Here is a 115,343-nt window from a genome sequence, read left to right as displayed (position 1 = left end):
AAGGGAATGATTCGCTTTATGAAGCAGTCACTGGGTCTTATTCAACGGCAGAATTAGGCTACGGCGTCCTTTCTCTTTCTGACAAGGAAATCAACTATGAAGCTCGCCAGATTGATCTCGATGCTTGGGCGGCTGAAACGAAGCAAACTAATGAACAGTTGCTGAACTATCAAAACTACCAGAAAAGTATTTTTGAAAAAGACACCGACCAACTGGTCCGTGACCAATTGTCCGCCGTGTCTGAACTGTCAGATGCCCAGATGACAAAACTTTGCACGTTTGTCACGAGGCTGAACACTGCCCTTTTTACTGGCAATGATACTTACTCAGCCGAAGAAAAAGCTGCTATCAAAGACTCCGAGGAGTATCAGTGGTTAGCGACCTATTCTTACTTTTTGAAGCAATATGTCGATTCAATGCTGGACGATCAAACCGATGATCGCAAGCTGACGATCCCCCTCACAGCAGAATAAAGCTAAAAAGTGTCTTCTTCCTTTCTTTTAGGAAAAAGACACTTTTTTCTTTTCTAATGAACGATAGCCCTCTCGTTTGGGTAAACGAGAAGGCTATCTGACGAGTCAATATTTATTCTTTGAAAGTGCAGCATACTATTACTACTATTATTTATTTCTCATTTAAACGATACAATCCCTAACCTCTATTGTATCCTTGTAACTCTGAAGTTACGCCAGGTTTGAATAAATTTCTTCAAAACAAGTAACGTGTGGTACAAAAATATTTGTCGCTTATCAATAACTATACCACGCAACAAGGCGCCGACGGAAGTAAACTAGCTTATTCTTAATCATTACTTAATCAAAAGGTATTGTTTTCAAACAGTGTTGCTCCTTTAAGAATTCTACGTGAAGCGATCAACCTTCCTGTCATGCATATCTGCTAACCATTCCTATAAGGGAATTCCTTTTATTCAATAGGCAAGTCGTGCTGTTTTAAGAAAGATAATTTATCCCAGTAGCCTCTTTGAAATAAAATTTTATCATTTACTATTTGAAAAAAACCGCAGCCTCTCAAACCTAATGGGTCACGCCACTCTAAAATTGCCCATTGTCCATCTTCGAAAATGTTCTCAACGATACAAACCATGTTTGCGTTAGAAAAATCTTGCTCAAACATCTGCTTGATCGCTTCTTTCCCAACAACTGTCTCATTGGCAACCTGATGGTTTATTGCATTCTCATCATATAATTCTGAAATAATTTCAACATCTGCCTGATTAAACGCATCAACCCATTGGCAAAGTATTTCTTTTGGCTTCATATGAATCCCCCTCGAAATGTAATCATCTTTGTTCCAATCGCAATAAAAAAAGTAGCTAATTTGTATTAATATATTCTACTTTTACAATTCATTCAAGACAATATCGATGAAACGAATAAGAAATATCGATCTTTCACATCGATTACTCTTGTTTAAGTACGGGGTACCTGAATCGTGGCATGTTCCGCTTTACCTGTTTCTTTATTCCATCCACATGAGTCATGCCATTTGAATCACTAGTAATCATTGCTTTTAATGGTAGCAACGCCACTAAACCTATTCAACCACTTTATTAATTTATTGAATACGGTATACAGCCCCTCTTTCTTTTTATACGCTTATCATCGAATGAGAAATCATGGATAAGTAAAACGCAACGCTTAGGGTTAGTTGACTATCGAAAGCAAAGATGTACTATTTACCATGTCAGGCCCTCAAAGCCTGCAACTATTCTCTTGTAACAGATCCTGGAAACCTTATCAATTTCAATATTTACATAAAATAAAACAAAAAAAAGCGAGAACCCAATGGATTCTCGCTTGTTAACGTCAATTAACCTTTAACGATGTTTGTTGCTTGTAAGCCACGTTGGCCTTCTTCAACGTCGAAAGTCACTGCTTGACCTTCTTCTAAAGTTTTGAAGCCGTCGCCTTGGATAGCTGAGAAGTGAGCAAATACATCATTGCCGTCTTCACCTGTAATAAATCCAAAACCTTTATCTGCATTAAACCATTTTACTGTACCGTTATTCATAAACGTATACCTCCATATTACACATCGACTGTGTTTATTTGTTTGTAATAGAAAATGATGTGTAATTGAAGTGTGTATCAATAGAAAAGATAAACAAGTATTAACATATCAGAACTTTACCTATTCATCATAGCACGGTTAAAATAAAATAGCAAATAAATTTGGGCTTTTTTCTTGATAAAAAGCTAAATTGTTATGAAACCTTATGATTAAGCCTAGGAATTGCTTTATCTGGAAGAATCAAAAATCAAAGAGTTGCGCCGTTTGAAGCAATTACTTTTTTGTACCAATCAAAAGATGCTTTCTTGATGCGTTTCTTTGTGCCATTGCCTTCATCGTCTTGGTCGACGTAGATAAAACCATAGCGTTTCGACATTTGTGAGGTCGAAGCACTGATGATATCGATGCAGCCCCATGCCGTATAGCCAAAGACCTCGACGCCATCATGTAAGGCTTCATTGATTTGTTCAATATGCTGACGCAGATAGTCGATTCGATAAAAATCATCGATCGTGCCATCTTCGTTTACGACATCCTCTGCTCCCAAACCGTTTTCGGCAATAAACAAAGGTTTTTGGTAGCGGTCATAGAGTTGATTCAATGCTGTTCGCAACCCTTTGGGATCGATCTGCCAGCCCCATTTACTGCTTGGCAAATAGGGGTTTTTGATCCCACCAGTAATCAAATTCCCGACAGCACTTTCCAATCGTTCTGGATGCGCGCTGACTGCACTGGACATATAGTAACTAAAGGAAACAAAATCCACAGGGTTTTCCCGGATGACTTCTAAATCTCCTGGTTCGATCACCAATTCCACTCCTTTTTCTTCAAACATGCGGTTGGCATATGCTGGATAATAGCCTCTTGCCTGCACATCACTGAAAAAGAGTGAGGTTCGTTGACTTTCGACTGTTTTTTGGACATCGTCCGGATCACAGCTGTACGGCGTTAATAATTGATAGCTGATCATGCAGCCAACCTTAGCATCGGGAATCAATCGATGGCAATAGTCAGTCACGATTGCGCTGGCGACAAATTGATGGTGCGCCCCTTGGTACTTTTCTTGTTCAATATTAGGATGGCCTTCTTCAATGATCCCAACACTAACATATGGATGGTGTTTGACACAGTTGATTTCATTAAAAGTCACCCAGTATTTGACTTTCTTTTGGTATCGCTCAATCACCGTCTTGGCAAAACGGACATAAAAGTCGATCACTTGCCGATTCGGCCATCCTCCATACTCAGTCACTAAATACAATGGCATTTCATAATGGGATAGTGATACTACTGGTTCGATCCCATACTTCAAACACTCATCAAAGACTGCGTCGTAAAATGCCAATCCAGCTTCGTTTGGTTCTACCTCATCCCCCTTTGGAAAGATCCGTGTCCAGGCAATTGACATCCGATAGGCTTTGAAGCCCATCTCACCAAATAAGCGAATATCTTCTTTAAAGTGATGATAAAAATCGATGCCCTGTCTTTTCGGATAGTATTTCGTGCTGTTAGGATCCTGTGCTTCTGCAACTTGCTGATGAGTCATCATATGCCATTGGTCAGTCCAACGTTCTTTCGGCATTGAGGAATCGAACAGATAGACATCAGAAACCGACAAGCCTTTTCCATCGGTCCCAGAGCCTCCTTCAACTTGGTTGGCAGCTGTTGCTCCCCCCCAGAGGAAATCTTTTGGAAAATAACTTTTCATTTTACTTGCCTCCTTTCAAAAATGATTCGTACGCCAACGCTTCCCCATTCGTGGCGATCACTTGCTGATAATACGCAAAACTAGCTTTTTTCTTGCGGGAAAGATCTCCGCTACCATCATTTTGCTTATCGACATAGATAAAGCCGTATCGTTTTTCCATCTCTCCTGTCCCCGCAGAAACGATATCGATCGGTCCCCACCATGTATAGCCTAGAATCGTTGCGCCATCTTTGATCGATTCCGCCATTGCCTTTACATGGTCTTTCAAATAAGCCATCCGTTCTTCATCGACGATCGATCCACCTTCATTGACAACATCCTTTAAACCAATTCCGTTTTCAACGATAAATAATGGTTTTTGATAGCGATCAGTCAATTCGCTGCAAACATAGCGTAATGCCAACGGATCGATCGGCCATCCCCAAGCAGTTTCTTTTAGGTAAGGATTCTTTTTCCCCAATAATCCGCCAGTATTGCCTAAAATTTTCATGCCCGCTTCATGCAATGAGCTGCGGTAAAAACTAAAGCCTAAATAATCGCAGGTCCCCGCTTTAATGATCGCTAGATCTTCTTCTGTAATGTCCAGCAACAGATGATTATCCTTCACGATGCGGTCGAAGTATTCAGGATACGCTCCTCGCAATTGCACATCACTATAAAACAAAGAACGACGGCGCAGTTGATACGATTCAAAAACATCTTGCGGGTTGCACGTTGCAGGATAAATCGGACTCAGTGACAGCATACAGCCCATCTGATTGTTTTCATCTACTGCCTTCCCATTCAGAACTGCTTTGGCACTTGCAACAAACATATTATGACTCGCTTGATAAAGTGCCTGTAATTTTTCTTCTTCAGTCTCGAAAGAAAACACATCGATACCTGCTGCGAGTAAAGGGATCGTATGGGTATGGTTGATTTCATTAAAAGTCATCCAATATTTCACTTTCCCTTTATAGCGTGCAAAAACCACTTTTGTATACCGATCAAAAAAATCGATCAGTGCACGATTTTGCCAACCACCATATTTCGTTACCAAATGCAGTGGTGTCTCAAAGTGAGCTAACGTAACAACTGGTTGGATCCCTTTTTCATTCAAGGCATCAAATAAATCATCATAAAATTGTAAACCTGCTTCATTCGGTTCCGTCTCATCCCCATTCGGAAAAATGCGACTCCAAGCAATTGAGGTACGCAAACACTTCAAGCCCATTTCCGCAAACAGTTCAATGTCTTCTGGGTACCGATGATAAAAGTCGATGGCTTCATGGCTCGGATAAAAGTTTTCCTCTTCAAGCTGCAGTGAAACTTGCTCAATACGTTTTTCACCAACTGGTAAAATATCTGCTACGCTTAATCCTTTTCCTCCTTCCAAATAAGCTCCTTCGGCTTGATTTGCGGCGATTGCGCCGCCCCATAGGAAATTTTTTGGAAATACACTCATGAAATCGCTCCTTTTAATAAATCATTTGCTACCAATGCGGTAACGTCTTTTTTCGCTTGATCCACAACTGTCAATGCATCTTCTTTGATCACACTGGTAAAGACCAACATGGTTGTCGGATCATATCCTTTTTCAATAATTTTTGCTAAGTCAAAGGTGCCAATTTTTTGCCCCTTCACGACTTGATCCCCTTGTCTCACCGAAATCTCAAACACGCCTTTTGCTAAATCAACCGTGTCTAAGCCGATATGAACCAACACTTCCGTCCCAGCAGCTGATTGGATCCCAAAAGCATGTCCAGTTGGAAACACTGTCACAACCGTACCAGTAAGTGGCGCATAAATATCGCCGGCTGATGGATAAACGGCTAATCCATCTCCCATTGCTCGAGAAGAAAATACTTCATCTTTGACATCATCAAGCGTGATCGCTTCACCAGCAACTGGTGTCATCACTTGCAGCCCTGCACCATCTTCTAAAACAGGTTCTAGCGTTTCTTCAAATCCTAATACATAGGTCAAAATAGCAGTACCGAAGAACGCAAAGGCAATGCCGATCAAATAGTACACAAAGGTGTCCCCAAAGAAAGCTGGCAATGTCGTCAATGCTGGAAAAACATAGACGATGGCCTTGGTTTGCATCATGCCCATAAACGCACCAGCAATGGCACCAACGATGGTTTGAGCAATCAACGGCTTTTTAAATTTTACCGAAAGTCCATAGACGATGGGCTCTGTAATTCCTCCAAGCAATGCTGGAAGCAAGGAAGATAGCGCCAGGCCTTTGGTTTCTTTTCTGCGAGAGCGTAAAAATACACCTAAAGCAACCCCAGCACTCGCAAATGTTGCTGCTGCGATCATCGGGCGCAGCGTATCATAGCCATATACCGCTAGGTTATTGACCATGATCGGTACAACTCCCCAATGGATCCCGATCATTACTAAGAATGTCCAACCGCCACCGATCAACAAGCCAGCCAACAGCCCACTCTTATCGCTGATAAAGTTCATGGCATTGCCTAAACCGTCCCCAAGCATTACACCGACCGGTCCAATGATCAAAACGGTCAGAGGCACCATGATCAAAAGAGCCACTAGCGATAGAGCAAAAATCTCGATACTCTTAGGAATGATCCGTTTGAGTAGGCGTTCCAAGTGCGAGTAGATATAGATCGAAACGATCGCTGGAATCACGGTACCCGAATACCCCATCAGCACAGCTGGGATGCCAAAGAAATCAACCGTCACACCGTTTTCCGTCACCATTGCTGTAAAATTCGGCTCCAGCAACGCCCCAACGATTGCTAAAGCAATAAACATATTGACTTTGAAAATCCGCGCTGCACTGATCGCTAAAAATAAAGGCAAGAAATAAAAGACACTATTGCCAGCAGCAGCTAATATTTTATAGGTGCTTCCTTCTGCGTCCATCAAATGATAGGTCGTAAAAACAACTAGTAAAGCTTTCAACATCCCTGCCCCTGCAAGCGCAACAATGATTGGATTAAAGATCGCAGACAATACATTGAAGAATCGGATAAATACATTGCCTTGTTTTTCTGTTGATTCTTCGGCATCTCCATCACTTTCCAAAGCGTTTTGGATCGAATACTTGCTCATGATCGTTTGAAAAACATCTGCCACATGATTCCCGATCACGACTTGAAACTGGCCATTTCCTTCAATGACTGACAATACCCCATCAAGCTGCTGGATTTTGTTCTTATTTTTTCGTGCCAACTCGACATCTTTCAACTTAAAACGCAATCTAGTGATGCAATGATACAGGCTAACGATATTTTGTTCCCCACCGACCTGTGCTATAATTTCACTAGCAAGTTTTGAATAATCTTTTGCCAAATGACTCACTCCCGTGTTTGATTTATAAAGCGCTTTATGGCGTTACTATAGCAGATTTTTTTCTCTCACCTGCGAAAGTTCGCAATTTGGAAACTGCTTACAAGAAAGGAAAGAAAATGGGCCTCTTAATCATTCGTTTATTGAATCTTTTAAATAATGCACCCACTGATTCCACCAACTACTATATCGGTTTGACCATGATCAACTATTACGATCAGATCCAAACTCTAAGTATTGGTGAATTCGCCGCTCTTTGCCATGTGTCAAAGTCAACCGTTTCAAAATTCGCCCGTACCTTAGGCTTTGATGACTATGGTGATTTAAAAGACAACGCAGCTTTCATCGAGAACCGCTTCAACAATCCGCTAAATTATCGCTCGAATATTTTGTCTGCTTTGGAGCAAGAAGGCGTAGACTCCTATTTTGACGCAGTGATACAAGACATCGATTATCTGCGGCATCATCTTGATCTGCCAGCCATCGAACGGGTCGCACAAGCAATTGTTTCGCATAAAAATGTCTTTGCTTTTGGAATATTATTCTCAGAATCGGCTGCTATTGATTTCCAGATCAAACTAGCTTACAACGGCAAGTTCATTCGGACCTTCCAAGACGATCTCGTACAAGAAGAAATCATCAAATCTGCCGATGAAGAATCGCTTTTTATTATTTTTACCAATTCCGGTGACTACCTGACCAAGCAACAAATTCGAAATGGAACGCCTCGAAAAGATTTCTTTGATCGAACCAAAGCCAAAGTCATTGTGATCACCGCCAACCCACAGATCTCGGAACTTCCCTTTGTCCAAGAAGCCATCATCTTCCCTCATCAAACCCATTTCCAAACCCATGCCTTTATGTATCAGTTCATCATGGATTTGATCGTATCGAAGTTCAAGCAGTTGACTGATCGAAAGCGAATGTAGTAATGACCCTCCATTATAGAAGAAGTGCATTTCCTCCATAATGGAGGGTTCTTTGTGAATGAGATGTCTCATTCATTCGTAAGCGTCACGCATTTATTCCTAGTTTCTTTGAAATTTTTTTAATCCTAGGCTGATATTTATTAAATTTCTCCTCATTTATGTTTTTTGTTTCACAAACTTCACTTCGGTATGGTATAATCATTTTGTTTTTAAGAAAACTATGGGAATACAAAGGAGAAGGAAACATGAAAAAAACTAAAATCACTTTAATCGCTGCATCATTGCTTATGGGAGGCACTCTTTTAGCTGCATGTAGTTCAGATAACGACACAGCTGCAAGCTCATCATCAACAGCAGCTTCAACTGCTGCATCAACTGAATCATCAGATGATGTTGTTTCAACTGCTTCTATCAGTGACCAAACTTCAGTCATTGAAAAAGCATTGGGTGCAGATGGTAACTGGATCGTTGCTGTAACTGCTGACATGACATTTGATAACGATGTAACCGTTGATGGCGAATTCCATGATAAAGGCGATGACTCAGCTGATATCTACCGTAAATTTGCATTGTACTCACAAGATGAAGACCGCAACGTAACAGCTGAGTACACAGTAACTGTTCCTAAATTGATCGTTAACTCAGAAAACTTCAACATCGTTCACGGTGTAATCAAAGGTGACGTTGAAGTGAATGCAAACGGCTTTGTATTGAACGGTGCAAAAGTTGAAGGTAACGTAACATTCACTTCAAAAGAATTCCAAGATTCAGCAACACTTGACGAAGATGGCGCTTCTGTAACAGGCGACGTAACAGTTAGCGAATAATCTTTCACTGGATTTCTGTGAAATAGATGAAGAAAAAACGAGGTTGACAAGTTGATCATTGATCCTTGTCAACTTTTTTTTGTTTTTTTATAAACAATTGCATCCGCTCTCATTACTAACATTGTGTAAGTAAGAACAAAGCACAAGAAAAAAACTGGCTTGCTTACGCAAAACCAGCTTCTTCTTTAGGCGCTTATTCTTCAATAACTGCCCACTTGTAATCGTATTGCGCACCGGCACCGTGAGAAACGACCCCTTTTACTTTTGGTGCACGTAAATGAGCTTCAACGTTTTGGTACACAGGGATAACCCCTTGTTGATCCATGATGATTTTCTCTGCATCCAACAAATCTTGCCAGCGGGCATCTGGATTGCCAGCATTTGTCGTGGCAGATGATTTCACTGCTGCATCGTACTCATCGCTTGTCCAACGACCTCGGTTGTATGAATTATCGGTTACAAATAGATCTGTAAAACTGCTGGCATCCGCATAGTCAGCACCCCAGCCACCCATAACGACATCAAAATCACCTGAGTTTGAACGATCAAGGCGAACGGAGAAAGGTACTGGACTTAGGCTAACTTTCACCCCATCAAGCGTATCTTGAATCGCACTTTGAATATATTCAATGGCTTTTTTGGTTGAGTCTGTGTCAGAGGCCAAAATTTCAAAACTTAAAGAATCGATTCCCAAAGCCTCTTTGGCTTTTTCCCAATGTTCTTTGGCTTTTTCTTGATCGTATTCAATGACACTTTCCGCTTCATCGACAAAATCAGTATTATCAGTTGGGTTAAAGGTCATTCCTTTTGGTATCAATCCTGTGGAAGCCAATGAACCATCACCTAAAATCGATGTCACTAATGCATCACGATCGATGGCATAAGAGATTGCTTTACGCAGATCCTCATTGCGAAATGGCGAATCTTCTTCTCGCTGATTCAACTCGATATAGGAAGTACGGGCTAATGGTTCTGACACAAACGCTTCATCATTGGCCATTTGCTGCGCCAATTCTCCTGTTAAGATGACGTCGTCCGCTTGCCCATCCTGGAATAGATTCAAAGAGGTCGATGATTCTTTTACGACACTGACATTGATCGTATCAAGTTTCACCGTATCTTTATCCCAATATTGGTCGTTCTTTTCATATGACCATTCTGTATCGGTTCCTGAACCATCAAAGCCAGCTAACACAAACGGTCCATTGTAAACGGCATTGTCGCTTGTTGAAGCATATTGATCGCCGTTGTCTTCTACGACTGCTTGGCTTTGTGGGAAGAAGGATGGAAATGCCAATAAGTATTGGAAGTATGGCGTAGGTGTCGTCAGCGTGATTTCTAATTCATAGTCGCTGACTGCTTTGATCCCCAATTCTGAGGCATCTTTTTCACCTGCTGTTATCGCTTCGGCATTGGTTACGGGCGCAAATAAGTACGCATATTCAGAACCTGTTTCCGCACTTACGGTGCGTTGCCAGCCAAAGACATAATCCGCTGCTGTTACTGGTTCTCCATTTGACCATTTGGCATCTTCACGTAATTTCAATTTATAGGTCAGACCATCTTCACTGACTTCCGCTAATTCGGCGGCACCTGCTGGTTCGGGCTTACTATCAGCATCTAAGCGGTACAACCCTTCATACACATTATTTAAAGCACTGAAACTGATCGTATCGGTGGCTAAGGATAGATCAGCACTAGGCATTTCTTGTTGAACCACAACATTAAAAATTTGTTCGGCAGCTGCTGTCCCACTACCACTTGAACTTTCACCTGTACTTGATGTCCCTCCTGTTGAGCAACCTGCTAATACGATTCCACAAACAGCGATGACACCATATCCCCATTTTTTCTTCATCTTACCTACCCCTTATGAAAATCCAAAATTTTCAGAATTATTACAAAACTCTGAATGTAAATAAGATTTTAATAAATATTAATTATAAAAGCAAGCTATTTTTCTCATTTTATTATTATTTATTTTTTATGTTAACACTGCATGTTATTATTTATGACACAAAAACAAAAAACACAAAGCGAAAGAGATCGCGCTTTGCGTTTTTTTATCTTTGGATAGAAAAGTGGATTACTCCATTTTATAGCTTTGACGCGTCACTTTCCCCTCTCGTACCGCAGCGATAATAGTTGGAATAGCCCCAATCGCCGTAAAGAGATAGACCAGACCTAAGTTCCCGTAATATTGACTCGCTTCCAAATACCCTTCACGAATCAAATCAGGTAAAATACGGAAAGCGTAGAAGACATCAACGTCTGTGTAATAATTCGCTACACTGATCGACCAGTCGATACGATTCCCGACATAGACCATAATGATCATGACGATGATACTACTAATAATACCTTTTGTACTGAGTTTTCCACCTAATAATTCATACCCTTTGATGGCACAGATCGCCATTGCGATTCCAGACAATGCAGCTACATATCCCAGTTGTCCTAATAAAATAATTGCGCCGGCACCAATCAGTGAACCAAGAAACGCGCCCACTGTTCCAGCTAGCCAATTTTCTTTTTTCTGCCCTTTTTCCCGTTCTTGTGCAAGGACCGCTTCTTGTTGTTTCTTAAAGCAAGCTTCACACGCAATGACGGGAGTGCCGCTAATAGCATACAGCGAAACCGGCTCAGTGATCGTTCCGCAGAAGGTACAAGCATTTTGGTAAGCTTTCGTCTTCAAGAAATTCGTCAATTGGTCCAACGCAGTACGGATCTTGTCCACAGTTTTCCCTGCAGTCATCGCTCCGCGTAATGTATAGGCAACTTGATATCCTTGGATCACACAGTCGGTGATCTCTTTTGACTCACTTAAAACTTCTTTGACTTCTTCTTGGTTCGGAAGTTCCCCCTCTTTGCTAAGGGAAAAATGAGCCACAAGAGAATAACTATTGTTATTCTCTTGAACTAAAAAAAGTTTATAACTATGATACGTTCCATAAATCACCCCGGTGGAAGTATCAACTGAGAGCCCCAACGGCTCGGCAAATTTGGTCAATGTCTTCTCGATCTTCTTATTCATTTTTCTCCTTCTTTCCAACAAACACTTACCTTTTTAGGTATAGCTAAAAGTTTAAGGAGAGTAGAAATGAAAGTCAATCAATTTGTTCAAAAAACCTAGTTTTTTTATTTATTCTGTGACAAATCGCCGCAATGCATCAGCAACCCCATGGTCTGTATTGCTAGCCGTCACAAAATCAGCTTTTGCTTTGACCAAATCGGGCGCATTCTCCATCGCAACACCGATACCGGCTGAAGCAATCATTGGCAGGTCATTAAAATTATCGCCAATCGCTAAGGTTTGCGCCAGCGGCACTTGGAAATAGGCCGCTAATTCATTTAGCGCCTTATCTTTTCCCACAGCTTGATGAGTGACTTCCAAATAATTCTCTTTGGATAAATAAAAGGCGCTTTCTAAAAAGTCAGCGTTCTGGCAGGCAGCATGAAGCGCTTGGATTTCTGCCGTTGTGCCGATCAAAAGAAACTTATGTACCTCAAAAGCTTCTTGTGCCAACAGTTGTTCCAATGAAGTTTCCAAAGGGGTCTCTTTGGTAATCGCCGCTTCTGCCTGTGCCCACTGATCCACTCTTTCGCAATACCACTGATCACCAGAGTAGACATTGATGGAAACGGCAGGAAAATCAGCTTTGATGCGAGCAACCAAAGTCTTTGCTTCTGCTTTTTTGACCTCATGACTAAATATTGGTACAAGCGTACCCGTATGATCGTACCGTCCAATCAGGGCACCGTTGTAGCAAGCCAAGGGCCAGTCTTCTATCTCTAATTCTTCAGCTATCGGTAGCATTCCTTTCGGGGAGCGAGCGGAAGCCAAAACAAAAGGAATCGCTTGCTGCTTCAACCGTTTGATTTCTTCAATCAAAACCGGATCGATTTGATGTTTATGATCCAAGATCGTCCCATCGATATCACTTAAAATAAACCCAATCTGCTTTTTTTCCAAATAAACCATCCTTTCCCATTCCCATCCTTTTTACGAAAGCGAATTGATCCATCGCTTTCGACCAAAACAAGCGCCGTTTCCATAAAACGAAAACAGCTTTCTTGTCCTTCTTTGCTTCCAGTTTACCATACTAGCCAATGAAAAAAAGAGTGCATCGCTGCACTCTTAGGAAGTATAGATATAAAACTCGATTTCCTTCTTGATCGGCTTTTTGATCCAGCGTTTCACAGCAGCTGCCCGCTTCAAGCCCATATGCTCATAAAAACCGTAATTACAAGTGGTATCGGTATAAAGGAAAAACGGAGCTGTTTTATCATGCTGGACCATCGCTAAGAAGGAAGTAAAGAGTTGCTTGCCTACACCCAATCCTTGTGTTTTGGGACTAACGGCAAACAAACCAACTTCGGTCTGAAAAGGAATTTGTAAGTCTTTCAACATCGCTTGATTTAACTCAGCCACCTCTTTGGCATAATGCAGCAGCGTGTTTCTCCCTTGATTAGAAAGCACTAAGCAGCCAGCATGCCACATCGTTTTCCCCCAATAGCGCATTGGATGAAGCTTCTTCCCTCTTTTACTGTCTGCTAATAAGATACCGACAGCTTCACCATTTAAAAGAGCCACACGTGAATAGGTAGCACGGGCAAGTTCATAACACAAAAAGACATGAGCAAAGTGTTTGGCGGTCTTCTGGTCAAATTGCTTGTCGTAGTTCCAGCTATCAATAATTACTTGCACAAGCGCAGGCAGATCTTCTCGTTTAAATGGTCGATATGTTACTTGTTTATTCATTCTATCTTCCTCCCAGTAGTTGACTATCTTTAGTATAAAGTTTACAGTAACTGTAAAGTCAAGGAGGAGCGCCATGAAAACCAAATTAAAAGTATCGGAAATGGCACGCTTAGCGCGAATCAATCCTCGGACACTCCACTATTATGACGAGATTGGGCTATTTCAACCAAACAGCAAAGACGAGAACGGGTACCGGTATTATTCCCTTGATCAACTTTTGGATCTCGGATTGATCCTGTCATTGAAAGAATTATCGATGCCCTTAAAAGAGATTCAAACAGCGTTGCAGGGGGATGCCGAGACCATGAGAAACTTATTGGAAGCCAAGCGGCAAACCATCGATGAAAAAATTCAGCAGTTGTCCAACATCCAAAAAATCATCGAACGAAAAGCAGCGGACTTGCGTCTGGCTGCAGAAAAAACTTCCCCCTTCACCTTGAAGGAACAGCCAGAGGAGTATTTCTCCCTTAGTCCTAGATTAAACGGCAGCAGCATCCCAGAGATGATCACCCAAGCCTACGACCTTTTGATGGCACAGCCTTATCTTTTCTCGAATAACGAATACGGTTTTATGATTCGGACGAACAAAGACAATACGCAGGACATCGACTACGTTTATGTGCGGCAAGAAGAACCACAACGAGCTTCCTTCGTGAAACCAGCAGGTTGCTATTTAACCACCATTTATCAGGGGGATGACGAAGGATTGAAGCAGTTCTATCAAAAACTCAAGCAGCTGATTGCAGCGCACCAATGGCAAATCGATGACTACTTCTATGAACGATCGATCCATGAAACGACCCTTAGCAACGAGCAAGCTTATTTGACAGAGATCCAAGTACGGATTTTATCTGAGGAATAAGGATTCGTCTAAACAACACTAAAAAGTAAATGAAAAAACGCAACGACCACGAGCAGTTTCTTTCGCCTCGCCGTCGTTGTGTTTTAATTAAATCAAATGGTTTTCTTTCAACAGATCGCCAATGTAGGTATGTTCGGTTTTCTTAACGAATCCTTCCAATAGTTTCCGTTCGATAAATGGTAGCTCCATTTCCGTGATTTTTTTCTTATCGGTCAGATAATAGACAGCTTTGGCCAAGGTACGCAGATCATAAGCGGAAGCAAACACTTCTGGTACCCCGCGTTCCACATCTAATAGCTGATAAACAGCCTCCATTGCAGTCCGAACGGAATACTCTGTTGTAAAAACAGTGTCTCTTTCAGTCTCTGCGAAATTACCGATAAAAGCTAAGTTTTTGGAGCCATTTGGAATAACCAATGGCCGATCCCCTGGCTCACGCAGCATGAAGTAGGAAGTGATAAACGGCATGTAAACCGGAACTGCCACACTTGATTCTTTTGAAATGCGTTGGATTTCTGCTTCCGGCACGCCTAAATGGTAAAGCAGTTCTTGCACGATTTCTTGTCCCGAACATTGTTCAATTGGTTTTTTGATGTAGTTTCCTGGCGTATTTGACAACAATCCATACACCCATGTGATCGTTTGTTGGTCTTTTTGTTCTTTAAAGTGCGGTTGGCGATGGGTCGCAAAGCTCATCATCCAATTGGAATCTTTGATGGTGATGATCCCGCCAGTGACGATTCTGCCTGTTCGCAACTTGCGATGGGTCAATTTTTCTAAATAAGGTTCCACATCAAAATTTTGCCAAGTGACAGTTGCCGAAACAAACCAGCTTTCTTCAGGTAAGTTTTCATAAAAGACTTCTGGATGACCAAACTCAGGCGATTGCGCCGCCAAGTTTTTCCATAAACGCCAGCTACCACCAGGTGCTTTTGAGATAGGCGCTGGAGTATAATGGTCCCCTTGCGTGGAACTTTCAGTGATCGATCCGTTGGTAACAAAGACCAAGTCATCTTCTGACAAAGGAATTTCTTCGATTGCCCCCGCTTTTTCTAGCACAAGTTTTTGAGCAACTTTTTCCTCGCCCACGATCCGAACATCGATATTGCTGACTGTGCATTCATATTGGAAGTCGACTCCTTGTTCTTCCAAATAAGCAAGTAGTGGTTTGACCAATGACTCATATTGGTTGTAACGGGTAAATTTTAACGCGGTAAAATCAGGCAAGCCATCGATATGATGCACAAAACGCAACACATAGCGACGCATTTCAATCGCCGAATGCCATTTTTCAAAGGCGAACATCGTACACCAGTATAGCCAAAAATTGGATTCAAAGAATTCTTCGCCAAAAACATCTTCGATTTTTTTCCCGATCAATTGATCTTCTGAAGTCATAAATAATTGAGTCAATTCTTTTTGTGCTGTAGCAGACAAGGTAAATTCTCCATCATCTGCTGCTCGTTGGCCGCGATTGTGGATGATCCGACAGTTAGACGAATTTGGATCATCGTGATCCAACCAGTAAAACTCATCTAACACTGAAGCATCTTCCACCTCCAAAGACGGAATCGAGCGAAATAGATCCCACAGACACTCAAAATGATTTTCCATTTCTCGACCGCCGCGGGTCACAAATCCATCATGGGGAATGAATTTTCCGTCTAATGAACCGCCTGATAAAGAAAGTTCTTCAAGGACGTGGATTTTCTCACCAGCCATATGGCCGTCACGGATCAAGAAGACTGCCGCAGCAAGTCCTGCTAATCCCCCACCAACAATATAGGCTTCTTTCTTTTCGACATCTTTCGGTTTTCTGCTTCTTGCAAAAGCTTCGTAATTTCCGTTCGTATATCTCATGTAGATCCCTCCTAATATTGGTACGTTTTTATGGTATCAGTAACTATTTTTTTTGACAAAAATTTGTACTAGTAAAAACAAGTGATTTTGACAAATCGGCCTTTTTGTCAAAAAAACAGGGCAAAGCCCCACCTTTTAAAAAGATCTGCGCCCAACCCCAAAAGCGCCCCTAAGAAAACTGATGGCAGCTTTCTTAGGGGCGTTTCTAACAAAGGACAAACCCTTTGCCTATTCAATGAAACATTTATTTCACTCGTAGAGCGAAGCTAGCAGTCGAAAAGCCTGATTGTGCTTCGGTGACTGTATAACCCGTGCTTGGCGCATGGATATAGCTTGTATTACTGGTAGCGATCGCTACGTGGTAGGTATTCCCTTTTTGACCCCAGAACAGCAAGTCGCCAGCTTGTGCTTGCGAGACAGGAATGATCGTCCCTGCGCTTTCTTGTGGGACTGTCCAATCACCGATGTTTTTGCCCGTCACTTTTAAGAAGACATAACGTGTAAACCCAGAACAGTCGAAGACATCTGGTCCTTTGCCTCCCCATTGATAAGGAGTGCCAATATGTTTTCTAGCTTCTGCAACGATCGCTGCTCCGTTCACGCTCATCGGAACATTGGAATTGCCTGCGTTGTTATTGTTGCCAGGAGTCGTTGCACTGACTTCCTTCACATACGCTGCAGATACCCAGCCACCCGTTGATAACTTATACCAAGTGGCGTTGCCATTGACTGACGTACCTTGTTTTTGAGCGACTGCTTTGAAGGTAGCATTGCTGCCCAAACTGCTGACTACACTTGCAGAAGTCGATGCATTTGAGCGGACATTCATACCAGTGGTTGTTTGGAACGTTTTATTGATGGCTTGCTCACTCGCATTGTTTGAGCCGTTTGATGAACCAGTGTTGCTTGAACCTGTGTTTGAATTATTGTTATTACTTGTATTTCCAGAACTAGACGTGACGTCACGCACATATGCCGCTGTGATCCAGCCACCAGTCGATACTTTGTACCAAACATTGGTGCCGCCAACGGATGTGCCATTTTTCTGGGCAACGACCTTCACCGTCGTGCTGTTGCTTAGGCTGCCAACGACACTCCCGCTTGTTGAGGCACTCGAACGGACATTCAATGCCGCTGTTGTTTTCACGTTCTTGTTGATAGCCGTTTCTGCAGAAACACTTGTGTTGCCGCCAGAAGAACTATTGCCTGTCGAGCTGCTGGAAACATCTTTGACATAGGCCGCCGTGATCCAACCGCCTGTGGACAATTTGTACCAAGTGGTCGTGCCATTCACCGACGTTCCACTCTTTTGTGCAACGACTTTCACCGTCGCATTGCTGCCTAGTCCACGTACGACACTAGAACTAGTCGTTGCATTTGAACGGACGTTCAATGCAGTAGTCGTTTTCACTGATTTCGAAATTGCTTTTTCCGATGAAGACGACGAATTGGACGAGCCAGTATTGGCAGAAGAAGAGCCTGAGGTGCTTTTCACATAAGCACCTGAGATCCAGCCGCCTGTTGATAGCTTATACCATGTTGTATTGCCATTCACTGAGGTACCGTTCTTTTGAGCCACCGCAGTGATTGTTGTATTTGCTCCTACGCCACTTACGATAGAGGCACTTGTTGAAGCATTTGAACGAACATTCAGTGAAGCTGTTGTTTTAAATTGTCGATTGATCGCCGTTTCAGCTGACGATCTGGCAAGAGTAGCAGTTGTGTTGGTTGATGACGAAGCGTTTGTCGTTTCGGTCGCATGAGCAAGAGACGTAAAGACACCTGAAGTCGATGCTAACGCTGCTGTGATACCCAATCCTTTTTGTACGAAAAGGGACCGTTTTTGTTTCACTAAACGCTTACGTTTGATTTTCCGAGATTCCAATAAAACACCCCCTGTACCCCATTTTAACAAAAATTAATATTTTTTGATATTGTTTTCGTTTTGTATTTTTTTAATTTACGTTTAATAAAACGTGTCATTTATTTTCCTGCGTTATTATTTTTGATCACTTTCTCTTTGGTGTTGCTCAATGGCACTCTATTTACAAAGATTTCTATAAACTACAGAAAAACGCTATTTCATTCAACGTTATTTTAATTCGCGAATAAAAACAGGATTTTTTTTGCAAACAAACCCACTTTTTGAAAAACAAGACTGTTATTTGAATAACATTTCTTTCCAGATCCCCTTTTTCAAAAATCGATACTAAAATCACCCATTTATCATTCCTTTTTTACACGAGGGATTCTGTGAAAAAGTTGCTTCAAAAGGAACGCCGCTTCCAGCTGTGTGATCGACGCTAAGATGAGATCCTGTTACATCGACTCCAACCGGATGCGAATTTCTTGATAGAGAAGTCCCTCATCTCTGCCAAAAGAAATATTTTCACAATGTATATTACGAGAAAGATTATAACACCAAGGAGAAAACCAAGGATTTGCATAAGTTTGTGAAATCATGCTATACTTAAAAAAAAGGAAGAGGTGACCGAGTATGAAAACAAAGACGAAAGAAAAAGTTTATGCTGAACGACAACATAACTATAAAACGAAAAAAGAAGAGATTTTCAAAAAAGCCCTAGATTCCGTACCGACCACAGACAAGAAAAAAGAAGAACAGAAAAAGAAAGCGTAGACTCCTGCGTTTTCTTTTTCTGTTGATTTATAAAAAAGACGAGACTTCACCGATTTTGGCGAATCTCGTCTTTTTCACAATTTTTTTTGTAAACACATGATGCTCCCTATGACTGCCATAAATCCTAGTATCTCCACCACTGTGAAGTGATCATGAAAAACAATGATCGATAAGAAAGCAGCCAGCAATGGCTCAACTGCCGTTAAAACTGTTGCAAGTGTTGAGGATAAATAGCGTAAACTTGTTAAAAAAATCAAATACGCTAGTGCTGTTCCAAATAAAATGACCACCAGCAAATAAAGAATCACTTGAACGTTCAGTTGACTATCAATCTGCCACATTGGATGAACCACATTCGCCAAGCCTCCACCAATCAACATCCCCCAGCCGACAATTGGTAAACTCCCATATTTTTGCAAGAGTTTACGCGGCTGTATAGAATAAAAAGCTAGTGATATCGCTGATGCTAACCCCCAGCCTAGCGCAGATTGGGAAGTCGCTAATTGCTCAATCTGTCCTTTTGATGCCACAGCCGTCACACCAAGTAAGGTTACCAGTAACCAGAAACATGTCTTTAAAGAGGGGAGCTGCCTTTTGGCTATCGCAGCATAGAGTAAAACAAAGAAAGGTCCTGTATATTGAATAATCGTTGCAAAAGAAGCATTGCTTTGCTCAATCGTTTTAAAGTAGGTAAATTGAACGAGAAACATGCCTAAGAAAGAAAACAAGAGCAGCTGAATGAAGTCCTTTTTCTCACGAAATGGGGAAATCAAACGGGCGCGATCCTTTAACCCAATACTCAGCAACAAACACCCTGAAAGAACCAATCGTGTTGAAACGAGCCAATTTGCTGTAATACTATATTTCGTAAATAAAATTTGTCCAGCGATGCCAGAAACTGCCCACAAAGCTGCTGCTGAACAAGCATAAACAATCCCAACTGTTTTTTTCATAAAAACACCTTTTGTCTTTCACTTTACTTTGTTAGTATTATACCGAATCAGATAGTGAACTTTTGTCAATATCCTGATTGTTTTTAACACTATTCTGTAAAAAGGTGGTGCGGTATGTACTTTGAACGCACAGAAGAAAACGAAGAAACGACCAAACATACAACTACAAATCGCTCCTTCGCAATTTATCAACGTTGCTTGCAACAAAGGCGTGGCGACCAATTGCCTCTGCATTGGCACGACGAGCTGCAAATTGTATGGGTCGAAGAAGGTAGCTTCGTGTATACGATAGACGACGAGCAAATTTTGCTAAGCAAGAATGAGGCGATCATTATTAATAGCCGTGTACTCCATGGTGCTGTTTTAGCTTCACAAAACGTCCGATATTGCTGCTTTGATTTTTCTTCAGGCTTTATTGCTGACCCTGTTTTTAAAGAAGCGATCGAACAATTAGTCCACGATCGCACCCGCAGCTATCGGCGCTTAACCTTAACCGCCCAACACCAAGCATTTGTTCAAACCGTGCGTCTGCCTCTGCTTATTGAACAACGATTTACTCTCTATGAATTGTTTTTAGCTGCCCTTTCACAGCTAATGGCTGCAAGACCTGCTTCACCAAAGAAAGAAACTATCTACTTAATGCTGGCATTTGTCCATGAGCATTATCAAGAACCATTAACGGTTCCTGCGATCGCTAAAGCTGCTGCCATCAATACACGTACTTGTACCGCCCTTTTTCGGCAATACACGACATTGACCCCAATCAACTATCTGATTGATTATCGATTGTCTCAAGCCAAAAACCTATTGATCGAAACGGATGAGCCGATCTCAACCATCTGCTACCACGTTGGCTTCAATCACTTGAGCTACTTTAGCAAAAGATTTCAGCGTAAATTTGGTTTAACGCCGCTACAGTATCGTAAAACCTATCGCGAAGATGATAGAAATTAGCTGATCGGTACCAACAGAGCCTCTCATCTAGATAAATTTTGCTATATTCTATAAGCGTTTCAGTACTTTTTTCACTTTTACGCTCATTGGTCCATAAGAATCTCTTTGAAATCCTTTTCTAAAAACCACACACCCAATATTTAGTAGGCGAAAACATGTTCCTACAACATATTGTGGATAAACCTGTTGAAACTGTGCATAACTAAAAAGCCTGCGATTTTTTCGCAGACTTTTTTATTTATTGACATGCTTGGATTAATCTAGAGATAAATAATAGCTTACATTATCTGGTAGCGGTTTAAAGCCATTCTTTTTGTAAAAATCTGCTGCTGGCATACTTTCTTCGGTATCTAACAGGATCGTTGGGATCTCTTTCTTGAGCAGATCCTCTTTGATCCTTTCTAAAAAAGTGGAACCCAGGCCTTTTCCTTGGTGCGTGCCAGTAATTAAAAAGGTATCGATCACATACTCTTTTCCTTGATACCAGGGCTTGATAAAGCCTAATGAAAGACCAATCAATTCATTCGATGCTCGGTCTGTTAGTCGATAACCAATAAAAGTATTCATTGCCATCATTGATGATACATAGTCGGTGATTTGCGGCACTGTCAATTGGTCATTCCATGGTTCTGCTGAAAATACGGCAATATAGTGGTCCACGACTTCTGCTAAATCCGCCGTGGTTAATTCACGCATGCTTACATTCTTTTCCATCCTATCTCCTGCTTCCATCTCTATTTCGGTAAGGGCCTATACTCGAGGAATCCACTAGTTTTTGTGCGTGTATCAATTATCGATTCGTTTGGCATAGCCATTGCCATAACTCGTATAACGACGCTTTGGGTTGACGGCCATTTTTTTATGAATCTCTGCTTCAAGATCGATGGAAAGGATTTCCGCTAACCCAAGAAGATAAATCGCCACATCCGCCAATTCTTCTCCTACCTCTTGTTGCTTCCGATACGCGTCAAAGGCTTCCCCTACTTCACCATATAAAGCCAAAAACTCTTTTTCAATATTTGTGACATTGAATTGGTGATCGATTTTGTTTTGATAAATCGCTTTTTGCATTTCTGAAAGTTTCATAGTCGCTCCTTTTGGGATAGTATACCATTTAATTAAAATTCAAAATAGAAACTTAGTAAAAAAATCACCTCAAAAAATAGTGACCCCCAAAACGTTAGAATGTTGTTCTAACTTTTGTAGGTCACTCTAGTATAGGATTCATCCTGTTTTGTTTATTCTGCCCGCTCCAATTCAGCAGATTTGATTTCAACCCGTTGAGCGATTTTTAAAAATGGAAAATAGATTGCTACACAAACGACGATGATGATCACTTGAACCAAAACAACTTTAAAATCCCCTTTTGATGCCAACAATGCACTAAGAATTGGTGGTGTCGTCCAAGGAACCATCACAGAAAGCGGCTCAATGAATCCTACTGCGGTAGCAAAGTAGCCAATCAACGTCGCAACAATTGGACTTGCAACGAAGGGAATGATCATGGGTAAATTGAAGACGATCGGTAAACCAAAGATGATTGGCTCGTTGATATTAAAAATACCCGGAGCTAGGGATAGATTGACGACATCCCGAAAAGGTTGGTAATTGCGGACGAATAAGAGTACTGCAATGATCAAGCTGATCGTAAATCCAGTCCCGCCTAGTTGTGCGAAAACCGTCACGAATGCTGAATTTAAGATATTGGGTGGCGTAGCGCCTTCTTGCACGGCTTGCATGTTTTCATTCATATTGACTAACAGCAATGGATCTAACAAGGTGCCATTGATGACGGTTTGGTGAATGCCTAAAGTAAACAGAAAATTGCCCGTTGAATAGATGATCAAGAACCCAAAAATCGATGTGTTCAACAAACGCAGTGGTTCTTGGATCACTGTTGAAATGATTTGAATCAGGTCGGTATCAAAGGCTGCTAGCACGGTCGCAACTACGGCAAAGAAGGAAATCACCAAAATAGCAGGGATCAACGTGCTGAAGGATTTGCTGACGGCAGGAGGAACTTGATCCCCTAAATTGATTTTTAGGTGCTTGTTTTCTGACAGTCGAATAAATAATTCCGTGGCAACTAACCCACAAATGATTCCAGAAAACATCCCCTTGGTCCCGACATCGTCAAATAGCATCACACCACTGATGGTCACTTCTGCTTGAGCGCCTTCTGGCATCACGGCATGAGCCATCGCCAACATGACCACTAAGCAAGTCGTTGCCACAAAGGTTGCATTGATGGCGCTCGGATTGTTTTTGTTGCGGCAAAGAAAATAAGCGATCATCGGGGCGATCAGCAGACCGGCGATATTCAATGTTCCATTGGTGATGGAATTGCCAAACACTTGCATTCGCGCCAAGGCAGCCCCTTCTAAAAACCATGGAAAGAAGACATTATTAAACAACACAGCGATCCCTGCGATAATAAAGGCAGGCATTAAGGTCGCAAACGCATCACGAAGACTTTTGAGATGAACCTGATTGCCGAGACGGACCGAAAACTCTGTAAATTTATCTAAAAACGTGCGCTTTTCTGCTGCCATTTTTGTTCCTCCTATTCTGTATATGGGTTTGTATAGATCGTACCACCATTCGTTTTGATCACTTCTTTGAACCATTCATACGATTTTTTCGGTACACGTTTCATATCTCTCAACTCATGGTTGCCGCGATTGACATACACGAGTCCGTATCGTTTCTCCATATCACCTTGCGAGCTCAAAATGTCGATCAGCCCCCAACCAAGATAACCAAGACAGACCACTCCATCTTCCACCATCGCTTCAAACATCGCTCGAATATGCTCTTGATGATAGGCAATACGGTAATCATCTTGAATCGGTTCTTTGCCATTCCAATGCTCTCTGACACCAATCCCGTTTTCAATCGGAAACACTGGCAACCGGTACCGCTGATAGACTTTATTTAAGACATCACGGAAGCCGAGCGGATCAATTTGCCAATTCCATTCCGTCGTTTCAATATAAGGATTGTCTTGTTTTCCAAAAGTCATGTACCGATTCGGCGGCGTTCCTTCAGGAATTTTTTCAGCATTCAAGGTAGAAGAAGCATAATAGCTAAAGGCAATGTAATCATTTTTCTGCGCTGCGATCGCTTCTAATTCCCCAGGTAAAATATTCATATTGAGTTGATGATTTTTCACGTATCGGTCTTGTGCTGTCGAATACTTGCCGTGCACATAGCAATCTAATAAAGTAAAATTCGCAAATTCATCAAACTCTCTTGCTGCTTTGATGTCTTGTGGACGACAAGTCGCTGGATACGCCTCAGAATACGCCAGCATGCCGCCGATCTTCGCATTTGTTGTTTCATGAAGATAATTACAGAGTTCTGCATGGCAAACCATGACATTGTGGAAAATCTGATACAATTCTTCTGTCGTTTCTTCCCCTTCTAAATAGCCGCTGATCTTAAAACCATGGTCTTGGTGGAAAAGATTTTGTTCGTTAAAGGTTAACCAATAATGGACTTTATCCGCAAAACGATCCACCATTTCTTTTCCGAAACGAATGAATGCGTCCTTCACTTCTTTGCTGATGAACCCGTTATAGGTTTTCGCCAGATGCAGAGGCATATCAAAATGGTACAAACAAATCATAGGCTCGATCCCTCGAGCTAACAGATCATCAATAAAACGATCGTAATAGGCGATCCCTTCTTCATTAAAGGCACCATCTCCATCGTGAACGACCCTTGACCAAGAAATTTGGAAACGATACATGTTCATCCCCAAATCTTGCATATAATCAAAATCTTCTGTATACGCATGATAGTTATCATTTGCTACATGCCAATCGCTAGCCTGTTCCGAAGCTTCCCGTATATCATAAACGGATAAGCTTTTACCGCCTTCATTCCAACCACCTTCTGTCTGCATACTGCTGACACTGTTTCCCCAGTAAAATTTTTTCATATTGATTCCTCCATCATTTGTATTCGCTTACAAAACCTATTATAATTAGGTGAAATAGGCATGTAAATTTTTCAAAAACTCATGTAAAGCTTTTTCTATACATGTGAATTTCAGCGGATTCTTTAGTGATAGACCTTGTTTTTATCCCCTTCAAACAAAACTCAAGTCCATGAATTTCTTTACATAAGGAGTGATGACTATGACAAAATACAAAGAGATCGTTGATCAGTTGCGGACGAATATTTATGAAGGTGTTTTTCCAGCTTTATCAAAACTACCGGAACAAACGGCGTTAGCCAAACGATTTCAAACCTCGCGAATGACGATCCAAAAAGCGCTAAATCAACTGAAGCAAGAAGGCCTGATTTCCACCAAAAGAGGTCATGGCACCTATGTCAATTCAGCGACCTACCAAGGACAGATCAATGAGTATATCGGTTTAGTCAACCGATATGGCGGACGGCATAAAGTGCAAAGTAAAATCATTAGTTTCAATGTACGTTTTCCAGAAGCCAACGAAATGGATTACTTGTCTTTGCGAGAAAACGAACCTGTTTATGATATCGTACGACTGCGCTATGTTGATAACGAACCCTTTGAATTGGAGTACACGATCATGCCCATCAAAACCATTCCCGATATTGATATGGCGATCCTTGAACACTCGATCTATCGATATATCACTGATTCCTTACATCTCAAAATAGGTCCCGCCATACGTAAAATCCGTGCCGACAAAGCAGATTCCTATGATATCAAATATTTAGAAGTCGATCCCAATGATCCGATCTTAGAATTAGAACAAGTTGCTCGTCTCTCCGACGGACGGCCCTTCGAATTTTCGCAAACTCGTTATCCATACCAAAATCGTGAGATTTACTATCTTTCTGAACCTTAATGGCAAAAAAACAAGTCTGAAGAAAACTCAGACTTGTTTTTATTGTCCAGGGAAGGTGAATTCGTTAAGATTCTTCGGTTTTTTTCGCCGTTCGCTCAGGGCTGACCCAAACGCCGCTGCCGTAGCCAAGGATGGTCTTGACGGCTGGAATAAAGGTTGTGACGATCGTTATGGCATTGATCATCCAGTAAAACAGCATGTAAAAAGGGGCAAAACGGAAATACTTCAGCTTGCTGCGGTTATCATCCGCCAAGAGGCTGGTAAATAGCTGCATGACCCCCGCAATCATCTCGAAACAAACGAAGAGAAAGGCCATCGTAAACATATGATAGATCCGTTCGTAATTCCCAGTTGCACCATAATAGATCAGATAGAAGACAAACAAGGCAGATGAAAGCCAGAAAAAGAATGACCAAATGATACTTAATGTTTGATCGACAAACATAGCGGTTCGACCAATGTTTTCAAAAGGATGCAAAAAGACCTTTTTAAAGTTGGTCAGCCATACTTCTGTACCGCCCTTCGCCCAGCGTTTCCGTTGTCGGTAGAGCATCTTGAGTGTTTCTGGCACCTCCATGAAAAACATCACTCGTGAAGCAAATAAAGACAGCCAACCTCGGAATTGGTGGTCCCAGGCAATACTGATATCTTCTGTTGCTCGATTTTGTCGAAACAGACCCACGTCCATCAATGCCGCGCGTCGATACATCGTATTGGCACCGCTATAGGCATAGATGACGCCAAAAACGGCTTGCTGGGTCCGTTTGATAATTCCTACGATACTTGAAAATTCAACGGTTTGTGATTTTCCTACGATCGTTGTGCGGTTTTGAACGTCCATATTCGCCGTAATGGCAGAAATATTGATGGAGTCTTGACGGATGAAATAATTGACATATTTCCATAACGCATCAGGTTCAGGAACCGTATCTGCGTCGTTGCTCAAGATCAATTCCCCTTTGGCAAACCCTACCCCAATATTAAAGGCATGGGCTTTTCCTTGGTTTTTTTCAATGCGCAACACTCTTAGATTTGGGTACTGTTCCATCAATCGGTCTAATATCACAGGGGTTTTATCCGTTGAGCCATCATCAGTCACCAACACCTCATAATTGCTGTAGTTCAGATTGTTCATTAAATAATGAATCGTGTCTTCAATAACGATTTCTTCATTGTGAGCTGGTACCATAATCGTGATCATCGGCTCGATCTCTTCGGGGATCGGTATCCACTCTAATTGTCGATAACGGAACAAAAAACGATTGCAGATCACCCCGATGAACCAAGCAAAGCCACCTAAAATCGGATACGTGAACAGAATCATTAAAACGACTGTTAAAAATGTGTCCAACCACGGGAACCCAGTATCAAAATTGACAACCATCAGCCCACCGCATTTCTACGGAAAAGTTCTTGGATCTCTCTTTCTCCGATGTTTTGCTCCGGTGCAACCGCGTAGTATTTTGCCCCGTGACGTTCTTCTTTCGTCCCGAAGCGTTCTTCGTAAAATGCTTCTAGCAACTCTTTGCGTTTTTCCAAGTCAGCTTCATCATGCATCGATTGCTTTTGCAGCAATCGTTTGAAGCGGCGGTTGTTCCTCAAAGTTAATAAAGTAAACGTAAGAACTAAAATCAAAAAAGAAATGCCTAAAAATAACGCTAGAAATTCGAAAGTGACAGCTTCTTCTAAATAGGTCCGAAAGGCGATCCGATCCGCCAGATTCGGCAGGGTCAACGGAATGGCCAGCCAGACAAAGGGAACCAAGACCATCAGCCAAGCAAGAATCGTCAAAATCGTTTGGCGGGTCTTTAAAGCGGAACGACCTTTTTGAAAATACGCATCGGTGACCAACCGTTCTTTGACTTCTTCCCGTGTCACTCGTTGTTTCATTTTACTCACTCCTTAAAAAATATTTTTTATTTGCTGTGAAGAAAAAGAAGCAACAAAAGCAAGTCGTCTGGACCTGCTTCGTTCTTCTTCTGTTTGTTTCACTTAGATTTCTTGCCAACTTTCAACGCATTGAACAGCGTGTGAAATTGGCCTTTAAAGGACATCACTTGCTCAAACACATCTTCCCCATCATTCAGCATCTTGACCGTCACCCAGCCTAATGCTTCGGTGATACCACTAGCCACACTGGCATTGATTGCAGCTCCAGCAACGGTGCCGACTGCTGGGACGAATTTCAAGATATTGCCAACGGCACTGCGACCAAAACTCACAACGACTAGCTCTTTCGAAATACTTTTCGCTAACCCTTCACGCCATGTTCGCCCAAAAATACGATACAAACGTGCCATCATCGTCATTTGAACTGGCACAAGTAACACTGCATCTGAAAAGGGAATCGGTGAACAGCCGATGATCGCCGCCGTCAAAGAAGCCGCATGGATCGTACGGTGGGCTTTTTTCCGCGTTTCATCATCTACGCCAACCAAAAACTCCTCAAACACCTGATCAAATTGATCCTTGCTTTTCGCTAACACTTTTTCCGCCTGGGCTTTTGATCCGTCATAGCCTTTCATCACCAGGGCAGCCGATTTTTTCGGCATTCGCTTCATGACATCCGCAAAAAAAGAAGTAAACTCCGCTTCTTCTTGCAACTCTTCTCCCATTTGACTTTGCTCGACTTGAACGGACTGTTCCGTTAATAATTCATTTTCGTTTTGCTTCTTTTTGCGTTTTATCCATGGTTTTTTCAAAGAAATGTCTCCTTCTTTCGACTCGTTGTTCATTTAAAAATCAAAGTGAGCCATGATTTTGTTCCTCTTTCTATTTTAGCTCAGGTTTTTCAAGATAGCGAAAATGTAGCTTGAGAGAGCTTACACTTGCTGAAAATGCAAATTTGCATCTTTAGATTATTTATTTATATTATCGTTTTTTTATGCTATGATACACAAAAGGAGTGGATCGAATGAAAAAGAAATTGAATTGGAAAGTCCTTTTTTATCTAGGCTTATTGACTTACTTTCTTTTAAGCGGGATCTTCGCATTCTTTGGCGTCGAAATACCGTTTCTTTATAAACGTTGATCTTCACGTTTTCTCAGAACCATATCATTCAACTCTTTGCTCTATGTTGAGAGAATCCATCATTCTATCGTCCATTCAATCTAATCAGAAAAGGTGATTTTCTTGTCCATTTTATTTGATCTATTGCAGCTGCTTGCCGTTATCTGTATCGCGTATTTATTGTTCACAAAAAACCATTTCCTCAAACAATTAACTGCTGTTCAGAAAATGGTCTTTGTCGTTTTATGTATTTCGGTGATACTGCCGGCTCTCTACGAATTTATTACTGGTTTTGCGCAGGGATTTTGGGAACGGTTGTAATTGACGTTCCTTAGAAAACACGCTGCCTTTACAAGACAAATAGATAGCTTATGTCTACCAATCCTTTCTCCTTTTATTCAAGCAATGAACCAATTCTTTGGTGCTTAGAATACTAAGAAGAAAGGTTTTTTGTCTTTATCTGTGTTGAAGTATTTTTAGATCGCACAAAAAAAGAACCCCTCAAAAGAGGAGTTCTCAAGGCTTGCTTACATCATGCCGCCCATACCCATTGATGGGTCCATTGCAGGAGCTGCTGGCGCTGCTGGTTCTGGTTTGTCGGCAACGACTGCTTCAGTCGTTAACAATAATGCGGCAACAGAAGCTGCGTTTTGTAATGCAGAACGCGTCACTTTTGTTGGGTCAACGATCCCAGCTTCTAGCATGTTTACCCATTCGCCAGTTGCTGCATTGAAACCAACGCCTAAGTCAGCGTTTTTCAATTTGTCGATGATCACTGAACCTTCGTAGCCTGCATTTTCAGCAATTTGACGAACTGGTTCTTCTAAGGCACGTAAAACGATTTTGACACCTGTTGCTGCATCGCCATCTGTTTCGATTTCTGCAACTTTGTTGATGACATTCACTAAGGCAGTTCCCCCACCTGAGACCATGCCTTCTTCAACAGCGGCACGTGTTGCATTCAATGCATCTTCAATACGTAATTTCAATTCTTTCAATTCAGTTTCAGTTGGTGCCCCAACTTTGATCACTGCAACCCCACCAGCAAGTTTTGCTAAGCGTTCTTGTAGTTTTTCACGGTCAAAGTCAGAAGTTGTATCAGCGATTTGGTTTTTGATCAATTGAACGCGTGCGTCAATTGCTTCTTTTTCACCAGCACCTTCAACGATTGTTGTGTTGTCTTTATCCACAACCACTTTGCTTGCTTGACCTAAGTTATCGATGGTTGCATCTTTCAACTCAAGGCCTAAGTCTTCAGTGATCACTGTGCCACCAGTTAAGATCGCAATGTCTTCTAGCATTGCTTTACGACGGTCACCAAATCCTGGTGCTTTCACTGCAACAACATTGAATGTTCCACGGATTTTGTTCAATACAAGTGTTGGTAATGCTTCGCCATCAACGTCATCAGCGATGATCAATAATGGTTTTGATTGTTGTAAGATTTGTTCTAACAATGGCAAGATATCTTGGATGTTAGAGATTTTTTTGTCAGTGATCAAGATGTATGGATTTTCTAACGCTGCTTCCATTTTATCGTTGTCAGTTACCATGTATTGTGATAAGTAACCACGATCAAATTGCATTCCTTCCACAACATCTAATTCTGTTTCGATCCCTTTTGATTCTTCAATAGTGATAACACCGTCATTGCCGACTTTTTCCATTGCATCAGCGATGTATTGACCAACTTTTTCACTACCAGAAGAAACAGCACCAACTTGTGCGATTGCTTCTTTTGAATCAACGATTGATGAAATGTTGTGTAGCTCTTCTACAGCCACTTTTGTTGCCATTTCGATCCCACGACGAATACCTAATGGGTTCGCACCAGCGGTGACATTTTTCAATCCTTCACGAACGATTGCTTGTGTCAATAACGTAGCAGTCGTTGTTCCGTCACCAGCGATATCGTTTGTTTTTGAAGCGACTTCAGAAACAAGTTTTGCGCCCATGTTTTCAAAATGATCTTCTAATTCGATTTCTTTAGCGATCGTTACACCGTCATTTGTGATCAATGGTGAACCGTAAGATTTTTCTAAAACCACGTTACGACCTTTAGGGCCTAAGGTTACTTTTACTGTATCTGCTAATTTATCTACCCCACGAAGCATTGCTGCGCGTGCGTCTTCTGCAAATTTGATTTCTTTTGCCATGATTTCATCACCTCAAGTATTTTTTATTTTTCTTATTCTACTACTGCAATGATATCTTTTGCAGCAACGATCAAATATTCTGTTCCTTCATATTTCACTTCTGTGCCAGCGTATTTTTCGAACATTACTTGTTCGCCAACGTTGACAGCAACAGGAGCTTTTTCACCGTTTTCGAGCGTGCGTCCTTCGCCGACTGCAATAACGGTACCCGTTTGTGGTTTTTCTTTTGCTGCTGATGCAAGCACGATTCCGCCTACAGTTTTTTCTTCTTCTTTTGCGACTTCGATAATCACACGATCACCTAATGGTCTTAACACGATAAATCCCTCCAATGAATGTTATAGAATTTAGCATTAGCACTCTCTTGTATCGAGTGCTAACTTACAGTTTCAATATTACTCATTTTCCCAAATTTTTGCAAGCCTTTTGCTAAATTTTTTTTGCATTTCTAATTGATTGATAAATATAGTAGGATTTTTTGTTTCTAGAAGCAACCTAGTCTATAATGAAGCAAAGGAGTGTGAGGAAACAACTATGTCTTTATCAAAATATTCTTTGTCCACGATTCTTACTTACGGCATCGTCTTTTTTCTACCGATCGCCTTCGTCCCTAGCGGACATCAAGTAGCAGCAACGACGATCGGTTACTTAGCTGGTGCAGCGATCATGTTTTTCTTGTATTTCAAACAAACAGAACCGCTATCGTTTGAACACAAAAAAACCAAAGTCTCAGCGATTCTTATTTACGGGCTAACCGGCATTGTCGCAGCGATTTTGTTGCAAAATCTAGCCATCTTTATCGAATCCTTTTTCGGAGAAGTCAGCGCTTCGCAAAATACCGAAAACATCATTGCCATCGTGGTGCAAAACCCACTCTTTGCTCTCGCAGCAATGGTCGGTGGGCCAATTATGGAGGAATTTGTCTTCCGCAGAGCCTTAGTTGGCATCATTGGGAAATACAGCAATGTTTGGGTTGGTGTAGTGGTCAGCGCCGTAGCCTTTGCCTTTGCCCACAATGACAATCATCTCTTAGTCTATATTTTCTTAGGACTGTTCTTTTCTGGGCTTTATGCTTTGACCGGCAGTATTTGGACTTCCATGATCACCCATGTGGGAATGAACACTTTAGTTATTATTATTCAGTTATTGCTTCATTACGGCTATATCCAAATGCCCTAAAGAAAAAACGCTACGCAGAAATTTTGGCTCTATAATTTATGGGACTGATGAATCAGAATTGATTCTTCAGTCCCATTTTCATTTTAGGTATTAAAAAACATATCGTTCTCTAGTATGATTAAATCACCACAAAATAAACAACTGAGAGGACGATATGCTATATGAATGATTCTATCAAAAAAATGCTGAGAATAATAGAGAAAGATTTGTTGATTACAGAGCTCTCTTACGAGACCCTTCAGAAGAAAAAGACGTTGGTCGTCGATGCTGTTCTCTCGCCTACTCCTCGTGCTTGTAGAAGTTGTGGTTCTACTGTGGTAGATGGAAACGGGAAAGCAATTATAGTGAAAAATGGGAAGAAGGAAACGATTGTCCGTTTTGAACAATACAATCATATGCCTTTGGTTATGCGCCTAAAAAAGCAGCGCTATACCTGTAAAAACTGCCGAACCCATTGGACGGCTCAAAGTTATTTTGTCCAACCCAGACATTCAATCGCAAATCATGTTAGATATAAAATTGCTTCTTTACTGACTGAAAAAGTATCTTTATCTTTTATTGCGAAAAGCTGTCAGGTATCTTTGACCACCGTTATTCGTACATTGAAAGAGTTTAAAAGCTATTTACCAAAGCAATCTAAGAAGATTCTCCCCAGAGTATTGATGGTTGATGAATTTCGTTCGCATGCTTCTATAGAAGATAAAATGAGCTTTATTTGTGCAGATGGCGAAACAGGAAAATTAATAGATGTTTTGCCTACGCGTAAATTACCTCGATTAACAAGCTATTTCTTAGGTTGTACCAATCCAGAAGAAGTAGAATTCTTGGTGACAGACATGAACGCCGCCTACTTCCAGCTCACCAAACGTGTTCTGCCAAATGCGAAAGTCGTGATTGATCGGTTTCATATTGTCAAACACATGAATCAAGCGTTCAATGAGTTGCGTATCCGTGAAATGAATGAACTGCGTAAAGTCGGACAGAAAAGCCAGGCAGAAAAACTGAAAAAGAACTGGCGCTTTTTGCTAAAAAATCGTGCAAACATCAACCATTATGAATACAAAACATGGAAAAGTTTCCGAGCACCAAAATACCCATTTCTTACTGAAGCAATGATGATTGATCGATTGCTTGAGTTTTCTACGCCCCTGAAGGAGGCGTATCCCTTTTTTCATGAATTAGTTGAAGCCTTTCGAGACAAAGACCCTAACCTATTTTTCTCCTTATTGGCAGAACTTCCCGAAACGTTAGATGACGGCTTTCGAGAAAAGCTTCAAAACCTTCTTACCCATGAAGAAGGCATCACCAACGCAATGATCTATCCTTATTCCAATGGAAAAATAGAAGCGAAGAATACCCACATAAAGACAATGAAACGAGTATCCTACGGATTTAAATCATTCGAGAACATGAGAATTAGAATCTTTTTGATCAATCAATTAATCAATGTAAGATAACAAAAAAATCTGAGCCAGAATGTGGTTCATTCTGATCCAGATTTGATTTTACACAACTCATCAGTCCTTATTGACAAAGAGCCGAAATTTTGCGTAACGTTTTTTTCTTTAGACTTTCGTGCCATTGGACGCAATCACTTGCTGATACCATGCAAATGAATCTTTCTTCTGACGAGCAAGGGTTCCATTTCCTTCATTGTCTTTGTCCACATAGATCACACCATAGCGTTTCTTCATTTCCCCTGTCCCCGCAGAAATCAAGTCAATGATGCCCCACGGTGTATAACCTAATAAGTCGACGCCATCATAAGCTACTGCTTCTTTCATCATTTCGATATGGGCTTTTAGGTAGTCAATACGGTAGTCATCGTGGATCTGTCCATCCTCTTCCACCGTATCCACCGCACCAAAGCCATTTTCTACAATGAAAAGCGGCAATTCGTAGCGTTCGTTAAACCAGTTCATGGCATAGCGCAAGCCTACGGGATCAATCTGCCAGCCCCATTCAGAAGCATCGACATAAGGATTGCCCACCAGATCTTGGCTCTCATCATAGTCATAGGTTGGATCATTCTCCTTGCCTTTGATCGCAAATGACATATAGTAACTAAAACCAATGTAGTCAACACAACCTTTCGCCAAAGCTGCTTCATCTTCAGGGGTGATATCTAAATCAAATTGTTTTCTTTCAAAATAGCTGCGCATATAACTCGGATAGTGCCCACGGGCATGAACATCTGAAAACCAATAGCGCCGTTGCATGGCCACCGTGGCTGCCATCATGTCTTTGGGATCGCAAGAATACGGATAGATTGGGCACATCGCAATCATCGATCCGATTTGAAACGCAGGATTGATCGCATGTCCTAGCGCCACCGCTTTTGCACTGGCAACGAGCTCGTAATGAGCTGCTTGGTACATGACTTTTTCTCGGTCTTCTCCTTCCGTAAAGAACAGACCAGAATTGGTAAATGGCGCAAAATCTTCTTTATAGTTTGCTTGATTATTTATTTCATTGAAGGTCATCCAATACTTCACTTTCTTTTGATAGCGCGTAAAACAAACTTCTGCAAAGCGGACAAACAAATCGATCAATTTACGGTTACGCCAACCTCCGTATTCGGTCACTAAATGATAAGGCATTTCAAAGTGAGACAGGGTAATGACTGGCTCAATGCCATAGCGTAAACACTCATCGAATAATTGATCATAAAAGGCCAGGCCTTCCTCATTCGGCTCGCGCTCATCCCCCTTTGGAAAAATACGGGTCCAGGCAATCGATGTTCGGAAGCACTTCAACCCTAATTCGGCAAAAAGCTTGATGTCTTCAGGATACCGATGATAAAAATCGATCGCTTCATGATTGGGATAGCTTTCGCCCGGTTGGATACCTTCCGTGATTCGGCGAGGAATTCCGTTGCCTCCGACAGTCATGACATCAGCGACACTCACGCCTTTTCCACCCGCACGATAGCCGCCTTCCAATTGGTGAGCAGCGACTGCGCCACCCCATAAAAAATCGCTTCTTAGTTTATTCATTTCTATTCAACCTGCTTCCTTGGTATTAAACGATCTCTGTTTCTTGTTTATAGTTCAAACTATCGACTTTACGAATGAAAGGATAGTAAATAAAGAAGCCGATTGCTAAAACAACAAATTGTAAAATAGCGGTCCGAATGCCACCTACTAGAAAACCTGAAATGATCGGCGGGGTCGTCCATGGAACTTGCACAGCAGTAAATAGCGGTACGATACCGGTATAAAGTGCAAAATACGTGATCACGCCTGAAACCATCGGTGTCAAAATAAATGGTAATACCATGATTGGGTTCATGACGATCGGTGTCGCAAAAATAATTGGTTCATTGATATTAAAGAATGCCGGTATCAAGGAAAGACGTCCTAATTGTTTGAACTGCGCCGAACGGGCAAAAGCCACCATGTATAGCACGATCCCAATCGTCATTCCTGCGCCAGTTACCGTCATAAATTGATCCAAAAACTGCTGGGTCACGATGTGTCCGCCATTTTCTAATGTCAATGCTTTACCAGATTCAAGAATAGCCGTATTGGCTAATGAATTGGCTTGTAAAATTGGTCCCATGATCCCGCCCACGATCGTCGAACCATGAACCCCAAAGAACCACAAGAATGGCACTAAGAAGCCTAGCATCATTGCACCACCAAGGGAATCCGTCACCCCTTGCATTGGACTTTGAATCACGGTGTAGATCCATTCGACCACGGTTGTTTGAAAAACTTTATCAAAGAAAATATAAATGCCTAATGCGATGGTCGTCAAAACAGCGGCTGGAATCAATGCTGTAAATGAGTTTGCGACATTGGTGGGTACTTGCTCTGGCAGTTTGATTCGGATGTCGCGTTTCAAGAACCACGTATAACCCCAACCCACAAAAAGTCCCACTAAGATGGCACTGATCATTCCTTGTCCACCGGTCCACGTCTTATCAATGACATTTGCGATGGTCACATTTGCTTCAGCATCCGTCACACTTGACTCCATAGTTAATAAGAAAATAACTAAACCAATCATTCCTGCAGGGAGTCCTTCGTAACCTTCTGCTTTTACATATGAATAGGCGATGCCCATTACGGCGAAAAAGGCCATAATTGCAAAAGAGGCGCCATAGGCTTGGTTGAAGTATTCACCTAAGCCGCTATTCGTTACCCAATCCGCAATCGACTGGACGGGAAAGTTTGCTAATAGTAGGAAAATCGATCCTACGATTGAAAAGGGCATCGTATAGAGCATACCGTTTCTTAATGCAGTGATTGCTTTCGTATTGACAAATTTTAATATTGGGGGTAATAATTTCTCATTGATCCATTCGTTCATCTCACATCACTCCTAAAATAAAATTCCATCCACCGGCCAGTGAATTCGCTTACAAATAAATCTTAATAGATAATATTCCCCTTGCCTATAGCTTTTCTAAGTTATGAAACATGTTCCAACAAAAAAAACAGCCGAAGCTGTTTTTTTACGATCACTTAGATTTGCTTGTAGACTTGATGGGCTAAAAGTTCGATCAGTGTAATCACTGGGACTTGCGTCGTCAGGTTCAAATCGACTTCTTTTCCCCCACTGACGACGGGCATATAGTAGGAAATATTGTAATCTGCCATTTGGGCGATCGTCGATTTTTCATCATTGGTGATACTGAGTACTTTTGCCCCATACCGTTTGAAGTCCTCCGTTTGCTTGATCATTTGAATGGTTTCCCCCGAAACTGATAAAATGATCGCTAACGTATTTTCCATCCCACGAGGCGGTACTGGCAAAAAGGGATCGACGATGCTATAGGCATTGATGCCTAAATTAGCAAAATAGCGGCTGCCATAGGTGCCAAGAATGCCACTTGTGCCGATACCTGAAAACGCCACATGGCGTGCGGAAAGAATTAGTTCTACCGCTGGCTGGATAAACTTACGGTAATCTTCATTATTGACTTTTTTTAAGAATGTATTGACTTGGATCGTTGCATCATAGAAAAGATCAAACGCTCGTGCATCTTGTTCCTTTTTTTGACAGATCGCATACTTTAACTCTGAATACCCGCGATAGCCTAATTTCGTGATACATCGTAAAATCGTCGAGGTCGAGACATGGCATGCAGCTGACAATTCGCGGATCGTCAGTTGATCGATCTCTTCAAAATGCTGGACAATGTACTTATAAACAGCCATTTCAAGCTCGTTCAGACGCTTGATTTTTTCTTCATCAAACATACCTGCTGCCTCCACCCGACAATTTTATCCTTTGTTGATCGATTAGATTGCAAATAACTCCGTCGCTTTGTCAGGATCGGTATCATAGACTTCAAATGTTTCTCCAACACCTAGATCATGTTCTTTCATGGTGTTGACCATCGTTAAGTGCGCCAACTCTTTCAAGTTGTTTTCTTTACTTAAATGACCAAGATAGACCCGTTTGGTATTGTCGGTCAAGATATCCGTCATGACCAGAGCGCCATCTTCATTCGATAAGTGACCACGATCTCCAAGAATTCGCTGTTTGAGGCTCCATGGGTAAGGGCCCATTCGCAGCATTTCTAGGTCATGGTTGCTTTCCACAAGGTACGCATCGGCGCCTTTGATAATGCCTCGCACATGATCGCTGCAATAACCGGTGTCCGTCAACATCACGAATGATTTGCCGTCTTTATGGAAACGATAAAATTGCGGCGCTGCAGCATCGTGAGAGACGCCAAAGCTTTCAATGTCCAAGTCACCCAAGGTCAGCACTTTTCCCATTTCAAAGATATGTTTTTGTTCGACAGCGACGTTACCGATCATTGGATCCATCGCTTGCCATGTTTTTGTATTCGCATAGACATCAAGTTTGTATTTTCGCGCCAGTACTCCGACACCGTGGATATGATCCCGGTGTTCGTGGGTCACAAGAATGGCGTCCAAGTCTTCTGGTTTCCGCCCTACTTCATCCAATAATGAAGTGATCTTCTTGCCGCTCAAACCGGCATCCACTAAGATCCGCTTTTTATTGCTTTCGATATAGAGCGAATTTCCTGAACTTCCGCTGGCTAGGATACTTACTTGAAAGGCATTTTCCTTCATCATGGTTTACGTGACTTCCTCTCTGGTTGTTTCAACGAGTTCCATTATACCCGCTTTTTTATGGATTTTCTACCTTTTGAACGGCATTATTCGTGATGATCCGATTGCTAAAGGCATTGACCGTTTCGATTTGGATGGTGTCATCGCCATCTAATTGGAACGCAATAAACCATGCAGGAATATACACATTTTTTTCCCTAACCTTCAAAATCATCGTATAGGCTAATTCCGTCCAGAGAATTTTCGAGTGACTCGGCAGCTTGTTGTTTAGATAAAGCGTATTTACTGCTTCTTTTTCTGAATAGACCGTCATCTTTTCCCTTAGAGGCGTAATATTGGAGATATGTGTTTGCGTGTAACGAGCAATCTGCAATAGATCATCCGTTTGTTCTAAGGTGATATCGATTCGACTTGAGCTGTCATTGAAAGGAATGCCTTCATAGGATTGAACCGCCACCACGGTCGGATGATTGGCGTTCAAGACAGAGAGGTTTTCCAAATAGTCATATTCATCCCCAAACAGGACTTGATCTTTTCGTTGCAAAAAACCATTGACGGTTTCTTCCGTTTGGGAATCATCACTGATGTAAAAGCCATTGGTTGAGACATGGATCAACTGCTGACCTTTGACCGTCGACCCTCTTTTGAACTGCGTATTGAGTTGCGGATTTCGTAGCTCCACATCAAAATCCGTCTGTTCACCGCTCAAATAATAGCCACTCAAGACCTCATCTGATAATTCGCCAGAATACCGAATGTCCTCAGACTCGAGACGTTGTTCGATAGGAATCGTTTGGTTTGATTGTGAAACCATCTGATGCTCGCTGCGAGCCTCACTGTAAACATTGAATAAAAAGACGTTCAGACCAAGAAAAGCGAGGAAAAAAATCCATTCGATTCGTTTAAAATCCAATTAATTCTCCTCCGTTTCTGCTAATTTTGTCATTAATGCATCATAACTGATCCAAGACGAGTCATAATTGACATACCAAGCAGGCGTCAAATCAACGAGTGGTGCATCTTTGATCTCCCCCCATTGATAGCCAACGATGATCTGTTGCAATAATTCAGGATCAGCCCCTGCCGCAATCAGATCATTTTTGACCGACAAACTAGAGGGTAATTCAATCTCGGTTTCAGAAGGAATCGGCACTTGAATCGCGTTCAAACTGGCAGAAATCGTCATTTCCCGACTGCCGGTCTGACCACTTTCTGAAAAAGCCACACTGATCACCCCTTGACCACCAGTACTAAAGACTGGATAGCCTTCAACGAAAACCCGATAATCCAAGTGCTTGTCTTGTTGATCAAAATAGCGGATCGTCCCAAAATTGTTGCCTAAACGAATAATATAATCCGCACTCAACATCGCCAGATCCGTTTCATCGGAATCATCTGTGGTAGTTTCAAACTTGACTTGCTGCTGATCTTGCAAGACCGTCATGTTTTGCCCACCTTCATAATAGTAGGTATCGACACTTTCATCATTGATCTTGACGTTTTTAGGATTGCTGAAAAAGGCTTCTCGAAACAAGCTCTGAGATTGAGTCGAAGAATAGTAGCTGTATTTTTTCAGCTTGATCGAATCCTGCGTATAATATTGCTTGCTGGATCGTTCTTCATCTGCCACCATTGTCGTCCATTCTCGAGGGTTGTCTGCTAGTAAGTGTTTTACTTGGCTTTTGTCCCAGTCGATTTTTCCTCGCACCACTCGTTGATGGGTAAAATCAACAAATTGGATCGTGTTTTCTTCAAGGTCAAACTGGATGCGGGAAAACGGAAAATCCTCTGTTTCACTTTCGTCCTCTAAGGACAGCTCTTTTTCAAAGGTTTTCTCATAATCTTTCAAGTAAAACGTTGTATAGTAGTTTAAGGACACCCCTTGATTGACTTCTTGGGCTTTTGAAAAAGCTTGTTCCTCGCCATAGGTTCGCAGCGTCAAATCACTGATCGTTGCCTCATTGATCGCCTCTTGGATCTCACGAATCACCGCTTCAGAGTTGGTTTCTTTGATCGCGTCCTCGTCATTCCAAGTCAAATACAGGGGCAAAAACAAATCGCTTTTTTGTTTGTAGGTTTGAACCGAAGGATTGACGCCGGTATCTGTTTCCGTGCTGGCATTGTTGAACCCAGTCGGATTCAGCCAAATCATATAGGAGAAATAAAAACTCAAGGCGATCATTACGATCAAGCCTACACGAATGATTTTTTCTGAGATTCTCATACCCACCAATCCTCCTCATACGGTTCATACGGCAACATGATGTAAAATGTTGACCCGCGATTTTCTCGACTTTCCGCCCAAATCGCACCGCCATGAGCTTTGATGACTTCTCGTGAGATCGCCAATCCTAAGCCAGTACCTCCTTGCTGACGGGCACGAGCTTTGTCGACACGGTAAAAACGATCAAAGATCTTTGCGAGATCTTTTTTCGGAATCCCTAGTCCTTGGTCATTGATGCTAAGTACGATGTTGTTATGAGTCTCCATCAATTTCACCGTAATGATCCCGCCATCTGGCGAATATTTGATGGCATTATTCATGATGTTATCGATCACTTGGATCATTTTATCGGTATCGACTTCCAACCATAATTCTCGTTTAGTGAACTCCCGACGAATCAAGTATTTTTTGCTTTCATTCGTCACCATCATGTCAAAACGATCCAACACGAAATTGACCATTTCATTGAAATTGATGTATTCCAACTGCAGTTGCGAATTGCCGCTATCCATCCGCGACAGACTCAACAAGTCATTGATCATCCGAATCATTCGATCCGTTTCATCCAACGTCACTTTCAAAAAGTTCGGCGCAATTTCTGGGTCTTTCCAAGCACCCTCACTCAACGCTTCGATGTAGCTGCGCATACTCGTTAATGGTGTCCGTAACTCATGAGAAACGTTGGAAACGAACTCTCGCCGTTCCTGTTCATTTTTTTCTTGCTCTGTAACATCGTGCATCACCGCAACTAACCCAGAAATAAAGCCAGACTCCCGACGAATCATGGAGAAATCGATGCGCAAAATCATATTTGTTCCCGTCAAATCATTGCTAGGACGCTCCAACAGCATGTCTTCAGGATTTTCCAAAAGCTTTCGTAACGTGTATTCTTCATCGATTTCCAATAACGTCAAAATCGACTGCCCGATCGCTTCTTCGTTGCTGACATTTAACAAGGACATCGCCATCTCATTGATGGTAATGACTTTGCCTCGTCGGTCGGTGGCAACAACGCCGTCTGTCATGTGAGTCAAGACGCTGTCCAAGCGGTTTCGCTCAGATTCCATCGCCTCTTGAGTCTCTTCGATTCGTTCTCCTAGTTGATTAAAGGTCTCCGCCAGTTGCCCCAATTCATCTTTTCCATGAATCGCGACCTTGCGGCTATAATCTCCTTTGGCGATGCGAATCGCTTGTTCGCGCATCTCTCCGATCGGTTGGGTGATGGAACGAGAGACCAATAGTGCCACAATGATCGAAATCACTGCCGCAATCAGCGAGGCTGTCACAAAAATGACCGCAGTCGTACTGACTTCATTGTATTTTGACTCAAGATTGCTCCGTAAATAAAGGGTTCCTAAAACGGTATCCCCTGTCGGTGATTGGATCGACTGCACGATATTGAACACCCGCTGGCCGCTGGATTCATCATAGAGGACTTCACTGCGGTTCGTATCGTAATCACGGTAATCATTTTTTTCTCCCACCGAGCCACGATCATTGATATTGGTGGTTGCACGAATGATCCCTTGCTCATCCACCACCCGCATCTCCAAAATTTCCGATGAGTTGGTACTCGTTAAGATTCGATTCAAGGAAGCATTCATGGAATCCCAATCTAAACCGTCATCATTATCCATTCGACTCAATTCAGAGCCTAATGTTACCACTAACGTGCTGGCACGTGCCTCCATGTCGCGTTTGAAGGCATCGACCGTTGTTCTTTCCAATTCGCGAATAAAATACGCCCCGATAATCTGGATCGCAATCAATAAGATCAAGATAAAAGTCAGGGCGATTTTGAAGTTCACCGATTGAAAAAAGCGAACTTTATTTTTCATAGCTTATTCCTGTTCTGGGTTCCGCAAGTAATAGCCCACTCCGCGACGAGTAACCAAATAATTTGGATGGCTCGGGCTGTCTTCGATTTTTTCACGTAAACGACGCACCGTCACGTCAACGGTCCGAACATCACCAAAGTAGTCATAGCCCCAAACCGTTTGCAATAAATGCTCCCGGGTCATCACTTGACCAAGATGTTTTGCCAAGTAGTGCATCAATTCAAACTCTCGGTGCGTCAATTCGATGGCTGCACCATTTTTAGTGACCATGTACGCATCAGGATGAATGGTTAAATCACCAATCGTTAATTCGCTGTTGGCGTTATCGTCTGCTTCCTTCGCAGCTGCCGAGCCGCGACGCAGATTGGCTTTGACGCGGGCCACCAATTCCCGGTTTGAAAATGGTTTGGTTACATAATCGTCCGCACCAAGCTCGAGGCCTAGTACTTTATCGATTTCAGAATCTTTGGCTGTGACCATGATGATCGGCATGTCATGGGTTTTGCGCACTTCCCGTGCAACTTCCAACCCATCCATTTTTGGCAGCATCAAATCAAGCAAAATCAGATCAGGATCGACCTCGGCTACTTTTTCTAATGCCTCTTCTCCATCATAGGCGGTATATACTTCATATCCTTCTTTGGTTAAATTAAATTTGACGATATCAGAAATTGGTTTCTCATCGTCCACGACTAGGATCTTTTTCAAAAATGTCACCTCAATTTTTTTTGGTTTCTTACTTATTATACATTATTTAAACGGGCTTTTCATCTTTCCCAAAAACCGCGGCCTTATTCTTAAGGAAAGCACAAAAAAAGAAAGGCACGGGGCCTTTCTTTTTTACTCTTCTAAAAGCTGGATACCGATCCCTAACAACCCAGGACCCGTGTGGACGACTAATGCGGGAGAAATTTGTCCAAATAAGATTTCTTTGACCTTAGGAAATTCGGCTTCTAATCGTGCTTTCATTTCTTTGGCTTCTTGCAGTGCATCACCTTGCGCCACAGCTAAACGCACATGGCGATGATCACCGATGAATTGCTTGATCAAGTCAACGGTTTTGTCCAAGCTTTTCTTCCGTCCACGAGATTTTGCGACCGTATAGTAGATCCCTTCTTCATTACAAGAGATAATTGGATTCAATTTCAAGGCATTGCCTAAGATGGATGCGACCAGACCGATCCGGCCGCCTTTTTGTAAATACTCTAAGGTAGCTACGTTGAAAAAGACTTTGTTTTTCGGCACTTCATTCGTTAATTGTGCCCGCAGTTCTTCCCAAGTCACGCCTTTTTCTAACAGTTCTGCTGCACGAATCGCTTGCAGCCCTGCACCGATTCCGATATTTTTCGTATCAAGTACGAAAACCTCAAGATCCGTCCGTTGTTCACCTAACAGGCGAACGACGTTAAACGTTCCGCTCAAACCGCTGGAGATGGTTACGGCAAAGACTTTCTCATACCCATCGGCTTTGATCCGATCAAAGATTTCCCCGATCGCAGCACCGTCAGGTAACGAGGTACTAGGGATCTCTTGCGGCAAGCGCTCGTAGATTTCTTCCGCAGTAATATCAACTTTATCGGTATAGGTCCGATCCTTGTAGATAATTTGCAATGGCAGCATATACATGCCGTATTGCTCCATGATCTGTGCGGGAACATCGGTACCTGAATCAACTAATAGGGCAATTTTCTCTTTATTCATGGGCTTCTCCTTTATGTGTTTCTAAATAAATGACTTCTAATTCAATCGTTTTTTCTGCCAATAGTTTGTTGGCAAAGGAACGCGTCGCACCTTTCATGGCTACTAATTCAATTGGGATCGGTTCCGACGTCATTTGTTCGGGTTCTCCCATTGCTTCTTTGCCGACAAGGTGGATCGCTTTTTCTTGTTCTTCACAAAATACATTGTAGGCATTTCTGATGCCGACGACTTTCCCTTGAAAAAGGATCCCCGTCTTTATTTCAGGAATCGTCAGCACTTGCTTGAGCATCGTGATCGCAATCAAAAATGCGAGATGCTTTTGATTGTAACGTTTCTTCTCTGGTGCTGGAATCATCCCTTTTTTGACATAATTATTGACCATGGAAGAGGTCAATAGCGGATGCTTTTCCGTTTGGATCACCGGCGATAAATATTGATCGATCAATGTGATCACCTGATCCATATACAGTTCCAGCGTTGGCAATTCTTCCCATCTCGGCAGGTGGAAATTCAGCAATGAATTGCCCCAATTTTTCATGTCTGCTTGTAATTTTTCCATGTCATCCTCCATTTTGACGAACAGAAGGTTAGATTATCACAAACTAATCATCTAGTTTTGATAACTAGATACATTTTATCACGGTTTTCTGAGTTTTTAAAGCAATCTGATCAATCTTTTAAGAATTTCCTATCATTTGAATTTGGGAAACAAATGGTGTTTTATTAAGATAACGCCAGTTTCTCAACTGAAAAAAGCGCATATTTTTTTCAAAAGAATGATTGATTTTTCAACAATGGAGTGCTAAGATAATGAAGTACTTTTGGTACGGGCCGTTAGCTCAGTTGGTAGAGCAGCTGACTCTTAATCAGCGGGTCGCGGGTTCGAGCCCCTCACGGCCCATTGGGTGCCAAACCCACGGAACAGGTAAATGTTGGTGCGAAAGCATTTCGAAAACATTTATGCTGTTCCATTTTTTTGTTTATAATTAATTTATTGCCAATTGAATAAGAAGAAATGCCTTGCTGTCAAAAAGTTTCTTATTAAATGATGTATGTAAGAGCTATGCTTTTCGAAAAGTTTTTTTCTACGAGATGACTGAACTCTTTGCACGTGAAATGCTTCGTTTCTCCATAAATTAACTGAGTCAGATAATTTGTGGAAGTAATAGCTTCTGTATAAATTCAGTGAGTGCTTCGCTAGTTCAAAAACCTTTACAGTAATTTTTTTCTCACTATTACCACTACAAATTAGATATGAAATCAAAAAAATCACTACCTAGTCCTAATGAAAAGGTAGTGTATTTTTAATGCTGTTCATTCTTCTAAGAGCGCTCCTTAAGAAACTCTTCTAAACGATTCAAATCTTTCTGAGATAGTTACCCTATATCTTTATATTTAAAATCTATTTTTTCTTTGGAAAGAACGAATAACGTTCCTGTGTCAATCCAAGACTCTTTTTTTAAATTTGAATCTTGCCAATCATTGATATGGAAATAAAGCTTTTTTATGCGCTCTGATTTGTGTTCAAACTTGCTTGTAATCGCATAAAAAAGAACTTCATTTTCACTATTCTCAATAATCAAAACTGGTCGTCTTTTTCCTTCTGGTTTACCCACATAAGCCACATACATTGAAACTATTTTATTCATCTTCATCCAACCAAGCCTCGAAAGCCTTATTATCATCTATCCTCGTCACATTAATAGATTTTTTCGCTAACTTAGCAATTCGCCTAGCTTGCTTTGTTTGTTCAGAAAGTTTTACCTCAAAGGGTAATCCCCCTTTTTCTATGACTTGTTTATAAAAAATAGTAATTGCCGTAGTGGGATTCATTCCTAAATCATGTAAAATATCTTCTGCTTCCATTTTTAGATCTTTTTCAACCGCAATCTGAATTCTTTCTTTTTCCTTCTTCATAACGCACCCCCAAAAAGAGTTTTTTATACTTATATTTTACTCTATTTGAGCGCTATTTTCACTTACTATACTCATAAATAAATTTATTTTTCGCATAAGAAATCTAACTTCTTCAAATTACCTAACTTTTAGTAAGTGGGTTTAACACCCAATGAACAGGTAAATCGTGGCGCGAACCCCTATTTATATTATCTCCATATATTCTTCAAAAAATCCATGGATATTACACTAACACTAATTATCGTAACACCATAAAACAAGGAGCATAACTTGTTAACCTATGTCATGTCCCTTGTTTTTTTAATTCAGGTATTGATAAACTAAATACATAAACCATACTAATCCTATTATAAAAAATAGATTTAAAATGTTTTTATTTATTTTTCTTCTTTGCTCTCCAAAGTATGGCGACCTTTTTTGCCAAAACAATTTCCTGTTTTTCACATCAGAAAAAAACAATTTAAAAATTATAAATAACACAGGAAGAGAAAAATTTAACACTATATAAAAAATATCTGTAGGATCTCCAATTAAAACTAACCCTATAAAAATAAATAATATAATAAGAAAAATTAGTTTATACTGAACTTTCATAACTCACCTATACAATCAATTGATTTTATTCTATTTGTATTCTGAAGGTTCTGAGGGGACGATCGTCATTTTAAAATAGTTCTCCTATTTCTTACCCTCTTTTACAATTTTGGCTGATCTAATTCCTCTCATCAGCAATTGGATACAAATTTCGTACTAGCTGCTCTTATTCTTCATTTGGGGTGGTCACCGCTAAATTATTTCTTCTATCGAAGAATGCAACAAGAAAAGAAATTGCCAATCACTATTTTGCTTCTAGCATGACTGTCCTTCGTGTCCTGCACAGGAATAAGACTAACTGTATTGAAAAAGAGTAAAAAAAGTTTTGAGGCTACTTCATATATTCTTTTGCTCGATCACTACCTCATCTTCATTTACCGGTTCTTCGAATCCTGAAAAAAACCGTTGAAGGATTTCTTCTGTAATAGGAAAAGCGGAATTTGCAGTCTGGACTTTATTTCTGATCGCTAATCGTTTTCGTAAAGTATCATAATCAGCTTTTAGATAGATTACTTTAATCGTCACATCATATGCTGCCAGTAGTTCTCTATAAGCGTCTCGGTGACTTTTAGCCCAAAAACTAGAATCGACAACTACGTTTTTTCCTTCTTGAACAGCCTTTACTGTAAGCTCTTTCAATTTAACTGAAGATAATGAAGAAACTTTTGCATATTTCTCCGAAGGGTAATCAACACCATAAACGCCATAATCTTCCCAAATCAATTCATCTATTGCTAGTCTTACATAGCCTTCTTGCTCTTTTTGTTTTGAGTAAGTGGTTTTGCCTGCACCACTAACGCCACACATCAAAAGTACCTCAACCATTATTCTCCTCCTACCTTTTCTGATCAATAAACAAAGAGAACGAAAAAACCTTATTTGTAATCACCGCTCGTGTTTTAGACCACTGTTCGCCACCACATCTGATGGTACAATGATAACATTGTTTTTATGAACAACAAGCAGATTGGGAAACAATCGCAAGAAAAATAGTAAGTAAAACCATATATTAGAGAATAGAAGCGTTAGCCACTTAAGCTAACGGATAAATCAAATTTTTGTCCATTTCCACTCTACTATAAAAAAATTATTTTCTACAAAAAATAGGAACGAAAGCCAAAATACGAAAGAAACATCATGGCTAAAACTTATGTATGTAATGGTATCTTTACTTCTATTATTCCAATTTTAAAATAAACTAAGCCACCACCCAACCCCTGATAGAAAAACAAGAATAGACTCTTGAATAGAACTTGAATGCAAAACTGCCTCCAAAATCAACGCAAGAGTCTATCTGTATAGATAAAGATCTTTATATGCAAGTTCTTTTGCACCAATAAAGATCCTTAGAATCAAGCAAATCAGAATGCTTTCAAATCAAATGTGATAGTGTCATTGTTCTTTAAAATCAACGCTTGTGCCCCTTTATCGGTCATTTCGTCATTGACGGTATAGACCCAAAATAGATTGGCTTTTTGATCTTGACTGATGCCGTCGATCGAGGTGATAAAGCCATCTTTTTCTTTGATCGCAAAGTTTTCTTTCATTACTTCCAGCAGCGACTCATTTTCTCGGAACGTTACTTCTTTTGAGGTCACAGCTTCTTGATTTTGGATGACGATCGTAGCTGTTCCTTGTTCTTGCTTCAAGGAACTTTGCTGCGTGCTTTCTGGCGTTACACTTGCCTGTTGGCATCCTGTAGCGACGAGTAGTGTGCTCACTAGCAGGAATACGACAAATACTTTTTTCATCTATTTCTTCCTCTCCAATAGTCAAAATACTAATCGTTTTTCTATCCAGTATACGGATAAGAATTATTTTATCACTCTCGTTTTTTCTTAGAGCCCGCATTTTAATTGGATTTTACAGTTTGTGCAGGTACTACAGCCACCGATTTCCTCAATGGTTCCTTCATGGCAGATGGGACAGATTTCACCAGAGGCGACGGGTTCATTTACTTGAACGACAGGCAGCGGTTCAACTTGTGCGGTCAGCTCATTTTCAACCGCTTCTAAGGTAAGTACTTGTGAATCTCGGCTGCCGTCTACATAGACAGTCCCTCCTTTGGCTCCTCCTTCATAAAGATCTCGATAAACTTTGGCTACTTGGCTTACTGTATATCCTTTTGGTGCATTGACCGTTTTTGAAATGGAGCTATCCACCCAGCGTTGTATGGTGCATTGCACACCGACATGCTCTTCGGGCGTCAACTCCATAGCGGAAATGAACCATGCCGGCAACTCCGCTTTGGTTCGTTCAGGATGATCCATCAGGTATTCGTCAACGATTTCCGCATTGATTTCAATAAACTTACCTAGTCGACCGCTTCTAAAATAAGAAAAGGAGTAATAAGGTTCTAAACCAGTTGAAACTCCCGTCATCGTGCCTGTCGATCCTGTTGGCGCAACAGTCAAAAGATGAGAGTTGCGAATACCGAATCGCAGCACGCCTTCGCGGATGTGCGCTGGCATTTTTTTCATGTATCCTGTATCGATAAATTTCTTTCGCAACGCTTGCGTCTCTTGGTCATTTTTTCCAATCAGGAAGGGAAAGCTGCCTTTTTCTTTCGCCAATTCAATGGATGCCTCATAGGCAGTGACTGCCATTGCCTCGAAAATTTGATCAACGAATTGATTTCCTTCTGCCGATCCGTATTTTTTCCCGCAGTAGATCAATAAATCTGCCAAGCCCATGATCCCTAATCCAACACGTCTTTCCCCTTTCGCCTGCTGCTCATTTTTGTCAAAAAAGTAAGGCGTTACGTCAATAACATTGTCTTGGAAACGAACCGCTGTTTTCACGGTTTCTTTTAGTTTGGCAAAATCAACGGTGCCCTTTTGGCGATCCGCCATGTTTGCGAGATTGATGGCTGCCAAGTTACAGACCGCATAAGGGGTTAGGGGCTGTTCACCGCACGGATTAGTTGCTACGACTTTTTGTCCATATGCTGTAGCATTCGTCATCTTGTTGGCATTATCGATAAAGAAAATACCAGGCTCAGCAGAATACGTTGCACAAAAAGTAATCAACTCCCATAACTCACGAGCTTTGATCCTTTGATAGGTTTTGACTTTATGGCCAGCAGCTGCCCATTCTCGCACATCCCCGACTTCAGCCCACTTTGCATCATATTGCGCCATCTCTGCTTCTGAATAATTGTCGATATCTGGAAAGCGTAGCTCATACCACCCATCTGTCTTCACTGCTTCCATGAATTCTTCTGTCAAGCAGACTGAGATATTCGCGCCAGTTAAGAAATCACTTTCTTTCACCGTATAGCTGCCACCTATGCGCAATTTTTCTTTTGCCTTTTGGATCATGTCATTATGTTCCTTATCTGACGATTCAGGCAGTTGTGCTAGATAAGTGAACATTCTTTCTTCCATTTTTGTCAGAGGGTCAAATTGCAGTTTTTCATTGATCAGTTGTTTGATCGTCGCATTTGTGATTGTTTTTTTTAGGTGAAGCAATACAGCAGGATTTTGAATTTTAGAAAGAATAAACGCAAAAATATCTGGATGCCAATCTGCCATCATAATCATCTGCGCTCCACGGCGGCTACCTCCTTGTTCGACAAGGTTCGTCAAGTTTGCCAAATCATTCAACCAAGAAACTGCCCCAGAAGACCGACCACTGACACCGTGGACCACACTTGATTTTGGTCGCAAGGTCGACCCATTGGTTCCGACCCCGCCACCTCGACTCATGATTTCCATAACTTCTTGTCGATGAACAGCAATCCCTTTTCGGGAATCATGGATGAAAGGCATCACAAAGCAATTGAAGTAGGTAACTTGAGAATTTGTTCCTGCTCCATAAAGTACTCTGCCTGCAGGAATTAGGTTTTGCGCCACGATGTGTTGGTAAAACACCTCGAAGAAGCGCTCCTGGTCATGGGACTCGTTGGCAGAAATCCCTTTGGCTACACGATGCGCCACTTGTTCAAAAAAGAGTTCTAACGGTTTTTCAATGCCACTTTTTCTTCTTTTAACAAGTCCATTGGCTTGTTCATCAATATCTTCTAACGCTGAGCGATAGGCCTCTTCCACTTCGATAGAGACTAGTTCCCCATCGATTGCTTTCACAACACCGATTCCTCGCGCAGGATATTTAGGATCAGCTTTCGTTGTCAAAATCACCAAATCATCCTTACGCAATGTTTGATGGGTTTGATCCTTGTATGAATAACGATCCAGCATAATCAAACGAGCGATTCCCTCAAATGTTTGGGTCATTTCTGGTGTGATCGCCGAAACTTCTTGGAAAAACTTGATATCCTCGTTCAATTTCTCAATCGTTTGTTTTTTGTATTCCATTTCTTTCCCTCACCTTCTAAAACACAACATATTGTGCTCGTTTTTTATTATCGTACTATATAATGTGTATTTCAATCTTGAATTTTATTATTTTCCATGTATAATGAGAATGATTATCAATTAGAAAGACGGCGATTTTCATGCTTCCTCCCCAAACCAAGATATTTTCCATCCAAAGAATTTCTCATTTAGCACTGATTACTGCGGCTTGTATCGTTGGACGGTTAGTTTTTGTCTTTATCCCTAACGTTCAGCCTATGAGTGCCCTTTTATTTTTAGTGGCTTTTTCTTACCGTTTATCCGATGCGTTGATGATTGCCTTATTAAGTTTGCTCGGAACAAATATCTATCTAGGCATGGGTCCCTGGACGATCAGTCAATTGGCTGCACTTACTATCACCATCATTCTTTTTCATCAGTTTGGAAAAATACCGATCATCAAGAAAAACCGCTTCTTGCAAGCTTTCTTTGCCTTTCTTTGCGGACTTCTTTATGGCTTGATCATTTCGTTGATGGAAGTTTGGCTTTATCAGTTTCCTTCGTTTCTTGCCTATTACCTTCAAGGACTACTGTTCGATTTCTTCCATGCCAGTGGAAACTTCGTCTTTTATCTGCTTTTATGGCCAGTATTTGAGCGAATAACACCCACTTCCTATAAATTGGCGAAAAAAAACGAGTGATTTCAATGGAACGAAGCATTTGGCTAACTTTGTTTACGTGTTTCTTTGAAAGAATGTTCGCGTAAAATTTTTCTTAAAAAAACAAAAAAATTACGTCTACTCTCCTGTTTCCTTTGCTTAAAAATCTATCCTAAAAGCACCAGTGAAAAGCCTTTCGAAAGGGTTTCTTCCATCTTTATACGTCCATTCATTTGAATGAAGCACTCCCTATTTCATCCATGCCCTTGACCGAATGTAGTTGGATTTCTTTCAGATTATTAATGAATGATGATGTTTGCTTTTGCTATCATCAGAAATTTATTATTTTTTTTAAATAACAATTTAATTTTTCTTGACCAAAAGAATTCAGAGGTTTATCCTAACTATGGAAAATCAACGACTGGATAAAAAGAAGCAAATGAAATTTTTTTATTCAATTTGACCTTTGACATTTGTGAAAAAATGCATAAGAAACTTGATCGTGATCAAGCGCTTATGGAAAGAAATTTTTTTCTCACTAAATTTCAAAAAACGCTCTATTTTAACCAGTCAGAAAAATCATTTTAAGAAGGAGAAAGCGATGAATGAGAAACAATTACGCTGGTATAATATTGCGCTGATGGCGTTCGTCTCTGTTTGGGGACTGGGAAATGTTGTAAACAACTACGCTCAACAAGGGTTGACTGTTGTTGTTTCGTGGCTATTAATTATGGCTCTTTATTTTGTACCCTATGCATTAAGTGTTGGTCAGTTAGGATCGACCTTCAAAGAGTCAAGTGGTGGGGTTTCCTCATGGATCAAAGAAACCTCAACAAAGCGGTTGGCTTTTTTTGCTGCTTGGACTTATTGGGTCGTTCACGTGCCTTATTTGGCACAAAAACCCCAAGGAATCTTAGTATCATTGAGTTGGTTATTTAAAGGAAACGGTACATTTGTATCAACGATGGGCTCCATGGAAGTCTCATTGATTTGTTTAGCTATTTTTCTATTCTTTTTATGGATTGCCTCTAAAGGATTGACGACCTTAAAAATGATTGGGAACATCGCCGGAACAGCCATGTTCGTGATGTCGATTCTTTTTATTCTTTTAGCAGTGACTGCTCCAGCAATGACTGGTGCTGAGATTGCTACACCAAATATGTCATCTGTTTCAACCTATATCCCTAAATTTGACTTTACCTATTTAACCACGATCTCGATGCTGGTATTTGCGGTAGGTGGCTGTGAAAAAATCTCGCCTTACGTAAATAACACAAAAAATCCTGCCAAAGAATTTCCAAAAGGCATGATCTTTTTAGCCGGTATGGTGGCGTTATGTGCCTTGCTCGGCTCGATTGCTATGGGGATGCTTTTTGATGCCAACCATATTCCAGAAGATTTGATGGTCAACGGCGCTTATGAAGCCTTTCAACGACTAGGAAACTTCTACGGAATCGGCAATTTCTTTGTCATTCTTTATTCCATCGCCAATGCGTTAGCGCAAATCTCTGCTTTGGCTTTTTCAATTGATGCCCCATTGAAAATATTATTGTCTGATGCTGATTCAGAATTTGTTCCAAATGGTTTAGCAAAACTAAACAAAAAAGGAACACCAGTGAATGGGTATATTATGACTGGTATCCTAGTCAGCATTTTGATCATTATTCCAGCACTAGGAATCGGCAATATGACCGAACTGTATCGTTGGTTGTTGAACTTGAATTCAGTTGTCATGCCATTGCGTTACTTATGGGTCTTCTTAGCTTTTATGCTAGTCAACAAACACGCCAATCGCTTTACTTCCGATTATAAATTCGTGAAAAACACCAAGGTTGGCTTTGGGATCGGCTTATGGTGCTTCTTGTTCACGGCCTTTGCCTGCATTTTAGGGATGGTTCCTAAGCTTGATTATGCGGCAGATCCGCAAGCTTGGTTCTTCCAATTGGCCTTAAATATCATTACGCCAATCGCCTTTCTTTTGATTGGCTTGATCTTGCCGATCATTGCGAAACGTGTAAATAAAAAATAATCATTCCCTCAAAAAAGAGGTGTCCGACAACTATTTCGGTTGTCGGGCACCTCTTTCCTTATATATGAACTTTTCCGCCGTGCGAGGCATTTGGTCCATCCTCTTGCCGAAGCGTTCATTCTTCTTCATTGTCCTCTTTGTTGTCCTCTTTGATTCCATACTTGATCCATTGCACCTTATAGCGAAAATCTTTGATCAGCTCTTTTGCGGTCCATTCATTCGAAATAAAATCTGTCAGACTATCCATCACGACCGCCATAATAAAATAAAGGAAACTGACAGCTTCTTGCGTATCATGGATCGTAAAGCGATTTTCTTCCAACAGCTCCAACCACTGACGAATCATGGGCGAATCGTCAGAGATCGCATCGCGCTTCGTCCAGGCATTGCTTTGGGTACATAAGTGGATCATTTTCCAATGATCATCTTCAGGTGACCATTGACTGCACCAAGCCAAGTATTCTTCGATCCCTTTGAAAAAATCATTTTTGTTGCGATTGATAAACGTAAAAATCGCAGAATGGATTTGGTTTGAATAGTCGGCGATCGCATAGTCATAGGCATCTTCTAAGTTTTGAAAGTACTTGTAAAACGCCCCTCTAGAAATGTGCGACTTTTCGACGATGGCAGAGACCTTGACTTGACTGATGTGCTTGCTGAAGAATTCTTCTAAAAGCACGGCATCGATTTTTTCTTTTTTCTCTTGTTTTAAATGAAAAAATGTTGTACTTGGCAAGGGATTCTCCTCCATCATTCGCAATCTACTCCCTCTATTATAAACAAATCCCTCTACTTTTCCACTCAGACTTGTGCAGTTTCTCTTGACGGGGCGTTTTGTTCGATCAGATTGCCATCTTCCATTCGGAAAATACGATCACTCCATTGGATCATTCGCTCGTCGTGAGTGACCATGACTGTCGCTTTCTTTTTCTCATGCGCTTCTTTCACCAATAACTTCACCACTTCATACGCATGATCGGTGTCTAAGCTGGCAGTTGGTTCATCCGCCAAAATCAAGCTGGGGTCATTAAACAACGCCCTGCCGATCGCTACTCGTTGACGTTCCCCACCAGATAAATCGCGGGGAAACTTGTCTTGAAGATCGAGAATATCTAATGAAGCAAGCAATTCATCAATCCGTTCCTTTTCCTTGGCTTTTCCTGAAACTTTGTCGACCAAATAAAATTGTTCCTTTACCGTTAGAAAAGGGATCAAATTCGAGCTTTGCAAGATAAACCCAATCTCTTTAAAACGCAACTTCCCTCGTTGCTTTTCATTTAATTGGGAAAAGTTCACCTGGTTGATGATGATCTCTCCCGATGTTGGCCTTTGTAAGCCGCCAGCGATGGTCAAAAAGGTACTTTTTCCTGAACCAGAAGGACCGATGATACTGACAAATTCCCCTTCTTGAACATGAAAATTCAGTCCTTTTAATGCCGTTACTTCGGTATGCTGCTTGCCAAATTTTTTTATAATATCCTTCATTACTAAAATGTCTTTCATCTTTGTTACCCTCCTATTGCCGTGATTGGATCGACTTTTGTGACCGTCCGAATGGAGAATAAGCCGCCTAGAACTGCCACGAGAATCAAGATGCCGCTATAAAGCAGCCATTGCTTGAATTCAAAGAAAAATGGCATGGCATCTGGTAAAAACAAACTGGTGCCGTATGCCGCCGCAAAGGCTAGGGCTACCCCGATCACACCGACCATAAATGCTTGCGCAATAATTGATTTGGCAATAAAGCTGGTCCGAATGCCTTGGGCTTTCATCACACCAAAAATCGCCGTTTTTTGCAGGGTGATCACATACATGAAAATCCCCACGATTGCCGTTGCAACGACAAATAAGAAGTAGATCATGGCATTTAAGGTCAAGTTTTGGGCAGAAAATCCAGGAAGCTTTTCAATAAAGTCTTCCGTTGCCAACACTTTAAGCTGGGTTCCTTCTTGGTTATCGACTTTCGGATCACTTGATTTGGTCACAATGATATTGATGGGCTGCTCCTTGTCAGATGCAAATGGTTGATTAGCAAACTTCATTTTCGTCCAAGTATCGAGGGAAGTATAAATCACTGGTGACACCGTATAAGACGTTTCTGGGGTGATCCCAACGACTTTGAAGGTTTCATCTGAGCGTCCGATTTTCACTTGGTCTCCGACCTTGATACCTTCTTCTGCTAAATTTTCTGAAATCGTGATCTCATTTTCTTTTGAAAACAGCTTGCCCTCTAAGACTTCTGGTAACAAGAACGCATCGTCTTGTGTACCAAAAACAGTCACATTGACTTGTTCATCGTTGACCGTGATGACACTGCTATATAAACCAATCGGGGCTTTTTGGGTTCCTGCTACACGGTCTAGATCCCCTCTCGTCAATTGCGAAGCCGCAAATGTGTCATTCGCATCTTCTGATAAAACGATCGCGGATGAATCCCAGTCGACGATGGCCTTTTTAAAATCCCAGTTAAGTCCGGTAGCTAAGCCAGACAATATAAAAACAACATAGGCAATCAAAAACATGATTCCTACGATCAGCCCATATCTTAATTTTGAATAATGCATTTCTTTTATAGCCAGAAACATTGCTCTTTCCTCCTGTTTTCCAAATGTTGACAAAGTGTCACTTTTTGAAGAATACCACACAAGGTGACACTTTGTCACTTTTTACAACTCGAAATGTTTGCAAGGTTGATCGATCATTCTTTTTCTGTCATTCACTGAGGATGTTTTTTCTAAAGGAGTGAGAAAAAAGAGAGTTGAATAGTGGGCGTTTCGCGTAAAATACGCCATTTCCTTTTAACATTCTTGGCTAGATGTAAAAAAAGCATGGCCGACCGTAAATAGTCGAACCATGCTTTGGCAAAAACGAACACGAGGATTTCATTACTAGTATTCTTGAGATCAGCTGACTTTGCTTTGTCCAATTGTGGAAATTACTGCTCGTAACTGATGACACGAAGTATCAAACTGCCGTTTTTCCTCAGGGGTAAGCGTCAATTCAATAATTTCGCGGACGCCGTTTTGGTCCACGACTGCAGGAACACCTGTGAATAAATCGTTGATGCCATATTCCCCATCAAGGTAGGAAGACACCGGCAGAATCGCTTGCTCATCATTTAAGATCGCTCGAACGATTCTTGCGACACTCATCCCTATCCCGTAAAATGTTGCTTGTTTTCGATCGATGATTTCATAGGCGGCATTTTTTACTCGTTCAGAAAGAACCGCTAGATCGGCAACGGTCAAACGATCCTTTTGCTTGATCAATTCTACGATCGGTTGACCACCGATCGTTGTATGGGACCAGACAGCGACTTCCGAATCACCGTGTTCCCCAATGATATACCCATGAATATTCCGTGGATCGATGGCTAATTTTGCCGCCACTTCTTTTCGAAGTCTTGTGGTATCGAGGGTCGTTCCCGTACCAACAACACGATTGGCTGGCAGCCCTGACACACGCCATGCTTGATAAGTTAAGACATCGACTGGGTTTGAAGCGATGACAAGCACGCCATCAAAGCCTGAAGCCATCACTTGTTTTGTGACGCTTGCCATAATTTCGGCGTTCACATCGATCAATTCAAGCCGTGTTTGTCCTGGCTTTTGGTTGATCCCTGCAGTAATAACGACGATATCAGCATCTTTACATTCCGAGTACTCTCCCGCCCAAACTTTGATGTTTTCTTGCCCCCATGACATACCGTCTAACAAATCGAGGGCTTCTCCTTCTGCTTTGTCTCGATTGACATCGATCAAGACCAATTCATTGATTAGTCCTTGATTGATCATGGAATACGCAATGCTCGTTCCAACGAAACCTGTTCCGACAACGACAACTTTTCTGCTTGTACTTTTCATGTGCGATCCCTTCCCTTTCTTTTCAAATACTTGTGCTATTGTTTTGCGTAGAGTACGCATTTTCTCAAAAAATGGATGATTTTTTGTGTTTCCTTAATAACTATGACCGGCAATCAGCGCTTTGGTTTGCTGATACAAATGAACAGCATATTTTCCTAACACATAGCAGACGACAATCACGGCAAAGCTGGTTTCAATAATCGTTAAGGCTTGTAGAAACCCAAATATCAGTGGGTGATTCGCAAAAAACAGTGCTGATTTGAACATTGCAGTCGCCGAGATCACAAGAGGAAACGTAAATGCCGCATAGCTTGGGTAAAACCCGACTGCCAGCATGTTTTTCATATAAGCGACAACACAGAAATAAATCGTTTGTGACAATAACAGCATAAAGGCGACAAACCAAGCAGAGCCTTGTTCAAATACGGAAAGGTAACCTGCTAAGCAAAGAGAACCTGGTGCTGTTAAAATCGTGATCAAAGGAACTGCCGCACGTTCCGTCAGCTTTTGATGGACGACTCGCTTTAAAATAATCGGCAAAAGCGCAAAATACAATACCAATGCGATCCAGACGATCACTTCCCCTAGCTCTTTAAAAAAGACAGCAGAAGTATTGGGAATTACGCCAATCCCGACGAAGGTAATAAACCAGCTTGGATAAATGTATTCCAGCGAAAGGTCGACAGGCAAAATATGCACGACAACAAAATAGATCATTAGAGCAAAATGTAAGCCGATAGCCCCCCACCAGAGCAGATCATTCACCACTGCATTGGGAATGACCCGTTCAAAAACAGTGGAGATCACCATCAGCGCCATCGTAAAGGTCGGCGCCACCGAAGCAACGATTGGGTTTTGCAACTCTGACATCGTGTGCTTAAATGTAAAGCATACTTTCAGAAGGAAGAGCCCCATGATGAAAATACCAAGGGTGCAAAACGCATTTCCAACCGTCTCCATTCCTTCTGAATACAATAAATTCCCCAAAGACACAGTGCCTAAAATCAAGCCGCAAATCGGGATTGGCAATGAATGTAAAAAATGCTGGATCGATGTTTTCATCAACTCATCCTTTCTTAACGTATGAAAATTTCAATTAAATTTGCTTTCTTTTTTCTCTACACTTATACTATAATCACCTGATAACCATTTGTAAAATTGTACTTTTAAATACTAATTATAAATATTATTAATAATAAAGGAGTCCGCAAAATGATTGAATTGCTCAAAACCTTCATTGTTGTTTATGAAACGAGAAACTTTAGTCTTGCCGCAAAACAGCTCTATAAAACTCAGCCAACGATCTCCTTGCAAATCCAACGATTAGAGGCGGAACTTGGCTTCAAACTTTTTGAACGTAAAGGAAAACAATTGATTTTACCCACTAGCCAAGCGGAGTTTTTGTATCCTCGTGTGGTCGAGTCCCTCCGCTCATTGTCCACTATTTTTTCGCAAGCCAAAGACACCAAAAATTTTAAAACAGCGTGTGTGCTCGCTTGTTCGAATACCACCGCCGTTTACTTACTGCCTAGCATCATGGCACAGCTGATTGCAGAATTTCCAACATTTGCCTTTGAAATCAAAATCATGAATTCGCAAGAAGTGATCGATGCCGTCGAATCAAACAAAGCCCATATCGGCCTGATCGAAAAATCAATCGTTTCGCCATTGATCCAAAAAGAATTCGTTTATCGCGATGAATTGGTGTTAGCAGGCAACCTCGCTTCTGATTTTTGGGTCTTGCGAGAAAACGACTCGGGGATGTATTACATTAACGAAACCTATCTTTACGCACAGCACCTAAATCCGCAAATCATCAAAGCCAATAATAGCGAAGTGATTTTGTCCCTACTAAAACAAAACATCGGCAAATCGATCATTTCGAAACTTTCATTACCAGAAGAGTTGCCTTGGCAGGAACTTGATCCAGAGTACCGCTATCGTGATCTTTTTATCATTCAGAATCGTCAACGTGTGACGCCGGAAACCGGAGAGGTTTATGAGGAGATTAAACGGCTGTTGTTAGCATTGATTCCATAAATATTAGTCTTTTGAACCAATTAAAGTGAATACAAAAAAAGACGCTGGAGTGTCGTTTGTCACTCCTCCAGCGTCTTTGTATTTTTATAATTCCTTGATAAACCGTTTCTGTTCATGACTGCTGTGGTAGCCATGATTTTCATAAAACCTGTGAGCAGCATGGCGTTTAACATTCGAATTTAATCGAATGCCTTGCATTCCTCGCTGTCGGGCTTCTTCTTCAATTGCCGACAGTAGTTTCCCGCCAACGCCTTGCTTTTGCACTTGATCATCCACTACCAAACCTAGGACATTAAAAAATTGCCCAGCAGAATAAACTGTTGAATACGGCTGTGCTTCAATCATCCCAACTGCTTTACCCTTTATTTCGGCAACAAGCAAGAGATGATCCTCCTCAGCTAAAATTCTCTTTAGGCCTTCGATCAATACTTCTTCTTCGATTGGATAGCCTAGTACTTTCGACAAATGAGTTAGTTCTTTATGATCAGACAATGCTGCGGCTCTAATTTTCATGATATTCTCCTGTCTTGCAGCTTTTGACTCAACTATATTTTTAGAATGCTTATTTGTCAAGAAAGCCCGTTCTGCGCCGCTGATGTGAAATACCAAAAACTACATAAACTGAGATGGAAATAAGAATTAAAAGAAAACCGACAAGCTGCCTTCTGACTTTCCTCCTTTCGTGCAACTCGTACAGAGGAGAGATTTTTGCATACCTTGGAAAGGATGGCTTAGGTATACATTCGCTATTGGCATTCAACCTACAAAGATTCTCGTCTGTTTCGCATTAGTATTAAAAAAGGCTCGTAAATACTTTGATAAGACTTACGAACCTTTTTCACTTTTCTATGGCACAAGCGGACTCGCCGCTTCGCGTGACTTTTTCTCAGTAGCAATTACTCTACATACAATGTCACAAATTTTGCGTGGCCTATCTTTTCAAGAGTGACTACATTCTTTTCCACAACCAGTGCTTCTTTTGTAGCTTCTTTTAAATCGACTGTTTCTACTAACTTCACTGGATGGTTGAATGTGATCGTTGCGTGTCCACCTTCATCTAAAAGCCCATTGTATAGACGCAAAATATAACCTAGACGATCTTCGGCTTTTTTCAATACACTCAGGGTCAAATTGCCATTGATCTCAAAAAGACTAAAGTTTGCCGGTAAGGTTGGTTCAACCGGTCCTAAAGTAAATATCAAGCGGGAATTCAGGAATTCTGCGGATTGATAAAGAGTGATCGGTGTTACTGCTTGTTTGGCACTCTGTGCAACATTTGCTTGATCAAATCCTTTAGCAAAGTAAGCAACAGAGAAATCAAAATGCATCGTTTTGTGGCACTGCGCAGCTGGTGTCGCAATCACTGATTCTCCTGAAGCACGCCCTGGTCGATACAGTAGATTCTCTTTCCCCATGAAGCCATAGGTTCGGAAAATCGTTAAGCGAATCGTATCAAACGCTTTCCCCACGATCTCATATTCACGTACACCCTTGGGCATGACTGCTACGCCATGGGATGCATCGAATAAACCGACAAACGATTGACAAGTTTCTATGGCGATCGGCTGCTCATTCCATTGCTCTTTATTAGCTTCCCAAAGAGCCATTTCTTTTTCAAACACAACAGGGCGCTGCAACGTGCCAAACTGTTGGTCAGCCAGCGAAAATTTCGAGGCAATTCCGGTATCAAATAGCACACATACCCGATGACTATCCACTTGTTGGTTTTCAACCGTTAAGTTGAAATCAATTTGTTGCGATTGTTTTTTCAACACGATCGTCAATTGGATCGGTAGTGAAGCCGAGACCTTCTTTTCTGCACGTTCAGCTAAATCCTTCGGAACCCTCAGCGTGAATACCACATCAATCTTTTGGTAGATTGCTGATTGCTGAATCGAGATCGTTGGTTGCGCATCAATTGATGAAATCACAAAATCTTTCACAGGTGGTGAATAATTGAATGAATCACCATCGTCGCCATTTTCTTCAATGATCCCTTGATTTTGATAAAGCACCTGATTGGTTTTATCTAGAATATCTAACGAGCCATTGCTATTGACAGTGATCTGATAGTACTCATTTTCGATCGTATTGGTTGTAATCTCCTGCAATGGTGCGCTTGTATCACCTTTTAAATCAATTGTCAGCTGGGTATACCCCATACTCGGCACATCAGTCGTTTCTATGGCAATCTTTGCTTTATAGACTTTCTCCGGCAAATAGATCTCCTTGACTGGATCTAATATGTTCCCCTGATTCAACACATACTCCGTTTGGTCGGTAAGCTCTAAAATCGTATAAGGTAACGCCTGACCTGACTGGTCAAGGATCGCAAAATCTTTTTGCGGCAAATAAACCTCTGCTTCGATCACCCCATTACGTTTTGTGTCATAGGTATTGAAAAGCGTAAAAGTAATTTCTTTTGCTTGTGGGTTGTTGATTGCAGTAGAAATCTGTCGTAACATCAATTCGACAAGATTCATAGAAATATCTCGCGCTTGCTTATAGCGCATATAGATATCTTCGTTGGTCGTATCAGAAACACAAGAACCGATCGAATCATGCGCCGCATTTTCAAACATTAACTTCCAAATCTCTATGACTGTTTCTACGGGGTACTCAAATCCTAATTGCATAGCCATGGTTAAGATAGGCTCCATGACATTGACTAAGTAATGTTGGATCTGTGTGTTCATCGCCTTCAAATCAGGACGTGAAGAAAAAATCGTTTTGTGAATTCGCATCAATTTGCCGTTGATCAGTTCACCAGCGATTTCTTCCAACTCAGGATGGCGTACTTTGACCGCAGCAATGTATTTTTCGATCGTTGAAAATTGTAACTCATACTCATCCTGATACAGTTGATTCATTCGATCAACCAATTCTGGAAGATTTTCTCTAACTGGTGCTTGGTCGAAACCATTTGGAAAATACACTTGATCCGTTGCACTGCGCCCCCAAGTCGTTTTAAACGGTTCTTGATGTAAGAACTCTGCTAATTCTGCTTCTCGTTCAGGAATGGCACCGCCAATGTAGTACCCACTTGGGATCTGGTAAACATTGACCACAGAACCATCTTCTCCACGCCATTTGTACTCTGTGTGTTTAACATCGTCATCACTGACACCGCGCCAAAACATTGTGTCTGTGATACCAAACTCACGATAGATTTGTGGCATACTAGCTGCTTGTCCGAAAGAATCTGGCACATAGCCGACATTCATGTAGGTTCCGAATGCTTCACAAATTTTCATGCCATATAACATATTACGAACAATGCTTTCTCCCGAGATCACTAATTGATCGGTTTGTGTGTACCATGGGCCAATGATCAATTTTCCTTGTTGAACAAGTTGTTGAATCCTTTCTTTGTCCTGTGGGCGCCATTTCAAGTAATCATCTAACAGAGAAGCCTGTCCATCTAAAATGAAACTTTCATAAGGATCATCCTTTTCTAGTTGTTCAATGACGTTTTTTAGATCGTGCATCAAATAGATTTTCGAGCGACTCGTCGTAAAATACCATTCGCGATCCCAATGACTGTGGGGTACGACATGTACTGTTTTTTTCATTCAATCATTCCTCTCCCGTGATTAAAAAAGGCACGTAACGATGGGTGTCGTTCGTGCCTATTAATTTTTCTCAATTTTTTTACCATCTGGTACGCATCATTTGATCCTTACATAAATGCTTCGAATTTTGAAAATCGTTTCTCTTCAAATACTCTTGTTTTCTTCCCCAAGTCTTGTCCTTGTCAGATACCTTAAAGCGTTCTTGAAAAATCACCTGCTCGTGCCTTTTCTTTTGCTACTATTTAGCTAATCAGCCTTGTTACTTAGTTTTCAAAGCTCACTTCAATATCATCGAGGGCAATATCTTCTGTTTGTTCTTCTTGCTTATTGAAATTCACGAATAAAGGCGCGACAAAACCGATGAAGGCTGCTCCTGCAAATAGTCCAATCAAATACGCCCAACCGTTTCCAACAGTGAAGAAGCCGTAGATTCCCCCAACTGGTGGCATTTTGTCATACATTCCTAATGCGATCCCCAAACCAGAAGCAATTGCACCTCCCAACATGTTGATCGGCACAAGCCGTAATGGATTGACTAATGTAAAAGGAATTGCTCCTTCTGTGATTCCGATGAACCCCATAATAAAGTTATTACGCCCAGCATCCAGTAGCTCTTTGTTGAATCGATTTTTGTGGAACAAAGTTGCTAAGGCATATCCAAATGGTACCGCACAAATCGCAACGTTCACGATGATGGCTGGTAAATAGACTCCTTCCGCTAGTAACACATTTCCTGCCATCCAAGCAGCTTTGTTTACAGGTCCCCCTAAGTCAGAGCCAATCATTGCCCCCATGATGAATGCCAGTAAAATTTTGTTAACGTCATTTTCAATCATGGTTCGGATCCATTCAACCAAACTAGTATTGATCCACGCCAAGGGCTCAGAGAGTAAGGCGCCCATGACGATTGCTACGGACAATGTAGCAATCAAAGGTAAAATTACCAACGGCATCACCCCAGCAAACGACTCCGGTAATTTGATATGTTCTTTCGCCCACTTCACTAAGTATCCTGCTAAGAACCCAGCAATAACTGCCCCTAAAAACCCAGCATTGGTGCTAGAAGCGACTGCACCACCGATAAAGCCGGCACCTAGCGCAGCCTTATCTCCAACAGAATACGCGATAAAACCAGCCAAGACAGTATTGATCAAGCCGATTCCTGCCCACCCTACTTGTTCAATCAAATAAAGCGCATGTTTAAAGCCTTCCGTGTCAGCATAAGGATCTAAGCTTGTGATCCCCATACCAAGAGCAATCATTTTCGGAATGGCAACAACCAGTGAAGCACCAATAATCAATGGCAGTACAAAACTAATTCCACTCATCAAGTGGCCTTTTAAATCTGCTAGAACTCTTTTCATCATCCTTGCCTCTTTCCTTTAGTTTGCGTTTCTTTGTTCAACAGCAGCTACACATTTCTTCAGCACCGCTTCCGGTGCCTTGATACACGTATTGATATTTACTCGAATTTGCGGTTTTCCTTCAAACCGTTCCATCCCAACAACTTTTTGGTCAGTCGCTAAAAGCAAGAAATCCGCTTCTTTTGCTTCGGCTGCAGTGATCTCATTGACTTGCCCTAATGAGCCTTGCTGTTCGATCTTGACCTCATAGCCAAGTTTCACACCAGCTTTTTCTAAAGCTTTTGCCGCCATCGGTGTATGTGCCAATCCAGCTGGACAGGCGGAAATTCCTACTATTTTCATACAATTTTCTCTCCCATCATTTCCTTTTTGATCAATTCTGCTAAATAAGCTTTGTCTTCTGATTGTTGAATCTGCTGGATGAATGTCTCTTCAAGCAATGCGGTTGCTAGGCGACTCAACATTTGCAGATGCACCGTTCCTTCATCTTTTTTAGGAACCATCAAAGCAAACACATTTTTGACTGCTGAATCATCGAAGGTTTCCCATTCGATGGCTTGCTCTAAACGAATAAACAAAACGGTCGGTTCCAAAACGTGTTCAGCTTTTGCATGTGGAATAGCAAAGCCTTCTTGTAAGCCGGTTGAATATTGTGCTTCCCGTTCAATGAATGCCGCACATGTATCTGCTGCATTGGTAACGATCCCTGATTCATAGGCATGATGCGCAATTACGTGAAACAGTTCTTCTTTTGATGTAACAGCCACATTCAAGAGAATATTTTTTTTCTGAAAATCCATCTCATCTGCTCCTTTCCTTTATTATGAAACCATTAGCGTAATTCGTGTGGTTTATTTTCTGTACACGTTTAATTTACGGTTTCTAATTCACGATGTAAACACAACAAATTTCCAATTCAAGTGGCAATCATTAGTAAAGCGTTTTCCAAAATGATTGCCAACTCTTCTGGAAATTTTCGGTACTGGTGAAGCATTTCATTCTTATTCTTTCTATTGTATGATGAGAAAGAGCACGGAGGTGAAACAAGTGTCAAAACTTGCTTATCAACGATTAGATGATCTAATGGAAGTATTAACTAGACAAACGGCGCCGCTACCAATGAAGGAGTTAACAAAAAGCTTCTCGATTTCTGAGCGAACGGTTCGGACCGACATTGCAAATTTGAATGATTTGTTAACAAATGTGGGTGCCTCCATCAAGTTGATTCGAGGGCAAGGCTATTTGTTGTCTATTGGTTCAAAAGAACGATTTCATGACTGGTGGACTGAAAGTATGTCGACTACCGAGTCCTTTCTAACTACGAGTGAAGAACGACAAGCCTATCTACTTTTCCTTTTATTTAAGAATGAAAACCCTTTATCCTTAGATGATTTTCTTGATCGATTATTTATTAGTAAAAACACCTTTTACTCATACTTAAAAACGGCTCGAGACAATTTAGCGACCTATCAATTAAAAATAGTAAATCGTCCAAATATTGGCTTTGAAGTCTTGGGTAACGAATTCGCCAAGCGACAAGCAATCAGTGATCTTTTGATTGAAAAAGATCTCCAAGAGTATTTGGTGGGTTTTACGGAAATGGAACTTGAGTTGTTTGATACGATTGATCTGACCCGCTTGCAAGAATTGTCATTAAATCATCTGGCGCCCTTAGACTTGTTAGACTCTGACTACTATCATAAAAACATTCTTTCTCATTTTGCTTTAGCAATCAGTCGCTTTATAGCTGGCCATCAGATCAACGAATTTCCCTTGCACGTGCCCGCGCTCAAAGAAGACGCCCAGAAAGTTGTTGGTCACTTCTTAGAAGAAATCGATCATGCATTTGATATACAATTGACTGCTGGAGAAAAACAATACTTCATTTACTATCTTGCGATGAATGCACCACGTTTAGTTGAAACAGGCGATGCAAGCGATTCTTCCACGAAAACTGCGAAAGCCATTGTGGAAGAATTATTAACTGCGATCAAACAGACGTCAAACTATGCGTTAGAGACAGACAAGATGCTAATAGACGATTTGACATCTCATATTGAGGGCTTTATCAACATGAATCTAATGGATGCACGCCGTAGCAATCCATTGCTGGCAACGATCAGAAAATCTTTTCCACAGGCTTATGATTTATGTTTGACTCATTTAGAAACGGTAAGCCTGAAACACGGTTTTTATTTTTCTCCTGATGAGATCGGCTATATCGCTTTGCACATCGCAGGTGCTATGGAAAGGAGTTCCATCAGAAATCATCATAAACATCGCGTCATCCTTGTTTGCGGAACCGGTCGAGCCATGAGTCGTATTATTGAAGCAAAAATTATCAAGCACTATCAAGAAACGATCGAAGTCGTTGATCGCTTTTCTTACGTCGAGCTACAACAATGTGATCTTTCTGCCATTGATTTTGTGATCACAACCGTTCCATTAGAACAGTTCTCGGTTCCTTCTATTTACATCAACATGGCCAAGCTAGATAAAGAAATTGGCAAAATCGAACCGTTCATTGAAACGCTCAGTGAATCAAAAGATGGTATCTATTCATTGTTTCAAAAAGCATTTTTTCTTCATGAAAATCATGCAGATAAAGAAACCTTACTAAAGAAAATGGCGCAGCAACTGTACCAAAAAGATTTTGTGCCCCAAGATTTTTATGACAGTGTGAAAAAACGAGAAGCAATCAATCAGACCAATATTAACGAGTGGCTTGCTATCCCCCATCCCATGACCTTGATGGCAAAACGCTCAGCCGTTTCAGTGGCGATCATTCCTGACGGCGTTGATTGGGGAAATGGTGATTTGGTTAAATTCGTCTTTCTCTTTGCGATTCAAAAAGACGAATATGAAGATACCGAAGAAATCTATAGTCTTTTATTAGAGTTGATGGATCGTGAAGATATTCAACAAGCAATCCTGCAAAATAGTGACTATCACCACTTTTTGAGCTGTATAAAGCAATTATAAAAGGAGCTGGGGAATCCAGCTCCTTTTGTTGATATGACTAATCTTATTTGATAGCTCTTTTTCTCATTCATAGTATGCAAGATTAAGATTGTTTCTTGACCTTTAAAATTTTAAATATCATTAACAAGATGAAACCAATAATACAAAACAATCCAACGAGAACATATCGTTGATCTGCAGTTTCTCCTGTCTTAGGCAGAGCAGCACTGTCTGATTTTTTTATCCTTTTATTTTCTTTTTCTAACACTTTTGGCTTCGATATATTAGTGGAGCGATCATTTATTGAAAATTTGATCGGTGTTTTATCAATTTGATAACCACTCGGTGCTTTGGTTTCAATCAACTGATACTCTCCTACTTCTAAATTACTTATCTCAACCTTTCCATCTTTGCTCGTAACTATGTTTTTTTGTACAATATTTCCTTTCGAATCTTGCAGCTCAAACTCTGCATTTGCCAGTAGTTTTCCTGTTTCGCTGTCTACTTTTTTCAGAGTTACTTTCCCAAGTTTTGGTGATACATAAGTATTCTTGAAAATAATCGATTCTTGGTACGCTGGACTTGCCACTAATTGTCCAGATTGGTCTTCCACATTTACGGTTACATGGTATTCTGTTTGGTCATAAGTGATCGTGCTATCTGTCCCTGCGACTTCTCGGATCGTATACTTGTATGTGCCTGCTTGGTCATAGTCGATTGCATCGAAGTAAATTTTTCCGTTGGCATCATTGCTCTTGGTTTGAATCACTTCCCCTTGTTCGTCCAACAGCTGGAATTGAAATTCATCTGCACTTAGTGCTTTGCCAGTCAATTCTTTACTTGCTTCTAGAACCGCACTCCCTTTTGCGGGATTGTAGCTATTTTTAAAAACAGCACTGCCTTCATAGCTTGGACTTGCCACTAATTGCCCCGATTGGTCTTCCACATTTACGGTTACATGGTATTCTGTTTGGTCATAGGTGATCGTGCTATCTGTCCCTGCGACTTCTCGGATCGTATACTTGTATGTGCCAGCTTGGTCATAGTCGATCGCATCGAAGTAAATTTTTCCGTTGGCATCATTGCTCTTGGTTTGGAGCACTTCCCCTTGTTCGTCCAACAGCTGGAATTGAAATTCATCCGCACTTAGTGCTTTGCCAGTCAATTCTTTACTTGCTTCTAGAACCGCACTTCCTTTTGCGGGATTGTAGCTATTTTTAAAAACAGCACTGCCTTCATAGCTTGGACTTGACACTAATTGCCCCGATTGGTCTTCCACATTTACGGTTACATGGTATTCTGTTTGGTCATAGGTGATCGTGCTATCTGTCCCTACGACTTCTCGGATCGTATACTTGTATGTGCCAGCTTGGTCATAGTCGATTGCATCGAAGTAAATTTTTCCGTTGGCATCATTGGTCTTGGTTTGGAGCACTTCCCCTTGTTCGTCCAACAGCTGGAATCGATATTCATCTGCACTTAGTGCTTTGCCAGTTAGTTCTTTACTTGCTTCTAGAACCGCACTTCCTTTTGCGGGATTGTAGCTATTTTTAAAAACAGCACTGCCTTCATATAATGGATCGTTTGTTTGACTTCTTTGGTTTCCGTAGATTCAATCATGTTTGGCGAATAAGTGATAGTCACTTCGCGATCTTTGTCCTCTGCTGTCAAACCTGTGACTTCCTCAATGCTTGTTTTGTCTGCGTGATAGTTCTTGATTTCAGGACTTTTCACTTCATCAAACGTTGTATCATCATCTTTGGCTTGCCATTCTCCATAGGTATTTTCCCCTGTTGCTTCATTCGTTGTCACTGTGCGTGTGAACGTGACCGTGTCTACATTGTCTGACGCGGCTTCTTTGCCGTCTTCATACATATAATGGATCGTTTGTTTGACTTCTTTGGTTTCCGTAGATTCAATCATGTTTGGCGAATAAGTGACAGTCACTTCGCGATCTTTGTCCTCTGCTGTCAAACCTGTGACTTCCTCAATGCTTGTTTTGTCTGCGTGATAGTTTTTGATTTCAGGACTTTTCACTTCATCAAACGTTGTATCATCATCTTTGGCTTGCCATTCACTAAAAGTTTTGTCACCTGTTGCTTCATTCGTTGTCACTGTCCGTGTAAAAGTCACAGTGTCCGTCTTGTCTGACGCGGCTTGTTTACCGTCCTCATAAACATAATGGATCGTTTGCTTGACCTCTTTGGTCTCCGTAGATTCGATCATGTTTGGCGAATAAGTGACAGTTACTTCAAGATCTTCTGATTCTGCAGTCAACTCATGACAGATGTAATAAGTTATCTCTCATAGTAGAATCAAAATTTTCAAACCTACTTCTAATGAAATGGAAAAAATCGTCATTAAAAGATTCTACTCCTTTTATATTCTTTCTCAGAAGTTCCGAATCTTTTAATATCTCTTCACAGTCTACAATGGATAAGCTAGAGATACTTTCATAAATAAAATAGCCCTCAGGATTATCAATGAAGCATTGGGGATAATTTTGATTATATTCAAGTATATCTGAAAGTAAGTCTTCAGTTTTTTTTTTGGTAACTACGTGTAGGATTTTTTTCATCATTCTTATATTTTTGATACTCCACAGATCCTAAAAATTTTTTTGATTTAAGGGTATCTTTGTACTTATCTGGATAAAATAAGTACAAATAAATAATTGCAATTGTTGTTCAATTTGTGTATGTCCTAGCTTCTTGTATTTTATTAATTCTTGTTTTAGGTAAAAACTAAATTGATCTAAGTCACGTAAATTTCTATTATCTTCTATAAATATTGTTGCTAAGCTTTCTTTAATTTCTAAATCAAAGATAGTACCCAATCTTTCAAAATAGTCTCCCCAAATTTTTTGAGGATGTAAAACATAAGGAAGTTCAACCCTTTGATCAATAATCTTTCTTAGATAGTCATTTTCATTATTAATTATATTCTCAAAATCACCTACAAAAACAATAGGAAGTTTATTATTTAATACATTGAAAAGCTTATATGCACTTTTTTGAGTGGGGAGCGTCAATAATTTTGTGTAAATGATTCTTCCCTACTGCAGATTGTTTCTAATTCTCAATCAGTTGGCTTAGCATTTGTTCAAGTTCGCCTTCGGCCTGTTGAAAGCCTTTATGACTGCGACCTAGGAATTTTTGGTTGTAAGTATCAAAAGACGAGACTAAGAAACGTTCCATCGACTCTTCGTTTTGGAACTGTTCCTTGCGGTGGCTGTATTTCTTGATTTGCTTATTAAAGGATTCAATCAAGTTCGTAGAATAAATACTCTTGCGTATGGCCAAGGGGAAATCATAGAAAGTGAGCAAGTGATCGTTCGAAAGAATCGATTCAACCACTTTTGGATAGCTGGTTTTCCATTTTTCCGCAAAAGCACCACGTGCTTCCAACGCCACCTCTTTAGATGAGGCTTGATACACCATTTTAAAATCATCACAGACTTCCTTACGATCATCGACACGCACTTTGTGACTGATATTACGGGAAACGTGTACACAACAATGTTGAAAACGAGCTTTGGGATAGAACCGACTAATCGCTCCTACCATCCCCTTTAAGCCATCCGTGATGAACAGGAGGACATTTTTCAAACCGCGCTCTTGAAGGTCCAATAAAATTTCCTCCCAAATCGTGATGGATTCAGTCGGTGCAATCGCATAGCTCAATACTTCCTTTGATCCGTCCGGGCGAATGCCAACTGCGATATGAATAGCTTCCTTGGCGACGGTTTTCCGCTTTAACGGAATATACGTTGCGTCCATATAAATAGCAGCATAACGGTCATGAAGCTCCCGCCCTTTAAACGCCGTTACCTCTTCTGCAAATGATTTTGTTATATTGGACATGGTTTGGGGCGTGTAGTGATGCCCATACATTTTCTCAATCAAGTCTGCGATTTACGACATGGTAATACCTTTTCGGAAGAGGTGAATGACGGTCTCCTCTAACGTGTCATTCGTCCGTCTATAAGCAGGAACAGTCTGTTGCTTGAACTCACCATTGCGGTCGCGCGGAATCTGGAGATGAAGTTCCCCATACTCGGTCTTGACCGTACGGTCATAGGAGCCGTTACGAGAATTACCCGTGTTAAAACCAATGCGATCATACTTTTCGTAATCTAGGAAAGCCGTTAACTCCGTTTTGAGAAGCGTATTGACTGCTTTCTCCAAATGGACACGGAATAATTCATTCAAATCGCCTTTGTTCGCTAGAGTCTTTAGAATTTCTGTAGTAAAATCGTTCATAGGGAAGTCCTCTCTTCTGTGAATGTGTTGTGGTAACTCTATTCTACAGAAGGGACTTCCTTTTTTCTATTTACACAAAATATTTTACACTCTCCTGAGTTAAACTGAATATCATTCTGTCTATATAAATTTTAAGATGGATTACCATACTTTTGTTTGACTCATTGACAAAAATCTAAAAAACTTATCCTCAGCGAGATTGAGTGTCTTTTACCAGACACAAATCCCTACTACAGATAAGTTTTTTATTTTTTTATGCTTTTAGGCTTTTAGGTATATGGATATTTCAGTTTTTCCTTACTGATAAGTTTCTGTCCGCAAGAATTCTTCTTGCTTTAATAGCTCCTCGATGGAACAATTTTTTTCCAATGCTTCTTTGACAAAAGCAGTGGCTTTTTCATAACCAATTTGCGGTGAAAGGGCTGTAATAGTCCCTGTACTGTTATTTACAGCTTTCAAACAAGCTGTTTCATTGACGGTAATACCTGCCACACATTTATCGGCAAAAATTTGACACGCTTTGGTCAACAGTTGACATGATTCAAATAAATTATGGAACATCACCGGCTCAAAAGCATTCAATTCCAATTCTCCGGAAGCTGCCGCAAAGGTGATGGCACCGTCATTTCCAATCACTTGAAATGCAATTTGACTGATAACTTCTGGAATGACTGGATTGACTTTGCCCGGCATGATCGATGAGCCTGCTTGTCTTGCTGGCAAGTTGAGTTCATGAAAACCAGTTCGCGGACCGCTGGCTAAGAGACGCAGATCATTGGCGCTTTTGTTCAATGTGATGGCAATCGTTTTTAATCCACCTGAAATCGAGGCGAAACTGTCGGTATGCTGTGTACTATCAATCAGGTCATTCGCTGGCCGTAAGGGTCTTGGAAAACGTCGGTTCAATTCTTGATAGAGGTATTCTTGATAGCGATAGGACGCATTAAGACCTGTCCCAATGGCTGTCCCACCCATATTTAAGGTCAATAGTTCTGCCGATAAGTGGTGCAGCCGTTCACGGCAACGCGTCAAACTGTGGGCATATGCAGCGAAACTTTCCCCTACTGTCATTGGCACCGCCTCTTGCAGTTGGGTTCGCCCCATTTTTGCCACGTGCTGAACTTCTTTCGCTTTCATATGCCATCTGTCAATCAACTGTACCAGCGCTTCATCCAATTGTTCAATATATACAAGCAAAGCCAGTTTCCCAGCACTAGGATAGACATCATTGGTGGATTGGCTTTGATTGACATCGTCTAAAGGATGAAGATATTGATATTCCCCTTTCTTATGCCCCATCAATTCTAACCCGCGATTGGCGATCACTTCATTCACATTCATGTTGGTGGATGTTCCTGCTCCCCCCTGAAATGTATCAACAATAAATTCTTCATCCCACTTGCCCATGATGATTTCTTCCGCAGCAGTCACAATGATTTGTGCTTTTTCTTTGGATAGCGTGCCAGATTGTTGATTGGCTAGCGCAGCTGCGGCTTTGATACGTGCTACTTGTTTGATCATCGTCAGATCAACTTTTTGATCAGTGAAAGCAAAATTTTCTTTTGCGCGATAACTATGAATACCATAATAAGCCCCCTCGTATATAGGTAGACTGCCAATTGTATCTGATTCGATCCTCATCATGATTTAAACGCCCCTTTTTGTATTATATGTGATAAAATATCACATAAGAGAAAAAGACACGAGCCTTTTCAGCCATCTCTTTGTTAATCCTTGAAATTGATTCCTTTCACTTTGAAAAACAAAGAGAAACAGTACAAAAACAGAAAAGAGGAAAGTATTTGGATGAACTAGATAAAAAGTTGTTGAATCTGTTGCAGCAAAATGGTCGGTTATCGATCAAAAAGTTAAGTGAAGCGTTATTCATCACTGCACCTGCTGTTTCCCAACGAATAAAACATTTAGAAGAAACCGAGCAATTGTTGTATTATCAAGCGACGATTGACTATGAACAAGCCGGCTTGCCGATCAAAGCATTTATCCACCTGTCGATCGAACCACAGCAAAAAGCAAGTTTCTATCCTTTCATACAGGCGATCCCCAATGTGTTGGAATGTGATTGTGTCACCGGCCCTTATTCAATGTTAATCAAAGTCGTTTTCCCTTCTACCAAATCATTGGACAGCTTTATCAATGACTTGCAAAAATTCGGTCGAACCAACACCCAAATCGTTTTCTCGACGCCAGTTCCCTCTCGAGGATATCAATTCTGAAAACCCAAAAAGCGCGCTTATCTCACATAGACAGGCACGCTTTTTTTATATACAGGGGTCACTGGTCATCGACTGGCACTTGCAACCCTCGTGGTCCGACATTCGTTGAAAATACAATGTGGGTTTTGGTATCCCCATAAAATTGCAAATCTGTGATAAACCGATCCAAGACGACCGTATCACTAAAATAAACCTTCAAGAGCATAGAATAATCTCCAGTGATACAGTCACACTCGATCACATTTGGGATGTCTGCGATATAGGCATAGAAGGCTTCTTTATCTTTGGCATTCACTGCGCAATGGACATACGCTTTGATCAGATAACCAAGTTTTTGGTAGTCGATCAGTGCCTGATAAGAACGGATATACCCAAGGGTTTCAAGGTTTTGTACCCGCACAGAAACAGATGGCGATGAAATAAAGCATTGCTCTGCGATCTGTTTGACAGTGACTCGGGCATTTTGCTGCATGATGTTCAGTATCTTGCGGTCTAAGTTATCCATAATCATCCCCCGTTCTCATTATTTTCTCAGTTTATCGAGAAAACAACAGAAGCGCAAGTTGCAGATTACATCCTATGTTAAATTTCCTAACATCAACGCTGAGATAATTGGAAATAGCGATAAACAATCATCGCCCCACAAGCAAACAGACCACACCCAAAAAACATCATGTCAAAGCCAAAAAGACTGGCGATGATTCCCCACAAAAAAGCCCCACCTCCATAAGCTACATCTAAGGCTGCTGAAAATACCGCTGTCCCTTGCCCTCGCTACGCCTCAGACACCGATTCTAATACAATCGTATTCATCACAGGCAATAAGCCGGCATAACCGACACCATAACAACTCGCGGCCAGAAGCAAGCTACTGAGCTGTGTCGTAAATGGCAACAGACAAAAAGAAACCAAAATCAATAATAAACTGCCATAAATCAATGTAGCCGTTTGGATTTTGGCGAGCAAACGTGGAAATACGACCCGTGTTGTGACCGTCATGATCGACATGACCGTAAAATAATAGCCTGCGCCGATAATCTCACGTTCAAGGGCATATTGTGCAATAAACGCCACCACGCCAGAATTGGCAAAGCATATCAAAAAAAGGATACCGCTAGGAAACACAACCGCTTTGATGCGAAGCAGTTCTCGTAACGATGATTTCGCTTCGCCAGAGTGCGTATTCCTCCGTGAAAAGGGCTGTTCTTTCAAAAAGAAACTCAACAAAAAAGCTGTTCCGCTCAACAAGGCAGCCATCCGAAAAAGTACAGGAAATCCATAATTTTCTACAACAGCAAGTCCTATCAACGGGCCGATGGCACTCGGCACAGCCTGGGCGATACTGAAATACCCCAATCCGACTGCTAATTTGCCTTCAGGAATCGTATCAACTGCCATCGTCGCTGCTGCTGTCGCTTGCAAACTATTGCCCACCCCTTGCAAGATGCGCAGACAAAAAAGCATCAATAGCCCCTGCAGCAGATTCAATAAACTAAAATCAATCAACAGAATGGCTAATCCCATACAAAGCAAGACTTTGCGTCCATATCGATCCAATGCCACACCGATTGGCAAACGGCAAAACAAAGCAGATAGCCCCAAGACACCTACAATGGCGCCGGATACTGCTTTAGAACCACCTAAAGAAGCAACATATAACGGCATAGTCCCCATTTGGGTCGTGATGGCTGTCATTGCTAGTACCGTGACCACCATCACTAAGTAAAAATCTTTCGACCAAAGCCGACTAGAGCTGTTCACCTTTTCCATATTGTGCCTCGCTTCTATACAGCTAATTGAAAACGTACTTGTGTCAAAAATTGCTGTGTACATTCTTCTTGCGGATCCTCAAAAATTTCTTCTGGTGTTCCCGCTTCTACCACCACACCATCCGCCATGAATATCACTTTATCCGCGACTTCTTGTGCAAATTGCATTTCATGCGTCACGATGATCATCGTTTGCCCACTATCAGCCAGTTGCTTCATGACATTTAGGACATCACCGACAAGTTCTGGATCGAGCGCTGAAGTGGGTTCATCAAACAGTAATAATTCTGGCGTCAAAGCCATCGCTCTGGCGATACCTACACGTTGTTGCTGTCCGCCAGACAGTTGACTAGGATACATCATAGCTTTATCTGCCAAACCCACTTTTTCTAAGGCAGATAACGCTGCTTTTTCTGCCAGTTTTTTTGGGAAACGCCGTGGTGTGCGTAGTCCTTCCGCCACATTTTGCAACACATTCATGTGGCTGAACAGCTCATAGGATTGAAAGACCATCGCTGTTTTGCGGGCGATCTCCAATCGTTGGGTTTTGCCAATATGTGCGAGATCATACTGGAAGTCACCGATAGAATAACTCCCCGCATCAGGCTGCTCCAACAAATTCAAGCAACGCAAAAAGGTCGTTTTTCCAGAGCCGCTAGGACCAATGATGCATACAACTTCCCCACGTTCAATTTGTAAGCCAACATTTTTTAAGATGACTTGTTTATCGAAAGACTTCTTCAATCCTTTGATTTCTGCTTGCAGCATACTCCCACCCTTTCTTTTCTATCGCTCAAAGCGCGATCGTATTGGCAGATTGTCCTTCTAGCAAAATATCTCTTGCATTGTTCAAAGCTGTTTCTGCAATTTCTTGTACAGCCAATTGGGTATAATACGCAATATGCGGGGTCAAAAGCACATTTGGCAGTTGATTCAGCTGTTGATAATAAGGATTTTGATCCCACCCAACTGAAAAATACCGTTCTTCATTGGCGATAGCGTCTAATACAGCACCAGACAAACGCCCTTGCGCGAGTGCGGCAATCAACGCATCCGTATCAACGATTCCCCCACGTGCCGTATTGACCAGACAACTGCCAGGCTTCATCTGTGCAAAAACAGAGGCCGAAAATAGCCCTTCTGATGCTTTTGTCAGCGGGATATGGATCGACAAGACGTCCGATGCAGCAATCAAGGTCTCAAAGGACACATATTCGACAATCCCCTTCAACCGAGGATTTTCACTCCTACTAGTGGCAATCACATGTCCCCCCATATGATAAATCGCTTCTGCGACTAGAGCACCGATTCGACCAGTGCCTAACAAACCGACTGTTACGTCTTGTAGCTCCCGACCAATCACAGACCGTCGATCAAGTTTTCCTTTGATCATTGCTGGAATATTGCGTAAAACCATCAAGATCGACATCACAGTGTAATGGCCCACCGATGTTGGGCTATAAGAAGGGACATTGGTGACCGTCAACTGATGCTTTTGCGCCCAGTCAAAACGAAGACCGTCGACCCCCGTTGATTTGATCGATAACTGCTTCATCCCTAAAATATGCAAGCGTTGGTACAGGGACTCATCTTGCTGCATAGCCAGACTAGGATACAAACAGATGCCGTCGTGCCCTGCTGCCAAATGGATATTCTCCCAAGACAAGCCCTCCATTACGATCGTCACTGGTGTTTTGTGGATAAATTGCCACCGTTCGATATAAGCAATTTCCTCTTCACTTACCCCGTAATAAATCAATTTCATTGGCAACACCTCCTAAATGACCCCTTCATATGCTGGCGGCATAGCGTATTCCAACGCATCACCTAATAAAGCGATCCCTTGATCGATCTGTGCCAATGTCGGCTTCGTAAAATTCAGCCGAAATGAATGCTCATAGCCTTTTCCCGCAACACTCATGATATTGCCTGGAATGACCGCAACTTTCGCCTCATCAAGGTATTCATAGAACCGCTCTGCGTCCATCTCAGTCGATAGGAAACAGGTGATAAAATAGCCGCCTGTTGGTTTGATAAAGGTAAGCTTATCCGTTGGCAGTGCCTGTAATGCTTGCAGCATGCGGGCATATTTCTCTTGATACAACAAGGTCAATTGGGCCACATGACCTTCGAAATCATGATGATCCATATATTCGGCCAATACCACTTGCCAATAAAAATTGGTGTGGGAATCGGCGGATTGCTTGGCCAAAATCAATTTTTCCATTGCAGGACCAGCAGCCATCATAAAACCAATCCGGCTGCTGGGTGCCAAAATTTTTGAAAAAGATCCCGCATAAATGATTCGTCCTTCGGTATCTAATGTTTTCATCTTAGGGATCGGTGTACCTTCATACAACAACTCACCGTAAGGATCGTCTTCAAAAATCAGCACATCATATTGACATGCCAATGCATAAATGGCTTTACGTTTTTCCAATGGCATTGATGTGCCTAAAGGGTTTTGGAAAGTGGGGATCAGATACAACATTTTCACTCTTGCGTCTGTTTTGAGGATTGTTTCTAAAGCGTCAAGATCCATTGATTCTGCTGCAAGATCCATCGGTACCGGCACTGGTATCGCCCCATATCCTTTGATAGCATTCACCGCACCGGAAAATGTTTGCTCCTCGCATAACACCACATCGCCTTCATTACAAAAGACTTTTACCGCCAAATCCATGGCTTGGGTCGAGCCCGAAACCACCAGCACCTCCTCTTCGTTATCGATATTTGACAATTGACGCAAACGTTCTTTGATCAAGGTCCGTAAGCGCGGATACCCCTCTGATGCCCCATACTGCAAGAAAGACTCTGGGTCCGCTTCGTTATATAATTTTTGCGAGATCTCTTTCAATGTAGCCATTGGAAATGCTTCTGTCGGTGGAAATCCGTAAGCAAAGGAAATAGCTGCTGCAGACTCCATATTTTTTTTTGCATTCTCTCTTAATGGAGATGCTTCTAATGTCATGATACGTTGTGCGAATTGATAGGCCATTCTATTTCCTCCCTGCATAGTTGTTAGCCGGCCAGCTGTGTGGTAAAGCGGGCTAAAAAGGCTTTGGTTCGTTCTTCTTTGGTTTCCTCGAATACTTGTTGCGGTGTGCCTTGTTCAACAATATGTCCATTCTCCATGAAAACGACTTTGTCTGCTACTTCATACGCGAATTTCATTTCATGGGTCACCAATACCATGGTCGCACCGGCTTCCGCAATTTCTCTGAGCAGCGCCAATGTCTGTCCCACTAGTTCCGGGTCCAATGCCGAGGTAGGTTCATCAAACAAGATGACCTTAGGATTCAACGCCAACGCACGGGCGATCCCGATACGCTGTTGTTGTCCACCTGACAGTTGGCTAGGATAAAAATCTTGTCGTTCAGACAAACCGACTTGATCCAACAAAGCCTCTGCTGTTCGCAGGGCAGCTTCTTTGCTTTGTTTTTTGGTCACGATCAATGGCATCATGATATTTTCTTTGGCTGTTTTATTTTGAAACAAGGCATAATTTTGGAAAACCATCGCTGTTTGCCGTTGATGGGTCAATATTTCTTTTTTACTTGCTTTGTGCAATGTGGTGGTGGTTTCTCCCAATTGAATCACACCTTGATCTGCTCGTTCCAAAAAATTGAGACAACGCAAGAAGGTCGTTTTTCCCGAACCGGAAGGCCCCAATAAGACGACTACTTCGCCTTTAGCGACATCAAGATCAATCCCTTTTAACACTTCTTGTTTGCCGAATCGCTTATGGATATCCGTTACTTTCATCATAATGCGGCCCTCCTTAGTTTGCGCAACAGCCGATTTTCCAGTAATTGTGCCCCTTTTTCGATGACCAAACTAATCAGCCAATAAATGATCGCAACAGCCACATACGCTTCTAAAAACCGATAATTTTGCTGGGCCGTGATTTTAGCTGCCGCAAAAACATCGACAACACTGACCATGGAAGCTAAGGCCGACGCTTTAACCAACGAGATCAGCAAATTACTGAACATGGGCAATGAAATCGGCCAGGCTTGCGGGAGCAGCACACGACGGATGACTTGTAAGTTCGTCATGCCGATCGATTTGGCTGCATCGAACTGCCCTTTTTTGACTGCCGCAAATGCGCCCCTGAAAATCTCGCTGCTATTGATAGCAGACATTAAACTCAAGGCGGCGATCGCTATCCAAACCATGTTGAAATCTTTAAATCGCAAAGTCCAATGCATCGACTCCGCCCAAATATCAAACTGTTTAGCAGAAATAAGATATAACGCTAAAATCACTAAAACCACTGGGACCCCTTTTAAGACCGTGACAATCACTTGCAGCACTGGTGCGAGGATCTTGATCCTATACAGACGAATCAAGGCGATGATCAACCCAACCACCGCGCCAATGACTAGTGCGGTCAACGCCATAAAAAGCGTCGTACCAATATAATGACTTGCTGTTTTCAGCGCTTCGATCATAATAGACAATTGAAAACTCATCGCCATTCCTCCCTATTCTGGGACGTAATCCCCATCTAGATATTTTTCTGATAATTCTTTGATCGTTCCATCTGCTTTCAATTCCTCTAATGCTGTATTGACCGCATCAATAAAGTCTTGGTCCGCTTCTTTGTTGAACAATAAGTAGGCATCTGAGTTGTGGACTGGTTCGCTGCCGATCTCTAGATTTTCACTAAATGAATTGTTCCAATTATCGACTTGATATTCTGGTGCTAACGTTGCATCGACCGCACCTGAAGTGACTGCTTGTACGATTTGCTCGTTGTTGTATTCCCCATAAACCAATTCAAAAGCATCGGGATTTTCTGCCAGATAAGCCTCAGCCATTGCTGCTTGGTTAGTAGCAGTCGTCACATAGACTTTTTTTCCTGCTAAATCTTCGAAGCTATCGTAGACCGTACCGGCATCTGGATCAGAGACAATATACGTATCCCAGACCACATACCCAACATCCCCATAGACGAATTTTTCTTTCCGTTCATCATTGACTTCATATTCATAGGCAGCCATCTGGACTTTATTGCTTTCTAAATTTGATAACGTCGTTGGGAAATCCGCTCCTTCAAAGGTAAAGGTATAATCAAGTAATTTTTCGTCGATTGCTTTAACGACGGCGACATCATAGCCATCATATTCACCATTTTCGTCTAAATAAGCATATGGCAATGCTTCATTCCCAGTACCCACCTTGATTTCTGTTGCATCACTTGCTCCACTGCTTGTAGTGTCGGCAGAACTGCTTCCGCAAGCCCCTAAAACCAAAAGTGTCACCAATGTAATTGCACCTAAAATCGTTTTTTTCATTTGAATTCCTCCCTTTCCCTCTACCCAAAATTTTCCTATGTTGTTTTGATTTTTTGCTGTTTTTTGGTCCATGATATCAGTGGTACTTTTGCTGTTTGTTGTTTTGTTTTCGAAAAACTCATCCGACGTTCCAGACCGGTGAAAACACGTTCTAAGAGGAAGCTTAAGGTAATAAACAAGATCGCCGCACCGACATAGCCTTCAAGTGTATGGAAGGTCACTGCGCCTATCGCTCGCGCTTTGCCGACAACATCCACTACCCCAATGGTAAAAGCCAGCGATGTGTCTTGCAGCAGTGCAATCGTAGTTGTACCAAATGCAGGTAATGCGACACGGACAACTTGCGGTAAAATCACTTGTCGATACATTTGTGTTTTCGTCAATCCGCAAGCAATACTCGCTTCCTTCTGTGTGACCGGTACACTTAGAATCGCAGCCCGGAAAGTTTCAGACTGAAAGGCAGCAGTATTTAATCCGTAGGTGATATAGATGAAAATAATTTTATTCCATGAGGAAACATCGATTTGAATCATTTGTAATAAGGCGGGTACACCATAATACACAACATACAGTTGAACCAATATCGGTGTGCCTCGAATAAATGAAACGAAGACTGCCGCCAGTTGACTCAGAAATGGCACTTTTTCGACACGAATAAATGCAAGTAAAATCCCTAAAAGCAATCCTGTAATCGACGCCACTGCTACTATCATCAACGTAACCGGCAAAGCACTTAAAACCTTTGGAAAATATTCCCAAACTAATTTCCACTGAAAAAATTCCGACATATTGCCCCTCCTTTTTTCTGAATATTCTGATTATTAGACAATATTACTAATGGAAAAAAATTTTTCAATAGATTCATTACTAAAACTTCATTAATTTTATAAATTCTCCCTTTTAACTAAAAAAAGAAAGATGCAAACGGCATCTTTCTTTTTAATATAAGAATATAAAATACTACCCGTGGTGCTAGTTAATTTTTTCCTAGAGGAAAATGTCTAAACATGTTGGTAAATCAACAAAAAAACGCATATAGTAGTCTCAAAACTCCCAAGAAATGAGGACTATTTAACAAACTACGATGGTTACGTCGTGACAACTGAACATTTTGACTTAGCCAATCCTGTTACTAAAGTCGATGATATCCCCGATTATGAAATGTACAGTTAAACAATCGATAGCTTAAATAAGCGTTTTGGCAATCGTGTTTTAAAAGGCATCGAAATCGGTTACATCGCTTCTGAAAAGAATCGGATCATCGACTATTTAGCCGATAAAGATTACGATTTAAAATTACTCAGTGTGCATCATAATGGTCAATTTGATTATTTAGATGACGAAGTCAAAGATATGGATCCTGCTATTGTGATTCCTCAGTATTTTGCACAACTTTCAGAAGCACTAGTTGTTATAGAAGCAGATGTCTTTGCTCATTTTGACTATGGTTTTCGGGTATTTGGTCTATCCGTTGCTGAATTTACACAATATGAAGCGCAGTTTTTACCGATTCTAGATCAAGTAATCAAAAATAAATTGGCATTCGAATTAAATGCTAAGAGCGCTTACTTGTATGACAATTTAGCGTTATATGAATATGTCATCGATTTATATCTTTCACGTGGTGGTACCTTGTTTAGTGTTGGATCAGATGGGCATTACCTTGAACATTTCCGTTTCCATTTCGATGATCTTTTTGCTCTGTTAAAAGCAAAAGGTGTGACGGAATTAGCGATTTATCAAAAAGGAAAGCGAATTATGGTTCCATTACCAGTCTAAAAAAACGTCCTCAGCATCAAAAGTGAGGACGTTTTTTTAGATTTCTTTTTCTAAAATCGGACAAATACGATCTTGTTTTCCTAAAGGAAAATGTTTGATCCCGATTTTTTTAAATCCATGACGTTCATAAAAACGAATACCTGCATGATTTTTTTCATAAACAGTCAAACGTAAATAACGTTTTTGTTTCGTTTTAGCATAACGATTCGCTTCATCGAGTAACCGTTGCCCTAACCCTTTGTTTTGATAATCTTTGAGCAGATAGAGCCGTTGAATCTCTATAGTATCTTTTTCATCATTGACTTTCATATAACCAATGAGTATTTGATGATCCTTAATACCAATAAATTTACTGGTTGACTGTGCCAATTCTACTGCCAATATTTCAGTTGTCAATTGTGTCTGTAAATATCCTTGCATATCAAGTGGATCTGCGCCATCGATAAACGATTCATAAAAACTGACAACACTTACAACTTGTAAAGCATCTAGATCATCATAATCTAAATACGCTAGTGTGATTTGATTGTTCATCTAACTCCTCCTTTTGACATAGTATACTATAAATCACCCGTGGTGCTAGTTAATTTTAATATCCTAAAGAATATCTCAAAGTTCCTTCAAAACGTCGTTGTGCTCGACTTAATAGAACACTGTAAGCCAGTAATATGCTTTCAAATCTACTCTCTAGCCCTTTAACAGAACGTGAGTTGAAATTTTGACAACCTAATTTTTCTAAGGAAGAAAAAACAGTCTCAACTGTTTTTCTTTGTTTTCCAAGTAAGCTGTGGTCTAGTTTTTCTGATTTATCCATGTTTTTACGTGGCGGAACGGATATAGTAATGCCCTTAAGGGCAAGCTTTTCATGGATTTTATGGCTAATATATCCTTTGTGCCCTAGGATATTGGGAAGATTCGCTTCTTCCGATAAAGTCTCTAACACTTTCACGTCATGGACACCTGGATTCGTGATTGAGTAAGTAATCGGAAAGCCAGTCTTAGTAACGATCATATGAATTTTAAGACCATAAAAATAAGATTTTTTTGTTGAGTTATAGCCAACTTTGGCTATTTGATTCAATAGTTTTGCTTGTCTATTTCTAACTGGTTTACATAATAAACTAGGAAAACTATCTATAATTCCGACTAGTTCACCTTTGGTGAGCTTCTTGATGAAAAAGTATCGAATAATCTTGATAGTGTAAGCTAAGTTTGAACTTAAGCGAGTGAATCGACTCCTACTAGGAAAGTCACCATTAGGAAATAAGACGGAACAAACCGCTCTATACGTGGCTCTTTGGCTAGTATAGCCATTAATTATGCCCCATATAACACAAGCAATAATCACTGTATCGCGTTGCTTCAGTTGATCAGTATTTCTTCGGTTTTTAATCTTATCTGGTACACAATTGTGGTATATGTTAGAAACAGTTCTCATAATTTCCTTGAATGTTATAAAAGTATCTGTATAATGTTCAGTATATTTTGATGAACGCATATGTAGTCCTCATTTCTTGGGAGTTTTGAGACTACTATATGCGTTTTTTTGTTGATTTACCAACATGTTTAGACATTTTCCTCTAGGAAAAAATTAACTAGCACCACGGGTTTAATAAGTTTTGTAATAATTACTCGACACGGTAGTTCATTAGCTACGCAGCCACTGATCGTTGCATAGTTTCTGACATTGTTCTTATGATTCAGTAACTCTTATTCCGTTTGACTCCTAATAGTTCATGGGCGAAGCGCGTCCGTCTAAAATAGTTGTTTCTATCGTTTGAACCTCATTGACAATTTTTGGAGAATCTTACCATTCCTTTTCAGCAGTTAAATGTAAAATTCTTTAATAGCTACGCTTATTTTTCATCCAGAATGATAACCTCCCAAATTTTTCCTTCTATCTATATAGCATCATTTTGTGTTTCACGTAATTGAACTAGTTGAGCAAAATCAATTAAAGATTCAATCGACAATCCAGCATTTCGCAAGTTTTTTGCTAGATAAATCCAATTTAAATCATTGGTAGTATAATCTCGGTAGCCGCTCTCGTGGCGGTGAACGGGTGGTATCACGCCAACACGCTCATAATAGCTTAGTGTATCCACACTTAAATCAAACATTTCAGCTGCTTTTTTATATTCATCGAATCTCCTCCTCATTCTTCTTATTTATAATAAACCATGGAGTTAACTCTAGAGAAACCAGAAGCCTCTTGTCTCTATGCTAATACTATACTAAATACCTCCTCACATTCCGTAGACTATTAAAATATTAAGCAATAGATAAAATCAGTTAAATGCAACTTCTCATATTCTAATGTTTATTAAGTAAGAATAATGTTAAAATAAAAAAACGAAGAGTATTCGGCGCAGTCCAGAAAAACTTCCCCAAGTTTTCTGTGCCGGTACTCTTCTTAGATTAATGCATGTTGCTTAATCAGCCTACGCTATATATTTCTTTTTTGCAAGTAATTACGATGTAGAAGCAATGCTTAGGAATCCCTTACGTTTTTTCTATTTTTACTTTTGACTTCTTTTAAGTGCTATACTGGATAAGTACCATGAAAGTAGGTGTTCAAATATGAATACTAATTTTTATCCAGTGGAAGTTTTTAGTTCGGACTACCGTTTATATTCATCAAAAGCAAAAACAAATTTGTATGATTTTCAATCGAGACCACCTTTGATCACGTCATTTGCTGTGCTAAATTTGAAAGAGTTGCACAATATTCAACTCAAATTATTTATTTACGATATTGATATCGAAAAATTTTCTACTTTAGAGGAAGCTAAATCTAGATGTAACTCTCTTATGTATAAATAATTTAACTAGCTGATCATAGCTAGTTTTTTTGTATATCTGTATCTAATGAACTAAATGTTCATCCTTAATCTGCTTAATAAAAAGAAATATTTATCGCAAAACTTATGGTGGCGGATTTAGAAGTTTATAGATTAGCGAATGACACAGAAATATCTGCCATCTGCTATGGGTGAATCAGATAAAATATATTTCTGGATGGTTCCTTTGAAGAGTTTTTCTCCTTCACAGCAACTTTTTAAAGAAGTATACATTTTTTCAGAACCATCCAGATAATAAACATTGATTCCCTGAATCTGATTATAATTAATCGGAGAACGTCGTGTACAAGAAAGTTGATCTCCTAGATATTTCACTTGATTAACAATCATTGGGTCATTAAGCCAATTTTTGTTAAGTGTCAATTTTACGATTAACTGATGAATAGCTTCTTTTTGCATTTTATTCCTCCACTCAAACCAATCGTCTATCCAGTTTACATATACATAGTACGTGATTAAAAAACTCAATCTATTCTTCATTGATTTCAGTTACTCATTAAATTTTTATAATTTATAACTGTTCTTTCCGTAGTATTCGTCACTTCTGAATTTGAAAGGGTTACAACTGCCGAATTGCTGAGTAGCTTTATAATTGTTCCAGCTGCTTGTTTTTTTCTATATCGAAATATGACCTGTTGATCTATATGAAAAGCTTGGCCTTCTATTGAAAGTTGTTGTGGTTTCCATTGTGAAAAACTCATTCTTACCCCTCCTTTGAAGTATGAAAAAACCGCCTCACACATGTTGAGACGGGTTAAAAGGCACTTTTATGCTTTATAGATATTAGCAGCTTGCAAACCGCGTTGACCTTCTTCAGTATCAAAAGTAACTGCTTGACCTTCATCTAAAGATTTAAATCCATCCGCTTGAATCGCTGAAAAATGAGCAAAGACATCTTGACCATCTTCTCCTGTAATGAACCCAAAACCTTTATCTGAATTAAACCATTTTACTGTACCTTTATTCATACTATTTCCTCCTTGTGCATCATTACGAATGCGTTTTGTTGCAATAATTGTTTGATAAGCAAAAGGAGAGTATAAATTTATGTATAGCACTCTTAATACGTTTCAAAGTTTATCACTACAAGTAGTATACCACACAAACTCTTTAGTTGCAACTTTACATAAAAATATTATTTTTTTATAAACTTATCACTCACTATACACTATTTTATTTTTAATGTGCTATACTATCTATATAGAATTTCGCTATGAACGTTATCGTTACCTTTCGTCACTATTTGAGAGAGGAGAATGTATTATGACATTCACTAACAAAACAATTGATTATCGTGTTACTTTGGACACTAACTTAAACTTGTTTATTGTTTTTTCTAAAAATGATGAAACCAAAGTGGCAACCGGTACTACAATCGAAAATGCAGTACATGAATTAGAAAAACTAGCATAAGGAGTGAAACTCTCTAATGGCCAAGCTCTTTTCATATTAAAGGCAGCTACTTGTAAGAATGAGTAGCTGTCTTATTCATTTTTTGTGTGCTAATTTGCTAAAAATGATCTCCATTGTTTCAAGTGTATCGATATCCATCTGACACAACCAGAGAAATACCTTCTTTTCCTCCTCCGTCCAAGTAGTTTTTGGATAGGCGGAAAGAAGTTTCAGATATTTTACACGTTGGATACTAAATGACAATAGCCAGTGCTGTTCAAAACTCTCACTTTCTTCCATATCATCCCTCCAAAATGGTATTACCTACAGTTAGACATAGCAAATGCAAGTAACTTTTAACTAAAAAATATCACAAACTAGCAAGCCAATCATCACAGATTAAAAATTGCTTTTTTTATGTTAATAAAGCAGTACATCTATTTATTGTCTCCTATTCTTAGATCCAGCTTCAGCTCGATTTTAAAATAGAGCAAAATCCTATAATTTCTGATCCGTTAAAATCAATATTGTAGAATTCATAATCATTTTTTATCAAGCAATCATTTATTTAAAAACCATTCACATAAGTAATAATTAACTTTTCGAAACCTAAGACTTTAAGGAATATTATTTTATTCTATAGTGGTTTTCCGATAATGCTTCCACATAATATCTTAATAACTTGTAATCTTTTTCATCAATACTTTTTATTATTATTTTATTTCCAAATAACGATTTGTGTGAACTTTTTAAAAGTCTGTGATGTATCTGATTTACAATCAAATACTCTACTTCTTCGTCCTTCAAGTTAGGATCAGTAATCTTTTCTAAATCCCGATGAATATAATTATATTCTAAGTGAGACGCGTCATTAATAACTCGTTTAAATTCTTCTTTCTCAACTTTCAGGAAAATCACGTCCTTCCCTTAATAAAAAACTCAGCGAAAAGAGAGATTAACTAACCACTTCTGCTATTTAAAAATACATATTACGTAATCAAATAAATTTCAATTCAACATCAGATATCTTTACAATAGTATGTTACCCCTTACCTACAAAAAAATCTATTGTTTTTATACATAAATACCCTAACATTCTTATGCAAAACTCTTATCATTAGATCATCTAATCTAAATCATAAAAATAGACCTAATAGAATTCCCCCTAAAATGAAGAATGCAGAGTTAATTTTGTATTTAAGAATACCTAATAGACTAATAAAAAAAATTAAAATGAAATACCATTCAACAAATATATTTTGTCCTAATTGGATGGTAACATTAGCCATCAATGCTAATGCTGCCGCATTTATACCAATTAACATTTTGGAAAATGTATTGGATTGTTTAAGCTTGGAAAATAGTGGTGCTAATATAAGAACCAGTAGAAACGATGGTAAAAAAATCCCTACTGTAGCTACCAAAGCACCTGGGATACCGAAAAGTAAATATCCAATAAAAGTTGCTGTAGTAAATACAGGCCCAGGAGTAAATTCGCCTACAGATATGGCATCTATCATTTGAACTTGGGTCAATACTTGTAACTTATCAACAAATTCTGATTGGATAAACGCAAGTAATACATAGCCACTACCATATAAAAGTAAACCTATTTTCAGGAAAGTTAAAAATAAAATTGAGAGACTAAATGGCTCTATGACATAATTTTTAAAATTCCAATCTTTTTTTATTAATAGTAAGAGTATTGCGGCAACTATTAACACAGTGAGTTCCGAAGCACCAAAAACAACCAAAAGCAGAGACAGGCAAAAAACAATAAATGTAGACATATCTTTTATAGCTGTTTTAAAAAGCTTTATTAGAGCTGCTACAATAATTGCTACAATGACAGGCTTTATATACTCCATAATTGTTTGAACTCTAGGAAGGTCTCCATATAATTTATAAAAGTGCCCTATAATCATTACAATGACCATTGCTGGTAAAATAAATGAAATACCTGCTAAAAATAATCCCCATTTTCCAGCACGCCGATGACCTAATATAATTGCCATCTCTGTAGAGTTTGGACCAGGAATCAAGTTAGTAAATCCTAATAAATTTAGAAACTCTTCCTTAGACATCCATTGCCTTTTATCCACGACTTCTTCTTCCATCATAGCGATATGAGCAGCTGGTCCACCAAAAGCAAAGAACCCAAGTTTTGAGAACACTTTAACAATCTCGATGTATTTATTTTCTTCCATAAGCCCTCCAATAGCATGAGAAATATTAAGTTATGTGCTGATTTGTTATATCAATGATTGGTTTCAGTTTAGTAGATCTTTACTTTCCAATAAATAGTTTAGAAAAGGACGCAAAGAGAAAAATAGAACTTTCTCTTTGCGTCCTTTGATGAAACCTTCTGAAAAACGATAAATATATTATCATTACAGTAGATTTACTCACCTATAAATATAAAAGTAACATATAAAAAGAAGACTTCCCCAATCTGCTTTCTCCGCTACTCTTTTAATGAGACACACTAGAAAATTTTAGAACAATTATTTATATATAGCAAGTAAAATGCCCTTGTTAAACAATACTATTTTAAATTAACCGTCCAAGAGATCTTGATCAAGCCAAAATCATGTTTAATTGCATAATAAATCAAGAATAAACAACAACTGTGTTTCTACCTCCTTTTTTTTGCAGCATACAGCGCTTGATCAGCCTGATTGATGAGTTCATATACATCTAAAGAAGAATCATACTTAGAAATGCCAGCAGAAAAATAAAGCGTAATCTTTCTTTCCCCTCCAATATTCAACTTATTTTTTAATAAGAATGCCTGAAATCTTAATATAGTCTTTTGAACAGACTTTAATGTACTGTCTTTGAAAATAACTAAAAATTATTCGCCTCCATATCTATAAACCTCTACTTGATCTTGGTGTGCTTCACTAAGAAAAGTTGTTATTTTTTTTGAAAAGAATATTAAAGCACGATTTCCTGTAATGTGTCCATAGTGATCTTTAATTCTTTTAAAATGATCTAAATCCATCATAACAAAAATAAGCTTTTCCTTTTCAACATCTGTCATACTATCTACGTCTTCATTTAAGCTTCTAATATTTTTAACTTTCGTCAATTCATCGTAGTTTCTCTCAATAAGTTTTCTATTTATATCTTTTAAGAATTATTTTTGAGTACTTAGATAGTATTGCCAAGAAATACAAATAATTATAGACCCTATAAACAAAGATAGATATTCCCAAAAAGTAAGTTTATATTCAAAAAAGAGCATAGAATTCAATCCAGCCATCATTAGAGTAATTAAAACAAAAAATATATAAAACGGTATCTGTATTTTATATTTATAAAAGCTTTTTTTAATTACGAAACTAAAAGTGAATGCCAGTATACTTAGAACTAGAATACTAAGTAATGTCTTGATATCAATAATACTTATTACGATAGTCCGATAAACACCATCAGATAAACACCATCATTAGAGCCAATAAAAGAAAATAATTTTTCATTTTGAATGAGTTAAAGTATAAGATAAATAAAGGTAATATATATTCATAATAAACATGCCCCACATTATTTATCGAAAAAGTTATGATAAAATACATTTGCGATACAAATAATATTAAACCAATAATTATTTTAAAAGAATATCGTAAATGGAGTTTCTTAAAATTTTTTACAAATAAATCATAGGAAATAAGTAAGCTAATTACTATAATTGAATACAATATTACATAAAGCAAATGTAAAAGTCCCATAGACATTTCTCCATTTCTTTTTTACTGTATACCAAGACTATAAGTATGAGATTTTACCTTTTCATTCCAACTATATAAATTTATTTTGCATATCTTTTTGCTTCTCTTATTTTATCTAGAATAAAACTTGTTTGACTATAATCAGTTAGTTCACGTATTACTTTTTTCACCGTACGATCAACAGCGCAAATACCAAACATATCAGAATAGAAGTCAGTTATTGATTTGATTGGACTAAACAATTTTTCTGATAATTCAGTTTTTTTTGAGTAATTCATTTCTAAGTACCCTTTGTCTACTAGCCGATCAATAACTAAATAAGCTGTATTCAGCTTAAATTCTGGGTATTTTTTTACAAAGTTACGTTTTGTTATCCCTCCCTCGCATTCATATAATGAAATCAAAACTCGGTATTCAATTTTAGTTAAATCTACCATCTTCAATTTCACCTCTAGTAGTCCATAATATATAAAAAAATGAAGCTTGAAAAAAATACAAATGTTACATCAAACCTCAAAATAAGTTTCTTCCTAATTATTCCAATATTTAGAATTCTATCATAATTTTTGTATCGTTTCACAAACTTCTTGATAGTTTTTATTTCCTCCGGATAAATTATAAACTTGTTTAAATCCTTTGTTCAGTAAAATATTTTGTGCTGCATTTCCAGTAACGCCTTTATTACAATAAGTTACTGTCACACATTCTTTATCCAATTCCTCATATCGATCTCTTAACTCAGCTAAAGGTATGTGAATTGCTCCCTCAACTTTCGAAGTTTCAAACTGTTTTCTTGATCTGGTATCAATAATTTGTAATTTTTCGCCGCTATCAATTCTTCTCAATAGCTCTATAGGGGTCATTAACGGGGTATCATTATTTATATCGTTGTTCAAAGCCATCCCAGTATAATGAATGGGATCTTTTGTTGTAGAAAAAGGTGGAGCATATGCTAAATCCAAGTGAAATAAATCTTCAGCAGCTGCGCCAAATGAAATAGCAGTAGCAAGCACATCGATCCGCTTATCTACCCCATCATAACCTATGATTTGAGCCCCAAGTATCTTCCCATTTTCTTTATTTGCGATTGCTTTGATCACCATTTCTTTACCATTCATATAGTCCGGCTTATTAGGTTTAATATTATATAAAGTAGTAATAGCTATATTATTTGCTAAAGCATCTTTTTCTGTGAGACCAGTTTGAGCAATTGTTAAACCAAAGAATCGTAAAATACCAGTTCCTAAGATTCCCTTGTGTCGTAGATTGCCACCTGTAATAACATCTCCTGCGATCCTTCCCATTTTATTGGCTGTTGAAGCTAAAGGTCGATAAATTGGTCGCCTAGTTATGCGATCAAAACTTTCTGCAACATCACCTACAGCATAAACATTTGGAAAATTGGTTTCTAACTTATCGTTTACTTCTATAGCTCCGGTAATTCCTAATTTAATTCCCATGGATTTTGCTAATGCGGTGTTCGGCTTTACTCCGGTAGCTAATACAAAAATATCTGCCGAAAAGATAGTTCCTTTAGCCGTTTCAATAGACTTCAGACTACCATCACCGTTAACTTTTCTGACGGTTTCTTCAGGGAAAAAGGCAATGTTTTTCCTTTTCATTTCATTAATGATTCTTGAAGACATGTCCCAGTCTAAATGGGACATGGGATATTTACTTCGTTGAAGTAACGAGACCTCAAGACCTAGTCTCTGTAACTGCTCGGCCATTTCTAAACCAATATATCCAGCACCAATGACAACTGCTTTTTTTGGCTCGTTTTCATCTACAAACTTCTTGATACTTTTCCCACTCGAAATATTTTTCACCTGAAAAACATTCTCAAAATGTCTATTAACAAATATTTCTGGGGTATTATAAACCGATCCTGTGGCCAACACTAAAACATCAAAATTATTGGTAAATGATTTTTTTGTAATTAGATTGATTCCGTGCACCAATTTTTTATCATAGTCAACCTGAGTTATTTCATGAGAGGTATGAATATCTACGTCGTACCTTTTTTTAAACCATTCAGCATTACGAGGCGTCAGTTCATCAAAGTTTTCCACTTCTCCCCCCACTGCATATGGAATCCCACAAACTGCGTAAGACACATCCATATCTTTATCATACAAAACAATCTCTGCATCTTCCGTATTTCTTCTTGCTTTTGCAGCGACACTTGTTCCAGCAGCGACAGATCCAATAATGATGATTTTCATTTCTCCACACCTATCCTTTATACGTTCTTGATTTCACTCAAAGATTCCGGATTTATGAACCAGTCTTTTGTTTTATTAGAAACCTTAACTAAAAGTAACATAACTGGCACTTCCACAAGTACGCCTACGACTGTTGCTAAAGTTGCTCCCGACTGTAATCCAAAAAGTGATATTGATACCGCTACTGCCAACTCAAAAAAGTTACTTGCTCCTATCATTCCAGCAGGAGAAGCAATATTATGTGGCAACTTCCAAAATCTTGCCCAACTATAAGCAATTGTAAATATTAAAATCGTTTGAATCGTTAAAGGAATTGCAATCAATAAAATATGCAATGGATTAGCAATGATTCTTTCACCTTGGAAGGAGAAGATAATGATCAAAGTTAGTAATAACCCAATAATCGTCACTGAATCAAATTTCTTTAAGAAGATATTTTCAAAATAGGTTAACCCTCTTTTTTTTATGATCAACACTCGAGTAATGAAGCCTAAAAACAATGGAACAACTACAAAAAGAACAGTAGACAGTAATAAAGTAGCTAAGGGGACACTTACATTATCAACACCTAACAAGAAAGCAACAATAGGTGCAAATAATACTAGGATAATTAAATCGTTGATTGCGACTTGAACCAAAGTATAGGCAGAGTCACCTTTTGTTAGGTAGCTCCACACAAAAACCATCGCTGTACATGGTGCTGCTCCTAGAATAACTGCACCAGCGACGTATTCTTTTGCTAGTTCTATTGGAATCAATTGTTGGAAAATCACATAAAAAAAGAGTGCTGAAATGCCATACATCGTAAACGGTTTAATAAGCCAATTAGTAACGCACGTGATAACTAATCCCTTAGGTTTTTTAGCAGCACGAACAATACTGGTAAAATCAATTTTTAACATCATAGGATAAATCATCAACCATATCAAAATAGCCGTTGGAATTGAGACCTGAAAATACTCAAATTGACTTAATGTATCAGGAATAGCTGGAGCAAACTGTCCAATCAATACTCCGATTATCATACACAAGATTACCCATAGAGTTAAATACTTTTCAAAAAAGCCTAACCCTTCAGCTTTACCTTTTGATTTCATTTTTACTTTCCTCCTACTTAGATCCTTCTTTTACTTTGCATACACAGTTGTCTTCATTATTTACAAGTAATTGTTGAATAGATTCCATAAATTCTACAACAAATTCTTCCCTCAATGAATAATGGTGCCATTGCCCTTTTTTACTTACACAAACGACACCCGCTTTTTCAAGTACTTTCATATGATGAGAAAGTGTAGGCTGCGTAAAATCAAAATATTCAAGTAAATCACATGCACACAAACTACCGCAAGAAAGCACATCGACTATTTTCATACGATTTGGATCCGCTAGAGATTTTAATACTAATGAAAGAGATTCATAATTCATTCTTCGACCCTCCTTATATAGATGGTTGTCTATATATGTAATATAGACAACCATCTATATAAGGTCAAGTTGTTTACTCATAATTTCTAAGTAAATAGGAATTAATAGCATAGTTAGTACTCTCACTATAGGTTAATTTAGCATAGAAGAACTGTTAAAGAATATTCTATCTTGAACTCTTTTATAGTTATAGCAATCAAAGAGAGCTCATAAACCCTTAAGTTTTTGACCACATCCAAGATTTGTCCTAATACTCATAAACCTAAATTTTAATTGAACAATGATTTAGCTACGAGTTTATGAACACAAAAATAGAGTGATACATATAAATTACAGTATCTAAAAAGAGTGTCCAGAAATTAGTCATTTTCTGAACACTCTTACTCAAAATAACTCATTATGAATTTTTTATGATTCGAGAAAGCTTTTTGCACAATCTACATGGACACTATTAATGATTTAAAAATCTGTTTAAAGGAGTGTCCAACAGAGTATACTCTGCTGGCCTTTGAATCCCCTAACTAAACGATGTGCTGAAAAAAGAAAATATCTATATAAATATAGTATGATTAATTATTTAACTGATGACTAGATTTATAAAATAATTTAAAAAAGTAATCAGCTTCAAATTCCAACAAGATATTTTTTTTTAAGAGGGAGTAGATGAAAAGGATTTTGAGTTTCGTATTTTCTGAAAAACAATATCTATAAAAATATTTACGATAGCTAAGATTGAAATAGAAATTGAAGAAAGAGGAGATATAAATGAATAGAATCATAGTTACAAGAAAACAATATTGCCATTCCATTAAATAGTGAAAGAACCTCAAGATTCAAATATAAACCATCATTGGTACAGGTAATCTTGTAGTTTGTTTGATAATAGGGCGCCATTTGATGGAAGAGTAGGGGTCGAACTATCATGTTGCTTAAGAGATCGAGATTTTTAGTTAACATAAACATTTACATGTTTTTAATTATATTGATTTATAGCTTTTTAAAAGAGACAACTTTGTATAAAATCTATGTTATGTAAACTGAAATTATTCATACATCATTTTTCAAATATAATTAGCATTTTATACTTTTTTGAATTAAAATAGACTTAAGATTTAGTAGTAGTGCCAAAAATAAAAAAAGAAATACTATTATTAGGAGGAAGCATTATGGCAACATAAAATATGTTGGTAATGACACAAAGAAATCTGAAAACGGAAAAATTCATAGAAAAGAAGGTAATTATACTGGTTGTGGAGCAAGAATTGATGACAATCCACAAGATTGGCAGTCTACGACTTCTTCTATCACTTGTGAAAAAAAAGGCTGTAAATAGAACTACCTCAAAGTATTAATTTAAAAATTAATCGGAGAAGCAATATAGCACAGCTTTGGCAACACTATAAAATCTAAATATGAAACCGTTATCTTGGTTTGTATGTATTTTAGCTATCACTTACTACTTAGTGATAGCTAATAGATTGTTCCATATCAATTCTGAATAAGAACCATACATTGTTTCATTGTTAATACACAGATAAACAAAAATTTTTTAATATTTTATGCCGAAGATGCAGTATTGATACATAAAATCTGCGATATCATAAAAATGAGTCCTATCAACAGAATTATAATATTTAGACAAAGGAAATCAAGCATATATCATAATTGATTTCCTCATATAATTTGATTAAAAAGAGACATCAATATTTGAAAGCGGATGATACAGTTGATTCATTAATTCCGTGTCGCTTTTACGTCCACGATTAGAGAGCAGAATCACACTAGTTTTATTATCTTTAGAAAACAACCCAAACGATTCGAATCCTCCTTTACCACCATGAGCACGGAAATAAGTCCCTTTGTCATAAAAACCTGCTGCATAGAATCCGCCAGCGGCTGGTTGCCACATTTGCTCCAGCGAAGCTTTATCTAACAGTTTCCCATTCAATAATAAATCATAATAGCGATACAAATCGCCAACTGACATATAGAGATTTCCAGTTCCTACCTCAGCTGCCAAGTTAGCTGAGGAAATATCGTTAGGGTTCCCGTAAGGATCTGTTTCATCATCCGTTTTGTAATTGACCGTAGGATGATCCTGCTGCAAAAAAACTTTATATAAGAAAGAGTGTTTCAACCCATTCTTATTGATAAAATAATCCGTTAACAGCATATCATAACTTTTTCCTGTTACTTTTGTCAAAATGCCTGCTAGTAAATTGTAGTTGATGGGACTGTATTTGAATGTTCCTTGGGTTCCGGATAAGACAGCATGTGCAGCATCCCAGTCGAGAATCTGCTGCACGTCTTCCAGTCCTTGGGGATTTTCTGAAAGCTTGAGTCCGGAAGCCATCTGCAGCATTTGCTGAATCGTAATATTAGCAGCACCTGGAATATAGGGATAAAAGCGGGCTAACGTATCTGTCAAGGATAATTTCCCGTCCCTAACTGCTCGCATAATCAAGACAGCTGTTAGACCTTTTTGTATCGAGCCAATATTGAATAATGTTGTCGGAGTATTTTTAATATCAGCTGCCTTGTCCGCATATCCGTACCCTTTATGCAGCAGGACTTTCCCATTTTTTACAACCAATGCACTTCCGATAAAGCCACTGGAAATAATTTTCTGATCGTAGATAGCTCCTTCAGGTGTGATGACTTCTTGATTACTAATGAGATTGTCATAGTTTCCCGCATCCAACAAGTCCTGTTTCTTGTTGGATGCGGGCTGCTCATTTTTGGAAGAGTAGCTGCTGGTAGTACTGGAATGTACAACTTGCTCACTGAAATGATCAGAAGCATCCGTTGGTTCCGTTGGTAAAAACAAGTAGTAGAGGCCAATGAGACCACAAATAATCACAAGGATATCAATCCCAAGCACTAGTTTATGAACGTTTCTTTTTGCATGTTTTTTCGTATGTCTACTCATTGAATAAAGCCTCCAGCATTTCTATTCTCCAACAGTCCTCCTTTTTCATTCCCCCTGAATATCTTTTGGTGCTTCTTGCTGCCAATTTTTGGATAGAAAATAATGGTTGATTTCATAAGATGGTTTCTCTTTGCCCTTAGAATCCAAGAATGGCTGAATGTATTCATCTGCTGCTAGCCAGCCACGCCAGCCTAAGTGAATCGTATCTTCCATAAAATAGGGTTGATTGCCTTTCGTTGATAAATCAGCGATATTCATAAAGCCTTGACTTCTTAACTGGTAGCGGATCTTTTTGTCAAAACCAGTCAACACCTCTTGCGGTAAGCCAGTATAATCCATCCACTTCTGATTGATAGGCGGAATCACAAATAAGACATCCACATTGTTGCGAGCAAATTCTGTCAGTACTAGTTGAAAGTCACTATATTCTGGTCCAAAACGATAATCCCATTTCTTTTGAGAGCCTTTCATTTTATCTATGCGGCTTTGCAGATTATGTTGGTAAAAAGAATTCTTGATCCCTAAAGAATTATTAGTCGTTTCTGCTTTTCCTTCATTATCGGCTACTTGTTCTATTTGAGCGAGATTATAGGTAGAAGGTAATTTCTTTGCAGCAGCAGTGATTTTGTCAGTCAAGTTATGCCCCAACCCAAGACCACTAAAAAGCTCATCTTCCCGTTTCAAAATAGATCGTTGCAGATCAATCTGTTTTTTCTGCCAATCAGTTGGTATCTTACCGGATTTCACTTCATTCAAGACTTGTTCCGTCAAGCGATTTTCTCTCACTTTCGAATAGTCTAAGAGACGTTCGGCATAGTATTGATCGGTGTCAGAGATTTTCTTTAACGAAGAGAGCCAATCGTACACATGCTGTTCGGAATAATGATGGTTGAAATAGTCTCCTTTCAACCCTTTAGGAACGAACCATTGAGGGGAAACGATGAAGACTGCTTTTTTCCCTGCTAATTCTTTCGCCATTGATTGAATGATGGCGTACTGGGTCAGCGACTGGGTGCCAGGTGCACCAATCAAAAATGGCGTATAAGAACGGTGATATTTCTGTACCAATACGGAAGGATGTGTGGCACTCACACGGTTTAGTTCGGATGAGCCAAAAAATGGGACATATTTTCCTGTTGCTATTGCCTCATTTTTGATATGATCCCCACGAAACACCGCATCATTCATTGCCGTCGCCGCTTGAGCGATGACTTTCGGATCGTGGCTATTGATCTTCCAAGGGCCAAGGAAGAGTCCCCCGACAAGAATCACCGCACAAAGAAGCGGTCCAAAAGCCGTGAATAGTCGTTTTTTCATCATCGGCTTTGCAGCGTGTCTACTTTCTCAATGATTTTTGCTGGTGTATTCCACTCTGCCCGGTCAAATTCTGATACAGGAAACTCAATTCCTAACCGCCCTTCTAGTTCAACCAGCAATTGAACAGATCCTAATGAATCTAATAATCCTTCATCAAAAAGATCGATTGTTTCGTTTTCTTTTACTTCGTCACTTCCTGTAACTGATACTAAAATGTCTAATACTGCTTCTTTGGTTGTCATATTCTTTTCTCCTTTTATTTAACGAATAATTTGTCTAAGATTCCTGAGAAAATCAGGAAACTAAAGCAAACTGCTTGGAAGGTCAATACAGTGGACACCGCTTTGGTTAGTTTGTTCGAAGGTAGATTTCCTTGTTTTTTCTTCCAACGGATCCACGCATCATTTCCGCAAATCAGTGTCGCATGATATACCCCGTATAAAATGTAATACCAGGTAAGACCGTGCCAAATGCCCATTAATAGAAACAGGGCGAAATAACCGACATTAGATGCTACTATACGACTTTTGAAAACTTTCTTTTTGATCAGGGTGAACATCAATCGCATGTATACGTAGTCTCGGAACCAAAAAGACAGACTCATGTGCCAACGATTCCAGAATTCTTTGATATTGGGCGCCAGAAAAGGTTTATTGAAGTTAGCTGGTGTATCATAACCCATGAAGTTGCTGATACCAATTGCAAATAAACTATAACCAGCAAAATCAAAGAACAGATACATACTATAGACATACATATACCCTAGCATTCCCCAAGAGAACAGTCCATTTTGCAGGGCTTCTTTGGTCACGATCGGTAGTAATACTTGACCGAGATAATAACCAAGAATGAACTTATACAGGAGCCCTAGCATTATTTTGGCGACTCCTTTGTTTAAATAGTCGAGATACACTTCTTTTGTCGGTGGATTCAGCAGATCTTTCTCAAAGCGACGATAACGATCGATCGGTCCCGAAGAAATCGTTGGAAAGTATAGTAAAAACTGGATATAACGCCAAGGATGGTATTCTTTGATCAGGCCATCCCGTATCTCCATGATCATTTGCACCGATTTGAAGGTCAGATAAGAGATGCCCAAGAAATAAATCAGTGAGGCATGCCCAACAAAGAAAGGGGTGACTTTACTCAATGCCAATGGTAAGATCGCTGCTACCACTGCACCATAAAAGACGCCTGAAGTATTTGCTCGTTGACGATGCTGATAATAGCCATAGACGAGTAATGTCTGATACACGACGTACCCGATCAGCGCCAGACCCTGCTGCCAATATTCACCACCAAAACTTACGTACAATACCGCTAGTGTGAGTAACGTTTGATACCATTGCCAACGCTTTTGTTTGAACAGCAGCACAAGCATCATCGGAAGCAATCCTACCATTAGCCAAATGAAATAGGTGGGATTTGCATAAGGAATCATATGCTGCAGGTTCATGAAGGATTCACCTCATTTGTCAGCCGTTTGCGGTCGATTTTGCCATTTGCCGTATGGGGCAGATGCTCAACATAGATAAATCGCTGCGGGATCATATACTCCATCACCGTTTCACTCAGTGAAGATTTGATGGCTTTTGTCAGTTGAAACTCTTTCTCGAAGGGGTGCGTTTCGGGAACGACATAAGCAATCAACTGTTCCACTTTCTTTTCTTGATATTTAGGGACTACGACGGCTTGTTTGACCCACGAACTATTGCTTAAATGATGGTCAATCTCTTCTAGTTCCATTCGATACCCATGGAACTTCACTTGAAAATCAAGACGCCCTTCATAATGCAACAAACCATCTTCCGTCATTCTGCCGCTATCGCCGGTTCGATACGCTGGTTGCCCTTCATGGACAAAAAATGCCTCTTTTGTTTTTTCGGGATTGTTCAGATATCCTTTTGAAACGCTAGGACCACTAATGATAATCTCACCTACTTGCCCTTTAGGAACTAGTTGATCTTCTTCCATAAAGAAAACCGTCGAATCTTCTTTCACATACCCAATTGGCACCCGATCATATTGTTCCAGTAATTCTTCAGTGATTTGCACGCCGGATACGGCAACAGTCGCTTCAGTAGGTCCATAAGTATTGTAGATTTTTGCATTTGGAAAACGTTCCAGTAGCTCTTGAGCGGTTTTTTTCGGTAGTTCTTCCCCACAGAATAAGAAACGCTCCAACTGAGGAACGTGCATCCCGTCAAAGGTCTCTTCCATCAAACATAGTTTCATAAATGAAGGTGTCGAGATCCAAACATTGATAGCCAATTGCGGCAAAATCGCAAATAATGTTTTGAAGTCATTAATGACAACCTTTTTTAAAGGTACCAAGCAGCCGCCAGAAGTTAATGCTGGGTACACCCCCATGACAGAGAGATCAAAGGAATACGGTGCCTGCGCCAAATAATACATCCCGTCGCGTAAGGAAAAATCTTTCAATGTCCATTGCACGAAACTCAATAAATTCCCGTGACTAATCTGGACTCCCTTAGGGATGCCGGTCGTTCCTGATGTAAAGATGATGTAATAAATATCATCTTTTCCGAGCGTTTTTGCGTTACCTAAATTGCGCCCGCTTTGATAAATTTCTTCCAATTGATTTATTTCTAGCATTGGAATCATTGTTTCCGGACCTTGCCAGTCAGCTACACTAATGATCAAATCTGGTGTAGCCACAGAAAGGATCAATTCAACACGCTCTTTTGGTGTGGTACTTTCAATGGGGATATATGCCCGACCAGTTTTGGAAGCTGCCAAAAAAGCTGTCAGCATGTCAAATTCTAACTCGCCATAAACAACAATCGGTCCGCGAGTTTCCAACGTTTCCTCGAAATAGGCAGCTAATTGATTGGATCGAGCTGCTAATTGTCCATAAGTATATACTTGGTGATCTTCCCGGTAGGCAATCCTCTCTGAATCTTTTTTTGCCCACTCTTCAATGGCTTGCACAATATTCACCATGTTCATGAACATTCCTCCTAAAATTCATTATAGATAAAGGCGCCACCTTGCACGTTTTTATAGTGATAAAGATAAATTATCATAACGATAACAAAAAAATATAAAATAGTTTTCCACACAAAAGTAAGTACATGACTCTCAGGTCTATTATTCATAAATTTTTTCACAAAATTTCACCTCATGATAATATTCTGGAACCATTTTAATATAATTCAATAATACGAGACATTGATTTGTAGACTATAATCCTTACAATTTGGTAAGATTATTCTATGTTATTTAAACTTAATAAGGTTATGGTTATCCTATTAATATATAATGTATCTGGTCTATGAAAAATTGAATATTTTGTTTCTATTACTTACATCAAACGAATCGCTTCATGTGATTAATTAATCAATATAAATTATATGAAAAATCTCAATTATATTAAGATCTTATGGATTTTCCATAATAAAATCGAATTAAAAAAACACAGTTTGCGATTTTTTTTACAAAGGTTAAAATTTTTTAATTACTTAATTCAATATTTCTCTCAATTTCCTTAAGTTTCTCTTTCAAAACTACTTTATCAGACAAACGCTTAATTTTATTAACCAATTTATTTATTTCTTCATATTTTTTTTTCGATATGTTCGGCTTTACTTTATCTCCGCTATAGCAATCATTTATAACTTCCTCTGCATGATTAATTAATTTTATTTGATATTTTGCTTCTCTTAATAAACCTTTTATCACTCGTTTCCAATTATCTTCTTCAAATATGTCTATATTTATAGAACCTATTGTTTTAATATCAACATTGTATTCTATCACAATATCTTTCCGAACAGTTGAACCATTAATAGCCGGAGGGGGGATTGAAAGATTTCATTTACTGAATTTTGTACAATTAGTTTTTGTTGAATAATATTACATTGTTTACTTATTGCTTCAAATTGGTCTGTTTTCAACTTTTCTCTGGGATACTTTTTCTTAAAGCTATGTATTTGTTCATTTAATTTTAGCAATAACTGGTTAATCGAAGATACCCTTTGATAATTTAAACTTTTTGATAAAAATCCTAAGTCATCTGAAAAGCTATCAATGACTTTTCCAATAGATCCTGAACTTTCTAAACTTAACAATTTTTGCTCAATTTCATTCCTTTCATTTTTGTATTTATTTTCTATGTAAGCTCCTAATCCACCAAGCAGAACTCCCATAAAAAAAACAATACACCCACTAAGCACTAGTATCGTAACATTATACTCTGTTACTCTCTAAATAAAACATTTCTGACCTAATTAATTGAGCTGCTTGAGAATCTATAAAATGGGCAATTAAAAAAGGATCAAAAACTTTTAAGTTTCTGACCCTTTTTTATTTATTTTACAAATATCCCTAGATCGTACTTTTAATTGAACAACTTTAGAGATCATTTTCAGTTATACATACAAAAGAAGAGCATTCAGAAATTACTGACTTTCTAAATACTCTTATTCCAAGATAAATATTACATCAACCATTTCAAATAAGCAAAATACTCAAAACAACATAGCGAATAATATAACTATCGAATTACAAAAAAGATGTACAAAAATTGATTCGAAAATATTTTTTTTCGCAGGTATACAATCGTCAAATAGATCCCTATGACCAAAAATGGAAATAGTAAAAATAGATCACCATCAACATTTTGGATATGACTTAGAGCAAATAAGAATATACTTACGAAGGCAGTGAAAACTCTCAGGCATTTTTTTCACCAACATAAATTAAAGTATATCTATAAAGCATCTCCTCAAAAACTGGAGCTATTAATATAGCTATCAAACAATAAAGGGATAGTCCTTTGATCTATAGGGTAATTAAATAAAAATATATCTGACTCTTGAGTTAAAACCATGTTAATGAAACCTACGGTTAGAATAATACTTGTTGTCATTATCCCTCCTATTTTCAATAGATCAAGAAAGTACAAATTTTTCAGACTTTCTAATAAATACCTATGAAATAGTAGAACAAAAACATCCTTTGTGTTTCTTAACTACAATTTGATTATACATCTTGAAAGTAATATTTTGAAACAGGTTTCTTAAAGTTGTTAAACACAACATCAGTTAGGCATTGCTTAATAATAAACATCCAGTAATATCAATTGAACAATTCAGTGAATCTGTAATGTTCCTGTTTCAACATTTACTACTATTTTCTGGCTACAACCTCTAAAATACAGTCTATATTAGACAGTATTCAGAATTAAAACATACTGCAAGGTTATTAACTTGTACTTGATCTTGCTTCTATTGGTAACTGTTCAATCTTATGAAATGTTAGTCACTTGTGCAAAGACATGTACATTGCTGTCCTCAAGTTTAATTGGTTATTAAATCAATTAACATAATTATTTGAATCAAAAACTTTTATGTTTCTGACCATTTTTTAAGTAAGTACCCATATTTGTTTGGTTGAAGAAGCCCCTCAAACTCAACTCCTTTATTTACTAATCCAAAAGTATAAAAAAACAAATGTAGTTGAAAAGCAAAGTTACGAAAAAGAATTCAAAATTACTTTTCTAGTTTCTTTTGTATTGAAATCATGTTGTTAATTACATCTTCAATTTCTTTTTCAGATATGTTACCAAAAATGGCTTGGACATTTTTATCTGTTAATTCATTGATTTCTTTCAATAATTGCCTTCCTTCATCAGTCATGCATAATTGAAATTTTCTATTATCATTTGTAAAAATTTGTCTTTTTATCAAACCATTTTTTTCCAGCTTCTTTAAAACTCTACTTAAATAGCTTTTATCAATATTAAGTCTTTTGACTATATCACTCGCAATACAGTTTTCCTTTGTTTCATTTATTTCAAATAGAATCCTCCCCTCTATTAGGGAAATTTTAGTTTCTAATAATCTGTTGTCTAAAACCCCCAAAACAACTGCATAAAACCTATTAAACTTTCTAACTTCATTTATTTGTTCTTTCTTCATTGTATCCCCTCAATTTAATTGACAAAGTCAACTGTTTTTATTAATATAGTATACAACCGTTTTGTTGACAAAGTCAACTATTCGGAAGGGAGGTAATTTAAATTAGAATACGAGACATAGAAAAAAAAGATAATAATGCCCTGAAAATAATTATCCAAGAATCTCTAGAATCGTTTGGTCTTAATATTCCAGGAACTGCTTACTATGATTCTCAACTAGATAACCTATATGACTACTATCATTATCAAAAAAAAGCTAAGTATTGGGTTGTAGAAATTAATGAAAATGTAGTTGGAGGAATTGGCATTGCTCCATTCAACTTTTCCGAAGAAATTTGTGAAGTGCAAAAACTATATTTATCTAAAGACGCTAAAGGATTAGGTATATCTAATTTATTGTTGGGGACTGCGCTTAATTTTGCATCTAAAAACTTCACAAGGTGTTACTTAGAAACCAGTAGTGAACTACGAGTTGCACAAATTTTGTACGAAAAATGGGGATTTACTTTGATGGATAAGCCTCTATCAGGATCAATACATACCGCAATGGATTTATGGTATACAAAAGATTTTACATCATCGAATTAGAGGAGGAAATTATGAATACTTTAGGTGTACTAGGTTCCATAGTAGTAATAATTTGGGGGATAATTTTATTTTTTTTCAAATAAGAAATGAGCGCAGTCATATTTCTTCAGTTGAAAAGCTTTTAATAAATAAAGATGATAACAAAAAAAATCTATAACCATTTCAGGCTTCAATAAATAATAGCTTTTTTAATAATCTTAATATGATCGACAAAACTAGGAAAAATTAAAGTGTCAAAAACTTAAAAATTTTTTGATCCTTTTTTAATTTATCATTTAATAGTTCTTTCAACAGCTCAATTAATTAGGTCAGAAAGTATTTCATTTAGCGGTCAGCAGAGTATACTCTGTTATAAAGAGAGGGTTCTGTTGCAAAGTTTAAAAATAAACAATACTACTACATTCCTAACTGTAGATTAAGCTGGCATCCCCAATAATATTTTGATTTGCGTGCAGACTGAAAAGCCGAAGGGAGTTCCCTCCTTCCGGCTTTTCTTGTAGATTATTTGAATTGCTTTCAAATTTTTCCGTAATTATTTTAAGAACTTTTAAGTTTCTGACCCTCTTTTTTAATCCTCCGAACAGTCAAACGAAATATTAAAAATTCAACTATTCTTTTGTATGATATTTTTTCTTTCAATTATAAGATTCGAAAAGTATTCTGTTTGTTGTGTGGTCTTTAAGGAGCTTACTGCATGATTTACTAATTTTTTCAAAACCACTTCCCCATATTCGTCTTTTATAAATTCTATAAAAGGAATACTAGGTCTGTAAGCACGTGCTAACACATTCTGAGAAAATTTAATCTCTCCTACTTCCAAATAGCCTTTGTTTAATAATTTTCTTATCACAGCAGCAGTCGTATTTTCGTTTAGTTTCGGCAATCTTTCTAATAGTTCATGTTTAGTTAAAGTCTGGTTGAATTCATAGAAATAGCGAAGAATTTGATATTCAGATTTACTTAATTCTGACATAATAGTCTCCTTATCTTTTTCCGATGATTCTCTATTTGTAAAGTACCAAAGAGACAACCAGTAAAAACACATATATAATAGTATCTACTATAATCCATTGTTTCCTACCATCAGTTGCTTTGGTAGAAAAAGAACAACTTATACCATATAGTATTAAAAACAACGCTGCTAATGAATAACCATTCAGCCAATCAGTTAAGGTTATAATTATCAAGATCAAAATTAGTGGTACCATATATAGCCATGCATACCACTTTCTCAAATGGTAGGGTAACTTACTGAAGTTTGAATTCATACATGAATCTCCTTATTGATAATTTTTTGCTTTTATATATGATACATCACATAAAAATAAATATAAAGCTTTGTTACTTTTAAATGCTATAAAAATTTATATTTATTATCCTCCCTATAGATTCTTTCGTCTCTTCTTTATTCATTTGGCTTAATAACAAAAATTTCTCTTTACTAATGTTACCCCTTACATATGAACATAGCATTTCATACTTATAATATTGAAGAATAGGAATATCAAAGAAGTTATCTTCAATTAGTAGGGATAGCTCGGAGAAAATTTTTTTGAATTCAGATAAATTTCTGTTCTTATCTAAATAATTAAAAGCTAGATTATTATAAAAAATTATTTTTTCGATTTTGTATTCTGATATCGTACTTACAGTGTTTAAATAACACTCTACAGTTGGAAGTAATAGGGAAATAAATTTATCATCAAAATAGGTTAAAAAGTTGTTAAATAAGGAGAATTCATAGTGAAAGAATTCTTCTTTCTCAAACAAATATTTTTTGAGGAGATTTATTTCTTTTTCATTTAAATTGTCTTTTTTCAAATAATGTTGAAAGAAAAAGTCAGAATCGAAATCAACAGGTTTTTGATCAATTATATTTTCATCAAATATTTTTTTTTCCGCTCTATTTCTGAGTTAATTAAAATAGAAAATTCTTTATAAGAAACGTTCATGCGATTAAGAATTTGTAATAGAAAATTGCTGCTCAGGTAAGCTTCTCCTTTTTCAACCTTATAATAATGTTGTGGAGTGATTATGTCTTCAGTAAGGTACCTTACCGTCAGTTTCTTACCTTTTCTTATCTGTTTAAGTATTTTACCTACGATAGCATCGTTCATGTGATAAGCCCCTTTATATGGAATAAAGATTAACGGATTTATCCGTTAATCTTTTTCTTTCTTTATTATTCGCAGAATTTCATTGATTGATTCTTGAAGTTTTTCAATAGCCTTGTCTAATTCTGTTAGAAAGAATATTGATAACACTATAGGAAAACCTATATTTGCAACTAGTTCTGCGATCACTCCAAATTTTCCATTTTTTGATTCCCCCTTACTTTCTTAACCGAATGGATTAATTTCTGTATGCATATTATTTTCCCCTCCTTCATATAGAGAGGATAAAATAACCTTAATACAAATAATTAATATATAAATTATAATTTATATGCCCATTCTTCGAAACAGTGTCGAAAATAAAAAAGAGAATAGTCCTCTGAACTGGGACTATTCTCTTTTTGCTTTTATTTTTCTAACCATTTACCATTTTGTAGCTGAACTCGTTTGATTTCGTAAGCAGCACTAATGTTTTTTGAATTTCCCAAGAAAAATGATACTCTATGACCAGTTGCGGGGTTTTCATAAGTTCGTAGTCTGAAAGTCACTTCAGCCATCTTATAATTGTTTTTAGAGATATATGATTTAACTTCTTCAACTGCTTTACGTCCTGCAATTAATTGATCATACTCCGTTGCAGCAGCTTGTTTACCAATTACATCGATCATGCTTGTACATAAAGTTGCTACTGTAGCAAAAACTCCTGTTGGAAAACTTAAATACCCTAAAGCAGTAATCACGCCCCCTTGGATCCAGCCTTTTGCCTTACTTTGGAATAGTTTTAACAATACATTGTAGTCAGCTTTTGGCGCATACTTTTTATCTAGAAAAAGTTGTTGATATTGTCTAGCTCCTTCTAAATTTCCTGCTGTAACTTGAATTGTTGCCCATCGTTCTGATTGAAATGCCATTTTTTTCTCTCCTTTGAATTTTTTATCAAATTTATTGATCAATATTTATTTGATGTCATAAGTATGCCGGATTATTCTTTTTGTTAGTCTCTTTGTAAACTATAATTTATAGATCGATCAGCAATTTCATTAAATTTGAATAAAAAAAGACGTGCTATGCACGTCCTAAGAGTTGAAACTATTCTTTTAGGGGTCCTACCAACAAAACGCGGAAAACATACGCTAAGCAAATGTCGACATGAAGAAAGCCGATTTTTCCTACGCTAAGGAATTATCGGCTTTTTAGTCATTATTTTTGTCGTGTCATTCTATTTATAAAACCAGTTACATTACCAAGACAACAAGAACCTTGAGGGTTGTTTACTTCGCATCCACATCGATTTGCCTTTATGTGCATTGAGATGTTCTGTACAATGGTATTTTCTTCGGTTTTATTACTTTCTTCAGAAACAATTTTTCTTGTCCATCCAAAACAGTAACAAATTGGCGTATTTTCTTTCACGTCTTTTTGAAAGACTGGTATTTTTAAATCACTTTTAGTAAATATCTGTTCCTTTTCGTTAAAATACACAACATCACATTCTGAAAAAGAGCAAAATTGATAACTGGTATCTGGTTGCAAATTTGCTAAGGCTTTAGGAAGAAGTAAACTTTTAAGCGTTATTAATTTCATCTGCTTCCCTTTATTTTTACAAGAGGGGCAAACATTAGACTTTTCCTTTTCATTCGACTTGGAACAACAATCCTCCATTTTTACTTATATCTTCTTTTTCTTAAAAATCATTTTTATTCTTTAACCTTCAATAGTCGTAAACTGTTTAGTGTAACAAGTAATGTTGCTCCCATATCGGCAAAAATCGCTATCCATAAAGTTAACCAACCAGGCATAACTAATAGTAATGCTACTAATTTAATGGCTAAAGAGAAGGTAATGTTTTGTTTGATAATTGCTAAAGCCTTACGGCTTAATTTGATAGTATATGGCAATTTGCTTAAATCATCAGACATTAAAGCAATATCAGCCGTTTCTAATGCAGTATCCGTTCCAGCACCACCCATTGCGACACCAACTGAAGAAGCTGCAAGTGCTGGTGCATCATTAACACCATCTCCAACCATTCCTACACTTTGATGTTTTCCACGAAGTTCTTTAATGAAATTCAGCTTATCCTCTGGTAATAAATCAGCTTTAATATCCGAAACACCGACTTGTTTGCCAATTGCTTCTGCGGTTCTTTGATTATCACCAGTCAACATTACTGTTTCAATTCCGATATGATTCAATTTACTAATAACTTCTTTTGATGTTTCTCTCATTTCATCTGCTACGGCAATTAACGAAAGAATTTCTTTTTCCGTTCCTAAAACCATTACGGTTTTTCCTTCTGTTTGCATACGAGTAATTCTTTCTTTGATGGTACTTTCAATTGTTTGATGTAATTCTTCAAACAGATTTGGACTTCCTACATAATACATTTCGTTATTTACTTTTGCTTTTACACCTTTACCTGTAATAGATTGGAACTCTTCAACCGAAACACCATTTAAATTCAATCCATTTTCTTCTGCTTTTCTTACAATGGCTGAAGCAAGTGGATGTTGTGATCCTTTTTCAATGGCTGCTGTAACTGTAAGCAATTCATTTTCATTTCCACCATACGTCACGATGTCTGTTATAGCAGGAATACCTTTTGTTAATGTTCCTGTTTTATCAAAAGCAATGGCTTTTAAGTGTCCTGCTTCTTCTAAATGGATACCACCTTTAATTAACACACCATTTTTTGCCGCATTCCCTATTGCAGTAACTACGGCAACTGGAGTTGAAACAACTAAAGCACACGGACAACCAACTACTAACACAGCTAAACCTTGATAAATCCATTGGCTCCAATCTCCACCGAATAATGGAGGAACAACTGCAATTAAAAGAGCTAAAAGCACAATAGCTGGTGTATAGTATTTCGCAAATTTATCGACAAATGCTTGAGAAGGTGCTCGTTCTGCTTGAGCTTCTTCTACAAGATGAATAATTTTTGAAAGAGTAGTATCTTCAACTCGTTTTGTTACTTTAACTTCAAGTAACCCTTCTTCATTCAATGTTCCTGCAAACACTTCATCATCAATTGTTTTTGTTACTGGAACACTTTCCCCAGTAATAGCAGCCTGATTTAGTGTAGATGTACCTTTAATAACTAATCCATCCATTGCTAATTTTTGACCAGGTTTTACAATCATAATGTCTCCAACTTGAATATCTTCAACGTGAATCATCATTTCTTCATTTCCACGCCGAATTAATGCTTCTTTTGGGGCAATATCCATTAATGATTCAATAGATTGACGAGCTTTATCCATTGAATAACGTTCTAACGCTTCACTGATAGCGAATAGGATAACAACTGTTGCGCCTTCACCCCATTCACCAATGATCGCAGCACCTATAATAGCAATCGTCATGAGCGTATTCATATCGAATTTTAATCTGCTTAGATTTTTAAGACCTTTAATAAACAGTGTATATCCACCAATTAAAATGGATGCTGCGTAGCCGATCATTGGAAGAAGATGTTCTTCTCCTAATTGCTCGCCCAAAAACCAACTAATCACAAGTAATAACGCTGAAATATAGACCTTAATGTTTTCTTTTTGCTTCCAGAAAGGTTCACGCTCTACCTTTTGTTCTTTTTCATCCCGAACTTTTAAATTTTCAAATGCTCCTGCTTTTTCTAGTTCCTCAATTGTTGTATTTCCTTGAACATAAACTTTAGAGGCTCCAAAATTCACTTTCGCGTCTTTAACTCCTGGTAATTGTTTCACATTGTTTTCGAAGATGCCTGCACAATTGGTACAAGTAAATCCTTGAACACGATAGGTTTTCATTTCTTCTTCAGATAATTTTGCTTGTTGATCAGACATTGGCTTTCACCTCATTTTTATGAGCTAAAGCAATAAGTATTAACTGTTTGATATGTTCATCATCTAGTGAATAAAACGCCAATTTTCCTTCTTTTCGATACTTCACAATCCCTTGTTTGTGAAGGGTTCGTAAGTGATGGGACGCTGTTGCAACAGTGGAACCAATGATATTCGCAACGTCACACACGCATAACTCCCCATCTTGGCATAAGGCATAGGTAATTTTTGCCCTATTTTCATCTGCAAGTGCTTTAAATAATTGGGAAACACTAGATATATCTTCTTTTTGTAACTCTTCTTGTATTCGATTGACTTTTTTTTCGTCATAACAATAAATTTCACAAGTATCTTTATTACTCAACATCATCACTCCATTATCATTCAAATATTCATTTGAATGTATTATACCCCTTTTTCCAAAACATTAAAATACTTATTTGAATGTTTTGTAGAAATAATCGTTTCACAAAAATTCGGTGGTAATAGCAAGTACCGAAAACGACCGTTTTTGGCTATGACAAGTGAACTGTTCTAAAAATCTTAAAAACTACATAAAACCTATAACCAAAAATATAACCAAAAACAAAAGACCAATATATCTATTTCAAACCCCTTTTTGGTATAGTTAAAGTGTTAAGAAAGAGGGGATTCGTATTGAAATTTGGATATGCTCGTGTCAGTACGCAAGATCAGTCATTATCATTACAACTCGATGCATTGGATCATTATGGGGTGGACGAAACTTTTGAAGAAAAAGAATCAGGTAAAAGGAAAAACCGTCCGCAGTTGGACGAGCTTCTTAAAGTATTACGTAAGGGCGACACAGTTGTTGTCTATAAGTTAGACCGTATCAGTCGAAGCACCAAACATTTAATTGAGCTTATGGAATATTTTGAAGCAAAGGGTATTCATTTTGTTTCTATTCAAGACAGGATTGACACGATAACTGCTATGGGACGTTTCTTTTTCAGAATGTTGGCCAGTATAGCAGAATTAGAACGGGATATCATCAGTGAACGAACGAAAGATGGATTGACGGCTGCTAGAGCTAGGGGAAGAAATGGAGGCAGACCGAAGGTTGATTTAAAGAAAATAGAACTTGCTATAAAAATGTATGAAAGCAAAGATTACTCTTTATCTCAAATTAAGACGGCAACAGGGATTGGAGCGACAACGTTATATCGTTATCTAGAAAAGAAAAAGATATCTAGCAAGGAGGTGTAGCATGAGAGGGAAAGAATTACTAACAGAAGATCAAAGAACGGAATTTGTAAGAATTCCAGCTGATATGAGCGAAAGTGAACTAGAAACTTACTATACTTTTTCACAATATGACCTTGAAATTATTAAACGACACAGAAGAGATCATAATCGGTTAGGCTTTGCTGTTCAATTATGTGTTTTACGCTATCCCGGATGGTCCCTTTCAGATGTTGGGCCTATTCCAGATTACATAATCGAATACATAGCTAGACAAATAAATGTTAATCCTAATTCATTTTCTTTATATGCCCAACGAGAGCCAACTAAGCATGAGGGTTCTGTTGCAAAGTTTCCCCTCAGATCCATTATAGGGTAAACTGAGTTTAATAGGAACTAGGAGGAGTAACGAAGATGAACCATTTTAAAGGCAAACAATTTCAGAAAGATGTGATTATTGTCGCTGTAGGCTACTATCTTCGGTACAACCTGAGTTATCGTGACGTCCAAGAAATTCTGTACAACCGTGGTATTAACGTGTCTCACACCACTGTCTATCGTTGGGTACAGGAATATGGGAAACTACTTTACAACATTTGGAAGAGGAAAAACAAACAGTCCATTTATTCGTGGAAAATGGACGAGACCTATATTAAAATCAAAGGAAAATGGCATTATCTTTATCGCGCCATTGATGCAGATGGTCTCACTCTGGATATATGGTTACGGAAAAAGCGAGATACACAAGCAGCTTACGCCTTTCTCAAGAGATTAGTTAAACAGTTCGATGAACCAAGGGTTCTGGTGACCGATAAAGCTCCCTCTATTGCCAGTGCCTTCAAAAAATTACAGGCACACGGGTTTTACCAGCGAACAGAACATCGCACGGTGAAATATCTAAATAACCTCATTGAACAAGATCATCGTCCCATCAAGAGACGAAACAAATTTTATCGAAGCTTACGAACAGCCTCAACCACGATTAAAGGCATGGAAGCCATTCGAGGATTATATAAGAAGAACCGAAAAGAAGGCACTCTCTTCGGGTTTTCAGTCTGCACGGAAATGAAGATATTATTAGGAATACCTGCATAAACTATAGCTAGTGTTAGACTAGTATTGTTCATTTTGGAACTTTGCAACAGAACCTTTCAACTTATACTTCATTAATCTCATGCCATTGAAAATTACCACCAAGATACTACCTTCATGAACCAACATTCCGATAGACATATTCATCCATTCGCTGAAGAAGACGCTGGTCAACAAGACCAACACTACTCCAATTGAAATCACGATATTTTGTTTCATATTATTTGCGGTGGCTTTTACTAATCCTAATGCGTGAGGCAAGTTGCTGAAGTTCGAGTTCATTAAAACGACATCGGATGTTTCAATCGCTACGTCCGTTCCGCTTCCCATTGCGATTCCAATGTCTGCTAAAGCTAAGGACGGACTATCGTTAACGCCATCTCCAACAAAGGCTACAATTTGACCACGTTGTTGAAGTTTTCCGATATAAGCCGATTTGTCTTCCGGCAACATGTGGCCGTGAGCTTCGGTCAAACCAAGTTCGCCGGCGACCACATCAACGGTTCCTTGGTTATCTCCTGAAAGAACGACTAGATTTTTCACGCCCAAGTCTTTTAATTCCTGCAAATTAGCTTTCACACCCGGACGGACTTGATCGCGAATGCCCATCAGTACTTTTAATTCACCGTCGACCGCTGTCAAAACGAGAGAGTTCCCTTGTTGTTCAAACCGTTTGACATCTTTTTGCACTTTTTTGCTGAGAGTGACATTTTCTTTTTCCATCAAGGCCACATTCCCAACAGCCACTCTATGTCCAGCTACACTTGAAACGATTCCGCCGCCTTTCACGACTTCAGTTCCTTCAACAGGATAAAAATTTGTTTCTCCAATTTGATTTAAGACCGCTTTTGCTAATGGATGATCTGATTCCCGTTCCACACTGGCCAGATAGCCAAGCGTTTCAGCAGAATCTTTTTCATACAGTTCAGTCGCTGCAACGGTTGGGTTTCCGACAGTTAAAGTACCTGTCTTATCAAATACAATTGTATCCACATTGCTGAAGTCTTGAATGACTTCACTCCCTTTTAAAAGAACACCGTTACGAGCACCATTCCCGATACCGGCAACGTTTGAGACAGGCACTCCGATAACTAATGCGCCTGGGCAACCAAGAACCAAGATGGTGATTGCTAACTCAATATTTTGACTGAACGCCCATACAACAATTGCCAGAACCAAGACAGCTGGTGTGTAGTATTTAGAAAAGCGATCAATGAACCGTTCCGCTTCGGATTTAGAATCTTGTGCTTCTTCCACGAGTTCAATAATTTTTCCAAATGTGGTGTCCTCACCAACTCGGTCAGCTCTGATTTGAATCGTTCCGTTTTCTAAAATGGTTCCTGCAAAAACTTCTGCATCAGCTAGCTTGTTGACCGGAACAGCTTCCCCTGTAATGCTAGCTTCATTGATATGCCCTTCGCCCGTAAGGACTGTGCCATCCACTGGAACTTTCGCACCCGTTTTAACGAGCAAGATATCCCCTTCATCTACATCATCCACTTCTACTTCTTCAAATTCGCCATTATCCATTTGTTTCAAGGCGCTTTCAGGTGCCATTTCAGTCAATTCTTTGATAGCAGATCGCGTTTGGTTCAATGTTCGTTGTTCCAAGTAGTGTCCGAATAAGAATAAGAACGTGACAATAGCCGATTCTTCATAATTTTGAATAAAAAGCGCACCAATCGCTGCAATACTGACTAAGACATCAATACTGATGACTTTGACTTTCATTGCTTGAAACGCTTGAATGGCAATTGGCGTAATCCCAAAGACAGAGGCGATGATCAAAGACCACTCTGAAAGTCCTACGTTTTCTAAAACAAAGTGACTGAAGAAACCGAGTGCGATTAACAATCCACTGATGACGGTGATAACATTTTTCTTGCTTAATATATATTGTTGCATGCTTTTTCCCTCCAAATTTAATTTCTCTTTTATTGATAAACACAGTATAAGATAATTGCCTAAGTAATTAATTGACTGACATCAAGTTTTGAAAAAATACGTGTCCCTTCTCACTATTTTTTTGATCTAACAGCCTCAATGACACTTATTCCTCTTTACAGTTATAACGATACCCTCTTTTTATCGAATAAAAATTTACGGCTATCAAGTTTAGAAAGTTCTCTTTTATCGTTTCTAAGCACCTCGAATCGGATTGCAACAAAAAAAGCAATCCTGGAAAAATAGCTTTTCTTCCAGAATTGCCTAGTTCATTTAATCTGTTAAGCGGCCTT

At 39.2% G+C, this 115,343-nt stretch carries 110 protein-coding genes, 1 tRNA gene and 4 pseudogenes (2 of these 115 running past the window's edge); 22 read left to right on the top strand and 93 right to left on the bottom strand.

Translation table 11 applies throughout. The annotated features are described in order from the left end of the window. Positions 1–473, top strand: partial view of a metallophosphoesterase gene (locus IGI69_RS04055; RefSeq protein ID WP_438739779.1) — the final stretch only. 928 nt of this gene lie to the left of the window's left edge; only the last 473 of its 1,401 coding nucleotides appear in the window; its start codon lies off the left edge, out of view; the stop codon is at positions 471–473. 451 nt (positions 474–924) lie between these two features. Here the strand turns inward: IGI69_RS04055 and IGI69_RS04050 are convergent, their stop codons facing one another. The 5 genes from IGI69_RS04050 to IGI69_RS04030 form a co-directional block, all read right to left on the bottom strand. Then, positions 925–1,278, bottom strand: coding sequence for a nuclear transport factor 2 family protein (locus IGI69_RS04050; RefSeq protein WP_438739777.1), 354 nt, complete (start codon positions 1,276–1,278; stop codon positions 925–927). A gap of 552 nt (positions 1,279–1,830) precedes the next feature. Continuing rightward, positions 1,831–2,031 carry a cold-shock protein gene (locus tag IGI69_RS04045; protein ID WP_005225331.1) on the bottom strand — a complete coding sequence of 67 codons (201 nt, stop codon included), beginning with the start codon at positions 2,029–2,031 and terminating at the stop codon, positions 1,831–1,833. A gap of 247 nt (positions 2,032–2,278) precedes the next feature. Continuing rightward, complete coding sequence (locus IGI69_RS04040) at positions 2,279–3,739, bottom strand: glycoside hydrolase family 1 protein (protein WP_438739775.1); 1,461 nt, start codon at positions 3,737–3,739, stop codon at positions 2,279–2,281. A 1-nt stretch (position 3,740) separates the two neighbouring features. Beyond that, complete coding sequence (locus tag IGI69_RS04035; protein ID WP_438739773.1) at positions 3,741–5,183, bottom strand: glycoside hydrolase family 1 protein; 1,443 nt, start codon at positions 5,181–5,183, stop codon at positions 3,741–3,743. After that, complete coding sequence (locus IGI69_RS04030; protein ID WP_016620633.1) at positions 5,180–7,051, bottom strand: beta-glucoside-specific PTS transporter subunit IIABC; 1,872 nt, start codon at positions 7,049–7,051, stop codon at positions 5,180–5,182. The genes IGI69_RS04035 and IGI69_RS04030 overlap by 4 nt, the downstream gene beginning before the upstream one ends. Positions 7,052–7,158: 107 nt before the next feature. On the opposite strand from IGI69_RS04030, the gene IGI69_RS04025 reads away from it, so the two are divergent. After that, positions 7,159–7,968: a MurR/RpiR family transcriptional regulator gene (locus tag IGI69_RS04025; RefSeq protein WP_008377267.1), complete on the top strand. Its 810-nt coding sequence runs from the start codon at positions 7,159–7,161 to the stop codon at positions 7,966–7,968. Positions 7,969–8,213: 245 nt separating this feature from the next. Beyond that, entirely contained in the window at positions 8,214–8,795 is a 582-nt protein-coding gene (locus IGI69_RS04020; RefSeq protein WP_005237347.1) for a polymer-forming cytoskeletal protein, read from the top strand. Positions 8,796–8,988: 193 nt separating this feature from the next. Here the strand turns inward: IGI69_RS04020 and IGI69_RS04015 are convergent, their stop codons facing one another. The 4 genes from IGI69_RS04015 to IGI69_RS04000 all read right to left on the bottom strand — a co-directional run bounded on the left by IGI69_RS04015 (position 8,989) and on the right by IGI69_RS04000 (position 13,557). Further along, on the bottom strand, positions 8,989–10,653 hold the full coding sequence (locus IGI69_RS04015; RefSeq protein WP_438739770.1) for a peptide ABC transporter substrate-binding protein: 1,665 nt from the start codon (positions 10,651–10,653) through the stop codon (positions 8,989–8,991). A gap of 228 nt (positions 10,654–10,881) precedes the next feature. After that, positions 10,882–11,829 (bottom strand): hypothetical protein, encoded by a 948-nt coding sequence (locus IGI69_RS04010; protein ID WP_005237351.1) that lies wholly within the window; start codon positions 11,827–11,829, stop codon positions 10,882–10,884. Positions 11,830–11,937: 108 nt separating this feature from the next. Then, complete coding sequence (locus IGI69_RS04005; protein WP_005237353.1) at positions 11,938–12,777, bottom strand: Cof-type HAD-IIB family hydrolase; 840 nt, start codon at positions 12,775–12,777, stop codon at positions 11,938–11,940. A 156-nt stretch (positions 12,778–12,933) separates the two neighbouring features. Next, positions 12,934–13,557 (bottom strand): GNAT family N-acetyltransferase, encoded by a 624-nt coding sequence (locus IGI69_RS04000; RefSeq protein ID WP_034878738.1) that lies wholly within the window; start codon positions 13,555–13,557, stop codon positions 12,934–12,936. Positions 13,558–13,630: 73 nt separating this feature from the next. Here IGI69_RS04000 and IGI69_RS03995 point away from each other — a divergent pair, with 73 nt between their 5' ends. Next, positions 13,631–14,419, top strand: coding sequence for a MerR family transcriptional regulator (locus IGI69_RS03995; protein WP_005237356.1), 789 nt, complete (start codon positions 13,631–13,633; stop codon positions 14,417–14,419). A gap of 87 nt (positions 14,420–14,506) precedes the next feature. Here IGI69_RS03995 and IGI69_RS03990 read toward each other — a convergent pair whose 3' ends face one another. Together IGI69_RS03990 and IGI69_RS03985 are read right to left on the bottom strand one after the other, a co-directional pair. Next, positions 14,507–16,279, bottom strand: a complete 1,773-nt coding sequence (locus IGI69_RS03990) for an oleate hydratase (RefSeq protein ID WP_008377255.1) — start codon at positions 16,277–16,279, stop codon at positions 14,507–14,509. Positions 16,280–16,523: 244 nt separating this feature from the next. Next, positions 16,524–18,164 carry an SH3 domain-containing protein gene (locus tag IGI69_RS03985; protein WP_060792891.1) on the bottom strand — a complete coding sequence of 547 codons (1,641 nt, stop codon included), beginning with the start codon at positions 18,162–18,164 and terminating at the stop codon, positions 16,524–16,526. A gap of 612 nt (positions 18,165–18,776) precedes the next feature. Here IGI69_RS03985 and IGI69_RS03980 point away from each other — a divergent pair. Then, a complete protein-coding gene (locus IGI69_RS03980) occupies positions 18,777–18,917 on the top strand; it encodes a hypothetical protein (protein ID WP_005237363.1) in 141 nt (46 codons plus the stop codon). A gap of 74 nt (positions 18,918–18,991) precedes the next feature. Here the strand turns inward: IGI69_RS03980 and IGI69_RS03975 are convergent, their stop codons facing one another. Then, on the bottom strand, positions 18,992–19,870 hold the full coding sequence (locus IGI69_RS03975) for a DMT family transporter (RefSeq protein WP_121262071.1): 879 nt from the start codon (positions 19,868–19,870) through the stop codon (positions 18,992–18,994). A 114-nt stretch (positions 19,871–19,984) separates the two neighbouring features. Between IGI69_RS03975 and IGI69_RS03970 the strand changes: the two genes are divergently transcribed. Continuing rightward, the gene (locus IGI69_RS03970; RefSeq protein WP_060792893.1) at positions 19,985–20,824 is read left to right on the top strand and encodes an AraC family transcriptional regulator; all 840 of its coding nucleotides are present in this window, start codon (positions 19,985–19,987) and stop codon (positions 20,822–20,824) included. Between the two features lie 255 nt (positions 20,825–21,079). Here the strand turns inward: IGI69_RS03970 and IGI69_RS03965 are convergent, their stop codons facing one another. From IGI69_RS03965 to IGI69_RS03950, 4 genes are all read right to left on the bottom strand, one after another. Beyond that, positions 21,080–21,538 carry a GNAT family N-acetyltransferase gene (locus IGI69_RS03965; protein ID WP_081118375.1) on the bottom strand — a complete coding sequence of 153 codons (459 nt, stop codon included), beginning with the start codon at positions 21,536–21,538 and terminating at the stop codon, positions 21,080–21,082. A gap of 72 nt (positions 21,539–21,610) precedes the next feature. After that, positions 21,611–21,910: a MazG-like family protein gene (locus IGI69_RS03960; protein WP_438739764.1), complete on the bottom strand. Its 300-nt coding sequence runs from the start codon at positions 21,908–21,910 to the stop codon at positions 21,611–21,613. Between the two features lie 152 nt (positions 21,911–22,062). Beyond that, positions 22,063–23,376, bottom strand: a complete 1,314-nt coding sequence (locus tag IGI69_RS03955) for a PTS sugar transporter subunit IIC (RefSeq protein WP_438739762.1) — start codon at positions 23,374–23,376, stop codon at positions 22,063–22,065. Between the two features lie 11 nt (positions 23,377–23,387). Continuing rightward, complete coding sequence (locus IGI69_RS03950) at positions 23,388–24,767, bottom strand: glycoside hydrolase family 1 protein (RefSeq protein ID WP_438739760.1); 1,380 nt, start codon at positions 24,765–24,767, stop codon at positions 23,388–23,390. Positions 24,768–24,966: 199 nt separating this feature from the next. Between IGI69_RS03950 and IGI69_RS03945 the strand changes: the two genes are divergently transcribed. Next, complete coding sequence (locus tag IGI69_RS03945) at positions 24,967–25,665, top strand: GntR family transcriptional regulator (protein ID WP_034868333.1); 699 nt, start codon at positions 24,967–24,969, stop codon at positions 25,663–25,665. A gap of 64 nt (positions 25,666–25,729) precedes the next feature. On the opposite strand, the gene IGI69_RS03940 is transcribed toward IGI69_RS03945, so the two are convergent. The 3 genes from IGI69_RS03940 to IGI69_RS03930 form a co-directional block, all read right to left on the bottom strand. Continuing rightward, complete coding sequence (locus IGI69_RS03940) at positions 25,730–27,049, bottom strand: glycosyltransferase family 2 protein (protein WP_034868331.1); 1,320 nt, start codon at positions 27,047–27,049, stop codon at positions 25,730–25,732. Then, positions 27,049–27,555 carry a hypothetical protein gene (locus IGI69_RS03935; protein WP_438739757.1) on the bottom strand — a complete coding sequence of 169 codons (507 nt, stop codon included), beginning with the start codon at positions 27,553–27,555 and terminating at the stop codon, positions 27,049–27,051. Before IGI69_RS03935 ends, IGI69_RS03940 begins: the two co-directional genes overlap by 1 nt. Before the next feature lie 98 nt (positions 27,556–27,653). Continuing rightward, complete coding sequence (locus tag IGI69_RS03930) at positions 27,654–28,400, bottom strand: YcjF family protein (RefSeq protein ID WP_034695380.1); 747 nt, start codon at positions 28,398–28,400, stop codon at positions 27,654–27,656. Positions 28,401–28,798: 398 nt separating this feature from the next. Between IGI69_RS03930 and IGI69_RS03925 the strand changes: the two genes are divergently transcribed. Continuing rightward, positions 28,799–28,996 (top strand): hypothetical protein, encoded by a 198-nt coding sequence (locus IGI69_RS03925; protein ID WP_016610551.1) that lies wholly within the window; start codon positions 28,799–28,801, stop codon positions 28,994–28,996. Between the two features lie 206 nt (positions 28,997–29,202). Here IGI69_RS03925 and groL read toward each other — a convergent pair whose 3' ends face one another. Both groL and groES read right to left on the bottom strand, forming a co-directional pair. Continuing rightward, the gene (groL, locus tag IGI69_RS03920; protein WP_005237384.1) at positions 29,203–30,831 is read right to left on the bottom strand and encodes a chaperonin GroEL; all 1,629 of its coding nucleotides are present in this window, start codon (positions 30,829–30,831) and stop codon (positions 29,203–29,205) included. 32 nt (positions 30,832–30,863) lie between these two features. Beyond that, entirely contained in the window at positions 30,864–31,148 is a 285-nt protein-coding gene (groES, locus tag IGI69_RS03915) for a co-chaperone GroES (protein ID WP_005225291.1), read from the bottom strand. Between the two features lie 217 nt (positions 31,149–31,365). On the opposite strand from groES, the gene IGI69_RS03910 reads away from it, so the two are divergent. Together IGI69_RS03910 and IGI69_RS03905 are read left to right on the top strand one after the other, a co-directional pair. Next, positions 31,366–32,010 (top strand): CPBP family intramembrane glutamic endopeptidase, encoded by a 645-nt coding sequence (locus IGI69_RS03910; protein WP_005225290.1) that lies wholly within the window; start codon positions 31,366–31,368, stop codon positions 32,008–32,010. A gap of 161 nt (positions 32,011–32,171) precedes the next feature. Continuing rightward, entirely contained in the window at positions 32,172–33,467 is a 1,296-nt protein-coding gene (locus IGI69_RS03905) for an ISL3 family transposase (RefSeq protein ID WP_060793125.1), read from the top strand. 108 nt (positions 33,468–33,575) lie between these two features. Here the strand turns inward: IGI69_RS03905 and IGI69_RS03900 are convergent, their stop codons facing one another. The 10 genes from IGI69_RS03900 to IGI69_RS03855 all read right to left on the bottom strand — a co-directional run bounded on the left by IGI69_RS03900 (position 33,576) and on the right by IGI69_RS03855 (position 44,385). Further along, a complete protein-coding gene (locus IGI69_RS03900) occupies positions 33,576–35,006 on the bottom strand; it encodes a 6-phospho-beta-glucosidase (protein ID WP_121262178.1) in 1,431 nt (476 codons plus the stop codon). A 25-nt stretch (positions 35,007–35,031) separates the two neighbouring features. Continuing rightward, entirely contained in the window at positions 35,032–36,324 is a 1,293-nt protein-coding gene (locus IGI69_RS03895; RefSeq protein WP_005225288.1) for a PTS sugar transporter subunit IIC, read from the bottom strand. Between the two features lie 155 nt (positions 36,325–36,479). Beyond that, complete coding sequence (locus tag IGI69_RS03890) at positions 36,480–37,217, bottom strand: MurR/RpiR family transcriptional regulator (protein WP_010747610.1); 738 nt, start codon at positions 37,215–37,217, stop codon at positions 36,480–36,482. Positions 37,218–37,259: 42 nt separating this feature from the next. Further along, positions 37,260–38,066 (bottom strand): MBL fold metallo-hydrolase, encoded by an 807-nt coding sequence (locus IGI69_RS03885; protein WP_005231151.1) that lies wholly within the window; start codon positions 38,064–38,066, stop codon positions 37,260–37,262. A gap of 55 nt (positions 38,067–38,121) precedes the next feature. After that, positions 38,122–38,976 carry a two-component system regulatory protein YycI gene (locus tag IGI69_RS03880; RefSeq protein ID WP_005225285.1) on the bottom strand — a complete coding sequence of 285 codons (855 nt, stop codon included), beginning with the start codon at positions 38,974–38,976 and terminating at the stop codon, positions 38,122–38,124. Further along, a complete protein-coding gene (locus IGI69_RS03875) occupies positions 38,977–40,287 on the bottom strand; it encodes a YycH family regulatory protein (RefSeq protein ID WP_060792693.1) in 1,311 nt (436 codons plus the stop codon). Next, positions 40,284–42,125 carry a cell wall metabolism sensor histidine kinase WalK gene (walK, locus tag IGI69_RS03870; protein WP_213335829.1) on the bottom strand — a complete coding sequence of 614 codons (1,842 nt, stop codon included), beginning with the start codon at positions 42,123–42,125 and terminating at the stop codon, positions 40,284–40,286. Before walK ends, IGI69_RS03875 begins: the two co-directional genes overlap by 4 nt. Positions 42,126–42,128: 3 nt before the next feature. Continuing rightward, positions 42,129–42,833, bottom strand: coding sequence for a response regulator YycF (gene yycF, locus IGI69_RS03865; protein WP_010747607.1), 705 nt, complete (start codon positions 42,831–42,833; stop codon positions 42,129–42,131). A gap of 132 nt (positions 42,834–42,965) precedes the next feature. Next, on the bottom strand, positions 42,966–43,826 hold the full coding sequence (locus IGI69_RS03860; protein ID WP_005225280.1) for a DegV family protein: 861 nt from the start codon (positions 43,824–43,826) through the stop codon (positions 42,966–42,968). Continuing rightward, entirely contained in the window at positions 43,819–44,385 is a 567-nt protein-coding gene (locus tag IGI69_RS03855; protein WP_208773572.1) for a DUF1836 domain-containing protein, read from the bottom strand. Before IGI69_RS03855 ends, IGI69_RS03860 begins: the two co-directional genes overlap by 8 nt. A 269-nt stretch (positions 44,386–44,654) precedes the next feature. Here IGI69_RS03855 and IGI69_RS03850 point away from each other — a divergent pair. Next, positions 44,655–44,727: transfer RNA gene (locus tag IGI69_RS03850), tRNA-Lys, on the top strand. A 475-nt stretch (positions 44,728–45,202) separates the two neighbouring features. Here IGI69_RS03850 and IGI69_RS03845 read toward each other — a convergent pair. The 5 genes from IGI69_RS03845 to IGI69_RS03825 form a co-directional block, all read right to left on the bottom strand. After that, the gene (locus tag IGI69_RS03845) at positions 45,203–45,481 is read right to left on the bottom strand and encodes a type II toxin-antitoxin system PemK/MazF family toxin (protein WP_060792690.1); all 279 of its coding nucleotides are present in this window, start codon (positions 45,479–45,481) and stop codon (positions 45,203–45,205) included. Beyond that, positions 45,468–45,743 carry a type II toxin-antitoxin system RelB/DinJ family antitoxin gene (locus IGI69_RS03840; RefSeq protein WP_333718992.1) on the bottom strand — a complete coding sequence of 92 codons (276 nt, stop codon included), beginning with the start codon at positions 45,741–45,743 and terminating at the stop codon, positions 45,468–45,470. The genes IGI69_RS03845 and IGI69_RS03840 overlap by 14 nt, the downstream gene beginning before the upstream one ends. A 930-nt stretch (positions 45,744–46,673) precedes the next feature. Continuing rightward, the gene (locus IGI69_RS03835) at positions 46,674–47,162 is read right to left on the bottom strand and encodes an AAA family ATPase (RefSeq protein ID WP_034868317.1); all 489 of its coding nucleotides are present in this window, start codon (positions 47,160–47,162) and stop codon (positions 46,674–46,676) included. 536 nt (positions 47,163–47,698) lie between these two features. Beyond that, positions 47,699–48,088, bottom strand: a complete 390-nt coding sequence (locus IGI69_RS03830; RefSeq protein WP_060792688.1) for a DUF4430 domain-containing protein — start codon at positions 48,086–48,088, stop codon at positions 47,699–47,701. An 87-nt stretch (positions 48,089–48,175) separates the two neighbouring features. Beyond that, positions 48,176–50,653 carry a vitamin B12-dependent ribonucleotide reductase gene (locus tag IGI69_RS03825; protein ID WP_428216629.1) on the bottom strand — a complete coding sequence of 826 codons (2,478 nt, stop codon included), beginning with the start codon at positions 50,651–50,653 and terminating at the stop codon, positions 48,176–48,178. 140 nt (positions 50,654–50,793) lie between these two features. Between IGI69_RS03825 and IGI69_RS03820 the strand changes: the two genes are divergently transcribed. Both IGI69_RS03820 and IGI69_RS03815 read left to right on the top strand, forming a co-directional pair. Then, positions 50,794–51,333, top strand: coding sequence for a hypothetical protein (locus IGI69_RS03820; protein WP_096742302.1), 540 nt, complete (start codon positions 50,794–50,796; stop codon positions 51,331–51,333). A 559-nt stretch (positions 51,334–51,892) separates the two neighbouring features. After that, entirely contained in the window at positions 51,893–53,320 is a 1,428-nt protein-coding gene (locus tag IGI69_RS03815) for an APC family permease (protein WP_005225272.1), read from the top strand. 115 nt (positions 53,321–53,435) lie between these two features. Here the strand turns inward: IGI69_RS03815 and IGI69_RS03810 are convergent, their stop codons facing one another. The 5 genes from IGI69_RS03810 to IGI69_RS03790 all read right to left on the bottom strand — a co-directional run bounded on the left by IGI69_RS03810 (position 53,436) and on the right by IGI69_RS03790 (position 58,245). Next, on the bottom strand, positions 53,436–54,074 hold the full coding sequence (locus IGI69_RS03810; protein WP_060792684.1) for a TetR family transcriptional regulator: 639 nt from the start codon (positions 54,072–54,074) through the stop codon (positions 53,436–53,438). A 47-nt stretch (positions 54,075–54,121) separates the two neighbouring features. After that, the gene (locus tag IGI69_RS03805; protein ID WP_060792683.1) at positions 54,122–54,823 is read right to left on the bottom strand and encodes an ABC transporter ATP-binding protein; all 702 of its coding nucleotides are present in this window, start codon (positions 54,821–54,823) and stop codon (positions 54,122–54,124) included. 5 nt (positions 54,824–54,828) lie between these two features. Beyond that, positions 54,829–55,905 carry an ABC transporter permease gene (locus IGI69_RS03800; RefSeq protein ID WP_431399605.1) on the bottom strand — a complete coding sequence of 359 codons (1,077 nt, stop codon included), beginning with the start codon at positions 55,903–55,905 and terminating at the stop codon, positions 54,829–54,831. A 318-nt stretch (positions 55,906–56,223) separates the two neighbouring features. Further along, positions 56,224–57,183, bottom strand: coding sequence for an L-lactate dehydrogenase (locus IGI69_RS03795; RefSeq protein WP_010747562.1), 960 nt, complete (start codon positions 57,181–57,183; stop codon positions 56,224–56,226). Positions 57,184–57,276: 93 nt separating this feature from the next. Further along, the gene (locus IGI69_RS03790) at positions 57,277–58,245 is read right to left on the bottom strand and encodes a TDT family transporter (RefSeq protein WP_060792681.1); all 969 of its coding nucleotides are present in this window, start codon (positions 58,243–58,245) and stop codon (positions 57,277–57,279) included. A 150-nt stretch (positions 58,246–58,395) separates the two neighbouring features. Here IGI69_RS03790 and IGI69_RS03785 point away from each other — a divergent pair, with 150 nt between their 5' ends. After that, positions 58,396–59,223 (top strand): LysR family transcriptional regulator, encoded by an 828-nt coding sequence (locus IGI69_RS03785; RefSeq protein WP_081117234.1) that lies wholly within the window; start codon positions 58,396–58,398, stop codon positions 59,221–59,223. An 84-nt stretch (positions 59,224–59,307) separates the two neighbouring features. On the opposite strand, the gene IGI69_RS03780 is transcribed toward IGI69_RS03785, so the two are convergent. From IGI69_RS03780 to IGI69_RS03760, 5 genes are all read right to left on the bottom strand, one after another. After that, on the bottom strand, positions 59,308–59,736 hold the full coding sequence (locus IGI69_RS03780) for a GNAT family N-acetyltransferase (protein ID WP_005225265.1): 429 nt from the start codon (positions 59,734–59,736) through the stop codon (positions 59,308–59,310). A gap of 383 nt (positions 59,737–60,119) precedes the next feature. After that, positions 60,120–62,795 (bottom strand): mannosylglycerate hydrolase, encoded by a 2,676-nt coding sequence (mngB, locus tag IGI69_RS03775; RefSeq protein ID WP_005225264.1) that lies wholly within the window; start codon positions 62,793–62,795, stop codon positions 60,120–60,122. 263 nt (positions 62,796–63,058) lie between these two features. Further along, entirely contained in the window at positions 63,059–64,159 is a 1,101-nt protein-coding gene (locus tag IGI69_RS03770; RefSeq protein ID WP_060792679.1) for a PTS fructose transporter subunit IIC, read from the bottom strand. 18 nt (positions 64,160–64,177) lie between these two features. Next, the gene (locus IGI69_RS03765; protein WP_005225262.1) at positions 64,178–64,501 is read right to left on the bottom strand and encodes a PTS fructose transporter subunit IIB; all 324 of its coding nucleotides are present in this window, start codon (positions 64,499–64,501) and stop codon (positions 64,178–64,180) included. Then, on the bottom strand, positions 64,498–64,959 hold the full coding sequence (locus tag IGI69_RS03760) for a PTS sugar transporter subunit IIA (RefSeq protein ID WP_438739746.1): 462 nt from the start codon (positions 64,957–64,959) through the stop codon (positions 64,498–64,500). Before IGI69_RS03760 ends, IGI69_RS03765 begins: the two co-directional genes overlap by 4 nt. A gap of 247 nt (positions 64,960–65,206) precedes the next feature. Here IGI69_RS03760 and IGI69_RS03755 point away from each other — a divergent pair, with 247 nt between their 5' ends. Further along, a complete protein-coding gene (locus IGI69_RS03755) occupies positions 65,207–67,141 on the top strand; it encodes a BglG family transcription antiterminator (protein WP_060792678.1) in 1,935 nt (644 codons plus the stop codon). 82 nt (positions 67,142–67,223) lie between these two features. Here the strand turns inward: IGI69_RS03755 and IGI69_RS03750 are convergent, their stop codons facing one another. The 5 genes and pseudogenes from IGI69_RS03750 to IGI69_RS03730 all read right to left on the bottom strand — a co-directional run bounded on the left by IGI69_RS03750 (position 67,224) and on the right by IGI69_RS03730 (position 73,026). Next, on the bottom strand, positions 67,224–68,732 hold the full coding sequence (locus IGI69_RS03750; protein WP_438741492.1) for a Spy0128 family protein: 1,509 nt from the start codon (positions 68,730–68,732) through the stop codon (positions 67,224–67,226). Beyond that, positions 68,633–69,397, bottom strand: coding sequence for a mucin-binding protein (locus IGI69_RS03745; protein ID WP_060792677.1), 765 nt, complete (start codon positions 69,395–69,397; stop codon positions 68,633–68,635). The genes IGI69_RS03750 and IGI69_RS03745 overlap by 100 nt, the downstream gene beginning before the upstream one ends. A gap of 331 nt (positions 69,398–69,728) precedes the next feature. Continuing rightward, on the bottom strand, positions 69,729–70,151 hold the full coding sequence (locus tag IGI69_RS03740; protein ID WP_438739744.1) for a hypothetical protein: 423 nt from the start codon (positions 70,149–70,151) through the stop codon (positions 69,729–69,731). Positions 70,152–70,191: 40 nt separating this feature from the next. Next, positions 70,192–71,382: pseudogene (locus tag IGI69_RS03735) on the bottom strand (IS256-like element ISLgar5 family transposase). Between the two features lie 297 nt (positions 71,383–71,679). Further along, complete coding sequence (locus IGI69_RS03730) at positions 71,680–73,026, bottom strand: aspartate ammonia-lyase (RefSeq protein ID WP_081117241.1); 1,347 nt, start codon at positions 73,024–73,026, stop codon at positions 71,680–71,682. A 158-nt stretch (positions 73,027–73,184) separates the two neighbouring features. Between IGI69_RS03730 and IGI69_RS03725 the strand changes: the two genes are divergently transcribed. After that, on the top strand, positions 73,185–73,616 hold the full coding sequence (locus IGI69_RS03725) for an Lrp/AsnC family transcriptional regulator (protein ID WP_003125427.1): 432 nt from the start codon (positions 73,185–73,187) through the stop codon (positions 73,614–73,616). Positions 73,617–73,674: 58 nt separating this feature from the next. On the opposite strand, the gene IGI69_RS03720 is transcribed toward IGI69_RS03725, so the two are convergent. The 9 genes from IGI69_RS03720 to IGI69_RS03680 all read right to left on the bottom strand — a co-directional run bounded on the left by IGI69_RS03720 (position 73,675) and on the right by IGI69_RS03680 (position 81,473). Further along, a complete protein-coding gene (locus IGI69_RS03720) occupies positions 73,675–74,121 on the bottom strand; it encodes an Lrp/AsnC family transcriptional regulator (protein ID WP_005470356.1) in 447 nt (148 codons plus the stop codon). A 269-nt stretch (positions 74,122–74,390) separates the two neighbouring features. Beyond that, positions 74,391–75,386, bottom strand: a complete 996-nt coding sequence (locus IGI69_RS03715) for an MFS transporter (RefSeq protein ID WP_438739741.1) — start codon at positions 75,384–75,386, stop codon at positions 74,391–74,393. Positions 75,387–75,400: 14 nt separating this feature from the next. Beyond that, positions 75,401–76,153: an amino acid ABC transporter ATP-binding protein gene (locus tag IGI69_RS03710; protein WP_060792673.1), complete on the bottom strand. Its 753-nt coding sequence runs from the start codon at positions 76,151–76,153 to the stop codon at positions 75,401–75,403. A 25-nt stretch (positions 76,154–76,178) separates the two neighbouring features. Next, the gene (locus IGI69_RS03705) at positions 76,179–77,150 is read right to left on the bottom strand and encodes an NAD(P)-dependent oxidoreductase (protein WP_081117243.1); all 972 of its coding nucleotides are present in this window, start codon (positions 77,148–77,150) and stop codon (positions 76,179–76,181) included. A 12-nt stretch (positions 77,151–77,162) separates the two neighbouring features. After that, positions 77,163–78,383: a PLP-dependent aminotransferase family protein gene (locus IGI69_RS03700; RefSeq protein ID WP_060792671.1), complete on the bottom strand. Its 1,221-nt coding sequence runs from the start codon at positions 78,381–78,383 to the stop codon at positions 77,163–77,165. 23 nt (positions 78,384–78,406) lie between these two features. Beyond that, entirely contained in the window at positions 78,407–79,153 is a 747-nt protein-coding gene (locus tag IGI69_RS03695; RefSeq protein ID WP_054114517.1) for an amino acid ABC transporter ATP-binding protein, read from the bottom strand. Then, on the bottom strand, positions 79,150–79,860 hold the full coding sequence (locus IGI69_RS03690) for an amino acid ABC transporter permease (protein WP_021150492.1): 711 nt from the start codon (positions 79,858–79,860) through the stop codon (positions 79,150–79,152). Before IGI69_RS03690 ends, IGI69_RS03695 begins: the two co-directional genes overlap by 4 nt. Before the next feature lie 12 nt (positions 79,861–79,872). Continuing rightward, positions 79,873–80,685, bottom strand: a complete 813-nt coding sequence (locus IGI69_RS03685) for a transporter substrate-binding domain-containing protein (protein WP_060792670.1) — start codon at positions 80,683–80,685, stop codon at positions 79,873–79,875. 35 nt (positions 80,686–80,720) lie between these two features. Continuing rightward, entirely contained in the window at positions 80,721–81,473 is a 753-nt protein-coding gene (locus tag IGI69_RS03680; protein ID WP_003125416.1) for an amino acid ABC transporter permease, read from the bottom strand. A gap of 388 nt (positions 81,474–81,861) precedes the next feature. Here IGI69_RS03680 and IGI69_RS03675 point away from each other — a divergent pair, with 388 nt between their 5' ends. Continuing rightward, positions 81,862–82,464: a PHP domain-containing protein gene (locus IGI69_RS03675; protein ID WP_266166771.1), complete on the top strand. Its 603-nt coding sequence runs from the start codon at positions 81,862–81,864 to the stop codon at positions 82,462–82,464. Between the two features lie 36 nt (positions 82,465–82,500). Here the strand turns inward: IGI69_RS03675 and IGI69_RS03670 are convergent, their stop codons facing one another. The 6 genes and pseudogenes from IGI69_RS03670 to IGI69_RS03645 all read right to left on the bottom strand — a co-directional run bounded on the left by IGI69_RS03670 (position 82,501) and on the right by IGI69_RS03645 (position 86,293). Beyond that, positions 82,501–82,998 (bottom strand): GNAT family N-acetyltransferase, encoded by a 498-nt coding sequence (locus IGI69_RS03670; RefSeq protein WP_060792668.1) that lies wholly within the window; start codon positions 82,996–82,998, stop codon positions 82,501–82,503. Between the two features lie 55 nt (positions 82,999–83,053). Then, entirely contained in the window at positions 83,054–83,962 is a 909-nt protein-coding gene (locus IGI69_RS03665; protein ID WP_121262235.1) for an IS982-like element ISEfm1 family transposase, read from the bottom strand. Positions 83,963–84,377: 415 nt separating this feature from the next. Further along, positions 84,378–84,623 (bottom strand): annotated as a pseudogene (locus IGI69_RS03660) (MerR family transcriptional regulator); the annotation flags it as partial. Between the two features lie 795 nt (positions 84,624–85,418). Continuing rightward, complete coding sequence (locus tag IGI69_RS03655; protein ID WP_060792665.1) at positions 85,419–85,724, bottom strand: hypothetical protein; 306 nt, start codon at positions 85,722–85,724, stop codon at positions 85,419–85,421. An 86-nt stretch (positions 85,725–85,810) separates the two neighbouring features. Continuing rightward, on the bottom strand, positions 85,811–86,026 hold the full coding sequence (locus tag IGI69_RS03650; RefSeq protein ID WP_010748155.1) for a hypothetical protein: 216 nt from the start codon (positions 86,024–86,026) through the stop codon (positions 85,811–85,813). Positions 86,027–86,092: 66 nt separating this feature from the next. Further along, positions 86,093–86,293 (bottom strand): cold-shock protein, encoded by a 201-nt coding sequence (locus IGI69_RS03645; protein WP_005237682.1) that lies wholly within the window; start codon positions 86,291–86,293, stop codon positions 86,093–86,095. 295 nt (positions 86,294–86,588) lie between these two features. On the opposite strand from IGI69_RS03645, the gene IGI69_RS03640 reads away from it, so the two are divergent. Continuing rightward, positions 86,589–86,738, top strand: coding sequence for a hypothetical protein (locus IGI69_RS03640; RefSeq protein WP_005237684.1), 150 nt, complete (start codon positions 86,589–86,591; stop codon positions 86,736–86,738). A gap of 75 nt (positions 86,739–86,813) precedes the next feature. Here IGI69_RS03640 and IGI69_RS03635 read toward each other — a convergent pair whose 3' ends face one another. The 17 genes and pseudogenes from IGI69_RS03635 to IGI69_RS03555 all read right to left on the bottom strand — a co-directional run bounded on the left by IGI69_RS03635 (position 86,814) and on the right by IGI69_RS03555 (position 104,286). After that, a complete protein-coding gene (locus IGI69_RS03635) occupies positions 86,814–87,017 on the bottom strand; it encodes a hypothetical protein (RefSeq protein ID WP_060792664.1) in 204 nt (67 codons plus the stop codon). 836 nt (positions 87,018–87,853) lie between these two features. Continuing rightward, positions 87,854–88,924 (bottom strand): chromate transporter, encoded by a 1,071-nt coding sequence (locus IGI69_RS03630; RefSeq protein WP_269924366.1) that lies wholly within the window; start codon positions 88,922–88,924, stop codon positions 87,854–87,856. A gap of 428 nt (positions 88,925–89,352) precedes the next feature. After that, positions 89,353–89,760: pseudogene (locus tag IGI69_RS03625) on the bottom strand (GGDEF domain-containing protein). Between the two features lie 768 nt (positions 89,761–90,528). Further along, the gene (locus IGI69_RS03620) at positions 90,529–90,885 is read right to left on the bottom strand and encodes a hypothetical protein (protein ID WP_223597931.1); all 357 of its coding nucleotides are present in this window, start codon (positions 90,883–90,885) and stop codon (positions 90,529–90,531) included. A 120-nt stretch (positions 90,886–91,005) separates the two neighbouring features. Further along, positions 91,006–92,673, bottom strand: a complete 1,668-nt coding sequence (locus IGI69_RS03615; protein ID WP_431399599.1) for an FAD-dependent oxidoreductase — start codon at positions 92,671–92,673, stop codon at positions 91,006–91,008. Between the two features lie 17 nt (positions 92,674–92,690). Then, positions 92,691–93,770: an ACR3 family arsenite efflux transporter gene (gene arsB / locus IGI69_RS03610; RefSeq protein WP_431399598.1), complete on the bottom strand. Its 1,080-nt coding sequence runs from the start codon at positions 93,768–93,770 to the stop codon at positions 92,691–92,693. Between the two features lie 13 nt (positions 93,771–93,783). Beyond that, a complete protein-coding gene (locus IGI69_RS03605; RefSeq protein ID WP_010748148.1) occupies positions 93,784–94,098 on the bottom strand; it encodes an ArsR/SmtB family transcription factor in 315 nt (104 codons plus the stop codon). A 1,687-nt stretch (positions 94,099–95,785) separates the two neighbouring features. Then, positions 95,786–97,027 (bottom strand): serine hydrolase domain-containing protein, encoded by a 1,242-nt coding sequence (locus IGI69_RS03600; protein WP_431399597.1) that lies wholly within the window; start codon positions 97,025–97,027, stop codon positions 95,786–95,788. 45 nt (positions 97,028–97,072) lie between these two features. Next, positions 97,073–98,347 (bottom strand): D-alanyl-lipoteichoic acid biosynthesis protein DltD, encoded by a 1,275-nt coding sequence (dltD, locus tag IGI69_RS03595; RefSeq protein ID WP_005237701.1) that lies wholly within the window; start codon positions 98,345–98,347, stop codon positions 97,073–97,075. Next, a complete protein-coding gene (gene dltC, locus IGI69_RS03590) occupies positions 98,344–98,586 on the bottom strand; it encodes a D-alanine--poly(phosphoribitol) ligase subunit DltC (RefSeq protein ID WP_005237702.1) in 243 nt (80 codons plus the stop codon). Before dltC ends, dltD begins: the two co-directional genes overlap by 4 nt. 14 nt (positions 98,587–98,600) lie before the next feature. Continuing rightward, complete coding sequence (dltB, locus tag IGI69_RS03585) at positions 98,601–99,800, bottom strand: D-alanyl-lipoteichoic acid biosynthesis protein DltB (RefSeq protein ID WP_005237703.1); 1,200 nt, start codon at positions 99,798–99,800, stop codon at positions 98,601–98,603. Continuing rightward, on the bottom strand, positions 99,797–101,314 hold the full coding sequence (gene dltA / locus IGI69_RS03580; RefSeq protein WP_438739733.1) for a D-alanine--poly(phosphoribitol) ligase subunit DltA: 1,518 nt from the start codon (positions 101,312–101,314) through the stop codon (positions 99,797–99,799). The genes dltB and dltA overlap by 4 nt, the downstream gene beginning before the upstream one ends. Positions 101,315–101,325: 11 nt before the next feature. After that, positions 101,326–101,463, bottom strand: a complete 138-nt coding sequence (locus IGI69_RS03575) for a teichoic acid D-Ala incorporation-associated protein DltX (protein WP_081117249.1) — start codon at positions 101,461–101,463, stop codon at positions 101,326–101,328. A 355-nt stretch (positions 101,464–101,818) separates the two neighbouring features. After that, the gene (locus IGI69_RS03570) at positions 101,819–102,124 is read right to left on the bottom strand and encodes a hypothetical protein (RefSeq protein WP_317726488.1); all 306 of its coding nucleotides are present in this window, start codon (positions 102,122–102,124) and stop codon (positions 101,819–101,821) included. Further along, positions 102,121–102,513: a hypothetical protein gene (locus IGI69_RS03565; RefSeq protein ID WP_317726489.1), complete on the bottom strand. Its 393-nt coding sequence runs from the start codon at positions 102,511–102,513 to the stop codon at positions 102,121–102,123. Before IGI69_RS03565 ends, IGI69_RS03570 begins: the two co-directional genes overlap by 4 nt. Before the next feature lie 347 nt (positions 102,514–102,860). Next, complete coding sequence (locus IGI69_RS03560; RefSeq protein WP_431399610.1) at positions 102,861–102,992, bottom strand: hypothetical protein; 132 nt, start codon at positions 102,990–102,992, stop codon at positions 102,861–102,863. An 865-nt stretch (positions 102,993–103,857) separates the two neighbouring features. Beyond that, positions 103,858–104,286, bottom strand: coding sequence for a MarR family winged helix-turn-helix transcriptional regulator (locus IGI69_RS03555; protein WP_431399595.1), 429 nt, complete (start codon positions 104,284–104,286; stop codon positions 103,858–103,860). Between the two features lie 101 nt (positions 104,287–104,387). Between IGI69_RS03555 and IGI69_RS03550 the strand changes: the two genes are divergently transcribed. Beyond that, the gene (locus tag IGI69_RS03550; RefSeq protein ID WP_431399609.1) at positions 104,388–104,873 is read left to right on the top strand and encodes a GNAT family N-acetyltransferase; all 486 of its coding nucleotides are present in this window, start codon (positions 104,388–104,390) and stop codon (positions 104,871–104,873) included. A 415-nt stretch (positions 104,874–105,288) separates the two neighbouring features. On the opposite strand, the pseudogene IGI69_RS03545 reads toward IGI69_RS03550, so the two are convergent. The 8 genes and pseudogenes from IGI69_RS03545 to IGI69_RS03510 form a co-directional block, all read right to left on the bottom strand. Beyond that, positions 105,289–105,384, bottom strand: a pseudogene (locus IGI69_RS03545) (IS6 family transposase); the annotation flags it as partial. 93 nt (positions 105,385–105,477) lie between these two features. Beyond that, entirely contained in the window at positions 105,478–105,846 is a 369-nt protein-coding gene (locus IGI69_RS03540) for a BlaI/MecI/CopY family transcriptional regulator (RefSeq protein ID WP_060792652.1), read from the bottom strand. Between the two features lie 898 nt (positions 105,847–106,744). After that, on the bottom strand, positions 106,745–106,990 hold the full coding sequence (locus IGI69_RS03535; protein ID WP_060792649.1) for a helix-turn-helix domain-containing protein: 246 nt from the start codon (positions 106,988–106,990) through the stop codon (positions 106,745–106,747). A 45-nt stretch (positions 106,991–107,035) separates the two neighbouring features. Beyond that, the gene (locus IGI69_RS03530) at positions 107,036–107,176 is read right to left on the bottom strand and encodes a YvrJ family protein (RefSeq protein WP_071859302.1); all 141 of its coding nucleotides are present in this window, start codon (positions 107,174–107,176) and stop codon (positions 107,036–107,038) included. 218 nt (positions 107,177–107,394) lie between these two features. Further along, positions 107,395–107,898 carry a hypothetical protein gene (locus tag IGI69_RS03525; RefSeq protein ID WP_060792648.1) on the bottom strand — a complete coding sequence of 168 codons (504 nt, stop codon included), beginning with the start codon at positions 107,896–107,898 and terminating at the stop codon, positions 107,395–107,397. 289 nt (positions 107,899–108,187) lie between these two features. Continuing rightward, positions 108,188–108,649, bottom strand: a complete 462-nt coding sequence (locus IGI69_RS03520; protein ID WP_123867121.1) for a putative iron-sulfur cluster-binding metallochaperone — start codon at positions 108,647–108,649, stop codon at positions 108,188–108,190. A gap of 35 nt (positions 108,650–108,684) precedes the next feature. After that, entirely contained in the window at positions 108,685–110,814 is a 2,130-nt protein-coding gene (locus IGI69_RS03515) for a heavy metal translocating P-type ATPase (protein ID WP_115234514.1), read from the bottom strand. Continuing rightward, on the bottom strand, positions 110,807–111,175 hold the full coding sequence (locus tag IGI69_RS03510; protein ID WP_431399594.1) for an ArsR/SmtB family transcription factor: 369 nt from the start codon (positions 111,173–111,175) through the stop codon (positions 110,807–110,809). Before IGI69_RS03510 ends, IGI69_RS03515 begins: the two co-directional genes overlap by 8 nt. 293 nt (positions 111,176–111,468) lie before the next feature. Here IGI69_RS03510 and IGI69_RS03505 point away from each other — a divergent pair, with 293 nt between their 5' ends. The 3 genes from IGI69_RS03505 to IGI69_RS03495 are packed head-to-tail and all read left to right on the top strand — an operon-like array spanning position 111,469 to position 113,109. Next, positions 111,469–112,038 carry a recombinase family protein gene (locus tag IGI69_RS03505; RefSeq protein ID WP_178740191.1) on the top strand — a complete coding sequence of 190 codons (570 nt, stop codon included), beginning with the start codon at positions 111,469–111,471 and terminating at the stop codon, positions 112,036–112,038. Between the two features lies 1 nt (position 112,039). Next, the gene (locus tag IGI69_RS03500) at positions 112,040–112,393 is read left to right on the top strand and encodes a DUF4158 domain-containing protein (protein WP_438739727.1); all 354 of its coding nucleotides are present in this window, start codon (positions 112,040–112,042) and stop codon (positions 112,391–112,393) included. Positions 112,394–112,428: 35 nt separating this feature from the next. Further along, complete coding sequence (locus IGI69_RS03495; RefSeq protein WP_002389568.1) at positions 112,429–113,109, top strand: IS6 family transposase; 681 nt, start codon at positions 112,429–112,431, stop codon at positions 113,107–113,109. Between the two features lie 18 nt (positions 113,110–113,127). Here the strand turns inward: IGI69_RS03495 and IGI69_RS03490 are convergent, their stop codons facing one another. Beyond that, positions 113,128–115,011 carry a heavy metal translocating P-type ATPase gene (locus tag IGI69_RS03490; protein ID WP_081132257.1) on the bottom strand — a complete coding sequence of 628 codons (1,884 nt, stop codon included), beginning with the start codon at positions 115,009–115,011 and terminating at the stop codon, positions 113,128–113,130. 320 nt (positions 115,012–115,331) lie between these two features. Further along, a protein-coding gene (locus IGI69_RS03485) for a heavy-metal-associated domain-containing protein (protein WP_230523965.1) crosses the window boundary here: on the bottom strand, positions 115,332–115,343 show its final stretch. 222 nt of this gene lie beyond the right edge of the window; only the last 12 of its 234 coding nucleotides appear in the window; the start codon falls outside the window, past its right edge; its stop codon occupies positions 115,332–115,334.

The sequence above is a fragment of the Enterococcus sp. DIV1083b genome, from assembly GCF_051713705.1.
Taxonomy (GTDB): Bacteria; Bacillota; Bacilli; order Lactobacillales; family Enterococcaceae; genus Enterococcus_D; species Enterococcus_D casseliflavus.
This window is presented reverse-complemented; position numbering and strand designations above follow the sequence as displayed.

What these genes read in the sequence shown, in the direction of transcription:
- IGI69_RS03700 (WP_060792671.1), bottom strand. Translation starts at nt 78,383, where the DNA reads ATGGCCTATCAATTCGCACAACGTATCATGACATTAGAAGCATCTCCA.
- IGI69_RS03795 (WP_010747562.1), bottom strand. Translation starts at nt 57,183, where the DNA reads ATGAAAAGTACAAGCAGAAAAGTTGTCGTTGTCGGAACAGGTTTCGTT.
- IGI69_RS03605 (WP_010748148.1), bottom strand. Translation starts at nt 94,098, where the DNA reads ATGAATTATGAATCTCTTTCATTAGTATTAAAATCTCTAGCGGATCCA.
- IGI69_RS04045 (WP_005225331.1), bottom strand. Translation starts at nt 2,031, where the DNA reads ATGAATAACGGTACAGTAAAATGGTTTAATGCAGATAAAGGTTTTGGA.
- IGI69_RS03855 (WP_208773572.1), bottom strand. Translation starts at nt 44,385, where the DNA reads ATGGAAAAATTACAAGCAGACATGAAAAATTGGGGCAATTCATTGCTG.
- IGI69_RS04025 (WP_008377267.1), top strand. Translation starts at nt 7,159, where the DNA reads ATGGGCCTCTTAATCATTCGTTTATTGAATCTTTTAAATAATGCACCC.
- IGI69_RS03960 (WP_438739764.1), bottom strand. Translation starts at nt 21,910, where the DNA reads ATGAAACTTTCAGAAATGCAAAAAGCGATTTATCAAAACAAAATCGAT.
- IGI69_RS03970 (WP_060792893.1), top strand. Translation starts at nt 19,985, where the DNA reads ATGTACTTTGAACGCACAGAAGAAAACGAAGAAACGACCAAACATACA.
- dltA (WP_438739733.1), bottom strand. Translation starts at nt 101,314, where the DNA reads ATGAACATGGTGAATATTGTGCAAGCCATTGAAGAGTGGGCAAAAAAA.
- IGI69_RS04000 (WP_034878738.1), bottom strand. Translation starts at nt 13,557, where the DNA reads ATGAATAAACAAGTAACATATCGACCATTTAAACGAGAAGATCTGCCT.
- IGI69_RS03765 (WP_005225262.1), bottom strand. Translation starts at nt 64,501, where the DNA reads ATGAAAATAGTAGGAATTTCCGCCTGTCCAGCTGGATTGGCACATACA.
- IGI69_RS03980 (WP_005237363.1), top strand. Translation starts at nt 18,777, where the DNA reads ATGAAAACAAAGACGAAAGAAAAAGTTTATGCTGAACGACAACATAAC.
- IGI69_RS03900 (WP_121262178.1), bottom strand. Translation starts at nt 35,006, where the DNA reads ATGAATAAACTAAGAAGCGATTTTTTATGGGGTGGCGCAGTCGCTGCT.
- dltD (WP_005237701.1), bottom strand. Translation starts at nt 98,347, where the DNA reads ATGATGAAAAAACGACTATTCACGGCTTTTGGACCGCTTCTTTGTGCG.
- IGI69_RS03820 (WP_096742302.1), top strand. Translation starts at nt 50,794, where the DNA reads ATGCTTCCTCCCCAAACCAAGATATTTTCCATCCAAAGAATTTCTCAT.
- IGI69_RS03955 (WP_438739762.1), bottom strand. Translation starts at nt 23,376, where the DNA reads ATGGCAGCAGAAAAGCGCACGTTTTTAGATAAATTTACAGAGTTTTCG.
- IGI69_RS03835 (WP_034868317.1), bottom strand. Translation starts at nt 47,162, where the DNA reads ATGGTTGAGGTACTTTTGATGTGTGGCGTTAGTGGTGCAGGCAAAACC.
- IGI69_RS04020 (WP_005237347.1), top strand. Translation starts at nt 8,214, where the DNA reads ATGAAAAAAACTAAAATCACTTTAATCGCTGCATCATTGCTTATGGGA.
- IGI69_RS03670 (WP_060792668.1), bottom strand. Translation starts at nt 82,998, where the DNA reads ATGAACAATCAAATCACACTAGCGTATTTAGATTATGATGATCTAGAT.
- IGI69_RS03940 (WP_034868331.1), bottom strand. Translation starts at nt 27,049, where the DNA reads ATGGTTGTCAATTTTGATACTGGGTTCCCGTGGTTGGACACATTTTTA.
- IGI69_RS03845 (WP_060792690.1), bottom strand. Translation starts at nt 45,481, where the DNA reads ATGAAGATGAATAAAATAGTTTCAATGTATGTGGCTTATGTGGGTAAA.
- IGI69_RS03780 (WP_005225265.1), bottom strand. Translation starts at nt 59,736, where the DNA reads ATGAAAATTAGAGCCGCAGCATTGTCTGATCATAAAGAACTAACTCAT.
- IGI69_RS03890 (WP_010747610.1), bottom strand. Translation starts at nt 37,217, where the DNA reads ATGTTTGATGAAGAAAAAATCAAGCGTCTGAACGAGCTTGAAATGGCT.
- IGI69_RS03690 (WP_021150492.1), bottom strand. Translation starts at nt 79,860, where the DNA reads ATGAGTTTTCAATTGTCTATTATGATCGAAGCGCTGAAAACAGCAAGT.
- IGI69_RS03945 (WP_034868333.1), top strand. Translation starts at nt 24,967, where the DNA reads ATGACAAAATACAAAGAGATCGTTGATCAGTTGCGGACGAATATTTAT.
- IGI69_RS03495 (WP_002389568.1), top strand. Translation starts at nt 112,429, where the DNA reads ATGAACCATTTTAAAGGCAAACAATTTCAGAAAGATGTGATTATTGTC.
- IGI69_RS04010 (WP_005237351.1), bottom strand. Translation starts at nt 11,829, where the DNA reads ATGAATAAGAAGATCGAGAAGACATTGACCAAATTTGCCGAGCCGTTG.
- IGI69_RS03805 (WP_060792683.1), bottom strand. Translation starts at nt 54,823, where the DNA reads ATGAAAGACATTTTAGTAATGAAGGATATTATAAAAAAATTTGGCAAG.
- IGI69_RS03655 (WP_060792665.1), bottom strand. Translation starts at nt 85,724, where the DNA reads ATGCAAAAAGAAGCTATTCATCAGTTAATCGTAAAATTGACACTTAAC.
- IGI69_RS03640 (WP_005237684.1), top strand. Translation starts at nt 86,589, where the DNA reads ATGACATTCACTAACAAAACAATTGATTATCGTGTTACTTTGGACACT.
- walK (WP_213335829.1), bottom strand. Translation starts at nt 42,125, where the DNA reads ATGAAAAATAAAGTTCGCTTTTTTCAATCGGTGAACTTCAAAATCGCC.
- IGI69_RS03885 (WP_005231151.1), bottom strand. Translation starts at nt 38,066, where the DNA reads ATGATGAAGGAAAATGCCTTTCAAGTAAGTATCCTAGCCAGCGGAAGT.
- IGI69_RS04040 (WP_438739775.1), bottom strand. Translation starts at nt 3,739, where the DNA reads ATGAAAAGTTATTTTCCAAAAGATTTCCTCTGGGGGGGAGCAACAGCT.
- IGI69_RS04050 (WP_438739777.1), bottom strand. Translation starts at nt 1,278, where the DNA reads ATGAAGCCAAAAGAAATACTTTGCCAATGGGTTGATGCGTTTAATCAG.
- IGI69_RS03770 (WP_060792679.1), bottom strand. Translation starts at nt 64,159, where the DNA reads ATGAAAAGAGTTCTAGCAGATTTAAAAGGCCACTTGATGAGTGGAATT.
- dltB (WP_005237703.1), bottom strand. Translation starts at nt 99,800, where the DNA reads ATGAACCTGCAGCATATGATTCCTTATGCAAATCCCACCTATTTCATT.
- IGI69_RS03500 (WP_438739727.1), top strand. Translation starts at nt 112,040, where the DNA reads ATGAGAGGGAAAGAATTACTAACAGAAGATCAAAGAACGGAATTTGTA.
- IGI69_RS03540 (WP_060792652.1), bottom strand. Translation starts at nt 105,846, where the DNA reads ATGTCAGAATTAAGTAAATCTGAATATCAAATTCTTCGCTATTTCTAT.
- IGI69_RS03990 (WP_008377255.1), bottom strand. Translation starts at nt 16,279, where the DNA reads ATGAGATATACGAACGGAAATTACGAAGCTTTTGCAAGAAGCAGAAAA.
- IGI69_RS04035 (WP_438739773.1), bottom strand. Translation starts at nt 5,183, where the DNA reads ATGAGTGTATTTCCAAAAAATTTCCTATGGGGCGGCGCAATCGCCGCA.
- dltC (WP_005237702.1), bottom strand. Translation starts at nt 98,586, where the DNA reads ATGACAACCAAAGAAGCAGTATTAGACATTTTAGTATCAGTTACAGGA.
- IGI69_RS03875 (WP_060792693.1), bottom strand. Translation starts at nt 40,287, where the DNA reads ATGAGAATCTCAGAAAAAATCATTCGTGTAGGCTTGATCGTAATGATC.
- IGI69_RS03785 (WP_081117234.1), top strand. Translation starts at nt 58,396, where the DNA reads ATGATTGAATTGCTCAAAACCTTCATTGTTGTTTATGAAACGAGAAAC.
- IGI69_RS03810 (WP_060792684.1), bottom strand. Translation starts at nt 54,074, where the DNA reads ATGATGGAGGAGAATCCCTTGCCAAGTACAACATTTTTTCATTTAAAA.
- IGI69_RS03535 (WP_060792649.1), bottom strand. Translation starts at nt 106,990, where the DNA reads ATGAACGATGCTATCGTAGGTAAAATACTTAAACAGATAAGAAAAGGT.
- IGI69_RS03965 (WP_081118375.1), bottom strand. Translation starts at nt 21,538, where the DNA reads ATGGAAAAGAATGTAAGCATGCGTGAATTAACCACGGCGGATTTAGCA.
- IGI69_RS03975 (WP_121262071.1), bottom strand. Translation starts at nt 19,870, where the DNA reads ATGAAAAAAACAGTTGGGATTGTTTATGCTTGTTCAGCAGCAGCTTTG.
- IGI69_RS03630 (WP_269924366.1), bottom strand. Translation starts at nt 88,924, where the DNA reads ATGGAAGAAAATAAATACATCGAGATTGTTAAAGTGTTCTCAAAACTT.
- IGI69_RS04005 (WP_005237353.1), bottom strand. Translation starts at nt 12,777, where the DNA reads ATGGTTTATTTGGAAAAAAAGCAGATTGGGTTTATTTTAAGTGATATC.
- IGI69_RS03515 (WP_115234514.1), bottom strand. Translation starts at nt 110,814, where the DNA reads ATGTCTGATCAACAAGCAAAATTATCTGAAGAAGAAATGAAAACCTAT.
- IGI69_RS03730 (WP_081117241.1), bottom strand. Translation starts at nt 73,026, where the DNA reads ATGATGAGGATCGAATCAGATACAATTGGCAGTCTACCTATATACGAG.
- IGI69_RS03575 (WP_081117249.1), bottom strand. Translation starts at nt 101,463, where the DNA reads ATGAATAATAGACCTGAGAGTCATGTACTTACTTTTGTGTGGAAAACT.
- IGI69_RS03710 (WP_060792673.1), bottom strand. Translation starts at nt 76,153, where the DNA reads ATGCTGCAAGCAGAAATCAAAGGATTGAAGAAGTCTTTCGATAAACAA.
- IGI69_RS03715 (WP_438739741.1), bottom strand. Translation starts at nt 75,386, where the DNA reads ATGGAAAAGGTGAACAGCTCTAGTCGGCTTTGGTCGAAAGATTTTTAC.
- IGI69_RS03665 (WP_121262235.1), bottom strand. Translation starts at nt 83,962, where the DNA reads ATGCGTTCATCAAAATATACTGAACATTATACAGATACTTTTATAACA.
- mngB (WP_005225264.1), bottom strand. Translation starts at nt 62,795, where the DNA reads ATGAAAAAAACAGTACATGTCGTACCCCACAGTCATTGGGATCGCGAA.
- IGI69_RS03905 (WP_060793125.1), top strand. Translation starts at nt 32,172, where the DNA reads ATGAATGATTCTATCAAAAAAATGCTGAGAATAATAGAGAAAGATTTG.
- IGI69_RS03800 (WP_431399605.1), bottom strand. Translation starts at nt 55,905, where the DNA reads ATGTTTCTGGCTATAAAAGAAATGCATTATTCAAAATTAAGATATGGG.
- IGI69_RS03680 (WP_003125416.1), bottom strand. Translation starts at nt 81,473, where the DNA reads ATGTCGGAATTTTTTCAGTGGAAATTAGTTTGGGAATATTTTCCAAAG.
- IGI69_RS03635 (WP_060792664.1), bottom strand. Translation starts at nt 87,017, where the DNA reads ATGGAAGAAAGTGAGAGTTTTGAACAGCACTGGCTATTGTCATTTAGT.
- IGI69_RS03830 (WP_060792688.1), bottom strand. Translation starts at nt 48,088, where the DNA reads ATGAAAAAAGTATTTGTCGTATTCCTGCTAGTGAGCACACTACTCGTC.
- IGI69_RS03645 (WP_005237682.1), bottom strand. Translation starts at nt 86,293, where the DNA reads ATGAATAAAGGTACAGTAAAATGGTTTAATTCAGATAAAGGTTTTGGG.
- IGI69_RS03520 (WP_123867121.1), bottom strand. Translation starts at nt 108,649, where the DNA reads ATGGAGGATTGTTGTTCCAAGTCGAATGAAAAGGAAAAGTCTAATGTT.
- IGI69_RS03760 (WP_438739746.1), bottom strand. Translation starts at nt 64,959, where the DNA reads ATGGATTTTCAGAAAAAAAATATTCTCTTGAATGTGGCTGTTACATCA.
- IGI69_RS03910 (WP_005225290.1), top strand. Translation starts at nt 31,366, where the DNA reads ATGTCTTTATCAAAATATTCTTTGTCCACGATTCTTACTTACGGCATC.
- IGI69_RS03895 (WP_005225288.1), bottom strand. Translation starts at nt 36,324, where the DNA reads ATGAACGAATGGATCAATGAGAAATTATTACCCCCAATATTAAAATTT.
- IGI69_RS03600 (WP_431399597.1), bottom strand. Translation starts at nt 97,027, where the DNA reads ATGAGTAGACATACGAAAAAACATGCAAAAAGAAACGTTCATAAACTA.
- IGI69_RS03825 (WP_428216629.1), bottom strand. Translation starts at nt 50,653, where the DNA reads ATGGAATACAAAAAACAAACGATTGAGAAATTGAACGAGGATATCAAG.
- IGI69_RS03950 (WP_438739760.1), bottom strand. Translation starts at nt 24,767, where the DNA reads ATGAAAAAATTTTACTGGGGAAACAGTGTCAGCAGTATGCAGACAGAA.
- IGI69_RS03620 (WP_223597931.1), bottom strand. Translation starts at nt 90,885, where the DNA reads ATGGTAGATTTAACTAAAATTGAATACCGAGTTTTGATTTCATTATAT.
- groL (WP_005237384.1), bottom strand. Translation starts at nt 30,831, where the DNA reads ATGGCAAAAGAAATCAAATTTGCAGAAGACGCACGCGCAGCAATGCTT.
- IGI69_RS03695 (WP_054114517.1), bottom strand. Translation starts at nt 79,153, where the DNA reads ATGATGAAAGTAACGGATATCCATAAGCGATTCGGCAAACAAGAAGTG.
- IGI69_RS03720 (WP_005470356.1), bottom strand. Translation starts at nt 74,121, where the DNA reads ATGGATAACTTAGACCGCAAGATACTGAACATCATGCAGCAAAATGCC.
- IGI69_RS04015 (WP_438739770.1), bottom strand. Translation starts at nt 10,653, where the DNA reads ATGAAGAAAAAATGGGGATATGGTGTCATCGCTGTTTGTGGAATCGTA.
- IGI69_RS03930 (WP_034695380.1), bottom strand. Translation starts at nt 28,400, where the DNA reads ATGAACAACGAGTCGAAAGAAGGAGACATTTCTTTGAAAAAACCATGG.
- IGI69_RS03525 (WP_060792648.1), bottom strand. Translation starts at nt 107,898, where the DNA reads ATGGCATTTCAATCAGAACGATGGGCAACAATTCAAGTTACAGCAGGA.
- IGI69_RS03860 (WP_005225280.1), bottom strand. Translation starts at nt 43,826, where the DNA reads ATGAATAAAGAGAAAATTGCCCTATTAGTTGATTCAGGTACCGATGTT.
- IGI69_RS03935 (WP_438739757.1), bottom strand. Translation starts at nt 27,555, where the DNA reads ATGAAACAACGAGTGACACGGGAAGAAGTCAAAGAACGGTTGGTCACC.
- IGI69_RS03840 (WP_333718992.1), bottom strand. Translation starts at nt 45,743, where the DNA reads ATGAAGAAGGAAAAAGAAAGAATTCAGATTGCGGTTGAAAAAGATCTA.
- arsB (WP_431399598.1), bottom strand. Translation starts at nt 93,770, where the DNA reads ATGAAATCAAAAGGTAAAGCTGAAGGGTTAGGCTTTTTTGAAAAGTAT.
- IGI69_RS03685 (WP_060792670.1), bottom strand. Translation starts at nt 80,685, where the DNA reads ATGAAAAAAACGATTTTAGGTGCAATTACATTGGTGACACTTTTGGTT.
- IGI69_RS03650 (WP_010748155.1), bottom strand. Translation starts at nt 86,026, where the DNA reads ATGAGTTTTTCACAATGGAAACCACAACAACTTTCAATAGAAGGCCAA.
- IGI69_RS03815 (WP_005225272.1), top strand. Translation starts at nt 51,893, where the DNA reads ATGAATGAGAAACAATTACGCTGGTATAATATTGCGCTGATGGCGTTC.
- IGI69_RS03995 (WP_005237356.1), top strand. Translation starts at nt 13,631, where the DNA reads ATGAAAACCAAATTAAAAGTATCGGAAATGGCACGCTTAGCGCGAATC.
- IGI69_RS03705 (WP_081117243.1), bottom strand. Translation starts at nt 77,150, where the DNA reads ATGAAATTGATTTATTACGGGGTAAGTGAAGAGGAAATTGCTTATATC.
- IGI69_RS03790 (WP_060792681.1), bottom strand. Translation starts at nt 58,245, where the DNA reads ATGAAAACATCGATCCAGCATTTTTTACATTCATTGCCAATCCCGATT.
- IGI69_RS03615 (WP_431399599.1), bottom strand. Translation starts at nt 92,673, where the DNA reads ATGAAAATCATCATTATTGGATCTGTCGCTGCTGGAACAAGTGTCGCT.
- IGI69_RS03555 (WP_431399595.1), bottom strand. Translation starts at nt 104,286, where the DNA reads ATGAAGAAAGAACAAATAAATGAAGTTAGAAAGTTTAATAGGTTTTAT.
- IGI69_RS03490 (WP_081132257.1), bottom strand. Translation starts at nt 115,011, where the DNA reads ATGCAACAATATATATTAAGCAAGAAAAATGTTATCACCGTCATCAGT.
- IGI69_RS03565 (WP_317726489.1), bottom strand. Translation starts at nt 102,513, where the DNA reads ATGGGAGTTCTGCTTGGTGGATTAGGAGCTTACATAGAAAATAAATAC.